The sequence below is a fragment of the Kitasatospora sp. NPDC059827 genome, from assembly GCF_042731675.1.
Taxonomy (GTDB): domain Bacteria; phylum Actinomycetota; class Actinomycetes; order Streptomycetales; family Streptomycetaceae; genus Kitasatospora.
On sequence record NZ_JBHWIV010000014.1, the window covers coordinates 1 to 115343 of the forward strand.

Below are 115343 nucleotides of genomic sequence, written 5' to 3' on the forward strand. Positions count from 1 at the left end.
GGTTCGCGCCGTGGGCGGTCTGAAAATCACCCGTTACGCCGCTCTCCGCACCCACCCCCTCCACCGCCCCCTCCCGCAGCGCGTCCCTCTCGCCTGGGTCGGGTGGTGGGGGTGGGTGGTTGTTGTGGGTGGGTTGGTGCGGGTTTGGGGGTGGGGGGAGACTGGGCGCATGCCGGAGTTGCCCGAGGTTGAGGCGTTGAGTTCCTTTTTGGCCGCGAGGGTGGTCGGGCGGGAGATCGTGCGGGTGCAGGTGGTGGCGATCAGTGCGTTGAAGACGTATGACCCGCCGGTGGCTGCCTTGGAGGGGCGGAGGGTGGGGGCAGTGGGGCGGCGGGGGAAGTTTCTGGACTTCGAGGTGGGTGGGGTGCATCTGGTGGTGCACCTGGCGCGGGCCGGTTGGCTGCGGTGGAGGGACTCGTTGCCGGTGGAACCGGCGAAGCCGAGTCCGAAGAACCCGCTGGCGGTGCGGGTGCGGTTGGAGGGTGGGGACGGGTTCGATCTGACGGAGGCGGGGACGAAGAAGGGGCTCGCCGTCTATGTGGTGCGGGATCCGGTGGAGGTGCCGGGGGTGGCGAGGTTGGGGCCGGATCCGTTGGATCTCGGGGTGGAGGAGTTCGCCGGGTTGTTGCGGGGGGAGCGGCGGAGGTTGAAGGGGGTGTTGCGGGACCAGACCGTGTTGGCGGGGGTGGGCAACGCCTATTCGGACGAGGTGCTGCACGTGGCGCGGATGTCGCCGTACAAGCTGGCGTCGAGCTTGACGGAGGAGGAGACGGCGCGGCTGTACGAGGCGTTGGGCGACACCTTGCGGGAAGCGGTGGAGCGCTCGCGGGGGCTGGCGGCGGGGGAGCTCAAGGCGGAGAAGAAGGTGGGGATGCGGGTGCACGGGCGGACCGGGCTGCCCTGTCCGGTGTGCGGGGACACGGTGCGGGAGGTGTCCTTCGCGGACTCGTCGTTGCAGTACTGCCCGACGTGTCAGACCGGGGGGAAGCCGTTGGCGGACCGGAGGATGTCGCGGTTGTTGAAGTGACGCGCCCGGGTGGACCCACCCGGGCGCGTCGGTGGTGTCAGCGCTTGATGGCGACGCCGCCCCAGTAGTAGGCGGCCTTCGGGTCGGCCGGGGGCTCGCCGTCGGGGCGCCATGCCAGCACCGGGGAGAGGCCCGGTTCGACCAGGTCCCAGCCGTCGAAGAAGCGGAGCACGTCGTCGTAGCCGCGGGGGACGAGGGTCATTCCGCCGGCCCGGGCCGCTTCGGCGACCTTGCCGACGGCTTCCGGGGCGAAGTCCGCGGTGGGGGTGGTGAGGGCGATGCAGCTGCCGGCGGGCAGGGCGTCGCGCAGGGCGGCCACCCGGCCCCAGGGGTCGTCCTCGTCGGCGATCAGCATCAGGACGGCGATCATCAGCAGGCCGACCGGCTGGGTGAGGTCGAGGGTGGAGGTGAGCGCCGGGTCGGAGAACAGTTCCTCGGGCTTGCGCAGGTCGGCGTGGATGTAGGTGGTGCGGCTGGCCGGGCTGGAGACCATCAGGGCGCGGGCGTGGGCGAGCACGATGGGGTCGTTGTCGACGTACACGACGCGGGTGCCCGGGCTGACGGCCTCGGCGATCTCGTGGGTGTTCGGCGAGGTGGGGATGCCGGTGCCGAGGTCGAGGAACTGGCGGATGCCGTGCTCCCGGGCGAGGTGGCGGACCGCGCGGCCCTGGAAGGCGCGGTTGGCCTTGGCCATCTCCTTGACGCTGGGCACGGCCTCCTCGATGGCCTGGCCCATGGCGCGGTCCGGCGGGAAGTTGGTCTTGCCGCCCAGCCAGTAGTCGTAGACGCGCGCGGAGTGCGGAGTGGTGGTGTCGACGCCGAAACGTTCCCACTGGCTCAGCTCGACGGCGTCCTCGTCCTGCGGGCCCTGCTGGGGGAAGTCCTGACTTGTCGTCATGGCCACGTCCTCTGATGGCAGATCATCACACTGGGGAAGGCACAGCGTAGCGGCCATGGGGGGAATGAGGGGAAGGGGTGTCGGTAGGTCGGTGGGGTGGGGGTGCTGTGGGCTGTCGGAGTGGTGATCGGCGCCCGGGGGGAGGGGTGCTGACCAGCGGGGCAAGCATCCAGAATGCTGTCTGATCGTCAGATTACTTCTCCGGTGACCGCTCGGGTCACCTCGCGCAGGCTGCTGATGGTAGCGGCCGGGATGTCGTTGCTCGGCGGTGCCGCCGCCTGCAAGAGCCCCTGGGGTAACGGGGGTGTCGCTGCTCCGGAGGGGGTGACGGAGGTGCTGGCGACGGAGGTGCCGGGGGCACCCGGGTCGCCCGGGGCTTCGGTCTCCTCGCCGACGCCCTCGCCGGTGCCGCCGTCCGCCACTCCGTCGGCGAGTCCGGCGGCCAGTGCGGCGCCGAGTGTCCAGCCCGTCCGCAAGGTGCTCAGCGATGCGGAGAGCAAGCCGGTGTACGACCTGGACCCGGCCCAGCGGGTGGTGGCGCTCACCATCGACGACGGGCCGGACCCCAAGTACACGCCCCAGGTGCTGGCCCTGCTCCAGCAGCACGGGATCCGGGCGACCTTCTTCCTGATCGGCGAGAACGCCGTGGAGCACCCGGCCCTGGTGCGGGAGATCGCGGACCGGGGCCACCACATCGCCAACCACACCTGGACCCATCCGGACCTGCGGCACATGTCGGAGGGGCAGGTTCGGGACGAGCTGGAGCGCACCAGCGACCTCCTGCACCGGACCACCGGCCGGCTGCCCACCTGGTTCCGGGCGCCGGGCGGGGACTTCTCGCCGGTGTCGCTGCGGGTGGCCGCCGAGATGGGGCTGCGGAACATGGCCTGGTCGATCGACCCGAGGGACTGGTCCCGGCCTGGGACGTCGTCGATCATCGACACGGTCCTCAAGGAGGTGCGGCCGGGGTCGATCGTGCTCAACCACGACGGCGGCGGGGACCGCTCGCAGACGGTGGCGGCTTTGAAGACGTACCTGCCGGTGCTGATCGATTCCGGGTACCTCTTCACGGCGCCGCCGAATTGATATCGGAAGGTCGGAGAATATCGATAGCGGGCGATGTGTGGGCAGGTAGCGGCTTTGCTATCTAAACCACTCGAAAGGGTGTATCAGAAGAAGCGTTTCTGCGGATTTTTGGCCTTTAGGGTGATCTCGCACCAGTTCACCGGGTACCCCGGGTACCACCTGAAAGGCTCTCCCATGCGTCTCCGCAATGCCGTGCTCGCCGTCGCCAGCGCCGCCGCCCTCGTCCTCGCCGTTCCGATGTCCGCCGACGCCGCCACCGGCGACTTCCTCTACAAGGTCGGCAAGCACTCCGCCGGCACCCCAGCCGGGATGTACGACCCGGAGAGTGGCAAGTGCATCGACGTGTTCGGGGCGACCGAGGCGGACCCGGCCTTCGCGCCGGAGAACTTCACCACCTCGACGGCCACGGTGTTCCTCGAGGCCGAATGCAACGGCGACGTCTACTTCGTGATGAACCCCGGTAAGAGGCTCGGCGACCGGTTGAAGTTCCGCTCGGTCGTCTTCTCCTGAGTCGGGTGGCCCGGGCCGGACGGTCGGCGTAGCTTCGAACTGTCCGGCCCGGTCGCCGGTGCCTCGTTGTGCCCGGGTGCCGCAGTCCGGGTAGAGCGAAGGAGGTCTGGGATGACCGGCTATGCACACCCTGAGGCGCTGGTCCGCACCGATTGGTTGGCTGATCATCTGGGCGACGGGACGGTCCGGGTGGTCGAGGTCGACGAGGACAGCAGCGCCTATGAGCGGGACCACATCCCCGGGGCGGTGGGGTGGAACTGGACCACCGATCTGCACAGTCAGGTCGGGCGGGACTACGCCGATCGCGACGGTGTCCAGCACCTGTTGCGGGCGGCCGGGGTGGAGGAGGACACGACTGTCGTCCTGTACGGGGGCAACAACAACTGGTTCGCCGCGTACGCGTTCTGGCTGTTGCGGCTGCGGGGGTTCGGGCCGGTGAAGCTGCTGGACGGCGGGCGGAAGAAGTGGGAGCTGGAGGGGCGGGAGCTCACCCACGAGGTGATGGACTACCAGCACTCGGGGTACCGGCTGACCGGGCCGGAGCGGCCCGAGCTGCGGGCGCTGCGGGACGAGGTGCTGGCCAAGGCGGAGGTGTTCGCCAAGCCCGGTGCGGACGCGGTGCTGGTCGACGTCCGGTCCCCGGCGGAGTTCCGCGGGGAGCTGATCGCGCCGCCGCACCTGCCGCAGGAGCAGGCCCAGGTGCCCGGGCACATTCCCGGGGCGGTCAACGTGCCCTGGTCGCAGGCCGCGAACGACGACGGGTCGTTCCGTTCGGCGGAGGAGCTGCGGGCACTGTACGGCGGTAAGGGGGTCGGGGAGGAGCGCGAGGTGATCGCCTACTGCCGGATCGGCGAGCGGTCGGCGCACACCTGGTTCGCGCTCACCGAGCTGCTGGGGTACCCGCACGTGAAGAACTACGACGGCTCGTGGACGGAGTACGGCTCGCTGGTGCGGGCGCCGGTGGTGCTCGGGGTCTGAGGTGCGGGTGGGGCAGGTGGGGCGGGTGGCGGTGGTGGGGCGGTGTTATTTCGGCGCGTTTCTTTTCATGAACATCTCATAGTTGGGGAGTGGACCGGGGGCTGCCGGGACAAGGATCGATCCGACCCATCGATCCGGTGATCCTGGAGGACCACGTTGCGCAAGAGGCTGATCGTCTCCGCCGCCAGTGCCCTGAGCCTGTTCCTGGCCGTTCCCGCCTCGGCCGCCGACTTCCAACCCGGCGCGGCCGGGATCGGCGACCCCTACTACCCGACCTACGGCAACGGCGGCTACCGCGTCTCCCACTACGACATCCGGTTGAAGTACCAGCCCGCGACCGACGAGCTGGAGGGCACCACCACCATCCTCGCCACCGCGACCCAGGACCTCTCCCGGTTCAACCTCGACTTCGCGCTGAACGTCTCCGAGGTACTGGTCAACGGGCGGGCGGCGGCCTTCGCCACCAGCGGTGAGCAGGAGCTGGAGATCACCCCGGCCCGGCCGCTGGCCAAGGGCAGCCAGGCCACCGTGGTGGTCCGCTACAAGGGCGTGCCGTCCACCGTGAAGAAGTACGGCTTCACCGCCTGGCACCGCACCCCCGACGGTGCCGTGGCGGCCGACGAGCCCGAGGCCGCGTGGTGGTGGTACCCGAGCAACGACCACCCGAGCAACAAGGCCACCTACGACGTCTCGGTGCTGGTGCCGGACGGCAACCAGGTGATCAGCAACGGCGTGTTGACGGGCACCAGCTCGAAGGCGGGCTGGACCCGCTACAGCTGGCGCGAGAACAAGCCCCAGGCGACCTATCTGACGACGTTGGCGGTCGGGAAGTTCGACATCACCACCGACACCACCGCGAGCGGGCTGCCGGTCTACAACGCGTACAGCAAGGACCTCGGTGAGAACGCGGACGCCGCCCGGGCCAGCGTCGAGCGCACCGGTGAGCTGGTGGACTGGCTGAGCGGCTACTTCGGCGACTACCCGTTCAGCTCGGTCGGCGGGTACGTGCCCAATGTCCCGACCGGCTACGCCCTGGAGACCCAGACTCGGGTCTTCTACAGCCCCAAGCAGTTCGCCAAGGGCACCAACACCTCGGTGGTCGTGCACGAGCTGGCCCACCAGTGGTACGGCGACAGCGTCTCGCTCTCGCGCTGGAGCGACATCTGGCTGAACGAGGGCTTCGCGAGCTACGCCCAGTTCCTCTGGTCCGAGCACGAGAACGAGGGCACCGCGCAGGAGCTGGCCGACTACATCTACGCCTCACACCCGGCCGACGACCCGTTCTGGAGCGTCAAGCCGGGCGACCCGGGCGCGGACAACCAGTTCTCCAACGCGGTGTACGACCGGGGCGCGGTGGCCATCCAGGCACTGCGCAACACCGTCGGGGACGAGAAGTTCTTCAAGATCCTCAAGGGCTGGCCCACCGAGCGCAAGTACGGCAACGCGACCATCGCGGAGTTCCAGGCGTACGCGGAGAAGGTGTCCGGGCAGAAGCTCGGGGACCTCTTCAAGACCTGGCTGTTCACTCCGGGCAAGCCGGCCGTCGGACCGGTGGTGCCGGGGGCACCGGCCGCGGCTTCGCTGGCGCCGGGGGCGCGGGACGACGTCAAGGCGCTGGTGGAGCCGAAGTCCTGGACGAAGATCCAGGACGCCCACTCGGTGCACGAGCACTGACACCCGGTGGGGTGAGGTGACGGGCGTGGCCCGGCCGGAGGGCCGGGCTACGCCGCTCCGGAGCCGTCCGCCGCGAGGAGTTCGGTGAGGCGGCGGACGGCGAAGGGTATGAGCTCGCGGACCGGGACCAGCCGGCAGGGCGCGTTGCCGACCAGCACCTCGCGGATGCCGGCCAGCTCCTCGAACTCCCGGCCCACGACCGGGAAGTGGGTGTCGTTGTCGTTGCCCACGTCCGGTGTCTCGATCCACACCCGCTCGCCCTGGATGGCCATCGGGAAGCGGCGGAGCTTGAGCCGGCGGTTCGGGGCGAAGGTCTCCGCGTAGTGCAGGAAGGTGTTGCGGTTGTGCCCGACGCCGACCAGCAGCACGTACCCGCCGAGGTCGTGCAGGGCGCCGAAGGGCGACTCCCGGCCGACGGCCCAGCCGAGCGAGCGGCGGGCGGTGACCTCGCGGGCGTGGGCGCCGACGGCGGCGACCGAGGCCTGCGGGTGGGTGCTGCGCAGGCTCTCCGGCAGGCTGCGCAGGGCCTCGGCGATCGCGCCCATCGGGGAGGGCAGCCCGGGGTGGAACAGCGGGACGGCGGCCCGCAGTTCGGCGATCCCCGGGGTGGGAAGTCCGGCGTGGTCCGGCGCCGGGTCGCAGACGACGGAGCCGGTGAAGGCGGGCGTGGCCACCGTGCCGCCCGGCCCGACGGCCTCGCGCAGGCTGGCCACCACGGCCGCCGCCCCGCCCTCGACCCGGCCGAGGCTGGAGAGCGAGGAGTGCACGATGATCGCCATGCCCGGGCGGACGCCGACCCGGTGCCAACCCTCCACGAGGTCGGCGGCGGTGAGCGGGCTGGTGCCCGGTGTGGTCATGGTCCCCCCTGATGGTGGTGGTGCGTAGGGCTGATGGGCGTGCTGGTGCATTCGTACCGGTGTGGTGCGATTGTTCGGGCCCGACCCTAGCGGGTGGCACTGACAATCGGTCAGGAGGGGGGTGCCGTGCGTCAGTCCAAGGCGTCGAGGCCCGTCCGGTCCGGGGCGCTGGTCACCGGCCGCCGCGGGCCGCCCGGCGGGCCCAGTACGTCAGTCCGCGCTGTTCGTCGTGCGGCCCGGCCACCTTGCCGGGGCGCACGATCGTCGCCCGGTCGCCGTAGCGGGCGGTGACGTCCTGCTCGCAGGCGACCTTGAGCCGGCCGTACGTCTCCTCGGACAGCTCCTCGGCCTCGCGCAGCGGTGCGCGGAGCGGGGCGGACTCGTCGGAGCGCGGGGCGAGGCCGGGCCGGTGGTAGACGGCGTGGCTGGAGACGAAGAGGTAGCGGCCGACCCGGTCGCCGAGGGCGGTCATGGCCTGGTCGACCTGGCGGGGGCGGTAGCCGGTGACGTCCACCACGGCGTCCCACTCGCCCGTGCGCAGGGCGGCGTAGTCGCCGGTGTCGCGGTCGCCGCGCAGGTGGCGGGCCTCGGGGAAGGGGGCGGGGTTGGTCCGGCCTCGGTTGAACAGGGTGACCTCGGCGCCGCTGCGCAGGGCGTCGGCGGCGATCGCGCGGCCGACGAAGGAGGTGCCGCCGAGTACGAGGATCCGCATGGGGTTCAGGCTAGAACCCGGGTCAAGTCGATTCGGGTGGATCCGGGGTGTACCGGCCCGGCCGGCTCGGGGTGAGCCGGCCGGGGCCGGGGTCAGGTGGTGGGGGCCTTGGCGGCTTCGGTGAGGATCAACTCCTCGATGCCGTAGAGGAACCGCTCCATCGCGGGGCGCGGGAGGATGGCCGGGTCGGCGGTCATGGCGAGGCTCAGCGCTTCGGGGGACTGCAGGGCGTCCAGGGCGTAGGTCAGGCCCGGACGGGGCTCGAAGTCGACCGGCCAGCTGAGGGTGGTGCCCTCGTCGCCCGGGGCGGGTGCGGCCGGGAGCAGGTCGCGGGTGTCGTTGAAGACGCAGGAGCGGTCGGCGAGCGGTACGCCCTCGGTGCTGAGCTGCTCGACCTCGGCGGCCAGGGCGAGCTTGTCGTAGTAGGCGTGCCGGTAGGTGCCGATCGCGGCGGAGTGGGTGCGGCGGACGACCTCGCCGAACTCGGCGGTGGCGTCGGGGAGGTGGAACAGTCCGTCGCCCGCGACCACGCTCACCGCGTTGGTCAGCTCGGGTAGGAAGCGGTTGTTGACCACGACGTTGAGCACGGCCTCGGTGGTGCCGGCGAGGCGGGCGGTCATCGTGGCGGTCGCCGCCAGCAGGACGGAGGAGGTGCTCACCCGGTGGGTGGCGGCGACCAGTTCGACCGCGGCGGGCAGTGCGGGGGAGCGCAGGACGGCGTTGGGGAAGTCGGCGGGGGGCTCGGTCGCGGGCGGTTCCGGGAACAGCCGGGGCGGGGCGAGGCGGAGCTTGCGGACGAACTGCTTGCGGGCGCCCGTGTCGCGCTTGCGGCCCCGCTCGGAGGTCTGGAACTCGGCCTCCTCCAGGGGCTGTTGGGCGGGTGTGCGGAGCCCGGCGAGCTCGGTGGGGGAGTGCCCGAGGCTGAGTGCGGTCAGGTCGGCGACCAGGCGGTCCATCCCCGCGCCGTCGACGGCGGTGTGGGAGAGTGCCAGGCTGATGTGCCGGGCGAGGCCGTCGGCCGTCACCACGCCGACCCGCAGGGGCCACTGGGTGGCGGTGTCGAAGGGGCGTCCGGCCAGGTCCCGGTGCAGTCGCCCGCCGGCCTCGGTCGGGTCCTCGCCGTCCGCCAGCGGGTGCACCTCGACGGTCAAGGTGCCGTCCGGGTCGACGACTTGGCGCAGGGTGCCGTCCGGGGCGGGGAGCAGCCGGGTGTGCAGCGAGTCGTGCAGGTGCAGCAGTCGGTCCAGGGCGTCGAGCAGTCCGGGCAGTGGCAGGCCCGGGTCCAGCGGGGCCGCGGTGGCGATGGTGTAGCGCGGTACGTCGGCCGGGGGGAGTCGGCGTACGGCGTCCCAGATGGCCCGTTGGCCCCAGGTGGCCGGTCCGGTTCCGGACCGGCCGGACGAGAACGCGATCTCCAGCAGTTGGCGTGTGGTCACCGTGTGGCTCTCCAGGGTGCGGTCGTTCGGTGCGTCGGTGCCGGTGCGTCGGGAGCGCGGGTGCTGCTGGGGAGAGTGTGGCGCACGGTCCGCCGGGCGTCGAGGGGGTGGCCGGCCGGTGGGCGTCCGGTATGCGGGACCGGGGTTCCATGACTATCTCGACATGAAGTATCTTGATGTCGAGATTGACGGTGGACGCGAAACGAGGACCTGTCATGCGGGGGAACGGACTGTGGTCGCAGCTGCGGCGGCCGCCGGGCGGGCGGGACGCCCGCATCATGCTGCTGGCCCAGGGCGTGGACCGGACCGGCACCGGGGTGTGGGCGGCCGCGTCCGTGCTGTACTTCACCTATGTCTGCGGCATGGACGCCGGGCGGCTCGGACTGCTGCTCGGGGTGGGCGCGGTGGCCGGGATCATCGGGTCGCCGCTGTCCGGACGGGCCGCCGAACGCTTTTCGGTGCGCGGGCTGCTGATCGGCTGCCACCTGCTGCGGGTGGCCACCATGGCGCTACTGCTGGTGGTCCAGGACTTCACCGCGCTGCTGGTCTCGGTCGCGCTGACCTGCCTGGCCGAACGCGGCGCCAAGACCCTGGAGATGCTCTTCGCCACCCGGGTCGCGGGCGAGCGGCGGGCCACCTATCAGGCACTGTTCCGCAGCGTGGCCAACGGCGGCTACGCGGTCGGGACGGGCGTCGCGGCGATCGGCCTGGCGTTCGGCACCACCACCGCGTACCGGGCGCTGATCGTGGCCAACGCGCTCTCGTACCTGCTGGCCGCCGCCCTGATCCGGCGCACCGAGGAGCCGGCCGGGCGCGGTCTGGGCGCGGTGGCGGAAGCGGCTGCGGCTGCGGAAGCGGGGGCGAAGGCGGAACCGGAGGTGAAGGTGAAGGCGGAGGCGTCCGCCGCCGGGGGCGGCGCCGTGCCGAGCCCCTGGCGCGACCGCGGCTACCTGCTGTTCGTGCTGCTGGACCTGCCGATGTGCCTGGACGACTCCGTGCTCAACGTCGGCCTGCCGCTCTGGCTGATCCACCACACCGACGCGCCGCACGCCGTGGTGCCGGCCTTCCTCACCCTCAACACCGTGCTGGTGGTGGTGCTGCAACTGCGCGTCTCCGGCTGGGCGGAGCGGCCGGGCGGGGCGACCAGGGCGGTCGGCTGGTACGGGGTGACGCTGCTCGCGAGCTGCCTGCTGATCGCGCTCTCCACCGGCGGCGGTCCGCTGACCGCCTCGCTCGCCCTGCTGGCCGCGGCCGCGCTGGTCACGCTCGCGGAGCTGATGCGCTCGGTGAGCTCCTGGGAGCTGGCGGTCAGCCTGGCGCCGCCGCGGGCCCGGGCCTCCTACCTGGGGGTGGCGGGGATGTCCCAGTCGGTCCAGAAGTCGGTGGGGCCGATGCTGCTGACCGGTGTGGTGATGGCCGCCGGCCCGGTGGGCTGGCTGGCGCTCGGTGCGGCGTCCACCGGTCTCGCCGCGCTCCAGCGCCGGGCCAGCCTGCGCCGCCTCGCGGCGCTGGCCGTGCCGGAGCGGGTGCCCGTGGCGGTCGGCTGACCGCCGCGCGGACCGCGGGAGCAGCCCGCCCGCCGCGATCCGGCCGCAGCGGGCGGGCCGTTCAGGAGGCCGGCACCTTCGTGGGCTCCCGTACCTCCTCGACGGGGGTGCGCGCCCGGAGGGTGCCGACCAGGAGGGCACCGGCGAGGGCCGCGGCGCCGGTGAGGGAGGCGAACACGGTGGAGGAGGTGGCGATCCCGGCGGCGTCGCTCAGGTAGCCGGTCAGGATGGGCAGGATGCCCGCGAACAGGTAACCGCCCGCGCTGAGCGCCGCGTTGGCCTCGGCGAGCCGGGTCGGGACGACTTCCGTCCCCAGCCGGGAGAAGCCGCCGTACTGGCCCATGCCCTGCCCGACGCCCGCGGCGACCGCGGCGAGGGTGAGCAGGGCGAGGGAGTGGGCGCGGACGGCGGTGGCGGTGCCGAGCATGGCGACGCCGGTGACGACGCCCGCGATGGTGAGGATCCGCCCCAACGGCAGGTTCCGGATCGCGAACTGGACGCCGGTGGAGGCGCCGAACATCATGAAGCCGATCCCGCCGGTCACCAGCCGGTTGCCGGTGTGCAACAGGGAGGCGAGCAGGATCGGCCCGAGCGCGAGCAGCAGGGACGTCCCCGTCATGCCGGGGATGTAGACCAGCAGGCTGGTGGCCAGGCCGCGGCGGTTGACCCGGGGGACGGACGGCAGGCGCAGCCACCCCGGCGCGGGTTCCTCCCGGGAGACCGGTACGGGCGGCAGGTGGAGCGTGTACACGACCGCCAGGGCGGTCAGCAGCAGGACCCCCTCCAGGACGAAGACGGTGACGGTGGGGGCCGTCCAGTACTGGGAGACGCTGCCCCCGAGCAGGGGGCCGGCGGCCAGGCCGGTGCCGATGGCCACCGATCCGGCGAGGACCGCCTGCGGGCGCCGCCCGGGGCCCCCGACGTGGGAGACCGCCGCGGTGCCGGCGGAGAGCACCGCGCCGACCGCCACACCGGTGAGCAGCCGCGCGACGATCAGGGTCAGGACGTGGGTGGCCGTCATGAACAGCGCGCAGGAGACCAGTCCGGCGACCAGGGCGGGAGCCAGCACCCGGCGGGTGCCGTACCGGTCCGCCAGGGCGCCGGTGAACGGCAGGGCGAGCAGCAGTCCGCCGATGTACGCGGCGAAGATGACCGTCGTGGTGCCGGTGGAGAAGCCGATGCGGTCCTTCCAGAGGGCGAGCAGCGGGGTGGGGATGTTGGACAGCATGAACACGGCGGTGATCGGCCACGCCGCCGCCCACACCGCCCACCCCGGCGCCTGGGGCCGGCCGTTCACAGCTCGCGCAGGAGCGGGAGGAGCTCCTGCGCCGTCCGCCGGACCGCGTCGCGGTAGGCGGCCTCCGTCAGCTCGGCGGTGGGCAGGCGCAGGATCAGGTGGCGGGCGCCGTTCTTGACGTACTGGTGGAGCCAGTCGGCGACCTCCTGCGGGGTTCCGCCGAAGATCCCCTGGGTGGTGCGCATGGTGGTGAGCGGGAGGCCGTAGTAGGCGCGGAAGTACGACCAGAGGGTCTCCTCGGCCTGCTCCCGGGTGCGGTCGACCGCGACGGAGAGGTAGACGGAGCCGGTGACCGCCTCGGCGGGGCGGCCCGCCTCCTCGCGCGCGGCGGTGACCTGCTCCCAGCCCGCGCCGTAGTTCTCGGGGGTGGTGGAGGTCGGCATCCAGCCGTCGAAGCCGCGGCCGGCCCGGCGCAGCATCTGGGGGCCGGAGTGGGCGATCCACAGCGGCGGGCCCTGCGGCTGGTGCGGCAGGGGCAGCAGGGCGGCGTCCTGGAGCCGGTAGTGCTTGCCCTGGTAGGAGACGGGTTCGCCGCGGGCGGCCCAGAGCGCCTGGCAGATCTCGACGGTCTCCCGCATCCGCCCGAAGCGGGTGGCGAAGTCCAGCCCGTAGTTGGCGAATTCGCGCTCGGTCGCGGGGGAGGCGAAGCCGGAGCCGATACCGGCGATCACCCGGCCGCCGGAGATCCGGTCCAGGCAGGCCAGTTCGTGCGCCAGGTGGACGGGGGCGCGCAGCGGCATCAGCACGGCGGTGCCCAACTGCACCCGCTCGGTGGCCGAGGAGGCGGCGGCGAGGGCGAGCAGCGGGTTCATCCGGGAGCGGGCGAGCGGGGATTCGCCGGCCCAGATCGAGTCGAAGCCGGACTCCTCGGCCAGGGCGGCGATCGAGGCGAGGTTGGCCGGGTAGGGGCCCTCGTCGACGACGGCCTCGCGGCCGGGCAGGACGATGCCGACCTTGAGGGCGGTCACTGGTCCCACCCCACGGCGGGGACGAGGCCCTCGATCTCGACCAGGAGGTCGTCCCGGCAGACGGCGACGTTGAGGTACTTCACCTCAGTACCCAGACCAAGTGTCTCCTCACAGACAGCGCGTACCGCCGGAACATCGTCTTCATGTCGCACGTAGGCCTTGATCATCCGTAGGTCCTTGAGGTCGTGTCCCGCGTCGATGCCCTGGGCCGCGAGGTTCTCGCGGGAGATCAGGTGGGCGATGTTGTCCAGGGTCTCCCGGGTCTGGCGCCGCACGTCGCCCGGGTGGACGGTCTCGTGGCCGAGGATGGACGCGGTGCCGGAGACGTAGAGGGTGTCGTCCAGGAGCGTGGCGCGGGCGAAGCTCGGCGACTTGGGACCGTACTGGTCGGGGTAGTGGTAGGCGGAGGTCTGCCGGCTGTTCTCCAGGTGCCGGGGCACGCCTCTTCTGGTCGCCAGCAGGACGAAGGCTATGCCGCGGCCCTGGGTGCCGATCCCGGTGGCGGCGGGGAGTTGGGCGGTGGTGTCGCCCATGTAGGTCTGGAACGCCTGGGCGCGGCCCTGGACGAAGTCCCGGTAGACCTCCATGCCCTCGGCGTTGGCGCCGAGGATGTCGCCGACGAAGTTCCACATCCGGAAGACGTGGCCGTAGTCGAGGTGGTTGACCAGGGCGAAGGCCTTCTCGTACATCTCCCGCACCGGCGGGGTGTAGACCGACTGCTCGGGCAGGAGGCCGGCGACGAAGAGGTGTCGGCCGTCGTGGGCGTAGGCGCTGTCCTCGCGCAGGACCCAGCGCGGCCGTTCGGCGACGGTCCACACCTCGCGGAAGGCGTCGCCGTTGGTGACCGCCATCGGGATGGTCAGGTCGGGGTGGCCGTGCTCGACCCGGGTGAGGCCGGTGGCGGCGCCGTAGGTCACGGTGGCGAGGACGTGGCGCCCCGGCTCCGGGGACGGCGGCTGCGCCGCGGAGGTGAAGTGGGCACGGATGCTCATGTCAGCAGGTTCCTTCGGTGCGGCAGGCGGCGCCGTCGGCGACGTCCTGGTGGGCCTGCGCGTCGAGGATCGCCCCGCGCAGGTGCTGGGGCTCGGGACTCCCTCGAAGCGGGTGTCGCCGATGGGGACGGGGGCAGGAGCGGTGTGGCGGGGCCGAGGCGGCCCGCGCTCCTGCGGTGGCGCTGAACAGGCAGAACGTTTGCTTGTACGTGCAATGAACTGCGCTTGGGAGACCCTCGGAATAAAAATCGGGGGCGCCAGGATCTTGCATGCGCATGTACTCTTCTGTCAAGCAACACCTCTGCAAGGGAGGCATTTATGGCAACCTCACCGCACGCGCCGCTGCGCAGCTCCGACCAGGCAGCCTGGGGGCGGGTGCTGACGCTCCATTCGTTCGTGGAGCGGGAGCTGGCCCTGGCGCTCCAGCGCCAGCACGGGATCGGACTGTCGGAGTACCGGTCCCTGGAGCACCTGCACCACTCCTCGACGAGCGAGCTGCGGATGCAGGACCTGGCCGACCGGGTCGGCCTGGGGCAGTCGTCGGTGACCCGGCTGGTGGGCCGGCTCGAAACGGCCGGCTTCGCCTTCAAGGACCTGTGTCCTTCGGACAAGCGCGGGGTCTACGCGGTGATCACGGACGAGGGGCGCCAGCGCTACCAGGCGGCGCGGGCGACCTACGCGGAGGTCCTGTCCTCCGCGTTGAACTCCTTCACCGCCGACCCCGAACTGGGCCCCACGGTCCAGGCCCTGCGCGCGACCCAGGCCTGACCCGTCGCCCCCCGGCGCGGCACAGTGGTCCGGTCCCGGGCTCCCCCGGTCCCGGATGGCTGTGGCGCGCCGGCGTGGCGCCTCCGCCCGTCCACCCCGGCCCCGAACGCATTCCGCGTTCGGGGTCTTTTGCTTGGTCATGCAAGTCTGGTGGTCTGCGTCACACCCACTTCGGCAAGTGCATGCTTGACCAAGCATGGACTTCGCCCGGTACGGTCTTCCTCGACACCGCACGAATTCGAACAGCCGATCGGTACCCGTTACCGACGGCTGAGCCGACCGCGAGGAATCCCGCCGTGCCATCGTCCCGCTTGGCCGAGACCGTCGCCGCCCACGGCGACGAGCGGCCCCACCGCATCGCGCTCCACTTCAACGACCAGGCCGTCACCTACGGCCGGCTGAACGACCTGACCCGCAGTCTGCGCAAGCACCTGTCGGCGCTGGACCTCCCGTCCGGCGGCACGGTGTGCGTGCCGGCGCACAAGAACCCGCAGACCGTCGCCCTGCTGCTGGCCGTCGCCCAGGAGGGCCTGGTCGCCCTCGCCCCCTCCCCGGACCTGGGCAGCGCCGCACTGGAGCGCCTGGCGCAGCAGGCCAGGGTCTCCCACCGGCTCACCGCGACCGCCGACGGCGCTCTCGCCGCGGCGCCGGTGCCGGCGGACGAGGCCGAGGCGACGGGCTTCGCGGTGCCGGACCCGGCCCGGACCAGGCTGCTGCTGACCACCTCGGGCTCGACCGGCACCCCCAAGATCGTGCCGATCGAGACCGCCGGGTTCGACGCCTTCGCCGACTGGGCCGTCAGCGAGTTCGCGCTGTCCGCCGAGGACACCGCGCTGTCCTACGCCCCGCTCAACTTCGACCTCGCCCTGCTCGACATCTGGACCTTCCTGCAACTGGGCGCCACCGTCGTCCTGGTGGAGCAGCAGCGGGCCACCGACGCCGCCCACCTGGCGGGGCTCGCCGCCCGACACCGGGTCACCTTCGTCCAGGGCGTGCCGATGGTGTACCGGCTGCTGCTCGACCACGGCGGCACCTTCCCCGCCGTACGCCACGCGATCTTCACCGGTGACCGGATGCCGGCGGACCTGCTCACCAGGGTCGCCCCCGCGTTCCCCGGGGCCGCCTTCCACAACGTGTTCGGCTGCACCGAGACCAACGACTCGTTCATCCACCGGGTCGACCCCGTGGCGACCGGGCCGATGCCCGTCGGCCGTCCCATCCGGGGCACCGAGGCCGTGGTCGTCGACTCCGACGGCCGGCGCCTCGCCACGGTCGGCACCGGGGAACTCCTGGTGTCCACACCCTTCCAGACCACCGGCTACCTGCGCCGGGAGCTCAACGACGCGGTGTTCACCCAGCTGGACGGCCGGGTCTTCTACCGCACCGGCGACATCGTCACCCGCAACACCGAGGGCCTCTACTTCCTGGAGGGGCGCGCGGACTGGCACGTGAAGGTCAGGGGCGTGCGCACCAACCTCCAGGAGGTGGAGACCGTGATCGCGGCCCACCCGGACGTCGCCGAGGCCGTGGTCGTGCCGCTGCCCGACCCGGAGGCCGGTGTCCGCCTGCACGCCCACGTCGCCCAGCGCCCGGGCAGCGCCCTCACCACGCTGGGCCTCCGCGCCCACCTGGGACGGGAGTTGCCGCGCCACGCCATCCCGGCCTCGGTACACCTCACCGCCCTTCCGCTGCCCCGTACGTCGACCGGAAAGCCCGACCGGAACCTGATCAAGCAGACCCGTCTGAAGGAGACCACCGCATGAGCAGCACCGCCATAGCCGCCGAGGTCCGCGCCTACGTGGTGGACCAGTTCCTGGCCGGCGAGGACGTATCGGACCTCACCGGCGACTACGACCTGATCGAGTCCGGAGTCATCGACAGCCTGGGCCTGGTGCGGATGCTCGCGCACTTCACCACGGCCTACCGGATCCCCGTCGACGACATCGACTTCGGCCCGGACGACTTCCGCACCCTGGACGCCATCGCCGCCGTGATCACGGAGCACAGCCCGGCCGTGGCCGCCTGACCACCCCGCAAGAGCCGCCCCACCCCGCAAGACCCGCACATCTGCAAGAGCCGCCCCACCCCGCAAGAGCCGCACACCCGCAAGGCCCGTACCTCCGCAACACCCGTAGTTCCCACCCTATTCCGAAGGAGAACCACAGAGATGTTCACCCGCAGCCTCGATGATGTCGCCCCCGTCGAGTGGGGCAACGGCCTGAGCACCCGCCTGCTGACCAAGAGCGACGGGATGGGCTTCGCCGTCGCGGACACCCTGGTGCGCAAGGGCACTTCCAGTGCCCTGCAGTACCGCAACCACCTGGAGGCCTGCTACTGCATCAGCGGCTCCGGTGAGGTCGTGGAGCACGACGGTACCCGCCACAAGATCGTCCCGGGCACCATCTACGTCCTCAACCAGCACGACCCGCACCACCTGGTGGCCTCGGCCGACGAGGACCTCCACCTGGTGTCGATCTTCAACCCGCCGATCAACGGCGACGAGAAGCACGTCCTCTCCGAGGACGGCTACTCCCAGTACTGAGCCGCCGATCAGCCGGCGCCCCACCGCCGGCCGGTCGAACCGGTCCCGGCCCGGAGCCCCGCACGGCTCCGCGCCGGGACCGGACCCGGCCCGGCCACGCGCCGCCGGGCGCGCGGGGCGGGCCCGGGCCGTGGCACCCCGCCACGGCACGACCCCGATCCTCCGCAGCACGACCGACCCCGGAATGGACCCCAGGACCCCCCCATGGACGATGACCTCTTCGACCTCACCGCCCCGTGGGCGGAGCAACTCAACGCCAACACCAGCGAGTTGGACGCGGCAGGCGCGTTCCCCCACGACAAGTGGAAGGCCCTGCGGGAGACCGGACTCCTGCGGGTGCACTTCGCGCCCGAGTTCGGCGGCGCCGGGCACGGCCTCACCCGGACGATGCGGGCCCTGGAGGGACTGGGCCACACCTCCCGGGACGCGGGCCTGTCCTTCTCCGCCTCGACCCAGATCGTGTCCGTCGGCGTGCCCCTGCAACGTTTCGCGACCCAGGAGTTGAAGGAGAAGTACCTCCCGCGGATCATGTCCGGCGAGCTGATCACCGCCCATGCGATCACCGAGAGCTCCGGCGGCTCGGACGCCATGAACCTGGCCAGCTTCGCCCGCCGCGACGGGGACCACTACGTGGTCAGCGGCGACAAGATGTTCATCACCAACGCCCCGGTCGCCGACCTGTTCCTGCTCTACGTCCGCACCGGGAAGCCCGGCCCCTTCGGCCTCACCACCCTGCTGGTCGAGGCCGGCACCCCCGGCCTGACCGTGGGCCCCGCGATGGACAAGATCGGCCTGCGCACCAGCCCGATCGGCACGCTCTCCTTCGACGAGCTGCGCGTCCCGGTCTCCCAGCGGGTCGGGCAGGAGGGCTCCGGCTTCCGGGTCCTGGACTACGTGATGAAGCGCGAGGTGCTCTTCGGCTTCTCCATCACCCTGGGCGAGATGACCCGGCGGGTGGAGGAGACCATCGCCTTCGCCAAGGAGCGCCGCCAGTTCGGCCGGCCGATCAGCTCCTACCAGGGCATCTCCCACAAGATCGCGGACATGAGGATCCGGGTGGAGACGGCCCGCAAGTGGCTCGCCGACACCGGCGCCAAGGTCGAGCGGAACGAGGACGCCGCGTTCGACCTCGCGGCCACCAAGACGGTGGTCTCGGAGGCCAACGTGCAGACCGCGCTCGACGCGGTGCAGATCCACGGCGGCCGCGGCGTGCTCACCGAGTACGGCGTCGAGCGCGACCTGCGCAACTCGATCGCCGGAACGATCTACTCCGGTACCTCCGAGATCCAGCGCAACCGGATCGCCATGCTGGCTGGACTCTGACCGACGGGAATCCCGACATGACCGACACACTGGACCACCTCACCCGCTCCACCGAGTTCCTCGACCACGAGAGCGACGCGGTGCAGGCCTTCGTCGACCACGCCGTCCGGGACCGTTCGGCGGACCGGCGCACCAACGCGATCGAGCTGTACTACGCGGTGCGCGACGGCGTCGACTACGAGGTCTACGGCGCCCCGCTCTCCCGGGAGGGCCTGCGGGCCTCCACCACCGCCACCACCAAGTCCGGGTTCTGCCTGCACAAGGCCGCCCTGTACGCGGCCGGCGTGCGCGCCCTGGGCATCCCCTCCCGGCTGGTCTACGGGGACGTGCGCAACCACCTGGCCTCGCCCCGCCTGCTGTCCCACATCGGCGGCGACGTGTTCTTCCACTCGCTCGCCCAGGTGCACCTGGACGGCAAGTGGATCAAGGTCACCCCGGTGTTCAACAAGCTGCTCTGCAAGCTCTACGGCATGCGCGCCCTGGAGTTCGACGGCGTCAACGACAGCCTCCACCACCCCCACGACGGCGGTGGCGCCATGGAGTTCCTGACCGACCACGGCAGCTTCGACGACCTCCCCTACGAGTTCGTCATCGAGACCATGCGCCGCAAGCACCCCAAGTTCCTCGACACCACGGGCACCGGCACCGTCCACGGCGGCCGCCTCGCCGAAGAGTCCACCCTCACCCGGTAGGAGAACCCCCATGACCAGCACCCCGCCGCCCGTCGACGGATGGGACGCCTCGACCCGGATCGGCGTGGTCGTGCCGCACGCCGACGTCGGCCCGGAGGCCGAACTGCAGGCCGTGGCCCCCGCCTCCGTCTCCGTCCACGGTTCGCGCGTGCACTTCGCCGCCATGCGCGCGGGCGGCGAGATGGACGAGAAGATCCCGTACGACCCGATCCTGTCCTTCGTCCAGGCCCCGTACCTGGACCAGGCCGTCGAACTGCTCGCGGCCTCTCCGCTGCACGCCCTGACGCTCGGGTTCACCTCCTCCAGCTACGCGTTGAAGGCCCAGGGCGAACGGGAGTTGTACGAGCGGCTGCTGCCCGTCACCCGGGGGCTGCCGATCACCGGCACCACCAAGGCCGCCCGGGCCGCCTTCGACGCCCTGGGCGCCCGCCGGATCGCGCTGGTGAACCCGCCGTGGTTCACCGACTCGCTCTCCGGCCAGGGGGCCGACTACTTCCGCGAGTTCGGCTACGAGGTGGTCCACCACGGCCCCTGCGGACTGCCGTCGAACCAGAAGGCCATCACGCCGGAGAACCTGTCGGCCTGGATCCGCGGCACGGTGGCGGAGCACCGGCCGGATGCCGTCCTGGTGGCCGGCAACGGCATCCGGGCGGTGGGCACCATCAAGCCGCTGGAGGAGGAGCTCGGGTTCAACGTCGTCACCGCGAACCAGGTGATCCTCTGGCACGCCCTCCACCTGGCCGGCGCCGCCGGGACCGCTCAGGAGATCACCGACTACGGACAGCTGTTCGCCACGAACCCGAAGGACGGCCACGCGTGAGCCTGTTGGACGCCCAGGCCTACGAGGCCGTCTTCGGGACGCCGGAGGGCGACACCTACCGCATCCCGCTGGTCTGCTGGCGGGAGGACGGCGACCACCTGTTCGGCGTGGTCCTGGTCAAGGGGCACCTGCGGCGCACGGACCAGCTGTCGGACTTCCTGCGGTACGACCGCCGCAACGGCTCGCGCGGGGACGAGGCGCCCGCGACGACCTTCGACCCGGCGACGGCGGACGGTCGGGTGGACGACTCGTACGTGCCCGCCATTCGGTGACATCCGCCCATTTGGCGGCGTCCGCCATTCGGTGCCGCCCGTCCGTCGACCGGCGGCCCCCGCGGAGGGTGCGGTCATTTGTGAAGTCCCGGTGAGATAACGGGACCCGGCGCTCCGCTTTTCCCGGCCGCCCGGCCGGTGCTCGACTCACTTATCGCAATTCGCTATTCGGTCAATGCCTATTCGCCGCCGATCGGAATGGATCCTCCCGCCGCCCGTCGGGCCGCCGCGCACCCGGCGGTTTTCCCGGGCACTCCGGATCCACCGCACCCCGGGCCTCCCTGCCCCGGGGTGCGGTGCCGTACTCGGCCTCACGCAACCTCCCCCGAGGACCGTCATGTCCCCGCCCGGCCACGCTTCCGCCACGTCTCGGCCACGCTCCGGCCACGCTTCCACCACGCCCCGGATCCCGGTGGCGCGGAGGGGATCACCGCAGGTCGAGCCAGGTGAACGCGAGTTCGACGATACGTCAGGACGCCGCCGGGACCGGGGTATGCTTGCCGCGTCGTCACGGGGGCTGGTGCACGAACGAGCCGGAGGGGCCATGCAGCTCACACGAAGTCCCTGGGGCGCCCAACGGTCCGCGGCCGCACCCGTCGCGCGGTACCGGCGCGCGCCGCAGTGCTGAGGCAGGCCCGCGCGGAACAGACCCGCTCCGCCCTGATCGACGCCGCCGCCGGACAGTTCGCCCGGCACGGCTACGCCGGCGCCACCCTGGCGCGGATCAGCCAGTCCGCCGGGGTCACCTCGGGTGCGCTGACCTTCCACTTCCTGACCAAGGAGGACCTCGCGCAGGAGGTGCTCAGGGCGGGGGCGGCCGCGACCTCCTCGGCCCTGGACGAGGTCCAGCAGCTCACGACGCCCGGGCTGGCCGCGGTCAGCCGGCTCACCCAGCTGCTGGCGGCCTTCCTCCAGCAGGACGTCCGGGCCCACGCGGCGATGCGGCTCGCGCACGAGTGCCCCGGTTCGCAGGGGGCTTGGGAGCAGGCCTGGCGGCCCGCCCTGCTGCACGCGCTGGAACTGGCCCGGGCGGGCGGCACCACCGACGCGGAGCTCGCCGACATCGAACTGCTGGTCGCCTACCTGCTGGCCGGCGCCGAGGCGCAGCTGCGCTCCGGCCGCCCGGTCAGCGTCGTGGAGCACGAGCTCGGCCGACTGTGGCGCCGGGCCGGGGCGGGCTTCGGCGCCCGGCCGGAGGACGGCTCCGACCCCTGCGAGCACGACCGGACGCCCGCCCCGCCGCGGTTGCGCGGCCCGTCCCGGGGCGACGCGGCCCGCAACGAGGGGTGACCGGGCGGTAGACGTACGGCGACCGCGGGGACACCCGGCGGCACGCCCCTGACCTGCGGGGCCGATGTCCCGCAGGGCGTGCCGTGCCCGGATCCGCGGGGGCGATTCCATTTCCCGCGTGGACCGCGGACCCCGGCCGCCCCTTCCCCGGGCCGGGCGCGGGCGATTCGTGCCAGGGCTTTGTATCGAGTTGGCGAAGTGGCGACCGGAAGTCCTTTACCCGAGAAAAAAATAGTGCTCATTCTTTAGTGTGGGTGGATCTGTGTGAAAGCCGCAGCCGCAACACGGGAGGGGTAGCTATGAGGGGATGGGACTCCGTCACCCAGTTCACGGACCAGCTGTTCGGCCACTTGCGCCGAGCTGACCAGCGCAAGTGGGCCCACACCTACGTCAACGGCCTCCTCAGCACGCCCGGGAAGAAGTCCATCCGCCGGCTGGCGGCCGTGTCGAGCGACTCCCCGACCGCTTCGCAGGCCCTGCACCAGTTCGTCAACGAGAGCCCCTGGGAGTGGGATCCGGTCTGCGACCAGCTCCGGCAGTGGGTCGAGGACCGGGCCCGGCCCAAGGCCTGGACGATCGCCCCCGTGGTGCTGCCCAAGCGCGGTGAGAAGTCCTGCGGGGTGCACCGCCGCTTCATCCCGCACACCGGACGGACCGTCAACTGCCAGATCGGCATGGCGGTCTTCATGTCGACGGAGGCGGGGGAGTTCCCCGTGGGCTGGTGCCTGTTCCTGCCGGAGACGTGGGCGGCTCAGGGGCCGCTCCGCGAGCAGGCCCGGATCCCGCACACCGCCACCGCCTCGTGCGAGGGCCAACTCCTCAACCTGATCGACCAGATGGCGCAGACCTCGCAGTACGACCCGGTCCCGGTGGTGGTCGACCTGGACGGCTACCTGGACTCGCGCCGGCTCGTCGAGGGCCTGACCCGGCGCGGGCTGGACTTCGCGGTCGCGATCCCGGACAGCTTCCCGCTGGCCCCGCTGGAGCACCAGGCCTCCGGCTCCCGCCGGCCCGTGGCCGCGGCGGCCCGGACGGTGAGCGAGCGGTGCCCCGAGGTGCGCTCCGGGGTCTGCAGAGCGGGCTGGGCGTCCGTGCGCGACGGCCTGGTGCAGGTTCCCGGCGCCGTCGCGGCCGACCAGAGACCGCAGCCGTTCCGGCTCTTCACCCAGCCCGACGAGGACGCGACGGGTGCGGGGCAGCTCTGGCTCACCAGCATGGTGCACCGGCCGGTCGACGAGCTGCTGGAGTACGCGGAGCGGCACGCCGCGACCGGGGAGACCGTCGAACTGCTCGAACGGCGGTTCGGGCTAAGGGACTTCGAGGGCCGCTCGTTCCCGGGGTGGCACCACCACATGGCCCTGGTCTCGGCCGCCTTCACCTACAGCCGCCTGGCGGCCGACCTCGGCATGCGGGCCTTCCGCCCCGGCCCGGGCGCCGGAACTGACGGTCTGGCGAGGCCGCCGCTCGTGCCCTGCTCCCGGTGGGTCCGGGAAGCCTCCCTGGGGTACCCCGTAGCAGTCTGAGCCGTCGCTTCGGGCGCGCCGCCGACCCCTCCCGGCACGCCCGACGCGCTCGGCGCGGGGTCGACGATGCCCCAATTGTCGTGCCGGCATGAGCTGATGAGCGTGGGTCAGGCGAAGTTCTTCACCGCCGGCGATTGACAGCAAGATGTATGTTCATGCAAGCTCTACCTGTCCGCCTGAGGTTCTCACGGGCAAAAACAACATGTACATACAAGCAACTACCTGGGGACTCCATGCCTGATCCCACGGCACCCACCGTCGACACCGCGACCGCGGTCTGAGCGGGGGAGCAGCGTTGCGTTATTCCGAACTCTCCGAGAGCGAGCTGACCGAGTACGCCCGCGAGGCGGTACGGATCAGCCGCGAGCACGTCGCCACGGGCGGCATCCCGTTCTCCGGTGTGGTGATCAACAGCGGCCGGATCCTCGGCACCGGTGTCAACCGGGTGCGCGAGGACAACGACCCCACCGCGCACGCCGAGGTCACCGCACTGCGGGCGGCCGCCGCCAAGTACGGACTGCACGCCACCGCCGGATCCACCCTGATCGCCTCCGGCGAGCCCTGCGCCCTGTGCTACATGGCGTCGCTGTATTTCAGCGTCAGCCACATCGTCAACGTGGTCGACCGCAAGACGGCCGCGCGGTACGGCTTCGACTACACCAGCTCGTACTCGATCTTCGCCGAGGACCCGGAGACCTGGCCGATCAAGGTCACCTCGATCCAGATCCCGGAAGGCACGGCGCCGTTCGAGGACTTCCTCACCATGGAGCGGGGGCGGCCGTGAGCGGAACGGCAACCGGCAGGATCGGCATCAAGGTCTGGTCGGACTACGTCTGTCCCTTCTGCATGCTGGCCGAGGGCCCGCTGCACGAGGCCACCCGCGACCTCGACGTCGACATCGAGTGGATGCCGTTCGAGCTGCGGCCCCACCCCACCCCGACGCTGCGCCCGGAGGACGACTACCTGCCGGCGATCTGGGACCGCGCCGTCTACCCGATGGCCCGCCGCCTCGGCGTGGACATCACCCTCCCGACGGTCTCGCCGCAGCCCTACACCCGGCTGGCCTTCGAGGGCTACCGGTACGCGGCCGAGCACGGCCGGGCCGCGGAGTACACCCCGCGGGTGCTGCGGGCCTTCTTCCAGGAGAACCGGGACATCGGCGAGGTGGCCGTCCTCGCCGACATCGCCGCCGAACTCGGCCTGGACGGCGCCGACTTCGCCGAGGCGCTGACGTCCGGCCGGTACACCGAGGCGCACCGGGCGGCGCTGCGGGACGCGGAGGCCAACCGGGTCTCCGTCGCGCCCACGATCATCATCGACGGACGCCACCGCATCGAGGGCGTGCCCTCCGTCGCCCAGATCCGCAAGGCCGTGCTCGACGCCCGGGCCGAGCAGGACGCCCTCGGGGACGCCGCTCCCGCCTGCGGGATCGACGGCTGCTGAACCGGCCCTGACGCCCGGTTCCCCCGCCTTCCCCCCGCCTTCCCACCCCCCGCGTTCCCCTGCCTTCCCGCGTTCCCCCGCTTCCCCCCTGCTCCCCCGTCTTCTCCCCGCTCCACCCCTCCCCGTCAACGCCGACCTCCCAAGAACGAAAGGACCAGCCATGCAGTGGTTCTACCTCGCGATCGCGGACATCTTCGAGATCGCCGTCGCCATCGCGGCCGGCAAGGCCGAAGGCTTCAAGAACCGTACGTGGACCGCCGTGACCCTGATCACCGGCGCCCTCGGCACCTTCTTCCTCAGCAAGGCACTGCTGACCTTCGACGTCGGCGTCGGCTACGCGATCTGGACCTCCGTCGCCGGCGTCGGCATCACCCTCCTCGGCGCCCTGCTCTTCGGCCAGCGCCTGAACTGGCGCAAGGCCGTCGGCATCGCCGTCATCATCGCCGGCGTCGTCGGCCTCCAGCTCAGCGGCGCTGCCTGATCCTCCCGCCCCCACCCGGCTCCACCTCCCGAAAGGACCCGTGCACATGTCCGACACCGGCCGCAACTCGGTCAACCCGTGGATCATGCTCCTGCTCGCCGGCGGCTTCGAAGTCGGCTACGCGCTCGCCGTCGGTGGAAGCCACGGCTTCACCCGGCTGACCTGGTCACTGGTCGCCGTCGTCTTCTTCCTCCTGACCCTCTGGGCCCTGAGCGCCGCGCTGCGCACCATCGACGTCAGCATCGGCTACGCCGTCTGGGCCGGCATCGGGTCGGTCGGCGCGGCCCTGCTGGGGCCCGTCGTCTTCGACGAGAGCCTCACCCCGGCCAAGGCCGTGTGGCTGGCCGTGATCATCGCCGGCGTGGTCTGGCTCAAGCTCGCCGACCGGCCGCAGAAGTCCGCCGAGACCGCCGCCGCGCCGCGTGAGGTCCAGACCGCGGACGCCTGACGGGCGCGCCGCCCCGGTGCGGGAAGCCGCCGCGCCGCTCGTGAGGCGCACCCCGGCCCGGTCCCGACCGGGTGGGTGCGGAGCGGCCGGGGTGTGGTTCAGGGCCTCCTGGTGGCCGGTCGGATGTCGGAATCCGATCGGGCAGCCAGGAGGCCCTTCCCGCGTTCTTCGGGCCGGGATCCGGCGGCCGAGGAAGAGGTGGGCCGCCCGCGGGCGGAAGGCCGCAGCCAGCCGGCCCGACGGTCTCCGCCGGTCGGGACAGGCCGACCGGGGACCACATCCTCTGGGCGAGGACCGGCAGGCTCTTCTCGATCAGGCCGCGCACCTGGAGTTCCGTGTAGTCCTCGTGCACCAGGTCGTTCCAGACTCCCGGCATTGCACCGGGCAGGTGGGGGTCCTGCTCGGCGACGCTCTGGTCGCCGGAGAGATCGCGGGGTGCAGAACCTCCCGGACCGGGTGGGAGCGGACGGTGGGGCAGCTCCGGACCGGACAGAGAGAGGCCTCCGCCAGGTCGACTGCCTGGCGGAGGCCTGTTCATGGACGATGTGCTGGTGGTCGATCCTCCCGCGTACGGGACCGATCAGGAACGTCGTCGGCTGAGCCGCAGGGCCCCCGCGCCGGCGGCGAGGAACGCGGCGGAGAGGCCGAGGAGGACCGGTGTCTTCGGGGCGCCCGTCTGGGCCAGCTCGCCGTGGTGGTGGTGGCCGGAGTGGTGCTCCTCGCCGCCGCCGTGGTGGGCAGGCTTGTGCGGCGGGCGTGCCTTCACTTCCTCCGCAACGAACTTGACCTTGTTCAGATTGTGTGCGGACTGCTGGTTGAACTGGCTCTGCTGGTTGGAGAGGTTGTTGGCCTGCGAGGCCGACTGGTTGTTGAGGGCCGAGTTCTGGGCGCTGTTGTGCGCGGAGTTGTTCGAATTGCTGGTGGCGCTGTTGTTGGCGCTGTTGTTCAGATTGTTGGCCACGGTGTTCTGCACGACGACGGTCACGGCGACGTGCTGGTCCTGGCCCTGGTTCTGCTGGGCGTTCTGGTCCTGACCCTGGCCCTGGTTCTGGCCTTGGTTCTGGTCCTGGCCCTGACCCTGGTTCTGCTGGCCGCTCTGGCCCTGACCCTGCTCCGAGCCGCCGTGCTCTCCGTGCTCGCCGTGCTCTCCGTGCTCTCCGTGTTCGCCGTGTTCGCCGTGTTCGCCGTGTTCGCCGTGTTCGCCGTGTTCCCCGTGTTCGCCGTGTTCGCCGTGTTCGCCGTGTTCCCCGTGTTCCCCGTGCTCGCCGTGCTCCCCGTGCTCCCCGTGCTCGCCGTGCTCCCCGTGCTCCCCGTGCGGGGGAGCGCCAGGGGTCTCGGGCAGGCAGATGCAGTCGGAGGGGCCGGGGCCGGGAATGTGGCCGTGGGACTCGTGGCCGGGTGCCTGCTCGCAGGGCGCGCCGCCGTTCGCCCAGGCGCCCTCGGGAAGGGCCGATTCCGGCGCCTGTTCCATCGGCGGGCCCTGCTCGGCGGGCCGGGCCGAGTCGTCCGGCTGAACCGAACCCGGCTCCTGGACGTCGGCCGGGACCCCCTCGGGTCCGAGGCCGTCGCCGGCGTCGGCGCGGTGGGCCGGGTGGGTGAGCTGCATCGACTGGAGATCGCTGCGACTGCTGCCGGCCCAGGCGCCGTCCGAGGAGACACCGTTCTCCTCGGCGAGCCTCAGCAGGCTGTCGACCCATTCGCCCTGGGCCTGCGACGAGTCGACGGTCACGCTGTGGTCGGTGGCGGGCGAGGCGTGGGCCACACCGCCGGCGCCCCAGAGGAGGGCGGCCGACGTCAGGCCCGACAGGACCAGGGTGGTGATTCGAGTTCGCATGGTGCTCCTGGATGATCCGCAAAACGGATCTTCTGAATACGCGCCTCTACCACCGGGAGACGAAATGCGCCGCCGCGAGTTAACCGGCCTGGCCCAATGAATTGCTGAGAACGGGGGACTGCCGCCCGCACGGTCCGCCCCGCCGTCCTCGCCGGTGCTCCGTGGCCGTACCCGGCCCCGAACGTCCGGCGTGACCGCGCGAGCTCCGTCGGTGACATGCAGGGAGCGCGATTTGCCCTGAACATCCCTTACATGAGGATCTCAATCCCGGCAGCGGTCCTGGCGGGCTGCGCCACCGCCCTGCTCTTCCCGCCCACGTTCGCCGTTGCGGACACCTCGGTCGCCCCGGCACCGCGCGCCTCCGCCGGAGGCGGCTCGGTCACCTCGGTGGCCCTCGCGCCCGGCGGAACCGTCGCGCCCCGGGCCACCCGCGCCTTCGAACTCCTCGGCGTGGTCTGGGACGGTTCCCCGACCGCCCTCGCCGGCGGCTCCGTACGCGTGCGCACCCGCGATGCCGTCACCGGCCGCTGGGGCGACTGGCACACCCTGGGGGCCGAGGCCGTCGACGGGCCCGACTCCGTCCAGCACGGTTCCACCGCCCCGCTGTGGGCCGGACGCAGCAACGGCGTCGCGGTCGACGTGCACCCCGGTCCGGCCGGTCTGCCGCACGGACTGCGGGTCGAACTGGTCGACCCCGGTCAGGGGGCGGCCTCCGCCGACACCCAGTCCCTTCCCGAACACGTGGCCGGGCCCGAGGCGCTCGCCGCGCCGCGCCCCGGCATCGTCACCCGGGCGGGCTGGGGCGCGGACGAGTCCATCCGTGAAGCGGGCTTCGTGTACACCGGCTCGGCCCGGGTGGCCTTCGTCCACCACACCGACACCGCCACCGCCTACGCCTGCTCCGACGCGCCCAGGGTGATCAGATCGATCTACCAGTACCACGTGCAGAGCAACGGCTGGCGGGACATCGGCTACAACTTCCTGGTCGACCGCTGCGGCACCATCTACGAGGGCCGCGCCGGCGGCGTCAACCAGCCCGTCCTCGGCGCCCACACGCTCGGCTTCAACACCAACTCCTCCGGCATCGCCGCGATCGGGACGTTCAGCTCGGACGATCCGCCGCAGGAACTGCAGGACGGCATCGCCAAGATCGCCGCCTGGAAGCTCGGCCTCGGCGGTTGGCAGGCCGACGGATCGGCCAAGCTCACCTCCGGTTCGAGCGACAGCCGCTATCCCAAGGGCACCGTCGTCGACTTCGACTCCATCTCGGGCCACCGCGACGGCGTGGCCACGGAGTGCCCCGGCGACGCCCTCTACGCCAGACTCCCCGCAATCCGTGACACGGCGGCCCGCCTCCAGGGCTGACGAGCCGGCGGTCCGTCGACGCGGCTACCCGTCGGCGGACCGTACCCGTTCCACCAGGAGAACCACGGCGGCACCGTCCGACTCCCTCCCGGTGAAGGTCGTCAGATCCGAACACAGCAGGTCCGCGCGCTCCTCCGTGCCGCCCGCCCGCCACCCGCTCGTCCCGGTGAGTCGCGCCAGGCGTTCCGCGAGCGGGGGGCCCGCGCCCCCGCATCCCCGGGCCGCGGCGACACCGTCGGAGCACACCACCAGGGTCTGCCCCGGGACGAAGGGCTCCTGACGCAAGAGCGGCTCGCCCAGGGCCAGTTCGGCCAGGCCCACGGGCGGACCCGGCTCGCACGCCACGGTTCGCACGCCGTCGTCGTGGGCGACCAGCGGCAACGGCGCATGCCCGCACGACAGGAGCAGCACCTCCGCCGCGCCGGAGAACTCCACGAACACGGCTGTCACGAGCACACCGGCCGCCACCGCCCCGGACACGCACGACTCCGCCCTGGCCGCCACCCCGGCCAGGGACGGCTCGTACTGTGCGGCCTCCCGGATCTCCCCGACCACCCTGGCGATCACCTGAACCGCCGCCGGCCGGCCGCCACCCCGGACGTCGCCCATCACCATCCGGACCCCGAACGGCGTCTCCAGCACCTCGCACAGCACGCCCCGGTCCTGGCCGGGGTCGGCCGTCGACACCCGCCGAACCGTCACCGCCAAGTCCCCCACCCGGCCGGGCGGTCGGAGCATCCCGCGCCGCACCGGACCCACCGTCGGCCCCAGCGCCCGGCGGCGTGCCCTGCGCAGCCGGGCGACGCCCCCGAGGACCACGACGGCCGCCAGGCAGCTGACCGCCGCGCCCGTGAGCAGCCGTCCGCAGCCGGCGGTGAAGTCCCGCCGCGGCTCCATCACCGTCCGTACGGCGATCGATGCCAGATGGAGGACGAAGGCCGCCCACGGGACGGCCTGGAGCACCGATGACTCCAGGGCGGGCGCGAAAATCGCCAGGGCGGCGGAATGCGCTGACCTGCTGAGCAAATCCGTTCCCGCGAGTACCCCGAGCGCCGACACCGTCAGCACCAGGCCGCGTGTGGAGAAAGTCGGAGTCGACATGTCGCGACCTTAGAGGAACGGTGGATCCGATCGCTCCCCGCGCGCATTCGACACCCGGAGCGCGACCGGCCTCACGATCAACTCGGACGCCTCGGACGCCTTGGACAAAGGGTTCTGATGGTGAGGAAGGCATTCTCGGGGATATCTTCGATATGACTAGTATAATTTGCTGGGAATGCCCTCGGGCAGGCTCGGTGAGTCCGCTCGGAAAGGCCATGTCGCGCTACCCTGTGTCAATATTTCCGACCCGACGGGAACGCGCAGATGACCACAGAGACATCACGGTTCGACGGCACCGCGGGGATGCGCTGCGGAACGGCGGCGGAGCGGTGCCAGTACAAGAACCTCCCCCTGTGCGACCTCCCCCCGCTCGGTGTCGTCCGTCGCGCCCGGCTCGCCTTCGAGGACCTGCGCGAGAGCCGGAGCGGTCTTCCCGCACCCGGTCGGGCCTCCCGCTTCTCCGTGGGGGACTGGGTCCGGGTGAAGGACGAGGCGGCGGTGCGTGCCACCCTCGACGCCGAGGACCGGCATCGGGGGCTCTGGTTCACCCGTAGCCAATGGTCGTTCTGCGGTGGGGTCCACCGCGTCGAGCGCGTCGTGCGGCGCATGGTGGACGACCACTACCGCATGCGACGCCTGGCGGACACCGTCACGCTGGCCGGTGCCACCTGTCACGGTGCCGACGGCACCCAGGGCTGCGGACTGGACTGCGCCCTGCTGTTCCGCGACGCATGGCTGGAGCCGGCCTCCGCGCCGCTGCCGCCCGCCCGGTCGGCCACGCGATGGGCCACCGTACGGAGTCTCGCGGAGATCAACGCGACCCTCGGGGCCGATGGCCGCCTGGACGGCGTGCCCTTCCAACCCGGTATGGAACGCCATGTCGGCACCCGCCACGGAGCCTTCGAGCTGCGCCATCGGTCGCTCGCGTGGTGGCAACGGCCCGCCGGAGGACGGTGGTTCATCCTCCGGGGCCTCCGCTGCGGCGGCGAGCCGGTGGCCAACGGCTGCGACCGCCAGTGCGCACTGCTCTGGCACGAGTCCTGGCTGCGGCTGGAGCCCGGCACCGCCGATTCCTGATCGCGTCGCGAGCTCCGGCTCCGCGGACGCCCGTGAGCCGTCAACTGTGCGTTGTCAGCTGTGAGTTGTCAGCGCTGCCAGCGGTCGCGCGCCAACTTGGCGATCATGCGCAGCGGCCCGTCCCGGTCGCCGATGTAGGCACGGGGAATCGCGTACCGCCCGCCGTGGGCTCCGGGGCTGACCGCGCACCCGTAGCTGTAGCCGGCTCCCGCCACCGCCGCCACGGCAGCGGCGTCGAGCGAACCGTAGGGGTAGCAGAACCCCGCGACCTCCTGCCCCGTGAGGTCCTCCAGCGCATGGCGGCTGCCGGTGACCTGGGCCGCCAGATCCTGGGCACCGAGGCCCGCCAGACGCTGGTGCGTCAATCCGTGCGAGCCGATCTCCAGCCCGGCGGCGGCGACCTCACGGACCTGGTGCGCCGTCATCAGCGGTTTGCGCGGGCCCAGCTGGTCCCAGTCGTTGTACCCGCCCAGTCGGCCGGCCACCACGTAGACCGTCGCGGTGAAGCCGTACTCCACCAGTGCGGGCATGACCTCCTCGGTGAAGTCGCGGTACCCGTCGTCGAAACTGAGCCCGACCAACCCCCGAGCGGTGCCCTCCCGATGGCAGCGCAGCAGGGTTTCCACCGCCACCCCGCGCAGGCCCCAGGAGGACAACCAGCGCAGCTGGCGACGAAAGCGTGCGGGGGAAACGGTGATCATATAGGGGTCGTCGCGTGCGATCGCCACGGAGTGGTACATCAGCGTCCACGGGAAATGCCCCGCCATTGTGCCGGTCGCCTGACCTGGAATGCTGCGTGGTCGGATGAATCGCACGTTCTGCTCCAGCTCCTCGGCGGCACCGCGTGTATCGGATGGAGTTCAAGGAAACTGAGATTCTGACAGCGATGGACCAGCTGTCCATCCGCGCCCGGCCAACCCGGAGCTTTTCACCCGAATGGCAGACCGGCCGGGGCGCTGTCGACCGCGGGGAGGCAAGGGTCCTCGGAGCCGTGGGGTGTGTCCTGCCCCGGGCCTGTCCGTGGGGGGTACGGGCGGGCCCGGGGGTTGGTGGGCGGTGGGGGCGGGTCAGATGCGGGTGGCGGTGAGGAGGTGGTAGTCGAGGAGGCCGTGGCGCCAGGAGGGGAGGAAGTTGCGGGTCCAGTGGTCGTTGGGGACGGCGTCGGCGAGGTAGCGGTCGAGGCCGGGCCAGACGTCGGGGCCGATGGATTCGGTGCCGACGTCGGTGAAGCCGGCGTCGGTGAGGTCGGTAGTGAAGCCGTCGAGGGTGTGGGCGACGTCGAGTCCGTCGGCGAAGCTGGCGAGGAGGATCTTGAGGCGTTCGGCGATCTCGGGGCCGGGGGCGGCGAAGAAGGTGGTGACGACCAGGCGGCCGCCGGGGCGCAGGACCCGGGCGGCTTCGCGGGCGAAGCCGGTGAGTTCGCGGAAGTGCTGGGCGGCCTCGACGGAGTAGACGCCGTCCAGGGTGGCGTCGGCGAAGGGGAGTTGGGCGGCGGAGCCGAGGGTGTAGGCGAGCCGGTCGGGGTAGGTGGCCAGGGCGCGGGCGTTGACGGCGCGGGCGCGTTCGATCTGGTCGGGGTGGATGTCGACACCGGTGACGGAGGCGAAGCGGAACTCCCGTAGCGCGAGCGCCGTACCGAGGCCGCGGCCGCAGCCGACCTCCGCCAGGCGCAGCTGTCCGCGTGGCTCCGGGAAGGCGTTCAGCACCCGGCGGTAGAGCTGCTCCTGGCTGTGCACCCGGTCCTCGGCGGACGGGGCGGTCAGGTCGATGCCGTGCCAGTCACCGAAGTTGATGAATCCGCCCGCGAAGGACGGCGCGGTGCTGAGGTCGTCGGCACCGTAGGTGCGGCGCACTGTCGGGGGGATGTGGTTGTGGTCCATGGGCCGTCGGGTCTCCTGCTCGTGGGCGCCCGGCGGTCGGGCGCGCCGAGGTACGTACCCAAACCTGTGGTGGTCCGAACACGGTACGTGACGGGGCGGGTTCGGGGTTGACGGGGCGTGGAAACCCGGTGTCCGACGGGGGTGCGGGTCCGCTACAGTCCGCCGGTGGCCGACCGGACCGGCCCGATCCACCGGACACGCCCCAGGGCCAGAGCACGAGGAGCACGACCCCGCATGAGCACCGACGACCGACCCGTACCCTCGTTGACCGGTGGCGAGCGCGAGATGCTGCGCGAGTTCCTGGACTTCCACCGGGCGACCCTCGCCATGAAGTGCGAGGGCCTGACCGACGAACAGCTGCGGCAGCGCTCCAGTCCGCCGTCCGCGCTGAGCCTGCTCGGGCTGGTGCGGCACATGGCCGAGGTGGAGCGCACCTGGTTCCGCCGGGTGATCGACGGCGAGGACGTCCCGCTGGTCTGGTCCCCCGACGGGGACTACCAGGTGGCCTACGACCCGACCGGCGCCACCCGTGCCGAGGCCTTCGCCGCCTGGCGGGCCGAGGTCGAGCACTCCCGCCGGATCGAGCTGGCGGCGCCCTCGCTGGACGTCACCGGCTACCAGGCGCGCTGGGGGGCCGAGGTGTCGCTGCGGCTGGTGATGCTGCACCTGATCCACGAGTACGCCCGGCACAACGGGCACGCGGACTTCCTGCGGGAGGCCATCGACGGCACGGTCGGGGCGTAGGGCGTAGGGCGTAGGCCTTGGGGGCGTGGGGGCCCGGGGCCGGGGTGGCGGGCTACCAGCCGAGCAGGTGGGTGCGGGCGGTGAGGGCCGCCAGCACCGACTTGGCGGTGGTCTCCGGCGTGAGGTCGGTGGTGTCCAGCTCGTGCGGGGTGGCGGGGGCCGCGCCGGTGAGGACGACGTAGTGCAGGGCCGCGCCGGTGGTGCGGCTCTCGCGGCGGAAGGTGTCCAGGGTCGCCGGGGCGTCGGCGCACTCGACGACGACCTGGTAGCCGCCGGTGGCGTAGGCGAAGGCGGCCTGGGCGGTGGCCGCGAGCGCGGTGGCCTGCTGCCGGTCGGCCCCGGGCAGCTGCGGCGGGACCTGGCCGTTGCGGATGACCCGGAGGAAGTCGTCCGTCCGCAGGTGGACGCTCGGGCGCAGCTCCTGGACGAGCAGCCCCGCGACCGGGCTGCCGCCCCCTGCTCCACCGGCGGCCCCGGTGGGATCGGCGGCCCCGCCGGGGTCGACGAGGACGAGGACGCCTCCGGCGCCCCGGCCGCCCCCGAGCTCCGGCCCACCTACGGTCGTACGGTTCACAGCTGCTGATCCCTTCGCGGGCCGGGGACGGGACGGGTACGGACGGGCAGCCGGGGCGAGACGGTGGGCGTGCGGAGGAGCCGGTCGCCCCGGATACGGACAGCCGACCGCCTCGTCCCTACGACTGATGCGTTTCGGGGATCAACCTAGTCCAAACGGGTGCCCCGAGTCGTCCCCCTCCCGGCCAGTGGGCGGGTCGCCGGACCCGTTCAGCGCTCCTCGGCGCGCAGCACGATCGGGTTGGTGAGGGCCGCCATCGGCCCCCACGGCAGGTCCGGACCCATCGCGTTGCCCTTGCCGGACGTCCCGTCCGCCCTCGGGTGGCGCACCTCGGCGCGGACGTAGGCGGCCAGCGAGGCCGTGGTGCGCCAGACGACCGTGCCGGAGCCGTCGGCGGGCAGCGACTCCTGGTGCAGCTGCCCCTCGTCGGTGATCAGCCGGACGGTGCCGCCGGGCACGCCGGAGACGGCGAGCCGGACGTCCACCGGGGCGTCGGCCGGGACGGTCAGCTCCTCACCGATGCCCGCCCGGCGGCCGTGGCCGGTGGCGGTGAGGTCGAGCCGGACGGCGGCGGACTCGGCCAGCCAGCTGCGCCCGGCGCGCAGCCCGTCGAGGACGGCGTCGCGGGTGAGGTCCTCGGCGAGGACGACGTTGTGCGGCAGGCCGATGACCTGGGGCGCGCTGTGGGCGTCGCTGTTGCCCATCGCGGGCCGCCAGGAGCGCCCGCCCCGCAGGGCCACCGCGAGCTCGGAGTCCCAGGTGTCGACGGCCGACTCGTCGTCGTAGGTCCACGGCCCGTTCCACACCTCGACGGCATCGGCCTGCTCGTAGCCGAACTTCCACTGGCAGGCGACGTACGGGCAGTACGGGTGCGCGGGCACCACCAGGCCGCCGGAGCGGTGGACCTGGCGGACGAAGCGCGGGAACTCCTCGTCGCGCGAGCGGTAGCGCCAGTCGACGAACTGGCCGGCCTCCAGGCCCAGGGCCAGCCAGTGGCCGTTGCGGGTGGTGACCTCCTCGCCGGGCACGATCAGCAGGTCCGGGCCGGCCAGCGGACCCCAGACGGCGTGCGAGGAGCTGGTGTTGTGGTCGGTGGAGACGATGAAGTCCAGGCCCGCGGCGCGGGCCCCGGCGGCCACCTCCTCGGGCAGGCGGCGGCCGTCGGAGTGCACGGTGTGCAGGTGGCAGTCGCCCCGGTACCAGGCCCGGCCGCGGCCGCGGGCCCGCTCCGGCGGGTAGTGCGGGGTGAACTCCGGCCCCGGTTCGCCGAACCGCAGGGTCACCTCGACGTGGTACTCCAGGCCCTGCGGGGCGACCTGGTACGGGCCCAGGACGAGGTGCCAGGTGCCCGGGTTGATCGGGCCGGGGAGGTAGCCGGGGGTGGCGGAGCCGCGGGCGAGCGCGAACTCGGTGCGGAAGCCGCCGGACCAGCCGCGGAAGCCGTCGCCGCCGAGGTCGGTGCCGCGCTCGTCGAAGATGCCGATGTCGCAGGAGTTGCCGGGGGTGCCGGCCGGGACCGGCGGCTTGTCGTAGCCGTAGGAGACGGCGATCTCGCGGACGCCCTCGGGGACTTCGAGCGGGAGGTAGACGAAGTCGGGGGAGCCGGTGGGGAGGTGGCCGGTGAGGGTGAGGGTGCGGTCGGTCCGGTTCGCGTCCTGGTCCGCGTGGCGGTCCGCGTCGCGCTTCGGGGCGGCCGAGGCGGTGCCCGCGGCACCGGCCGTGGCGGCCAGGCCGAGGGCGGTGGCGGCGCCGGTGGCGAGGCCGGTGCGGAGCAGGTCGCGGCGGGCGGGGTGCGGGGGAGCGGCGGGCTGCGCGGGCCGGGCGGGGGGCGTCGGGTCGGTGGGAGGTGTGGGGTCGGCGGGCATCGGGGCCTCCGGGCTGGGGTGGGCTGGTCCGTCCGTTCGCCTACCCCCGGGGGTGAACCCGGGGTGAGGCGGGACCCACCGGGGTGGGGCGGGCCGGTGAAAGAGGGGCCCGGCCAGGGCGGGGCGAGTTGCGGGGAGTGACGGATGACCGGTTCATAGTCATGTGGTGGTTCGTACGGCAGGTGACGACGGGGCGGTCGGGAGGCAGGCGTGGCACTGAGTCGGCGGACGCTGCTGGCGGCGGTGGTGGGCGGGGGTGCGCTGGCGGGGTGCGGGTCGAGGCACGGTGCGGAGGGGGGCAGGGCAGCCGTCGGCTCGACGGGGACTCCTGCGGGGACCTCTTCGCCGAGTCCTTCGGCGACCTCTTCGCCGAGCCCTTCGGCGGCGCCTTCGGGGAGTCCTGCGGGCACGGCGTCGGCCGAACCCTCCGCTGCCGCGACCCCCCGGGAGCCGGGCCGGGCCGAGCTGGTCCAGCGCTACGCGGCCGTGGCGCCGACCGCCTGGGGCCTGGACCTCTCCGGGGTGGTCACCGGGCTGCCGGAGGGCCAGCAGGCCACGGCGCTCACCTTCGACGCCTGCGGGGGACCCGGCGGGAGCCGCTACGACGCCGAGCTGATCGACTTCCTGCGCGCCCACGATGTCCCGGCCACGCTGTTCCTGAACGCCCGCTGGATCGACGCCAATCCGCGCACCTTCGAACAGCTCGCCGCCGACCCGCTCTTCGAGATCGGCAACCACGGCACCGTGCACCGCCCGCTCTCCGTGACCGGCCGGTCGGCCGAGGGGATCGCCGGCACGGGCGGGGTCGGCGAGGTGTACGACGAGGTGGCGGGCAACGCCCACAAGCTGACCGAGCTGCTCGGGCACCCGCCGCGGTTCTTCCGCTCCGGCACCGCGTACTACGACGACGTCGCCGTCCGGGTGGTCGCCGACCTGGGCGAACGGATCGCCGGATTCACCGTGAACGCGGACGGCGGGGCGACCCTCCCGGTCGCCGAGGTACGGCAGGAGGTGGCGTCGGCGCCGCCGGGGGCGATCGTCATCGGGCACATGAACCAGCCCGGCCACGGCACCGCCCGCGGGGTGGCGGCGGCGCTGCCGGGGCTGCTGGCGGCGGGGCGGCGGTTCGTCCGGTTGTCCGACGTGCTGTGAGCCCGAGGGTCAGGCCAGGCGGAGGCCGCCCGGGTGCCGCTCCTCGATGATGTCGACCAGCCAGTCGAAGACCGTCGGGCCCTTGCCCGCCCGGGCGGCGGCCAGCTCGGCCGCGACCTGCGCGCGGTTGGTGGGGTGGACCCGGGGGAGCTGCCGTTCCAGCTGGCGGACCGTCTCCGGGTAGCCGAGGGCGCGGCGGGAGGCCTCGTGGTCGCGCCACTCGATGACGTAGTCGTCATCGTCCGGCGTGCCGAAGCCGCCGCTCAGGCAGTCGGCGAAGGCGTCCAGGTTGCGGCCGAAGTAGCCGTCGGCGCCGATCTTCCGACCGACCTCCGCCCAGAAGTCCTCCAGGTTGCCGATCTTCCCGCCGTCGAGCACATAGGTCACCGTCACGGGGACGAGGATATGCCCGGGCGGCGAACCGCCGGGTGACGGCCGGTTACGACTGAACGGCGATCGCGGTGGCGAGCAGCCCGTCGCGCACCGCCCAGCGGCCCTCGAAGCCGTCCAGGCGGCGGCCGCCGACCACGGGGCCGGGGACCAGTAGCCGGGCGGTGAAGGTGCCGTCGGGGGAGAGGTCGAGCTCGGCCTCGTGGAAGTCCAGCCACAGCCGGGTGAGCGGGAACCAGGCCTTGTAGACCGACTCCTTGGCGCTGAACAGGATGCGGTCCCACGGCGTGTCCGGGTGTTCGGCGGCGAGCTTCGCCAGCCGTTCCTGCTCGACCGGCAGGGCGACGGAGTCCAGCACGCCCTCGGGGAGCGGCAGCGCGGGCTCGGCGTCGATGCCGACCGAGGCCAGGGTGCCGGCCCGGGTGACGGCCGCCGCGCGGAAGCCGTCGCAGTGGGTGAGGCTGCCGATCACGCCGTCCGGCCAGCTCGGTGCCCCGCGCAGGCCCGGGACGAGCGGGCGGTACGGGACGCCGAGGCGGGCCAGCGCGGTGCGGGCGCAGTGGCGGACGGTGGTGAACTCGCGGCGGCGCTTGTCCACGGCGCGGGCGACGGCGGCCTCCTCGGCGGGCTCCAGCCGGGCCTCGGGCGGGTCGTCGTAGGCCACCTCGGTCACCACGACGTCCGGCAGCAGGTCCCCGATCATGCGTTCCCCCCTGGGTCGGCGAGCGCGGGCGGCGGGCCGCGCGGAGCGAGCCTAACGCGGGCGGGCGGGCCCGGTCCGTGATCTTCGGCAAATCGGGGCCGCTCGCGCAGCGCCGGGAGCCCGGACCGGGGCCGCCCGCCCGGCGGCCGTCACCGGAAGGCCGTCACCGGGGGCGGCCGTCACCCGAAGGCGGCCGCGAGTGCGGCTGTCGGGGTCGGGTGCTGCCCGGGCGCGGAGCTGTGGTGACTGCCCGTCACTGTCCGAGCAGGTGGGCGAAGTCCAGTCCGAGGCTGCCGAGGACGGGCAGTGCACCGAGGTCGGTCACGCCGCCGACCGGGATGCTGTAGCCCTGGTTCACCTCGCGGGTCGCGGGTGCGGCGGCGGGCGAGGGGGCGGCGAGGGCGGGTGCGGCGAGGGCCGGGCTCAGGGCGGCGCCGAGGAGCAGGGCGGCGAGGGCGGTGCGCATGGGGGCGGGCCTCCGGGGCGGGCGGTCGTGACGGCCTGTCAACACCCTGTGTGGCGAGGCGGTCACGCATCTTCGCCCCTTCGGCCGCATTGGTAAAGATCCTTGCCTTGTGTTCATGGCAACACCAGGGAGGTCTGGACCATGCCGAGGACGGGCGCATACGTTCCCTTCACCGGGTGGGCATCGGATCGTCGGATCGGTCGCCGAACTGCACTGCGGCCTCGGTGACTTCTGGCTGTCATGCCCATGACCTTTCCCGGGATCGTCGAACCGGAGGGAACGAACCATGCGCGCCATCGGCAAGAACCTCAGGATCCTCGCGGGCGCCCCGCTCGCCGCCGCCGCCCTCATCGCCCTGACGGCCGGCTCCGCCAGCGCCGCGATACCGATCAACAAGCCGATGACCGGCAAGGCCACGTACTACACCGACGCGGGCTACGGCGCCTGCGGCACCCAGATCAACGCCTCCAACCAGATGCTGGTCGCCGTCTCGCACACCTGGTGGACCACCGCGAACCCCAACAACGACCCGGTGTGCAAGGGCATCTCGGTCAAGGTCACGTACCAGGGCAAGACCATCACCGTCCCGGTGAAGGACCAGTGTCCGTCCTGCGACTCCACCCACATCGACCTCAGCCAGCCCGCCTTCGCCAAGCTGGCCCCGCTCGACAAGGGCGTGATCAACGGCCTCACCTGGCAGTTCGTCAAGGCCGGGCTGAACGGCAGGACCGTCGAGCTGTCCGAGCCCGTCACCGGCTCGACCATCGGCTGACAGTCGCCCACCCCGCCGGGTCCACCTCCGCCGCTCGTGTGCGTGCGTACGGGGGTGGGCCCGGAGCTCTCAACTGCCAGGCGGGGAAGCCTCTGTGGCGCCGAGCCGTGGGGCCATGGCGAGCAGCAGCTGGACCGCCGGGGAGGCCGTCCGAGGGTTGTGGGCCAGGCCCAGTGAGACCGTCGGCACCGGGCGGGCCAGGCGGCGCAGGCTGACACCGGGGATCCGGAAGACCCGGGCCCGGCCCGCCGGGATCGGCGCGATGCCGTGGCCCGCCGCCACCGCGAGCAGCAGCTGCTCGTCGTCCGGCTCCTCGCGGACGATCCGGGGCGGCCGGTCGGGCCAGAGCTGGCCGGTGATCGACGCGTGCATCCCGGGCCCGTTGTCGCGCGGCCACAGCACCACCGGCTCGTCCCGGATCGCGCCCCGGTCGAGCCGACCGCGGCCCCGGGCGAGCGGGTGGCCGCTCGGCACCGCGAGCAGCAGTTCCTCCTCGGCGATGACCCGGCAGGCCAGCTCGGGGACGTCCAGCGGCGGACGGACGAAGGCCGCGTCCAGTCGCCCGGCGAGCAACTCGTCGACGTTGAGGGCGGTCCAGCCGGTCTGCAGGGCGACGTCCACCCGGGGGTAGCGGCTGCGGAACTCGCCCATCAGGGTGTCCGAGACGCCGCCGCGGGCCGAGCGGGTGTACGCCACCCGCAGGCTGCCCTGCTGCCCCCGGGCCACCGCCGCGATCCGCCGGTCGGCCTCGGCCACCTGGTGCAGCAGCTGCCGGGCCTCCTCGGCGACCGCGCCGCCGATCGGGGTCAACGTGCAGCCCCTGCTGGTGCGTTCGACCAGCTGCACGCCGAGCTGCCGCTCCAGCGCCTTGATCTGCTGGCTCAGCGCGGGCTGGGCCACCCGCAGTCGGTGGGCGGCCCGGGTGAAGTTCAACTCCTCGGCCAGGACGGCGAAGTAACGCATGCGACGGAGGTCCACCGGGCGATGATAGGCCCGCCGCGGTGGACCGGCGCCGGGCCCGCGCGCCGCCCACCGGCGGCGATAAGGGCGCCTTATCGCCGGAGGACGCAACCGGTCTTGGACGCCTCGCCGCCCGCCCCGCTTTCCTGGAATCCGGCCACCGCGGCCACCGCGGCCAGATCGGCCGGATCGGCCGGCGGGGAGTCGGTAGGAGGGGATCACCGTGGGTGTGGGCGTTGGTACGGGTGTTGGTACGGGCGTGGATGCGGATCCGGACCTGGGCGTGGGCCTGGACGTGGTCGTGATCGGCAGCGGGATCATCGGGCTCACCACGGCCCTGCGCCTCCAGGAGCAGGGCCTGCGGGTCGGGGTGGTGACGGCCGACGGGCTGCTGTCCACGGTCTCGGCCGTGGCCGCCGCCGTCTGGTACCCGGTGGGTGTGGAAGCGGGCGAGCAGGTGGCCGCCTGGTCGGCCGCCACCTACGCCGAACTCGCCCGGCAGGCCCGCGCCGGCGTGCCCGGCGTCGTCCTGCGCGACACCTGGATGCCCGCGCTCCGGCGTCAGGACGGCGGCACCCCCTGGTGGGGCGCCGGCGTCCCCGACCTGCGCCGACTGGAGCCGGCCGACCTCGCCCCGGCCTACGCGGACGGCTGGCGGTTCACCGCCCCCACGGTCGAGATGCCGCGCTACCTGCCCTGGCTGCTCGGCCGCTTCCGCGACGGCGGCGGCAAGGTGCTCCACCGGCGGCTCGACACCCTCCGGCAGGCCGGCGCCTGGGCGCCCGTGGTGGTCAACGCCGCCGGCCTCGGCGCCCGGCTGCTGTGCGGCGACGACGCGGTGCGGCCGGTGCGGGGACAGCTCGCCCTGGTGCGCAACCCCGGTCTGCGGGCCTCGCTGCGGATCCAGGACGAACCGGCCGGGTACACCTACGTCCACCCGCGCAGCCGGGACGTCGTCCTCGGCGGCACCTTCGAGGAGGGCAGCTGGGACCTGTGCGGCGACCGGGCGGCGGCCGAGGCGATCCTGGCCCGGTGCGCGGTGCACGTCCCCGAGCTGCGCGGAGCCGAACTCATCGGCTGCCCGGTCGGCCTGCGGCCCGACCGCAGGGGCGGGGTGCGGCTGGCGGTCGAGGAGGCGGCGGAGGGGGAGACGACGGAGAGGAAGGCGGCGGGCGGGGAGGCGGCGGCCGGGCTCCGGATCGTGCACAACTACGGGCACGGCGGCGCGGGCGTGACGCTGAGCTGGGGGTGTGCGGACGCGGTGGTGGAGCTGGTCGGGGCGGGTGCCCGGATCCGATGATTCGTCCTGCGGGGTGCGGCCGTCGGTGACTAGAATCCCGGTCCGTCGTGCGGTCGTTCCGCCCCGAAATCCATTCCTGCGGAGGAGTCTTGGCCTCGATAACCCTCGACGCCGAGCGCCGCGTCCGCGCCGACGCCGGACGCGTCCGGATCGCCGCCGTCGACGCGCTGCGCTCGCTCGGCTTCCAGGTCACCTCGGAGCAGGCCACCGTGGTGGAGGCCCGGCGCGGCTCGGTCGTGCGCTCCGCCATGCTGCTGCCCGACGAAGTCCCGCTCGCGGCGCGGCTCCAGTTCGCCGCCGCTGCCGCGACCGACGGGAACGGCACCACGGTGTCGGTGCACCTCACCGACCGGGCCGTCTCGGTGGTCGCCCTCGGCGTGCAGTCCCCGTACGTGACGGCGTACCAGAACGCGCTGTTCGCCCTCGACCGGGCGCTGACCGCCCTCGACCCCGAGGCGGCGACGGGCTTCCCGCAGCCCCGGTGGTGGACCAGCGCACCCCAGGCCGAGACGCTGGCTCGGCACCACCAGACCGGGCAGCGGGTGGTCGGCGGCGTCACCGCCATGATCAACGACCGGCTCTCCGGCACCCCCAGGCGCACCGGGCCCTCGCTCTGGAGCGGGGTGCAGGGCGCCGTCTTCCACTCCCGCGCCGGCGTACTCGGCCTGGACCACTCCGCCCTGGCCGCCCTGCTGGCGATACCGGTGATGATGAGCAGCCGGCCGGACGGCGTACCGGAACAACTCGGCGCCGAAGTGGCCCGGTTGGCCGCCGAGGTGGAGGGCTGCCTGGCAGCGGTCGGGTTCGGTGTGGTGGACGTGCGGATCGGCAGCGAACAGCGCCCCGCCTTCGAGTTCCTGTACCGCCAGTTCGGCATCCGCTCCCAGCTGCCGGTCCGCACCCTGTGCACCTGCCGGGACTGCCGGCAGACCAAGGTGGTGAACCTGGACCTCCAGCGGATGCGGGAACGGCGGACGCGGCTCAAGCTCATCACCACCGTCGTCCGCGCCGGCCACGGCAAGAACGGTGAGATCAACCCCTTCGCGATGATCGGGGCGTTCCTGCAGCAGGGCAAGGTCGAGCCCGACTTCATCTGCTCGCGCTGCGAGAGCACCGCGGCCGACGAACACCCGGTGACCTTCTGCCCGGGCTGCGGGGACATGCGCACGGAGGGGGCGCTGATCGGCTGCGGCGAGTGCGGGTACGACTTCGAGGCGCTGGTGGCGGGAGTGGCGGTGTGGGGCGCGGCGCTGCCTCCGGTGCCGCCGGTCGCACCCCCGCCACCGGTGGCGCCGCCGCGCCCGGCGGTCCCGCCGCCTGCCGTCCCGCCGATGCCGACCGCGGCCCCGATACCGGCCCCGCCCGCCGCGCCGCCCGCCGCCCCGCCCGGCTTCGGCCCGCCGCCCGAGGGCTTCACCCCGCCGCCGCCCCCGACCTGCGGCATCTGCGGCGGCAGCTACCCCGTGCTGTGGTCCGTCCAGGTCCTGGACGGCGCCAACCCCCGTCCGCTCACCGTCTGCCGTACCTCCCCGCACTGCTCCCCGCCCTCGGTGATCCCTCCGGCGCGACTGCGCTCCTAGTGGGCTGAGCAGTTGATCGGGCTGCCGGTCGCACACGGTCGGCCCCCGTGTCACGGGCCGAACCCGTACTCCACGAACGGCAAGGACACCATCACGCCGAAGCAGAAGCTCCCCGTCGGGCTCGTCCTGGGCGAGACCACCGCGCTGTCCGACGCGGACATCGCTGCGGTGGAGGCCATGTACAAGTGGCCTGACCAGCGGTGGCCACCGGTTCGGCCGACGGCGCGCCGGTGGTGGTGCTCACGGAGTTCGACAGCTCGCTGCGGGAGGTCAGGTCCGTCGACGAGCGCGTCCTCGGTGAGTTCCGGCGTCACTACCCGGACGCCGTCGATCTCTGACCGGACTCGACGTCCGCTGAGGCCCGGCCCCGGCGTGGTGGTACTGGGTTCACCAGGGATGCGGATACAAGATCCATAGCGGGCCCGTGTCGGGGTGCTCTAACGTCGAGCCATGACGATTCCACCCCGGTTGGGGCGCCTGGCGCGGCGGGCGCGGCGGGACACCGGCTTCCTGGCCACGGGTGTCCCGCTGCACCTGGCGCTGGTGCCCGCGTGGGCCTGGGGCACGGCGACCATTGCCAGGACGGGGGACTGGACGCTCGCGCTCCCGGTGTCCGTCGCCCTGGTCCTGAGCGGCGTCCCGGTGCTGACGATGGTTCAGCGGTACCGGCACCGGGCGCTGCTCGGGGTGGACATCCGTCGCTCGGCGCCCGTGCCGCAGCGGTGGTCGCCGACCACGGCCCTGCGGTGGCTCTCCTCGCCGCGCGCCTGGCGCCAGGTCGGCTACCACCTGGTGCTGGGCCCGCTGGTGGCCTTGGCGGAGCTGTTGGTGCTGGTGGCGGCGGCGGTGGGTCTGGCGGGCGCCACCGGGTACGGCTGGGTGTGGGCGCTGCCGGTCGGGGCGCGGCGCGCCTGGTTCGGCTGGGCGACGCTGATGCCGTGCTACACCGTGCTCGGCCTCCTCCTGCTGTCCCTCCTGCCCTGGCTCGCCGGGGTGGTGGCCCGGGCGGAGTCGCGCTCCGCCGTGGCGCTGCTCGGACCCAGCCGGGCCGATCGGCTCCAGGAGCGGGTCGCACACCTGGCGAGCAGCCGTACCGACCTGATCGAGGCGGTCGATGCCGAGCGCCGCCGGATCGAGCGCGACCTGCACGACGGCACCCAGCAGCGGCTGGTCTCGCTGGCGGTCAACCTGGGACTGGCCATGGCCACCAGCCCCGACCTGCCGGGCGAGACCCGGGAGATGCTGGCGGAGGCGCACCTGGAGGCGAAGGCGGCGATCACCGAACTCGGCGATCTGGTACGCGGGTTGCATCCGGCGGTGCTCGAGGACCGCGGCCTGGACGCGGCGTTGTCCGGACTGGCCGCCCGCGTTCCGCTGCCGGTGCGCCTGCGGGTCGAGCTGCCGGATCGGGCGGCGCCCGCCGTGGAGTCGGTTGCGTACTTCGTGATCTCCGAGGCGCTGGCGAACGTGACCAAGCACGCCGGCGCCTCACGGGTCGAGGTGACGGTCCGACGGGTCGGGACGGTCCTGCGGTTGAACGTCACCGACGACGGGCTGGGCGGCGCCGACCCCTCCGGTGGTACGGGGTTGAGCGGGCTGGCCAAGCGGGTGGGCTCCGTCGACGGCGTCCTCCGGCTCAGCAGCCCCGTCGGGGGACCGACGACCGTGACGGTGGAGCTGCCGTGCGCGCGGTGATCGCCGAGGACTCGGTGCTGTTGCGGGTCGGCCTGGCCAAGGTACTGGAGATGGGCGGCTTCCAGGTCGTCGCGGAAGTCGGCGATGCGGAAGCCCTGTTGGCCGCCGTCGAGGAGCACCGGCCCGAACTCGCCCTGGTGGACGTCCGGATGCCGCCCACCTTCACCGATGAGGGCGTGCGGGCGGCCACGGCGATCCGCCGCAGCCGGCCGCGCACGGCGGTGGTCCTGCTCTCGCAGTACGTGGAGGAGCGGTACGCCGCTGACCTGTTGGCGAACAACACGAGCGGAGTGGGCTACCTGCTCAAGCAACGCGTGGCCGATGTCCAGGACTTCGCGGCAGCGGTACGGCGGGTGGCCGAGGGGGGAACGGCGCTGGACCCCCAGGTCGTCGCCCAACTCCTGCTCCGCCGCGGCGACCCCCTGGCCGCCCTGACCCCGCGCGAGCGGGAGGTGCTGGCCCTGATGGCGGAGGGCCGGTCCAACGCCGGCATCGCCGAGGCGCTGACGGTCGGTGAGAGTGCGGTGGCCAAGCACATCAACAACATCCTCGCCAAACTCGACCTGCCGGTGGCCGATGCGGACCACCGCCGGGTGCTCGCCGTGCTGCGCTTCCTGGGCGCGTCCAGGGACTGAACCCGGGGGGCGGCGGGGGCGGGCCCCGTTGTTCGCGTCCAGTCCCGTCGTGATCCTCGGGGCACCCGCGCGGCCGTGCGCACGGCGGCGTCAGGCGTGGATCGGACGCAGCACCGCGTAGTACGCGAACGGCGGACCGTACAGCCGGGCGACCCGCAGCCCGGCTCCCTCCGCCAGGCTGATCAGCGAGGACGGCCGGATCTGGTGCCGGTCGAAGAACTCGCCGACCACCAGCCGCCCGAACGGCTTCAACGTCCGGCGCAGCTCGGCCAGTGTGCGCGCCGGATCCGGGATCTCGCCCAGCGCCGTCACCAGGTAGGCCGCGTCGAACGAGCTGTCCGCAAAAGGAAGTTCATGGGCGTCGGCGCAGGTCGGCATGATGGTGCCGACGCCCTGCTCCTTGGCCCGGCGGCCCACGTGGTCGAGCATCTCCTGCTGGATGTCCACGATGTCCAGCCGGCCGCCCGGGCCCAGCTGCGGTGCGACGTGCAGCGACTGCAGGCCGGTTCCGGGGCCGATCTCCAAAATCCTCTCGCCCTCCCGGGCCTGCAGCACGTGGTCCAGGCGCTTCAAGGTCAGGAACGGTAGCGGCAGGTCGAGCAGCCAGTGCTGGGAGTACGGGTACGGCGCGGAGTCGGTGAACCACCAGGTGGCGACGGCGGCGGCAGCGCCCGCGCCGATCAATGCTCGTGAATTCCTCATCATTCCTCCATAAATATCCGGCAGGGCCATCGAGGCTTCTCTGATGGATCGTCAGTTTTGGTTGTGTGCAATCTGCTTGCGCCCGGCGTCGGCGCCGGTGTTGCGGACCGGACCGCAGGCGCCGATCACGTCACGAGCTGTTCCGCTCAGCGGCCCGGCCGAGGGAAGGTCCGGGTCGCGAGAACCGCGCAGGCCACCGCCAGCGGCACCTCGGCGAAGACCGCCATGAGCGCCGCCTGCGTGAAGTCCGAACCCGGGGCGGCCGTCATGGTGTCGAACCAGGCGTCGACCAGCAGCAGGGCCGAGGTCGCGGCGGAGGCCAGGCAGGCCCGGCGGTCGCCGCGCCTGAGGAGCAGTCCGGTGGAGAGCAGGCCGAGCGCCTCAAGACCGTCCAGACCCGTCCACTGAGTGCTCGCCATGACACCTGACTCCCTCCCGTGCCCGTTCCTCGGGCACGCCATCAGCATGTCGTTCGCGCGCACCGGAGGCAGTAGCGCTCCTATCCGAGTTGATGGTGGTGCTAGGTACCGGCCGTCGAGGCGGTCACGACCGTCTTCGCGGCGACCGCTTCTCGCGCGGCGGCCGCGCGACCTACTCCGGCGACGCGGTGCGGGTCTGCGCCCGCGCCCGCGCCTGCGGACTCGCAGGCGCGGGCGGGAGGGTCAGAGGTGGCGTTCGACGGCCTCGAAGATGTCGGCGTCGGTCTCCTGCTGCCACTTGGGGAGGTCGTCCCAGTCGGCGGTGTAGGCGGGTTTGGGGGCGGCGATGTGGTGGTGGATCTGGGCGATCCAGCAGAGGGCGACGAAGCGGCCCTTCTGCTCGCGGGTGAGCTTCGAGGTGCTCCCACCGCTGACGGTGATGAAATCGCGGACCTGGCCGAACACGGCGGCTGCGGCAGCCCGTTCCCAGTCGGGCGTCTCCTCCCAGGGGGAGACGTAGCCGGGCTTGGGATCGCCGGGGAAGTGCTTGCGCACCCCGGCGATCCAGGCCTCGCGGAAGATCCGGCCGTCCTCGGTCATGGGGGATTCCTTCTCGGTGGTGGGATCGATCCCGTTGCGCAGGTACCGGGTTCGGCCGTCGGTGAGTGAGTGCAGGGCGGCCTGGAACCGGCGGCGTTGACGGGGACGGAGTCTGACGGCGGCCTCGGCGGCGGGAAGGAAGAGCGCCTCGGAGAGTTCGTCGTCGTGCGGGCGCACGGCGGCGGCGAGGGCGGGAGTGAGGACGCCGGCGTCGAAGACGAAGGCGAGTTGATCGTCCCAGGGGCCGTGCGGGGCGACCCAGTCGACGACGAGGAGGCGGTGGACGGTGATGTCCAGGCCGAGTTCCTCCCGCAGCTCCCGGACGGCCGCACGGTCGGGCGGCTCGTTGGCCTCCGCCATGCCACCGGGCAGGTCCCAGGCCGGCTTGTAGGTCGGGTTGACGGTGAGGATCCGGCCGGCGTCGTCGCGCAGGATGACGTCCGCCGAGACGCGCTTGCGCGCCTGTCGTGCGTTGCCCTCGGCGAGGTGGGCGTTCCAGGCCTCGGTGTCGGTGGTGGTCGGCCTCATGATGGACCTCTCCGGGGCGACGGGATGATGTCGGCGAGCAGGAGGAGTCTGATTCTGCTCGCTTCGTCGAATCGTGCCAGGAATTCCCGCACCGGGCCGTAGTCGCGGTGGTTCCGGAGGAGCGCGGCCAGGCCGTCGAGTTGGTCGACCACGCGCACGGAGCCGAGGGCCGGGCTGGTGGTGAGGAGTTCGCTGCCGACGGTGACCGAGGCGTCCAGATCGCCGTGCTGGGCGTAGGCGCGGGCCAGGGCGATCCGGCTGAACGCGAGCGAGCGCGCCCGGCCCTCGGTGCGGAGGGCAACTGCCCGTTCGCCGTGTCGAAGCGCCTCGGAGTGCCGTCCGAGGTCGGCGTGGATCAGCGCGGATTCACTCGCCAGGGTGGCCTGGTCGAACGGGCTCAGCCAGGGATGTGCGATGTCCGCCCGGTCGGCGAGTGCGGCTCCCGCGCGATCGAGTGAGCGGACGGCGGAGCCGAACTGGTCGGAGGCCGCGAGCGACCTGGCGAGCATGGTGTGCAACCGGGAGGTGAGGCCGGGTAGGTGCGGGCCTCGCCGAGCGAGGTCGATGCCGACCGACGCCCAGTGCGAGGCGCGGACCGGATCGCCGCTGTGGAGCGCCAGATGGCTCGTGCTGGCGGCGATGTTGGCGGCGAGCAGGAGGTCGGCGGCGGCCTGGGCGAGCGCGAAGGCGCGGGTGAAGTGGCGTGCGGCCGTGTCGTCGCGGCCCGAGTCGTGGGCCATCCAACCGGCCATCTCGGTGAGGGCGGAGGCGGCGGCGAAGACGTGGGGGTTGCTGTCGATGTCGACCAGCCGTGGAGCCACGTTCACGGACAGGTGGCGGACGACCGCCGTGTAGAGCCGTCCGCCACCGCTCTGCCGGTCGGCGGCCCGGAAGGCCTCGACGGCGGTGAGATCGTCGTCGGCCCCCGGCTCCGGTGCGACCGGAGCCGGGGGCGAGGACACGGCGCCGGGCTCCCATGACCGTTGGGCGAGACCCAGGAGCTGCCCAGGGATCCGGAACGCGTCGGTGATCTGCTCGAACAGGGAGAGCTTCTCGACCCGGGTCTTGCCGTTCATGTAGTCGTAGAGGCGGCCTTGGGTGATGTCCGCGGCGGTGGCCAGGCGACGTGTGCTGATGCCACGGGAGTTCAGGAGGCGGAACACCGCACCCATGTCACGGGCCGCGCAGGCCGACCGGAAGCGCTCGTTGTCGATGAGCCCCGCGACGACTTCGCTCGGGTCTGGTCGACGCTCCACCGCTCGCTCCCCTGAAGGTTGAGCCAATACTACGGCTACGGAGAGTGCGGTGACTCCGACTCGGAGTCACAGGATCGGAGTCCTCCCGGCAGCCTCTCGGCGGGTTGGGTCGGTGAGTGCTCCGGTACCGGGTCGTGTCCCTGGAAGGAGCGGCGATCGGCCGGGCGGTGCTGCGAGAGCAGGGCGGCCCTGACCTCACTGAGGAGTGACCCGTGATGAACCAGCGCGCTGGAGTGGTCGACCGTGGTCGGGTTGTGCGTCCGGCCACGGCCCTGTTGCCGTACCGGGGGGAGTCGGTGGGGGAGGCACGTCGCATGGTGCGGGGGAAGCTGGTGGAGTGGGGGTTGCCGGAGCTCATCGATGCTGCGGAGGTGGTCGTCAGTGAACTCGTGACCAATGCGGTGAAGACGGGGTGCCTGGCGCGGATGGCCGTCACTGTTCGCCGGGTCACCGATCGAACCGTGCGCGTGGCGGTGCGGGACGGGTCGCGCATCCTGCCCGTGTTGATGGTGGCGGGGGAGGACGAGGAGGGGCACCGGGGGCTTGCGTTGGTCCACCACTTGACCGGCGGGCGTTGGGGGGTCTCTGTGGAGGCGTGCGGGAAGATCGTGCATGCGGATCTGGTGGTGGGCTGCTAGGTAAGAGAGGGGCGTGCGGGTGATGCCGATGCTCTATGTGGTGGTGTGTGCGGCCGGAGTGGCCGGTGGGGTAGGGGAGTTGGTCTCCGCAGCGCAGGGGCGGGGGTGGTCCGTCGGTGTGGTGGCGACTCCGTTGGCGATGGGGTTCATCGACGTGGAAGGGGTTGAGGAGCAGACGGGTTTCCCGATCCGTTCCGCCTGGCGGAAGCCCGGGGATCCCCGTCCCCTGCCCGACCCGGACGCGCTGGTGGTCTCGCCGGCCACCTTCAACACGATCAACAAGTGGAGCGCCGGGATTTCGGACACCCTCGCGCTGGGCATCCTCTGCGAGTCCTACGGCTGGGGCATCCCCGTCGCCGTCCAGCCCTGTCTGAGTGCGGCCCAGGCGGCGCACCCGGCGTACGGGGAGAGCCTGGAGCGGCTGCGGCGGATGGGCGTGCGGATCGCGGAGTTCACGCCCGGGTCGTACAGCTGGACCCGGGCGCTGGACCTGCTGGGGGACTGACAGGGTGGCTGGTCCGGCGGCGCGATCCTGGCAGTGTGCGGGTGTTGCCCCGTGAGCGGCCCGGAGTAGCGTCCGGGCAGGTCGGCGACGGTGTGGGAGGTTCCGGTGGCAGCGGTCAACGGCGAGGTGTCGTTCTGGTACGCGGCGGAGGGGGTTCCGCAGCCGGGCCCCGCCCTGCCGGGAGACCGGGACGTGGACGTCTGCGTCGTCGGCGGCGGGTACACCGGACTGTGGACGGCCTACTACGTGAAGAAGGCCGAACCCGACCTGCGGGTAGCCCTGTTGGAGCGCCGCTTCTGCGGTTACGGCGCCTCGGGGCGCAACGGCGGGTGGCTGTACAACGGCTTCGCCGGCCGCGGGGCCTTCGCCAGGACGTACGGCCGGGGCCGGGCGGCGGCGATGCAGCGGGTGATGGACGCATCGGTCGGCGAGGTCGTGGAGACCGCGGCCGCCGAGGGGATCGAGGCGGACGTCGTCCGGGGCGGCGTGCTCGAAGTGGCCCGGAGCAGGCCGCAGTTGGAGCGGTTGAGGGCCTTCGCCGAGACCGAGCGGGGTTACGGCGAGGGCCGGGTGGAGGAGCTCTCCGCGAAGGAGGCCGGCGAGCGCGTCAATGCCGCGGGCGTCCTCGGCGGGGCGTGGTCGCCGTACGGGGCCCGGATCCAGCCGGCCAAGCTCGTGCGGGGCCTGGCGCGGGTGGTACGGGAGTTGGGGGTCGAGGTGTACGAAGGCACGCCCGTCACCGGGATCGTCCCCGGCGGCGACGGCCGCCGCCCGCGCGCCGTGACGCCGTACGGCACCGTCACCGCCGACCGCGTGCTGCGCGCCACCGAGGGGTTCACCGCCGGGCTGCGCGGCGAGCGGCGGACCTGGCTGCCGATGAACTCGGCGATGGTGGCCACCGAGCCGCTGTCCGCGGAGTTCTGGGCGGAGGCCGGCTGGCAGGGCCGGGAGGTGCTCGGGGACTTCGCGCACGCCTACATGTACGCCCAGCGGACCGCCGACGACCGGATCGCCCTCGGCGGGCGGGGCGTGCCGTACCGCTTCGGCTCGCGGACGGACTCGGACGGTAGCACCCAGGTGGAGACGGTGCGCCAGCTGCGCCGGATCCTGAACGACTTCTTCCCCGCCGCCGCGCACGCCCGGATCGACCACGCCTGGGCCGGGGTGCTGGGCGTCCCCCGGGACTGGTGCGCGACGGTGGAGCTGGACCGGGCGAGCGGGCTCGGCTGGGCGGGAGGGTACGTCGGCAGCGGGGTGACCGCCACCAACCTGGCCGGCCGCACCCTGCGCGACCTGGTGCTGGGGCGGGACACCGAACTGACCGCGCTGCCCTGGGTGGGGCACACCGTGCGGCGCTGGGAGCCGGAGCCGCTGCGCTGGCTGGGGGTGCAGGCGATGTACGCCGCGTACCACGCCGCCGACCGGCAGGAGGCGGCCGGACGGGCCACCACCTCGCCGATCGCCCGGGTCGCGGACCTGGTCTCCGGGCGAATCTGACGGGCCGTTCGGCCGAGGCGCGCGGCTGGTCTGCCGGGTGCCGCGCCGTGCACCGCGCACCGTTGGGGCGTGCTGAGGAGAACCCTGCCGGCCCTGTGCCTCACCCTGCTGCTCTGCGTGCCCGCGAGCCGCGCGTATGCCGCCCGTGCCGTGTCCGTCACCCGCGCCGCGTCCGTCGCCCATGCCGCGTCCGTCACCCGCGCCGCGCCCGTTGCCCGCGCCGCGTCCGCCGTGCCCGCCACCGCGGGGGACGGGGAGGTGGTCGCCGTGGACCAGGCGTCCCGCCGTGTCCTCGTGCTGCGGGGAGTCGAGGAGCTGATGGAGTACCAGGGCGTCGACCGTCCGCCCGTCGTGTGGTCCTGGGCGGCCGACCGGGCGCCCGACCTCGGAGACCTGGACCCCGAGCAGAGCTGGACCGACCCGGACGAGGCGAAGGGCCGGACCCTGGACGGCCGGCATTACCTGCTGACCACGGCCTCCGGCGGGCTCGCCGCCGTCGTCGACACCGCCACCGGCGCCAGCCGCTGGGCGGCGGACCTCGGTGGGGACGTCAATCCGCACAGCATCGAGCTGCTCCCGGACGGCAACGTCGCGGTCGCCGCGAGTGCCGGCGGGTGGGTACGGCTGTACGCCGCCTCGCAGGGCTCCCGGGCCACCGCCCATGCGACGTTCCGGCTCCCCGGCGCGCACGGGGTGCACTGGGACGAGCGGACCGGCCTGCTCTGGGTGCTCGGCGACGGTGAGCTGACCGGGCTGCGGGTCGGCGGAGACCCGGACGCGCCCGCCCTGACCGCGGTCCGCAGCGCCCCGCTGCCCGACCAGGGCGGTCATGACCTCGCGCCCGTCCTGGGCTCGCCCGGCCGGTTCTGGGTGAGCACCCTGAACGGTGTCTGGCAGTACGACCCCGCCGCCGACGGGTTCACCGCCGTCCATCTGGCCGATCCCGCCGATCCCGCCCATTCCGCGGATCCGGCCGAGGGGCGGGACGTCAAGAGCATCGGTGACGAGCCCGGCACCGGGCGGCTGCTCACGGTGGTGCCGGACCACTCCCCGGCCTGCGACTGGTGCACCTCGGTGATCCGCCTGCACCGCCCGGAGGGGACGTGGAAGTTGACCGGCACGCAGCTGTACAAGGCGCGCTGGTGGGGCGGCCGGTAGCAGATCGGTGACGGACGGTAGTCGATCTTGGTCGGCGGGTCGGCGATACCACCCGTTCTGCTTACCGCGTTCGGCTGATGGGGCATATTGTGTACCCCGGCAAACTACTCCAATGGAAGTCAGTTTCCCCTCAGCGTCCGAAAACCATCTGCGGACCTGCGCCGACTGGGATAGCGTCGAAGCCGTCGGGGGGCCGACACCGCTCAGGTGTATTCGAACGTCAGCTACCGGGCCGTAATGGCCCGAATTGGTCCTGGAGAAAAGCATGCGGAATTCCCCGGAGGAAAGCCGGTCGGACGTCATCGACGATCTGCAGCTCGCGGTCGACTCGCTGGCGGCATTTCCGGCCCGGAATGCGGCCGGAACGGCGGACGTGACCGAACGACTCGCGGCGGTCGCCGCGCTCTGCCGGTCGGTCGACACGGTGCTCGACAGCCTGGTCGTGCAGGCCGCCGCGGAGGCGGCCGAGGAGGGCTGGACCGCGGCCCGGATGGCGGCCGAACAGTCCGGCTACTACGCCAGGTTGCAGCGGGCGCTGCTCCCCACCGTTGCCGGCGCCGGGCTGACGGAGCAGTGAGCGCCCTGCGTCCGGGCGTGCACGTGCTGTCCTGCCCCACCCGGTGGAGCGACGTCGACGAGAACGGGCACATCAACAACGCCCGGCTGGTCGGCTACGTCCAGGAGGGGATTTACGACCTGTTCCGCCACCACGCGACCGCCGTCCGGCAATCGCTGTTCCCGTCCGGATTCATTATCGCCCGGCATGAGATCGATTACCTGGAACAGTTGCACCACCGCCCCGAGCCTTTGTCGGTGCGGCTGACGGTGGAACACCTCGGGCGGAGTTCCGCACACGTCGAGGTGAATGTCTGCCGGGAACCGCTCACGTTTATGCGGGCGCGGACCGTAGTGGTCGCGCGGGACCGGGAATCCGGGCGTTCGCGCAAACTCAGCCAGAACGAGCGGCGCTTTCTGGCGGCGTTTATGTCGGTCTCGGCGGCCGGCTCGGCGCCGGACACGGCGCGTGGCGACCGCCGGGCGACCGGCGTTCCCGCCGCCGCTTCCGCCGCGGCGGCCCGGACGCCGGCGCCGACGCAGGTGCAGGCCTCGGAGTCGGCGCCGGTGCGCTGGGTGCCGGTCCGGTCCGGTGGCGGGTTGGGCTCGCCGCGCGGCCCGCGCCGGCGGTGCCGCACCTCGGCGGGCTGAACCGCCCGCCGAACCGCCTGCTGAACCGCCCGGCGACTGAACCGCCCGGCGACCGTGGGCTCCCGTGCCGGTGACGGCGCGGGCCGGCGGCGTGATCGACAACGGCGTCGATCCGTCGGTCCGGCCCCTCCCGTCCGGCCTCTCCCGTCCGGCCTCCTCCGCACCACAAGGGCACGGCGTCAGAGTTCCGTTCAGGACCGCCGCCCCACCCGCAGCGGCGGGTCCGCCCGGTCCGGAGCGCAGTACGCTGAGCAGCACGGGAACCGGTACGTCCCCCGGCGGTGACGGGCTGCGACCAGCAGCCCCCATGGGCCATCGGCCGCCGACCCGGCCCGGTCCCGCCGACCGGAAGGAGGACGCGATGACCATCTCCTGGGAGGACTTCCTCGCCCGTGTCGTGGAGCGCGGCGAGTACCGGGGCGAGGCGGAGGCGGATCACGCCGTCCGGGTCGTGCTCTGCCTGCTGGGTGAGCACCTGGTGGGCGCGGAGCGCGGCGAGCTCGCCGGGGCGCTGCCCACCACGTACGCGACGCTGCTCCGGGACGCCCGGCCCGCCGCCGAGCCGCTGACCGCCGAGCGCTTCGTCGAGGCCGTGGTGGGCTGGATCGACGGCGCCACGACCGCGACCGCGCAGTGGGACATCGGGGCGGTGCTGAGCACCCTGGCCGAGCTCGTCCCGGGGGAGCTGGTCGACCGGGTGGTCGAGCAGCTGCCGGACGGCTACGACCTGCTCTTCGGCCACCCGCTGCCCGCGTGAACAACCCTGCGTGCACAACCCTGCGGGTCAAGAGAGCGGGTCAGGGCGCCTCGCGGCCCGTGGTGGCCCGGAACAGCTCCGCGCCCGGCCCGGTCAGCTCGACCGGCCCGGCGCCCGGGGGCAGGTAGGCCGAGGCGCCCCGGGGCAGGTCGAGGCCGGGGTGTCCGGGGGCGTGCAGCCGGGCGCGGCCCGCGGTGCAGAGCAGGATCTGCGGGGTGGGCAGCTCGATCCGGACGGGGGCGGCCGACGGGTGCAGCCGGGAGAGCCGGAACTCCTCGGCGGGGGAGGGGAATTCGGCCTCGACGGCGGTGAGTGGGCGGGCTTCGAGGACGGCGGGTCCGGCGGCCCGGAAGTCGGTGACGGCCAGCAGTCCGGCCACGTCGACGTGCTTGCCGGTGAGCCCGCAGCGCAGCACGTTGTCCGAGTTGGCCATCAACTCGACGCCCACGCCTCGGAGGTACGCGTGCGGCACCCCGGCGGCGAGGTACAGCGCCTGGCCGGCGGCGAGCCGGACGTGGTTGAGCAGCAGCGCGGCGAGCAGGCCAGGGTCGCCGGGGTACTCCTCGGCGAGCCGGGCGTAGGCCGCGCAGGTGTCCGCGTGGGGGCCGCCGGAGGCCGCGGTGCGGCGCAGCGCCCCGGTCACGGTGGCGAGTTGGGGAGCGTCGGCGGCCAGTGCCCGGCGCAGCAGTGCGGGCAGTGCCTCGGCGGCGGGCCGCTCGCGCAGGGCGGCCGCCCAGGGGGCGAGCACGCCGAGGGCGTCCAGCAGCCGGGCCGTGGCGGCGGCCGGGCGGAAGCCGCAGAGGGCCTCGAAGTCACCGAGGGCGCCCAGTAGTTCGGGCTTGTGGGAGCGGTCCTTGTACACCCGCTCCGGGGCGGTGAGCGGGATGCCCCGGGCCTGTTCGGCGGCGTACCCGGCCTCGGCCTGGGCGCGGGTGGGGTGGACTTGCAGGGAGAGCGCCCGGTCGGCGGCCAGCACCTTGAACAGGAAGGGCAGTTCCGGGCCGAACCGCCGTACGGTGTCCGGCCCGAGCAGGCCGTCCGGGTCGGCGGCGATCAGTGCGTCGAGCGCCCGGCCGTCGGCCCGGGAGGGCGCGGAGGGGTGGGCGCCCATCCACAGTTCGGCCTGCGGGGTGCCGTCGGGGGCGGTGCCGGTGAGGGCGGGGATGGCGGTGGGGGAGCCCCAGGGGTAGTGGCGGACCGGGTTGTCGAGCAGGGTGTAGGGCGGCATGCCAGGGGTCTCCCGGGACTGTCAGCGGCAGAGCGCGGCGGCGCCGATCAGCCCGGCGTCGGTGCCGAGCTCGGCGCGGCGCACGTCCAGGCCTCGGACGTAGGACAGGGCGGCGTAGCGGTCCAGGTGGCGGGCGAGCGGGGCGAACAGCACCTCCCCGGCGGTGGCGACGCCGCCGCCGACCACCACCCGGTGGAGGTCGACCAGGGCGGCGGTGGCGGCGATCCCGGCGGCCAGGGCCTGGGCGGCCCGGTCGAAGGAGGCCAGCGCGACCGGGTCGCCCGCGGCGGCGGAGGCGGCGACGGCGCGGGCGGTGGCGTCCTCGCCGGGCGGGCGCCAGCCCTCGGCGAGGGCCCGGCGGGCGATCGCGGTGCCGCTGGCCAGGCCCTCCAGGCAGCCGCGGGAGCCGCACGGGCAGGGCTCGCCGTCCAGGTCGACGGTGATGTGCCCGAGGTGTCCGGCGTTGCCGCTGGGGCCGGGGCGGACGGCGCCGTCCAGCACCAGTCCGGCGCCGACGCCGGTGGACACCACCAGGCAGAGCGCGTTGGCGGCGCCCCGGGCGGCGCCCTGCCAGTGCTCGGCGGCGGCCATCGCGACGCCGTCGCCCGCCAGGCGGACCGGGAGTCCGGCCACCGCCGGGTGCGCGGCGACCTCGGAGACCAGCGGGAAGCCGCGCCAGCCGGGGATGTTGACCGGGCTGACGGTGCCGTCGGCGAGGTCGACCGGGCCGGCGCTGCCGATGCCGACGGCCGTCACGGCGGCCCAGTCGGGGGTGCCGGCCAGCTGGTCCAGCACCTTGTGCACGACGGCGAGCACGGCCGGGCCCGGCTCCCGGGCGGGGGTGGGCAGTTGCAGCCGGTGCCGCAGCCGTCCGGTGCCGTCGACCAGGGCCCCGGCGATCTTGGTGCCGCCGACGTCGACGGCGGCGAACAGGGGGGTGAGCGGCATGGCGGGCTCCAGGAGGGGTCGGCGGCGCCCCGGCCGGGCGGGCCGGGGCGCCTTCACCGTACGTCGGTCAGCGGGCGGGGCTGAGGCGCAGCGTGACGAGTTCGAACGGGCGCAGTGCCAGGTGCACCGCGCCGTCCTCGACCGTCACCTCGCCGCGGGTGCCGTCCCAGGGCCGTTCCAGCAGGTCGCAGGGGACGGCGCCGGCCAGCGGGAAGGAGGTGCTGAGCCGGCCCCGGGCGCGGCCGCCGCCGGCCTCGTAGACCCGGACGACCAGGTCGCCGCTGCGGTCGTCGGCGAGCTTGACGGCGCTGACCACCAGGGCGTCGTGGTCCACCTCGACCAGCGGCGCGACCCGCTCGGCGGTGCCGGTGACCCGCCGTTCGGGCAGGCCGATCCGGTAGCCCTCGCGGACGGCGTCGCCGATCGCGGCGCCGGGGACCAGCGCGTGCCGGAAGCGGTGCAGCCCCTGGTCGGTCTTCGGGTCGGGGAAGCGCGGGGCGCGCAGCAGCGAGAAGCGGACCGTGGTGGTGGTGCCGCCGTCGTCGGCGCGCACGCTGCGGGTGACGTCGTGGCCGTAGGTGGAGGCGGTCACCAGCGCGACGCCCCAGCCGGGTTCGTCCAGGTGGACGAAGCGGTGGTTGCAGGCCTCGAACTTGGCGGCGTCCCAGCTGGTGTTGGTGTGGGTGGGCCGGTAGAGGTGGCCGAACTGGGTCTCGGCGGCGTACCGCTCGGTGTGGACGTCCAGCGGGAAGGCGGCCTTGAGGAACTTCTCGGTCTCGTGCCAGTCGACCTCGGTGTCGATGTCGAGCCGCTGCTCGCCCGGGCGCAGGGTGAGGGTCTGGACGACGGTGGAGGAGCCGAAGGAGCGGGCGATCCTGACCTCGGCCCGGCCGTCGGCGGCCGTGGCGGTGAGGGAGTCGACGCCGGTCAGGTCGGTGACGGTGTTGCGGTAGAACTGGTCCACGTCCCAGGCGTCCCACATGTTGGGGAAGTCGGGGTGCAGCTGGAGCAGGTTGGCCCGGCTGCCGGGGGCGACGGTCTCCCGGCCGGTGGCGAGCTCGACGGCCGAGCCGATCAGGCCGTCGGCGTCGACCACCACCTCCAGCAGGCCGTTGCGCAGGGTGAACCCGCCGCCGTCGAGCGGAGTGACGGTGGCGGCCGGGGCGTCCGTGGCGGCGACGGCCGCGCCGCCCGCCGGGACGGCCGAACGGGCGTGCGGAGCGGAGTTGAACACCAACTCCCGACCACCGCCGGCGGATCCGGCCAGCGCCTGCTGGGCCGCGTCGATCAGCTCCGCCAGCTCCCGGGCCAGCGCCGCGTAGGTGGCCTCGGCCTCGCGGTGCACCCAGGCGATCGAGGAGCCGGGCAGGATGTCGTGGAACTGGTGCAGCAGCACCGTCTTCCAGATCCGGTCCAGCTGCTCGTACGGGTACGCGTACGGCTGCTCGGCGCCCGTGCGCAACGCGGCTGTGGAGCACCAGAGTTCGGCCTCGCGCAGCAGGTTCTCGCTGCGCCGGTTGCCCTGCTTGGTCTTCGCCTGGCTGGTCAGGGTGGCCCGGTGCAGTTCCAGGTAGAGCTCGCCGACCCAGACCGGCGGGTCGGGGTACTCGGCCTCGGCCTTGGCGAAGAACTCGGCGGGGTTCTCCCAGCGGACGGTGGCCGAGCCCTCCAGGTCCCGCATCCGGGCGGCCTTGCCGACCATCTCGCGGGTCGTCCCGCCGCCGCCGTCGCCCCAGCCGGTCGGGGCGATCGAGTGCCGGGCCACCCCCTTGTCCTTGAAGTTCCGTGCCGCGTGGGCGATCTCGCTGCCCTTCATGGAGCAGTTGTAGGTGTCCACGGGCGGGAAGTGGGTGAAGATGCGGGTCCCGTCGATGCCCTCCCAGAGGAAGGTGTGGTGCGGGAACCTGTTCACCTGGCTCCAGGAGATCTTCTGGGTCAGCAGCCACTTGGAGCCGGCGTTGCGGATGATCTGCGGCAGGCCGCCGGTGAAGCCGAAGGTGTCGGGCAGCCAGGCCTCGTGGTTCTCGACCCCGAACTCCTCCAGGAAGAACCGCTTGCCGTGCACGAACTGCCGGGCCATCGCCTCCGAGCTCGGCATGTTGGTGTCGGACTCCACCCACATGCCGCCCGCCGGGACGAACCGGCCCTCGGCGACGGCCTTGCGCACCCGGGCGTACACCTCCGGGCGGTGCTCCTTGATCCAGGCGTACTGCTGCGCCTGGGACATGGTGTAGCGGAACTCCGGCTCGTCCTCCAGCAGGGCGGTCATGTTGGCGGTGGTCCGGGCCACCTTGCGCACCGTCTCGCGCAGCGGCCACAGCCAGGCGGAGTCGATGTGGGCGTGGCCGATCGCGCTGATCCGGTGCGCGGACGGCACGGCGGGCGCGGCCAGGACGGCGGTCAGCTCCGAACGGGCGGCGGCGGCCGTGCCGTTGACGTCCTGGAGGTCGATCGCGTCCAGTGCGCGTTCGACCGCGCGCAGCACCTCCCAGCGGCGGGCGCCGTCCACCGGGAGCTCGGCCATCAGCTCGCCGAGCACCTCCAGGTCCAGCGACAGCTGCCAGACGGTGTCGTCGAAGACGGCGAGGTCCATCCGGGCGAGCTTGTACTGCGGGCGGTCGCCGGACGTCTCCTTGTCGCCCAACTCGGTGGGCAGGAAGGGGTGGTAGTCCAGGATCACCGGGTTGGCGGCGGCCTCGACGTGCAGCAGCACCTGTTCGCCGCCGGCCGCCGGGGCGGCGATCCGCACCCACTGGTTGCGCGGGTTGAGGCCCTTCACCGGGCTGCCGTCCGGGCGGTAGACCAGGCCCTCGCACTGGAATCCGGGCATGTTGGCGTCGAAGCCGAGGTCGATCAGTGCCTCGACCGTCCGGCCGGCCCAGGCCTGCGGCACCGTGCCGGACACCGTCAGCCAACTGGTTCCCCAGGGCGCGCCCCAGGCGTCGCCGACGGCGATCGGGGTGCGCGGCGCGGCCAGGCCCTCGGCGACCGGGACGGGCTCGCCGGGGGCGGTCCAGATGCCGACCTCCAGCGGGACGGACTCCGGGTACACGGCCGGGAGGATGCGCTCCTCCAGGACGCGCTTGAGGCGGGACTCGACGAGGGTGCGGTCATCGTGCATGTCGGCAGGCTCCGTTGCGTGCGGGAGGGCGGTTGCTGGGGAGGGCGGTGGAAGGGAGGGGGGACGGCGCGGACTACAGAGAACCTACGTCGGCGGGGTGGACCACCTCGGTGATACCGCGCGCCGCCAGGTGTGCCGCGTCCCCGGCGCGTTCGGCGAGCACGGTGGTCGGGCGGGCGCCGGCCTCGGCGAGGCGCATGAAGGCCTCGTACACCGGGCCGCCGGGGCCGCAGTCCGCGCGGCGCGGGGAGGTGACCTCGTCGCCGGTGGCGACCACCACGGCGGTGTTGCGCGGCTTGGGCGGCTGCCAGCTGTGGCGGGCCTCGGCGGCGGCCTCGGCGAGCCGGGCGCCGGCCGGTTTGACCGCCCGGTCGGTGGTCAACAGGCCGAGGCTGTACTCCAGTTCGGGGAAGTCGGCGAGCGAGCGGTCCACGTCGTGGGAGCACCACCAGGTGACGCCCCAGAGGTCCGGGCAGTCCAGCACGGCCTCGACGGTGGCGCCGGTGAACCGGGCCGCGTCCGCGGGGGTGATGTGCGGGGCGGGTGCGCCGACCTCCTGCAGCCAGACCGGGCGGCCCGGGTCGTCCGCCCAGGCCTTGGACAGCTCGACCAGGTACGCGGCGTGCTGGGCGGTGGCGGTGGCGTGGGCGCCGTAGCGCTGGGCGGTGCCGTTGAAGACCCAGGAGTGCACGGCGGTGGCGCCGCCGAGGCGGGCCGAGTGCCAGGGCGTGAAGGGGTGTTCGTCCAGGTACCAGGCCGCGTCGTAGGAGGCGTGCAGGTGCAGCCGCCCGGGCGCGCCGTCCTCGCAGGCGGTGAGCATCCGGCGCAGCCAGGCCTCCGCCTCGGCGGGGGTGCACCGGTCGGGGTCGGGGTGCGGGGCGCCGGAGAACTGGTTGATCTCGTTGCCGAGCGTCATCCCGAGGAAGTTCGGGCGTTCGCGCAGGGCCCCGGCGAGGGTGCGCAGGTAGGCGGCCTGGCCGTCCAGGACCTCGGGGTCGGTGAACAGGTTGCGGCGGTGCCAGGTCTGCGTCCAGGCGGGCAGGAAGTCGAAGCTGGACAGGTGGCCCTGGAGGCCGTCCACCGCGACGTCCAGGCCGCGTTCGCCGGCCGCGTCCACGAGTGCGGTCAGCTGTTCGACGGCGCGCGGGCGGATCAGGGTACGGTTGGGCTGGAACAGCGGCCAGAGCGGGAAGACCCGGACGTGGTCCAGGCCGAGGGCGGCGACCGAGTCGAAGTCGGCGCGCACGGCGTCCAGGTCGAAGTCGAGCCAGTGGTGGAACCAGCCCTTGCTGGGGGTGTAGTTGACGCCGAAACGCGGGGCCTGCGGGGTGGTGGAAACGGTGGTCACGGTGGTTACGGGGGTCACGGGGGTCACGGGTGGGCTACCTCAACTGGGTCGGGGCGTACGGACGGTGTTCTCGTCCTCGGGGGCTCAGCCCTTGACGGCTCCCTCCTCGACGCCCTGGAAGAAGAAGCGCTGGCAGACGGCGAACACCACGACGATCGGCAGGAAGGCGATCATGGTGCCGGCCGCGATCAGCCGGGGATTGGCGGAGAAGGTGCCGTTGAGGTACTGGAGCCCGACGGTCAGGGTGTACTTCTGCGGGTCGTTGAGCACGATCAGCGGCCAGAGGAAGTCGTCCCAGGCGCCGATGAAGGTGAAGATGACGATCACGCTGAGCATGCCGCGCACGTTCGGCAGACCGATGTACCACAGCCGCTGCCAGACGTTGGCGCCGTCCACCAGCGCCGCCTGGTCGAGCTCGGCCGGTACGGCGGCGAAGGCGGTGCGCATCAGCAGCACGTTGAGCATCGCGATCGCCCCGGGCAGGGCCACCCCGGCCAGGCTGTCGGCGAGGCCGAGGCCGCGCACCAGCACGTACTGGGAGACGATGGTGACCTCGCCGGGCAGCACCAGGGTGGCCAGGAAGAGGCCGAGGAGCAGCCGGGCGCCGCGGAAGCGCAGTCGGGCCAGGGCGTAGCCGGCCAGGGTGCAGCCGACCACGTTGCCGGCGATGCAGACGGCCGCGACGGTCAGCGAGTTGAGGGCGTACGTCCACACCGGGATGGTGTCGGCGACCTTGCCGAAGTTGCCCAGGGTGGGCTGGTCGGGCAGGAAGCTCGGGGTGCGGGTGTAGACGTCCTCGGTGGGGCCCTTGAGGGCGGTGGACAACTGCCAGAGGAAGGGGCCGATCACCAGCAGCAGGACGAGCAGCAGGAGCAGGTAGCGGGTGGCGGTCCGGGCGCGGGAGGGGGTGTTGAAGCCGCGGGCGCCGCCCTTGGCCTCCTTGGCCCCCTTGGTCCTCCTGCCCCCCTCGGCGCTCGGGTCGGGCTTGCGGCGGGGGTCGGTGGTCGCGGTGGTCACGGGTTCAGGCCGCCTTCCGGTTCAGCCGCAGCAGGAACAGCATCGGGCCGAGGGTGACGACGAACAGCAGCAGGCTGAGCGCGGAGGCGTAGCCCAGGTGGCCGTTGAAGCCGCGGCTGTACATCTGGATCAGCATCACCACCGACATGTCGCGGCCGCCGGGGCCGCCCAGTCCGTTGGAGAGCACGTACAACTCGGAGAAGACGCGCAGCGAACTCACCGAGATGAGCGCGGAGATGAGCACCATGGTCGGGCGCACCCCCGGCAGGGTGATGTGCCAGAAGCGGCGCAGCGGGCTCGCGCCGTCCACGGCCGCCGCCTCGTGCAGCTCGTGCGGGACGTTGGCGAGGGCGGAGAGGTAGATCACCATGTAGTAGCCGAGCCCCTTCCAGACGGTCAGGGCGATCGCGCTGAACAGCAGCAGCCAGCGGTCGGTGAGGAAGGGGACCGGGGAGTCGGCCAGGCCGCCCTCCTGGAGCAGGCCGTTGACCAGGCCCCGGTCGTCCAGCACCCAGCCCCAGATCAGCGCCACCACGACGGCGGAGGCGATCACCGGGGTGTAGAAGGCGGTGCGGAAGAAGGTGATGCCGGGGATCCGGCGCTGCACCAGCAGGGCGAGCAGCAGCGGCAGGACGGTCAGCAGGGGGAGGCAGACCAGCATGAACACGATGCTGTTGAGCAGGGCGTCGGCGAGCTGGGCGTCGTCCAGCAGCCGGCCGTAGTTCTCCAGGCCGGTGAACCGGCCGCCGCCGATGGGCTTGGCGTTGGTGAAGGAGAGGATCACCGTGTTGACGGCCGGCCAGAGGTTGAAGACGGCCAGCCAGACTATCGCGGGGCCGGCGAGCAGCCAGGGAGTGAACCAGCGCCGGTGGGTCATGCGGATGCCTTCCTGGGGCTGGGCCTTCCGGGGCCCGGGGTGGTACAGGCCCCGGGGGTGTGCGAGGCCCGGGGCGGCGGGTGTGGGGGAGGACCCGCCGCTTCGCCGGTAGGGGGTACGGGACTGCGATTCATCGGTTCTTCGGATCGTCGGAACTGCGGGAGGTCGGTGCTCAGGGGCGGCGGGGGATCAGCCCTTGAGCAGCTTGTTGCACTGCTCCACGGCGGTGTCCAGGGCCTGCTGGGAGCTGCTCTGGCCGCTGATGGCGAGGGCGAACTGCTGCTTGACGACGGTGCCCATCGCGTCGTCCACCTCGACCGGCTGGATCAGCTCGGCCTTGGCGAGCGAGGTGAAGGCGATCACCTTGGCGTCGCCCGCGTTGGTGCCGTCGCTCTTGCTGAAGAACGGGTCGCTCGCGGAGGCCTTGGTGGACGGGAAGACGCTGGTCAGGTGGGCGAAGGCGGCCTGGTTCTCCGGGCTGGTGACCCAGCGGGCCAGGGCGACCGCGGCGGCCGGGTTCTTGGTGTTCTTCGGGATGGACAGGCCCTGGACGTACAGCGGCGGGGTGCCCATCGCGGGGGACGGGACGACCTTCGGCGCCAGGGTGGGGTTGTCGGTGGCGAGGCTGGTGATGAAGTTGCCGCCGCCGGTGGTCCAGGCCGCGGTCCCGGCGCTGAACAGCTTGGAGTTGCCGGCGTAGGTGTCGGTGAGCACCCCGTTCGGCATCAGGCCCTCCTTGAAGGCGTCGCGGTACTTGTCCAGCAGGGCGGCGGCCTCCGGGGTGTTGAAGGTGAAGGACTTGCCGTCGTCGGCCATGATCTTGACGCCGATGTTGTAGAGGTCGCCGAGGCCGGGCTTGCGGCTCATCAGGTAGGCCTGGCCGCCGGACTTCTCCTTCATCACCCGGGCCTGGGCGATCAGCTCGTCCAGGGTGGTCGGGGGCTTCTTCGGGTCCAGCCCGTTCTTCGTCAGAAGGTCCGAACTCCAGTAGTTCACATCGGTGTTGAGGTACCAGGGGTAGCCGAAGGTGCCCTGGTAGCCGCGGTAGCGGTAGGCGCCCACGCCGCCGGCCACGTACTCGTCCGCGAGCTTCGGGTCGGCCTTGGCGACGTCCAGCAGGACGTCCTTCTTGGCCAGCGGGAAGGCGAAGTCCGGCGGGAGGTTGACCACGTCGGGCAGGGTGCCGGAGGCGGCCTGGCTGAGCACCTTGTCGGAGTAGCCCTCGCCGGGCTGGTCCAGCCAGTCGACCTCGACGCCGGGGTACTTCTTCTTGAAGCCGTCGATCACGCCCTGCATGTAGTCGGTGAACTTCGGCTTGAGCGCCCAGGTCTGGATCGAGACCTTGCCCTTGACCTCACCGGTGGCGGCCGCACTCGCCACGTTGTCGCTGCTCTTGGTGTCTCCGGAGCCGAGTCCGCAGCCGGTGAGGGCCGCCGCGGTGAGGGCCGTGGTGGTCAGTGCCGCCCAGATTCTTCGCATGAGGGTCTCCCGGTGGTCCTGGGGTTCTGGGATGGGTGGTGGTGTGTCAGAACCTGCTTAACTAAACCGGTCTAGCTCTGGCAGGGACTATGCTCCCGCCTAAACTTGACTGTCAAGAGAGGAGTCGGATCCTGTGGGCAGACCGACGATCGCCGACATCGCGCGCCAGGCCGGCGTCTCCAAGGGCGCGGTCTCCTTCGCGCTCAACGGCCGGCCCGGTGTCAGCGAGGCGACCAGGGACCGGATCCTGCGGGTCGCCGAGGAGATGAACTGGCGCCCGCACAGCGCCGCCCGCGCCCTCGGCGGCGCCCGCTCCGACGCCGTCGGCCTGGTGATCGCCCGCCCGGCCCGCACCATCGGCGTCGAGCCGTTCTTCAGCCAACTGCTCTCCGGCCTCCAGGCCGTGCTCTCGGCCAGCTCGGTCGCCCTGCACCTGATGGTGGTCGAGGACACCGCCGCCGAGATCGAGGTCTACCGGCGCTGGGCCTCCGAACACCGGGTGGACGGGTTCATCGTGGTGGACCTCCAGGTCAAGGACCCGCGGCTGCCCGTCCTGGACGAACTCGGGCTGCCCGCCGTCGTCCTGGGCGGGCCCGGCAAGGGCGGCAACCAGCTGCGGATCTGGGCCGACGACCGGGAGGCGATGCTCTCCATCGTCGACTATCTGGCCGCCATCGGGCACCGCCGGATCGCCCACCTCGCCGGGCTGCCGCACTTCCAGCACACCCAGCGCCGGATCCGCGCGCTGCGCGACGCCTCGCGCCGGCTCGGGCTGGAGGAGGCGCTGTCGGTGCCCACCGACTTCAGCGACGCCGAGGGCGCGGCGGCCACCCGCACCCTGCTCTCCCGGCCCGGGCGGCCCACCGCGATCGTCTACGACAGCGACGTGATGGCCGTCGCCGGGCTGGGCGTGGCGGGGGAGATGGGCGTCTCGGTGCCCGGGGAGCTGTCCATCGTCTCCTTCGACGACTCGGTGCTCGCCCGGATCGTCCACCCGCCGCTGACCGCGCTCAGCCGGGACACCTTCGCGCTCGGCGAGCAGGTCGCGCGCAGCCTGCTGGAGGCCCTGGACGGCGCCGGGCCCGACCGCGACCTCCAGATGCCGACGCCCCGGCTGACGGTGCGGGAGTCCACCTCCCCGCCGGGCGGCGGTTCCTGACTCCTTCGGGTGGTGGTCGCTGACTCTGCCGGGCGGCGGTTCCGGACTCCTCCGGGTGCCGGTTCCTGACTCCTCCGGGTGGTTGTTGTCCGGGTCGTTGACACCCGTTCTGAACCGGTTTAGCCTCGCTGCGCCGAGAGGGTCCGCTCATGCTGCCCGTTCCTGTGGCCTCCGGCTCCCCTCGGTTCAGCACCGGCACGCCCGCATGCGGCCGGCCCCCGTCCGCGACGGCGGGCCCGCCCCCACCCCTCCGCCCGATCGGAGCCCCCGCATGTCACGACGCCTACCCCTGCTGCTCAGCGCAGTCCTCGCGACGGCCGCACTCACCGCCACGCCCTCCGCCTGGGCCGCACCCGTGACGGCCGCCGCGCCGCCGCCCACGGCTGCCGCGCCGCTGCCCACGGCACCCGCCGGCCCGGGCAGCCAGCCGTACGCCTCCTACTGGTACCCCAGCACGATCCTCAGCTGGGATCCCGCCACCGACCCGGACGCCCGGTTCAACCGCTCCCGTGTCCCGCTTCAGCCCCGCACCAGCGACCCGGCCCTGGCCGCCAACCCCAACGCCCGCGCCGGCGAAGGGAAGATCGCCTCGCTGGTCTCCTTCGGCCCCACCTCCAACAACCCCTCCCAGGGCTCCGCCGACCCCAACTACTACGCCTTCGGCTACTGGCAGTACGTCGACAAGCTGGTGTTCTGGGGCGGCTCGGCCGGCGAGGGCCTGATCCTCGCGCCCAACCCGACGGTGATCGACGCCGCCCACCGCAACGGCGTCAAGGTCTACGGCACCGTCTTCTTCCCGCCCGCCGCGTACGGCGGCCAGCTCCAGTGGGTGCGCGACTTCGTCCAGAAGTCCGGCAACCGCTACCCCGTCGCCGACAAGCTCGCCCAGGCCGCCCAGTACTACGGCTTCGACGGCTGGTTCATCAACCAGGAGACCGGCGGCGGGGATTCGGGCCTGGCCGGCGAGGTGCGCAACCTGATGCAGTACACCAAGGCGCAGAGCGGCACCGACTTCATGTGGTACGACGCGATGACCACCTCCGGTGCGGTCGACTGGCAGAACGCCCTCACCTCCGCCAACTCACCCTTCCTGCAGGACGGTTCGAAGAGAACCTCGGACTCGATGTTCCTCAACTTCGGCTGGAGCCAGGACGGCCTGGACTCCTCCCGCACCCTGGCCCGGCAACTCGGCCGCAGCGAGTACGAGTTGTACTCGGGTATCGACACCGAGGCGAACGGCTACAACACCTCCGTCGACTGGAACACCCTCTTCCCGTCCGGGCAGCCGCACACCACCTCGCTCGGCCTCTACCGCCCCGAGTGGACCTGGAAGTCCGCCACCGACCGGGCCGACTTCTACGCCAAGGACGCCCGCTACTGGGTCGGCGCCAACAACGACCCGTCCAAGGTCGACCTCTCGTCCGGATGGCCCGGCCTGGCGGGCTACGTCGCCGAGTCCTCGCCGATCACCGCCAAGCCCTTCGTCACCAACTTCGACACCGGCCAGGGCGACTTCTACAACGCGGCCGGCACCCGGGTCGCCACCGGCGGCTGGAACAACCTCTCGCTCCAGGACGTCCCGCCGACCTACCGCTGGGTGGTCGACTCCAGCGGCAGCAGGCTCAGCCCGTCCGTCGACTTCACCGACGCCTACCAGGGCGGCTCCTCGCTGCGGCTGACCGGCACCCTGGACGCCACCAACACCGTCCGGCTCTACCAGACCCGGCTGCCGGTCGCCGCGAACAGCAAGCTCGACCTGGTGGTCAAGACCCCGGCCGCCGGCCCGACCAAGCTCAAGGCCGCGGTCTCCTTCACCGACGCCCCGGGCAGCTTCACCACCGTGGACGTCGGGAGCAACACCGGGACGGGCTGGGAGCGGCACACCCTCGACCTCTCCCGGTACGCCGGTCGCACCATCGCCCAGCTCGCCCTCCAGGTCGCCGGCAACGACCCGGCCTACGACCTGCGGGTCGGCCAAGTCGCCCTCTACGACGGCACGGTGGAGGCCCCGGCCGCGCCGAGCGGGCTGACCGTGCTCGGTGCGAGCGACGTGACGGCCGGCGCGAGCCAGTCGCTGCGACTGTCCTGGACGGCGGCCCCCGGCGGCAACGTCCACCACTACGAGGTGTACCGGCGCAACCCGGACGGCAGCCGGACCTTCCTGGGGGCCACCCCCAACGACGCCTACTACGTCGGGCGGCTGGACCGGGCCGGCACCGAGGCCGTCACCACGCTGGACGTGGAGGCGGTGTCCACCACCTACGGGCACTCGGCCGTCGCCTCCACCACCGTGGGCTGGAACGCCACCCCGCCGACCGGCTCGACCGACCTGGCGCTCAACCGCCCCGCCACCGCCTCCGGCCAGTGCAACGCCAACGAGGGCCCGGCCAAGGCCGTCAACGGCAGTGTCAACGGCGGCACGAGCGACAAGTGGTGCACGCTGACGACCGCCAAGTGGCTGGAGGTGGACCTCGGTTCGGCGAAGAAGCTGAACAGGTTCGTGGTCCGGCACGCCCAGGCGGGCGGGGAGAGCGCCGCGTACAACACCCGGGACTTCTCCCTCCAGGCCCGGGCGAAGAGCACCGACCCGTGGACGACCGTCGCCACCGTGACCGGCAACACCGCGGGCACCACCACCCACCCGGTGGACACCACCGCCCGCTACGTCCGGCTGGTCGTCACCAAGCCCACCCAGAACGGCGATCCGGCCGCCCGCATCTACGAGTTCGAGGCCTGGGGCCAGTAGGCGTCCGTACCGCGTCTCCGTACCGCGTAGGCCTCCGAGCCGAGCAGGCCTCCGTCACCGCGTAGGCCTCCGTACCGAAAGGACCACCCCCGTGCCGGTCACCACCATCACCGCCGTCGAGAGCACCGACCTGTTCGTCGGCCCCGAGGACGCCCCGCGCCAGATCCTGCGGGTGACGGTCGAGGGGCCGGCCGCCCCGATCACCGTCAGCGGGACGGGCGTCCGCGGCGAGGCGACCGGCACGGGGCTGGTCGACGTCCCCCTGGAGATCACCGGAGCGTCCGTCGGCGCGCAACTTTCCGTCACGGTAAGGGTGGTGGGCAGCGAGGCGACCGGTGTCGTGGAGGTCGCCGAGCCCGGCTGGACGATGTTCCTGGTCTCCCACTTCCACTACGACCCGGTCTGGTGGAACACCCAGGCCGCCTACACCTCGCCGTGGGAGCTGCTCGGCGCCGACGCCACCACCCGGCCGCTCTGGGAGCGCAACGGCTTCGCCCTCGTCGACGCCCACCTCGACCTGGCCCTGCGGGACCCGGTGTACAAGTTCGTGCTGGCCGAGGTCGACTACCTGAAACCGTACTTCGACCAGCACCCGGAGCGGCGCGCGGTGCTCCGCACACTGCTGGAGCGCGGGCAGGTCGAGCTCGTCGGCGGCACCTACAACGAGCCCAACACGAACCTCACCGGCGCCGAGACGACCATCCGCAACATCGTCCACGGCATCGGCTACCAGCGCGACATCCTCGGCGGCGACCCGCAGACCGCCTGGCAGCTCGACGTGTTCGGCCACGACCCGCAGTTCCCCGGCCACCTCGCCGCGGCCGGCCTCACCGGCAGCGCCTGGGCCCGCGGGCCGTTCCACCAGTGGGGCCCGATCCAGAAGAACTTCCGCCAGGGCAAGGACGACGCCCGGGTGATGCAGTTCCCCAGCGAGTTCGAGTGGATCGCGCCCGGTGGGGAGGGCGTGCTCACCCACTACATGCCGCACCACTACTCGGCCGGCTGGTGGATGGACTCCTCGCCCGACCTCGCCGCCGCCGAACAGGCGGTGTACGAGCTGTACCGCAAGCTCAAGCCGGTCGGCGCGACCAGGAACCTGCTGCTGCCGGTGGGCACGGACTACACCCCGCCGAACAAGTGGGTCACCGCGATCCACCGCTCCTGGCCCGAGAAGTACCTGTGGCCGCGCTTCGTCTGCGCCACCCCCCGCGACTTCCTGGACGCCGTCCGGGCCGAACTCGCCGCCACCGGGCGCCGGCCCAGCCCGCAGACCCGCGACATGAACCCGGTGTACACCGGCAAGGACGTCTCCTACATCGACACCAAGCAGGCCCAACGGGCCGGCGAGGTCGCGGCGGTGGACGCGGAGAAGCTCGCCGCGCTGGCCGTCGTCAACGGGCTCGGCGCCTACCCGGCCGCCGCGCTCGACAAGGTGTGGCGCCAACTCGCCTACGGGGCCCACCACGACGCGATCACCGGCTCGGAGTCGGACCAGGTGTACCTGGACCTGCTGGGCGGCTGGCGGGAGGCGTACGACCTGGCGTCGGCCGTCCGGGACGCGGCGCTGGACGCGCTGACGGCGCGGATCTCCACGGCGCGGATCTCCCCGGACGGCGTCGGCTCGGCTCTGGTGGTGACCAACACGCTGTCCTTCGACCGGACGGACCTGGTGTCGGTCGAACTCCCCGCCGGTTCAGGGTCGGTGCGGGTCCTGGACGCGGCCGGCGCGGCGGTGCCGAGCGCCGTCGACCGGGGCGTGCTGCGGTTCCTGGCCGCCGACGTGCCCGCGCTCGGCTGGCGCACCTGGCGGCTGGTGCCCGGGGAGCCCTCGGCCCCGGCGTGGGCGGAGGCCGAAGGCGTGGTGATCGCCAACGAGCGGTACCGGGTGACGGCCGACCCGGCGCGCGGCGGCGGGCTCGGTTCGGTGTACGACCTGCTGCACGAGCGGGAGTTGATCCAGGAGGGCCGGATCGGCAACGAACTGCGGGTGTACGAGGAGTACCCGCAGCACCCCGACTTCGGCGAGGGCCCGTGGCACCTGGTGCCGAGCGGGCCGGTGGTCGGCTCCGGGGACCACGCCGGTTCCGTGCGTCGCGAGACCGGGCCGCTCGGCGAGCGGCTGGTGATCGGCGGGACGGTCGACGGCCTGCGCTACGAGCAGACGGTCACGCTGTGGCGCGGGCTGGACCGGGTCGACTGCCGCACCAGGGCGGTCGACTACTCCGGCGCCGACCGGCTGCTGCGACTGCGCTTCCCGGTGGACGTCCCCGGCGGGCTGCCGGTCAGCGAGGTCGCCGGCGCGGTCGTCGGGCGCGGCTTCGCGATGCCGGACGTGGACTCGGCGGAGGCGCCGTGGACGCTGGACAACCCGGCCAACACCTGGTTCGGGCTGGGCGCCACCGCGCGGGTAGCGCTCACCTCGGCCTCCGGCGAGGTCATCGGCTCGCGCGCGCTCGGCGTGGCCGAGGTGGTCGTCCCGACCCTGGACGACGCCGCCGACGCCCGTCCGCTGGTGGTCGCGCTGGCCCGGGTCGGCGTCACCGCCACCACCTCGGGGGCGGACTGGGCGCGGTACGGCTGGCTGGACGTCGACTCCAACCTGCCGGACTTCCGGATCGTCGTCGGCAGCCCGGAAGTCAACGACGCAGCACGGGAGTTGATCGACCGGGCGGGCGAGGAGTACGCGGCCGCGCTCAAGGCGCACGGCGCCGTGTGGGTGCCCGCACTGACACCGCTGGCCGAGGTGTGGCGGCCCGACGCGGACCTGCGGGACCTGCGCTCCCTGCCCGCGCTGGTGGTCGCCGATGTGCCGGCCCTGGTGGACGACCTCGCCGACGCCCGGATCACCGCCGTCTGCCCGGTGCCGGTGTCGGAGTCGGGGCCGGAGTCGGTGTCGGAGTCGGTGTCGGTGTCGGAGGAACTCGCCGACCACACCGTGGCCTTGCTCAGCTTCGGCCTGCCCGGCTTCGCGGTGGACACCACCGGCGCGCTGCACCTGTCGCTGATGCGCTCCTGCACCGGCTGGCCGTCCGGGGTGTGGATCGACCCGCCCCGGCGCACCCTGCCCGACGGCGCCTCCTTCCAACTCCAGCACTGGACCCACGAGTTCGGCTATGCCCTGGTCGGCGGTGACGGTGACTGGCGGGCGCAGGCGCTGCCCGCGCAGGGGCAGGAGTTCAACCACCCGCTGTACGCGCGGATCCTGGCCGCGCCGCAGGACGGCCCGCTGCCCGCCACGCTGTCCTGGCTGCGGGTCGAACCGCAGCGCGAGGTGCTGCTCGGCGCGCTCAAGCCGGCCGGGAACCCGATCGCCCACGGCTCGGCGGCGCCTGTCGGGCCCGAGTTGACCGTCCGGCTGGTCGAATCCACCGGCCTCGGCCGGACGGCGGCACTCGGCGGTGCGCTCGGGCTGACCGACCTGCGGGCGGCCGACCTGCTGGAGCGCCCCCTCGGCCCGGCCGAGCTGGACCTGCCCGGCTCGTCGATCACCACCCTGCTCGCCGCGCCCGGCGTCTCCGCCCGGCCCGGGGGCGCGCCCGGGGGAACGGCGCTCGGCCCGGTCGTCGAACCCGCCCAGCCCGTCCACGCCCGCTACTGGCTGCACAACCGGGGCCCGGCGCCGCTCGGCTACCTGCCCGTGTCGGTCGGCGCCTCACCCGGGCTGCTGCGGACGGCGGGGGAGCCGGTGACGCTCTCGGTCGCCCTCTCCTCCCAGCTGCGGGACGCCGCGGTCGAGGGCACGGCCGTCGTGCTGCCGCCGGAGGGCTGGGCGACCAGTCTCGGCAGCCGCCCGTACCGGCTCGCCCCCGACGGCCACCTGTGCTTCCCCGTCACCCTCACCCCGCCGGCGGACGCCCGGCCCGGGCTGCACTTCGCCGCCGTCCGGATCGAGCACGACGGGCAGGCGGTCGAGGACGTGGTCACCATCGCCGTCGGCGACCTCCCCGCGCTGCTGCCCCTCCCCGGCGACGCCCCCGAGGACTGGACGGCCGCCCAGGGCACCAAGGCGACGACCGGCCGCGACACCGGGCTGTCCGTGGACGTCTCCGCCGAGACCCTGCGCGTGGCCCCCGGCGGCCGGGCCCTGCTCGGACTCACCCTCACCAACCGGACCCGCGGTGAGATCCGCGGCGAGCTGCAACTGGTCTCCCCGTGGGGGACGTGGGAGGCCGTCGCCGACCCGGTGCGCGGCTTCGCCGTCCCCGCCGACTCGGCCGTCACCGTCGACTTCGCCGTCACCGCCCCCGAGTCCCTCGACCCCGGCGCGTACTGGGCCCTCGCCAAGGTCATGTGGTTCGGCCGCTGCCAGTACGCCCCCACCGTCGCCCTGGTGGTGGAGGCATGACCCTCGGCCTGCTCGACGGACGCCCCCTCCCGCGCACCGCCCTCGACGCCCGCCTCGCCGCCCTGCGGGGCGGCCCGCGCTCCACCGCCCTTCCCCTGCCCGGCAGTTCGGAGGACCGCCAGCTCACCCGGTGGGTCGCCCAGGTGCTGCTGACCGAGGCCCTCTGCGAGACGGTCGCCGCCGAACGAGGCCTCCCGGTCGTCGCATCCGGCCCGTCCCGCCTCGACCAACAGGCCGCCGTCGAACTCGGCTCCATCACGGCGGCCGCCTACGAGGGCAGCGCGGCCGTCCGCGCCGTCTACGCATCCGTGACCGCCGACATCGAGCCGTCCGCCGCCGACCTCGCCCACTACCGCGCCGTGACCACCCGCCCACCGACCACCCGCTGGCACCTCGCCCTCCCCGACGGCGGCTTCGAAGCCGACCCCGACACCCTCCCGGAGGCCCTCGCCGAGGCGCTTCGCGAGGCCCCGCCGGGCGAATGGGTCACCGTCGGCCCCTGGACGGCGATGCTCCTCGCCACCCTGGCCGTCCCCCGGAACCCCGACCCCACCCCGGCCCTCCGCGAAGCCGCCCGCCGCGCGGAGTTCGTCCGCTGGCTGGATCACGAGCGAGCCCAACGCCTCACCCTGGTCGAGGGATTGGAACACCCCGGCGACCCGGCCCAACCCGACAACCACCACCGCCACTGAGCGCCTTGACAACGAGCCTGCCGCGCCCGGCCCCCGGGCGCGGCAGGCACCTGGCTTCGTTAGGCTGCCGCCATGATCCGTGCAGTGGTGTTCGACGTCGGCGAGTGCCTGGTGGACGAGACCCGGGAGTACGGCACCTGGGCGGATTGGCTGGGCGTATCTCGGCACACCTTCGTCGCCCAGCTCGGTGCCGTGATCGCGGAGGGCCGCGACTACCGCGAGACGTTCCAGGTCTTCCGACCGGGCTTCGACCTGTACGAGGAGCGCGAGAAGCGGTCGGCGGCCGGTCAGCCCGAGACCTTCGACGAGGACGACCTGTACTCCGACGTCCGTCCGGCCCTCGCACGGTTGAGGGCGGACGGCCTCTGGCTCGCGATCGCGGGCAACCAGACCGTGCGGGCCGGCGCGATCCTTCGCCGGCTGTTCACGGACGACGTCGACCTGATCGGCACCTCTGACGACTGGGGTGCGAGCAAGCCGGATCCGGCGTTCTTCGAGCGGGTGGCGGAGGCGGTCCCGGCGCGACCGGAGGAGATCCTCTACGTCGGCGACCGCCTCGACAACGACGTCCTCCCCGCTGCCCGGGCGGGGATGTGTACCGCGCTGATCCGCCGGGGGCCGTGGGGCTGGATCCAGCAGCACGACCCCGCAGCCGATCGGGCGACCTTCCGGATCGACTCGCTCAGCCAGCTGCCGGAACTGATCGCGAAGGCTAACGCTGGAGTGAACTGAGTGTCGCGGAGCAGGAGTAGAGGCGGTCGTCGATGCGCCGGACCGAGTCCGAGTCCTGCCGGCTCGCGAGCGCCCGGCGGGCCTCGCGGATGCGGTCCATGCCGGTGGGGTACCAGGTCGCGCCCAGCTGATCGAGCGCCTGCTCCAGCAGAGCGCACGCCGTATCAGGCGATTGGGGCCCGCTCTTGCCGGCCCGCCGAGCAGCGCGCTCGGCGGGCCGGTTCGACTGTCCGTCGGTGCCGTATCCAGGGGCCAGGCAGGAACCGGGCGAAGGGGCGGCTGCAGTCCGGCGAGGCCTGCGGTGGAGATCTGCACGGTGGATCTTTAGGCCTGAAAGTCGCTATCCGAAACCGATGATCAAACCATAGGAATAGCTCCACGGCCTGACCGGCCACCCCCGATCAGAAGGAGCCATCGCCCATGATTCGCCTCCGTACCACCTGTATGGCCATCGCCGGAACTGCGGCGATGTTGGCCCTGGCCGCGGCGCCCGCCCAGGCCGCCCCCGGTGACGTCACGACCATGTGCGGAAGCACTCTCACCCCGGCCGGCTCTGTCGATGTGAGTTGGGGTTACAGCAGCAATTGCGGTACGCAGAGTTTCAGCCCGAACATCAAGCAGGTGAAGCAGCTCACCGGACTGCCCGTCGGCACCGTGGTCCAGGCCTGCAGCACCACCTACCCGCCGGCGGGCTGGGTCCAGACCGGCGCGTACTACACCAGTAGCTGTGTCGCCTGGTCGAACCCGAGCTTCAACAACAACGCCTGGCAGCTGAAGCGCGTCTCCTGATCCGGCGACTCCGCCTGCGCGATGCGGAGGGCCCTGGCCGATCGCCGGGGCCCTCCGTCGTTCACGATCCACCCCGACGGGGGTCGGGCCGGCCCCGGGGTTGGTGATCTAGGGTGGGCCGGTGCCGGGTGCGAGTCGTGCGTCGCGACGCAGGGCGTCGAGGGCGGTCGACGCGGCGGTCGGCGTGGCGGTCGAACGACAAGGGAGCAGGGACATGCGCGAACTCACCTATGGCGACATCGAGGCCGCCGGCGAGCGGATCGCCGGGCACGTTCGCCCGGTCGCCCTGGCGGCGGTCGAGGAGCGTACGGAGCCCGGTGAGGTGTGGCTGGCGCTGGAGTTCATGCAGCACACCGGGTCGTTCAAGGCCCGTGGTGCGCAGAACTTCCTCCGGGCCCACGGTGAGGCCGGCACCCTGCCCGAGGCGGGGGTGACCATCGCCTCCGGCGGGAACGCCGGGCTGGCGTGTGCCTGGGCGGCCCGGCAGCTGGGCGTGCGGGCGACGGTGTTCGTGCCGGCCACGGCGCCGGCGGTGAAGGTGTCCAAGCTGCGCGGGTACGGCGCCGACGTGCGGCTGGTGGGTTCGGAGTACGCGGAGGCCCTGGCGGCCTGTGCGGAGTTCGCGGCGGTCGGCGGTGCGCTCGCGGCGCACGCCTACGACCACCCGCTGATCGCGGCCGGGGCGGGCACGCTGCTGGAGGAGATCCGGGACCGGATCCCCGGCCTGGACACCGTGGTGGTCGCGGTCGGCGGCGGCGGGCTGTTCGCGGGGGTCGCCACCGCCGCCCGGGAGCACGGCGTGCGGACGGTCGCGGTGGAGCCGGGGAACTCCCGGGCGCTGAACGCCGCGCTGGCGGCGGGCCGCCCGGTGGACGTGCCGGTGGACTCGGTCGCCGCGGATTCGCTCGGGGCCCGGCGGGTCTCGGCCACGGCGCTCGGCGTCGCCCAACTGGGCGGTGTGCGGAGTGTGTTGGTGCCGGACGAGGAGATCATCGGCGCGCGCCGTGCCCTGTGGGAGGACCGCCGGGTGGCCGTCGAGCACGGCGCCGCCACCGCCCTGGCGGCGCTGAACGGCCAGGCCGGCGGCTACCGGCCCGAGCCCGGCGAGAAGGTCTGTGTGGTGTTGTGCGGGGCCAACACCGATCCGTCCGACCTGGTGGTCACGACCCCGGGCGTCGGGCCCGCCGCCGGGGGGCGCTGAGGGGCTCCGAGGTGGGTGAGGACGGCGAGGACGCGCCGGTCGCCGCTGTCCTCGGGCGGGAGGTCGAGTTTCAGGAAGATGTTCCCGACGTGCTTGTGCACGGCCCGCTCGGTGACCACGAGGCGACCGGCGATCTCGGAGTTGCCGTACCCCTGGGCCATCAGCGCGAGGACCTCGCGTTCGCGCTCGGTGAGCCGGGACAGCGGGTCGGTGCGCGTCGCGAGCAGCTGCCGGACCACGTCCGGGTCCAGCGCCGTGCCGCCGGCCGCGACCCGGTGGAGCGCGTCGAGGAAGTCGTCGACGCGGGCGACCCGGTCCTTGAGCAGATAGCCGACGCCGGTGCCGTCGGCGAGCAGCTCCCGGGCGTAGGTGTCCTCGACGTACTGGGAGAGCACGAGGATCGGCAGCCCGGGGACGCGCTCCCGGGCGTGCAGCGCGGCCCTGATGCCCTCGTCGGTGAAGGAGGGCGGGAGTCGGACGTCCACCACGGCCACGTCCGGCCGGTGGGTGACGGCGGCCGCCAGGAAGGACTCGGCGTCCCCGGTGGTGGCGAGCACCTGGTTCCCCAGGGCCTCCAGCAGCGCGGTGAGCCCCTGCGCGAGCAGCGCGTTGTCCTCGGCGATCACGATGCGCACGGGCACTCCACGGTGATCACGGTGGGGCCGCCGGCCGGGCTCCGGACCAGCAGGACGCCGTCGACGGCCTCGACGCGCTGCCGGATGCCGCGCAGTCCGGTGCCGTGCGGTCCGGCGGTGTGTCGTCCGGCTCCGCGCAGCCCGGTGCCGCCGTCGGCCCCGGCCTCGGCCGCGCCGCCCCGGCCGTCGTCGGTGATCTCCGCCCGCAGGGTGGCGCCCGTCCTGGCCAGGGTGACGGTCACGGCGCGGGCGTCGGCGTGCTTGGCCGCGTTGGTGAGCGCCTCGGTGACGGCGAAGTACACGGCGACCTCGATCTGGGCCGGTACGTCGCCGAGTTCACCGACCTCCACGGTGGCGGGCACCGGGCAGCGGGCGACGACCGCTGAGACCGCGCCGGCCAGGCCCCGGTCGGCGAGGACCGGCGGGTAGACGGACCGCAGCACGTCGCGCAATTCGGCCATCGCCTCCTCGGCGCCCTCCCGGGCCCGGGTCAGCAGCGGGCCGACTGCGGCGGGGTCGGAGCCGAGCGTCCGTTCGGCGAGCCCGAGTTGCATGGCGAGGGTGACCAGCCGGGCCTGGGTGCCGTCGTGCAGGTCCCGCTCGATGCGGCGCAGCTCGTCGCCGTGCGCGGCGATCGCTCCGGTGCGGGTCCGGTCCAGCGTGGACACGCGCTCGGCGAGGACCGCGGCGGCCGAGGGGGCGAGCAGCCACCGGCTCAGCGCGGCCGCCGTCCTGGCGAGCAGGGGCGGGCCGAACAGGGCGAGCAGCATGCTCAGCAGGAACTGGGGGACCCCGGCGTAGAGCGCGGACCCCCAGCTGTCGACCGGGACGTTCAGGAGCGGCCTGATCGGATCGTCGGCCGGGAACAGCCACCACAGGCCGACGAGCGCGAGCACGGCCGCCGGGAACAGGAACAGCGCCGTGCCGAGCAGCCCGAGCGCGGTGCCGACGACCGCCATGACGGGCGCCCAGCGCAGGTCGCGGCCGGTCGCCGGGTCGGAGAGGGCCGCCGTCAGGCGCCTGCGGGGGTGCGGTCCGGCCGGTGCCGGAGAGTTCGCCGTCCACCGCCCCAGGAGGGCGCGTTCGCCGTCGGCGAGCCACCGCAGCAGCCGGAGTTCGGGCGGCAGGACGAGCAGGCCCACGCCGACCAGGCAGAGCGCCGCCGAGTACAGGAGGACGGGCACCAGGACGAGCAGGGCCAGTCCACGGACGAACACGGCAGCGCAGTACCCGGCGGCACGGGCCGAGCGCGTCGCGCCCGCCCGCGACGCCCGCGTCATCGAAGTCTCGTTCACGGCGGCCAGTCTCCCCTCCTCGGGCTCCCGACGCAGTGGAGCGTGCTACACCATCGGTCGACGCGCCTGCACGATCGTCCCGGTCCGCCCGCGGTTCGTAGCGTCACGGCCATGAAACGAACGAACACTTCGGACGGCTCGCGCTCCGAGCTGGTGCTGTTCCTGACGATCAGTTTCGTCGGCGCCTGGATCACCATGGTCCCGCTCTGGCTGGACGGACTCCGCCGGACGAGCGCCGCACAGGGGACGCCACGGCTGGCGGCGGTCTGCATGGTCCTGATGATGCTGGTGCCGGCCCTGACCGCCTTCGGCCTCACCGTGCGGGGCCGGGGCCCGCGCCAGGCGCTGCGGCTGCTCGGGCTCGCCCGGTCCACTCCCTGGCGGAACGAACTCCGCTCCGTGGCCGTCGCGTTGACGATTCCGCTCGGTCTCACCGCGGCCGGTCTGACCGTCGCCACGCTCACCGGCTGGTACACCCCCGCGCACCTGCCCGGGCCCGGCACGGTCGTGCCGCTGGTGCTGAGCGCGCTGGTGTCCGTACCGCTGTACTTCGGCGAGGAACTCGGCTGGCAGGGTTACCTGTTGCCCCGACTGCTGCGCTACGGCCGGACCCGCGGCCTGCTGATCGGCGGCGCGATCTGGGGGGCCTGGCACGTCCCGATGACGGCGCTCGGTGGGAGCTACCCCGGCCATTCGGTGCTGCTGGGCATACCCGTCGCCGTGGTGACGGCCATGCTGCTGGGGACGGTCATCGCCGCCGTCCGCTTGTCCACCGGGTCGGTGTGGGCGGCCGTCGCGGCGCACCTGTCGCTCAACGAGTTCACGCTGCCGCTGACCCGCGAGGTCTCGGACCGGATCGTCGACCCGCTGCTCGCCGGCCCGTTGAGCATCTCGACCTGGCCGGTGACCGCCCTCGTGGTGCTGGTCGGCTGGCTGGCCCACCGGCGGAGTGCCGGCCGGGGCCCGGCGCTGCGGAACGGGCAACTCCGTTGAGCGGGGCCGGGCGTTGCGCCATGATCGGGGTCCGCCCGATTCCCTGGAGGTACGACGACGTGGCACGGACCGATGAGGCAGGGACCGGTGCGCTACGGCCCGACGTGGCGCAGCCCGAGGCGGTACGGCCCGACGTGGGATGGTCCGAGCGGCTGGTGGAGCGTGACGGTGTTCGGCTCGTCTGCCGGGACCGGGGCGGGCCGGGCCGGCCCGTCGTGCTGCTGCACGGGCTGGCCGGGCACGCGGGTGAATGGGACGCGCTGGCCGCGGAGTTGAGCATCAGCCACCGGGTCGTCGCGGTCGACCAGCGCGGACACGGCGCGAGCGAGCGCCGCCCGCCGGAGGTCTCGCGTGCCGCCTACGTCGCCGATGTGGTGGCCGTCGTCGAGCAGTTGGGGCTGCGACGGCCGGTCCTGGCCGGGCAGTCGCTCGGCGGGCACACGGCCATGCTGACCGCCGCCGCGCACCCCGCACTCGTCGGCGGGCTGGTGCTCGTCGAGGCCGGCCCGGGCGGGCCGAACCCGGACGTGGCCGGGGAGGTCGGCGACTGGCTCGACTCCTGGCCGACGCCGTTCCCCGCCCGCGAGGCGGCCGTCGAGTTCCTCGGCGGCGGGCCGGTGGGCGCGGGCTGGGCGGCCGGGCTGGAGGAACGCGACGGCGGCTGGTGGCCGCGCTTCGACCGGGACGTGATGGTGGACTCGCTGACGGAGCTCACCCAGCGGTCCTTCCTGGCGGAGTGGGCGCGGATCGCCTGCCCCACCCTGGTCGTCCTGGGCCAGTCCGGGTTCGTCCCGGCGGCGGAGGCCGATGAGATGCTCCGCCGGGGCCCCGCCACCATGGCCGTCAGCATCCCCGGCACCGGGCACGACCTGCACCTGGAGCGGCCGGAGGCGCTGCACGCCGTACTCGCGGCCTTCCTCGCCGGGATCACCGGCTGAGCGGGTCGCTGCCCGCTGGCCCGGTGCCCGCTGGCCCGGTGCCCGCCGTCCCGGGGGGTGGCGTCCCGGGGGGTGGCGTCCAGGCCGGAGCGGTCTCCGTCCGCGGGGACGCCTCCGGCCCGAACCGGTGCCGGTAGGCCGACGGCGAGATGCCCGTCTCCCGGCGTACCAGCACCCGCAGGTTGGCGGCCGTGCCCAGCCCGCTGCGGCGCGCGACCACCTCCATCCGGGACTCGCCCCGCTCGATCAGCCGGCAGGCCAGGCCCACCCGTTCCCCGGTGAGCCAGGCCAGCGGTGTGGTGCCCAACTGGGCGCGGAACCGGCGGTGCAGCGTGGCCGGGCTGACCGCCGCGCGCGCCGCCAGGTCGGCGACGGTGAGCGGTGCGTCCAGCCGTTCCTGCGCCCAGGCCAGCAGCGGCGCCAGCGACTCGTCCGTCCGCTCGGGCACCGGCCGCTCCACGAACTGCCGCTGCCCGCCGTCCCGGTGGGCCGCGAAGACCAGCCGACGGCTCACCGCGTTGGCGATCTCGGCACCGTGGTCGCGGCGCACCACGTGCAGGCCCAGGTCGAGCGCGGCCGCGCTGCCCGCGGCCGTCAGGATGTCGCCGTCGTCCACGAACAGCACGTCCGGTTCGAGGTGGACGGACGGGAAGCGGGCCCGGAAGTCGTCCGCCCACTGCCAGTGCGCGGTGGCCCGCCGCCCGTCCAGGACCCCGGCCTCGGCCATCGTGAAGGCGCCGCTGCAGAACCCGACCAGCCGCGCGCCCCGCGCGTGCGCCCGCCGGACGGCCTCCAGTACGGCGGGGCGGCGCGGCACCTCGACGTCGGGCCGGTTCGGGACGATCAGGGTGTCCGCCGTGTCGGCCGCCTCCAGGCCGGCGACCCCGGTGAGGGTGAAGAACCCGTCCCGCATCAGGGTGCTGGGCTCGGGGGAGCAGAGCCGGAAGTCGTACAGCTCACGGCCGACCTCCGGCCTGCGCAGGCCGAACACCTCGGTGGCGCAGCCGAGTTCGAAGGGGTTCGAGTTGGCGTCGACGATCACGACCACCCGGTGCGGGCCGGTCGTCGGGGGGTGCGGCGGCGGTTGCGGCTGTGGCTGTGGCGGCGAGTGCGGCTGCGGCTGCGAGGATCCTTGCGACATGTGCCATTTCTAGCACTCACGCCGGGCGGCCGGGGCGGCCCAGGATGGGCGCATGAGCAACCGACCCATCGCCCTCGGCCAGGCCCTGGCCTCCTTCGACGCCCTGTGGAGCCCCCGCATCGTCACCCGCGTCAACGACTACGACGTCCGGATCGCCAAGGTCCACGGCGAACACGTCTGGCACGCCCACGACGACACCGACGAGTTCTTCCTCGTCCTCGACGGCGAACTCCGCATCTCCCTGCGCGAACCCGCCGGCGAACGCACCGTGCTGCTCCCGAAGGGCTCCGTCTTCACCGTCCCGCGCGGCACCGAGCACAAGCCGCAGGCCCCGGACGGCGCCGCGATCCTGATGTTCGAACCCACCGGCACCCCCACGGTCGGCGACCGCCACGACCCCGTCCCGGCCCATGTCGACGCGACCACCGGTCACGCCCTGGACACCTGACGGCCGGATCCAGGCCGCCGGGAGGGCACCGGTAGCGTCGGGAGCATGACTGAACCCAGTGACTGGACCTACGTGGTGACGGACATCGAGGTGGACGGCCCGTGGGCCGGCGCCAACTCGATGCGGTCCTTCGCCTCCGTCGCCACGACGACGGACGGGCGGACGCTCGGCGAGTTCGAGGCCGTCCTCGAACCGCTCCCCGGCGCCGCGCCGAACCCGCGGACCAAGGAGTGGTTCGACTCCGAGCCGGGCACCTGGGAGGCCGCGACCGCGGACCCGCAGCCGGTCGCCCAGGTGATGGCCAGGTACGTGGAGTGGGTCCGGTCGCTGCCCGGGCCGCGGGCCTTCGCCGCCGCGCCGGTCTCCTTCGACGGGACGTGGATCGACTACTACCTGCGCCGGTTCACCCCGTACGGACTGCACCAGGGGCCGTACGAGGAGGACCGCCTCTTCCACGGGCCGGCGCTGTGCCTGCGCACCTACACGGCGGCCCTGACCGGCCGCCCGCCGGCGGACCTGGCCTCGCCGAAGCTGCCGCCGCACTGGCTGGGCGACGTCCCGCACACCCACAAGGCCATCGACGACGCCCGCGGCTTCGCCCACCTGCTGCACTTCCTCACCCGCACCACGGGCACTCCGGCGCTGCGCCTGGAGGCGTGAGCCGCACCCGCCGGTGGGTGGCCGAAATGATTGGCGTGAACCTGACATAGGAGTTCGGGTGATCTTCACTCCTCGCGCACCGACGGCTGGTTGTGTGGTGCCCACAGCCTGCCCGGGCACGGATGGCCCGGGCAGCACGAAGGAAAGGCACTGCTCATGCGACGCATCGCAACGGTGGTCACCGGCCTGCTCGCGGCCGGCGCGGCCACGGTGATCCTCACCACCGGCACCGCCCAGGCCCTCACCACGGACGCGACGCAGCTCGGCTCGGTCCACCTGACCAGGACCGACGCCGCCGGCAACACCACCTCGGCGGACCTGTCCTGTACCGCCGTCCAGTCCGGCGCCGGCTTAACCGTCACCGGCACCGGCACGGTCGCCGACCCGACCGCCGCCTGCAACGAACTGGCCGGCGTCAACGGCGACTTCGCCAAGCTGCTGGTCCACCCGACCTGGCTGCCCACGGCCCAGCAGGCCCCGGTCACCGCCACCGCCCAGGGCAACTGGGGCGCCACTGCCGTCACCTGGTCGCACACCTACGCCAACGGCAGCACGCTGACCAAGTACACCGGGGACGTCTTCGGCTTCTGAGCCCGGATGTGACACCTGCCCACGGCATGGCAGCGCCCCTCCCCCTGGACTTCGTCGTTCCGGGGGGAGGGGCGCTTCCACGTCAGCCGGGGAGGCGGTCGTGGAGGAGGAAGGTCGTGAGCGGGTCGCGGACGAGGGGGTCGGTGAAGTCGATGCCGTGGCCGGTCGCGTCGACCGTCACCATGGCGGCGCGGTGGCCGAAGGCCGCGTGGGTCCGGCGGGCTCCGGAGTACGGGGTGGAGGGGTCGTAGCGGTTCTGGAGCATCAGGATGTCGCGCGGCCCGTCGGCGTTCGGGCGGACCTGCGGCTCCTCGGGGCGGTAGTGCCAGAAGGCGCACGGCCAGACGTTGCCGGACATGCCGGCGGTCAGGGGGTAGCGCCGCCGGTCGGCGGCGGTGCGCGCGGCGTAGCCGGCGGGGTCGCGCGGCCACGCGGAGTCGCCGCAGATCACCGCGTCCTGAGCGGCGACGAAGTTGTCCGGGATGACGGTGGGGAGCGGGTTGGTGCCGGAGCCGCCGTCCGACACCGAGGTCGACCGGGTGGCGGCCCGCTCCAGGACGGCGGCGGCCAGCGGGTAGTAGCGCGGGTTGTTCAGCGAGGAGTAGGTGACGGCCCGCAGCTTGACGCCGTCCAGCACCCGGCCGTCCGACAGGACGAGGGGGTCGCGGTCGAGTTCGGCGGCGAGCCGCAGGTAGCTCGCCCGGACGGCGCCGGGGGTGGCGCCCAGGTGGAGGGCCGCGTCGCGGTCGGCGAGGTAGCGGGCCAGGGCCGGGAAGGCGTCCTCGGTGCCCTCGCTGAACAGGCCGATCGCCTGCTGCTCGCCGCCGGGGGCCACGGTGCTGTCCAGGACCACGTGGTCGGCGCCGGCGGGGAAGAGACTGGCGTAGACCTGGCCCAGGTAGGTGGCGTAGGAGGTGCCCAGGTAGGAGATCCGGCGCTGCCCGAGCGCGGCCCGGATCCGGTCCAGGTCGCGGGCCGAGTTGGTGGTGGTGATGTCGGCGAGGTACGGGCCGGCGGTGGCCGCGCAGGTGTCGGCGATCCGGCGGGCGTAGGCCAGGTTGGCGGTGATCGAGCCGTCGGGCGCCGGGAAGGGGTAGTTGAGCTGGGCGGCGCGGTCGGCGGCCGGCAGGTCGCAGTGCACCGGCGTGCTGTTGCCGACGCCCCGCTCGTCGAAGCCGATCAGGTCGTAGGAGCGCAGGACCTCGGGCGGAAGGAAGCCGACGGCCGCCCCGGGGTAGTCGAGGCCGGAGCCGCCCGGGCCGCCGGGGACCACGACGAGGTCGCCGCGCCGGTGGGCCGGGTCGGCGGTGCGGATCCGGGAGACGGTGAGCGTGATGCTGCCGGAGCCGGGGTGCCGGTAGTCGCGGGGGACGCGCAGCGTCGCGCACTGCTGGCGCGGGTCGCGCGGGAACGGCGTGCCGTTGGCGTTCGGGGTCGGCGCCGGGCAGGCGCCCCAGGAGAGGGCGGCGGGTGCGGCTTCGGCCGGCGAGGGCGCGACGGCGGTCGGCAGGAGGGCCAGGGAGAGCAACAGGCCGCCGGCGGCGGCCGTGCGGCGCGTGAACGCGGTCATGTCTTCGACGGTAGGCCGGTGGGCGGCGAGGGGCCTCGGACGTCGGGTGGAGGCGTCGGGTGGAGACGTTGAGTGGAGCCGGGTGGAGAGCCAACTGCTGCTCTCCACCCGGCGGTTGAGCGGGACCTACCGGCGGAAGGCGGCGGGGGTCGGGCCGTTCGGGCGGACGGTGATGCTGTAGGCCGCCCCGGTCGGGCGGGAGCGGAACTCCAGGGGGCCGAGGGGGAGCAGGAGGTCCAGCAGGGCGGTGGTCTCCCGGAGGGCGAACTGGGTGCCCAGGCAGGCGCGGGCGCCGAGGCCGAAGGGGAGGTAGGCGCCGAGCTGGGCGGGACGGGCGCCGTCGGGGGCGAAGCGGGCGGGGTCGAAGCGCTCCGGGTCCGGCCACAGCGCCGGGTCGCGGTGGGTGAGGTAGGGGCAGACCAGCACGTCCGTCCCGGCGGCGATGCGGTGGCCGGCGAGCACGTCGTCCTCGACGGCGTGCCGGGGGAGCAGCCAGGCGGAGGGGTAGAGCCGGAGGGTCTCGCTGACCAGGGCCTGGGGGTCGGCCTGCCGGGCCCCGGGGTTGTCGTCGAGCAGCAGGAACAGCCAGGTGAGCGTGGTGGCGGTGGTCTCGTGGCCCGCGACCAGCAGGGTGACCAGCTCGTCGCGGATCAACCGGTCCGTGTACTCGGGGTGTTGGTCGGCGGCGTCGAGCAGGACGCGCAGCACCCCCGGCTCCGGGAGGTCGGCGGCGCCGCGGGCCGCGTCGATCGCGGCCTGGGCGACGGCGTCGATCCGGGCGAGGTCCTCGGCGACGGTGTCCCGGGCGTCGGCGGCGTTGGTCGGCAGTGTCGGCATCGCGGCCACCACCCGTTCCACCGAGCGCAGTTCGGCGTCCGTGCGGTCGTCGAGCGGCAGCCCGGTGAGCGCCCGCCAGACGGTGTCCAGGGCGAAGCCGCGCATCTCCTCGGCCACGTCGAAGGTCTCCCCGCTGCGCCGGTACCCCTCCCAGCGCGCGGCGGTGCGGCGTGCGGCGGCGGCGATCCGCTGCTCGTAGCGGCGCATCCCGGTGCCCGTGAACTGCGACTGCAACAGCCGCCGTTGCCGCTTCCAGGCCTCCCCGGTGGCGGACAGCACGCCGTCGCCGACCAGCATCCGGGCCCGGTGCGACCGCTTCACGTACCGGTCGGGGTGGTGCCCCAGCACGTGCTGCACCGCGGCCGGATCGGTCACCAGCACGGTGGGCGTCGGCCCGAGCCGGAACGCGGCGATCCCGCCGACGCCGCGCTGCGCCCGCGCGAGCAACTCGACCAGTTCCGCCTCCTCCGCCCGCCACTCCTCGACGGCCTCGGGGGCCAGTTCCGGCACGGGCACGGTGTCCGTGGTCACCAGGGTTCTCCTCGACTCGGCCGACGAAGGGCAGGGCGGACCCGCCCCGGCGCCCGACTCTACGTCAGCCGCGTCGCCGCGCGGTGACACCCGGTCACTTCGCCGACCGGTCCACTCACTGGTCGGTCGGCTCCTTCCAGTAGTCCAGAGCGGGCAGGCGTATCCAGACGTCGGCGGGCCCGGTGACGGCTCGGGCGTCGGTGGGGTGCAGGCCGGCGAAGGCACAGGCGTAGGCGATCGCCTTGTAGTGGTAGAGGTACCCGGTGAGGACCTCCTCGGGGGTGTGACCGGGGAGGGGCCCGCCGCCGGGGTGGAGGTCCCAGTCTTCCGTGACGCCGTCGCGGTGGATGCCGCCCTGGTTCCCGCTCTTGGGATTGGCGTACATGCCGTAACCGAAGGTGCCGGCCGTCAGCCGGGCCATGACGCCCGGGGTGGACGGGGTGTAGCCCCAGGGCTGGGTGACGATGCAGCCGCCGGGCACGGTCGTGACGCCGACCAGGAGCAGGCTGTCGTCCTGGTCGTGGTCGTACGGGTCGTCGAGGAAGTCCGCCATGAACTCCTCGCCCACCGGCTCGCCGGAGAGCCGCCGGACCGCCTCGGCGGCGTCGATGCCGGCCACGCAGGCGAGGCCGGTGCCCTCGTAGTGGAAGTCGCCGAGGTTCGCGAGGAGTTGGCGGGCGTTCCGGGCGGTGGCCTGCTCGGCCGCCGTCAGCCCGGGCTCCCCGGCCGGGACGGGGAACAGGTCGGGGACCGGCCCGGCCAGCGCGAGCCGACCGGGCGACCAGCCGCCGAGCTGGGGGCGCCAGGGATCGGCCCCGGCGGCGGCCAGGGCGCGGGCGTTGTCCGGCCGGCCGGCGAGGACGGCCTCCCACAGCGCCGTGGTCCCGTCCTGCGGCGCATCCACGTCCGCCACCCGGGCGGCGAGTTCGGTGATCACCTCGGGGGACCCGTAGGACGCGGCCCGGTGCAGGGGCCGCTGGCCGAAGCCCCAGTCCTCCGGGTCGGCGCCCGCGGCGAGGCGCGCGCGGATCTCCTCGGCGTCCCGCCAGCTGTCCCAGGTCACACCCGCCCAGCCCGTCATCGTGCCTCCCGTGCCCTTTGTCCGTGCGTCTGGTTGTCGGCGGCCGCTCTGTCCGGTGGCTGCCGGCTGCTCCTCCGTACACGGAAGCACATGGGTCCGACAATGCAGCAGGCCGGGCCCCAACCCCCGGCCCGCCCGCGGGCCGCGGACGCGGCTGCGCCGCGGTCCGTCCCCCTCGACGGATCGCGGCGCAGCGGTTCTGGGGTGTCAGGCAGGGTGGCCCGGGTGGGTCACAGCTGCTGCCAGAGGGCGGGGACGATCGGCGGCTCCCAGCCGACCTGGGCGGTGTGGCCCTGGATGCAGCGGTAGCTGACGCCGTTGTAGGTGACGACGTCGCCGGCCTGGTAGGTGGTGCCGGGGGTCCAGGCGTTGCCGGGGTCGGGGGTTCCGCTGCCGACGACCAGGGTGAAGCTGGTGGTGTGGGTGGCGGAGCCGGTTCCGGTGACGGTGATGCTGTAGGTGCCGGCCGCGGTGCTGGTCGCGGTGGCGACGGTCATGGTGGCGGAGGCGCCGGACTGGACGGAGGAGGGGTTGAAGGAGACGGTGACGCCGGCCGGGGCGCCGGAGGCGGTCAGGTTGACCGTCTGGGCGGAGCCGGAGGTGGTGGCGGTGGCGACGGTGGCCGTGGCGGAGGCGCCGGGCTTGACGGTGGCGGTGGCCGGGTTCACCGAGACGGAGAAGTCGTTGGCCGGGGTGGTGCCGCCGACCGAGGTCTTCCAGATGGTGTAGGCCACGCCGTTGGCGTTGCGCTTGAGCACGGTGGCGTCGACGTTGGAGGTGGTGTCGCAGGACTGGTGGTAGCAGGAGTCGTAGGACTGCCCGGCCGAGCCGCCCCACTTGGCGGCCTGCGCGGAGGTCTTGACGGCGCTGGCGCCGGCCGCGTAGCCGGAGGTCGGGACGCCGGCCTGCTGGAAGGAGTAGTCGTCGGAGCGGCCCACGCCCTCGACGTTCTCCTCGGGCTGGAGGTTGAGCGAGTCCCAGTAGGCCTTCATCGGCGCGGAGGCCGCGGCGGTGAGGTTGTTGATGAAGTAGCCGGCGTTGGGCGAGCCGACCATGTCGAAGTTGTAGTAGGCCTTGATCGCGGAGCGCTGGGTGGAGCCCAGCTGGCCGACGTAGTACTGGGAGCCCTGGAGGCCCTGCTCCTCACCGGTCCACCAGGCGAAGCGGACGTGCCGGGTGAGGGTGGGGTTCTGCTGGGCGAGCGCGAGGGCGTTCTCCAGCAGGACGGCGGAGCCGGAGCCGTTGTCGTTGATGCCGGGGCCGGCCGAGACGCTGTCCAGGTGGGCGCCGAGCATGGTGACCTGGTCGGACGGGCCGCCGGGCCAGTCGGCGACCAGGTTGTTGGACTGGTAGGTGCAGGAGGTGCAGGTCTGCTCGCTGACCTGGAAGCCGGCCGCCTGGAGCTTGCCCTTGATGTACGCCAGGGACTGGCTGTGGCCGGCGCTGCCCGCCCGGCGGTTGCCGCCGTTCTGGTTGGCGATGGTGTTCAGCTGGGCCAGGTCGGCCTGGATCTTGGCCACGTCGATGTCCGGGGCCGGCCCGCCGGGCGTGCCGCCGCCGCCGACGGTCAGGGTGTACTGGGCGGTGTGGGTGGCCGCGCCGGCGGTGCCGGTCACGGTGATCACGTAGGTGCCGGCGGGGGCACCGGAGGAGGCGGCCAGGGTCAGCGTCGCGGACCCGCCGGTCTGCACGGAGGACGGGCTGACCGTCGCGGTGACCCCGGTCGGGGCGCCGGTGGCCGTCAGGTTGACGGTCTGCGCGGTGCCGGAGGTGACGGCGGTGGAGACCGTCGCGGTGGTCGACGAGCCGGGCTGGACGGAGCCGGCGGCCGGGCCGAGCGCGAGCGAGAAGTCGTTGTTGCCGGACGGCGTGCAGGTCGGGTCACCGCTCTGCGCGGGCACACTGACGGCGTCCCAGGCGGCCTTGGCGCGGTTGAAGAAGGTGCAGCTCGGGTCGAGGTTCTTGGCCGCGGTCAGGGTGGTGGTGCGGTACCGCTTGTAGGTCATGCCGCTGGTCTTGAGCAGCATGCCGCCGTACCAGACCTGGCCGGCCTGCTTGACGCCGATGCCGGTGACGCTGGAGTTGTTGCAGGTCGGGCTGGTGGGCTTGCCGCCGCCCGGGTTGGAGCCGTTGGACAGCAGGTAGAACCAGTGGTTCAGCGGTCCGGCGGCCGCGTGCACCTCGGTGCTCGGGATCGAGGAGGAGTAGCAGTTCGGGTCGTTGTTGACCAGCGAGGGCTGGTAGAGGTTGCGGATCGGGCCCTGGCCGACCAGGTTGATCACGCGGCCGACCTGGTAGTCGGGGTAGTCGTACGGCGCGGGCTCGTTGTTGTACTCCTTGGTGAGCGCGCCGAAGATGTCGCCGGTGCCCTCGCCGAGGCCGTTCTCGTTGTTGGCGCCGCCGGGGGTGTACTGGTCGATGCCGTGGCCGAACTCGTGGCCGACGACGTCCTGGGCGGCTATCCACTCGCCGGCCTGGTTGTGGCCGATCGAGACGGAGCTGCCGTCCCAGTAGGCGTTGACGTCGTTGAGGCCCATCTTGATCGGCCAGCTGCCGCCGTTGCCGTCGTGGCCGTTGCGGCCGAGCCAGTCGCGGAGCATGTCCCATTCCTTCTGGGCCGCCCACATGGCGTCGCCGCAGCCGGTCTCCCGGCTGGACGGGTTGCCGTTGCCCCAGGAGTCGGAGGACTTGGTGAACACCTGGCCGGTGTCGTTGTCGGAGCAGGACAGGCCGGGCCGGCTCGGGTCGCGCAGCGCGTACGAGCCGCCGGAGTTGGTGGTGCTGATGGTCAGCGGGCCGGGGCCGTTCCACTTGCTGTTGACGGTGCCGGCCTCGACGTCGTCGTAGCTGTCGACGACCTCGCCGGTGGCGGCGTCGACGAAGACGTGCAGGTGGCTGGGCGCGGTCTCGGTGCGGCCCTTGAGCACGGTCTCCCAGGCGAGCCGGCCGGCGCCGTCCTTGACCCGGACGACCAGGCGGCGGGACTCGACCTGGTCGACGACGGGCAGCTTGGTCCGCGCGGTCCTCTCCGCGTTCGCCGCGCTGATCTGCGGGGTGATCGAGCCGCCGACCGGCCCGGTGGCGGCCGACTGGAGGCCGCGCACGGTGCCCTTGCCGTCGGCGAGCACCACGGCGTCGCCGCCGACCACGGGCAGGCCGCGGTAACTGCGCTCGTACGAGACCGAGTAGAGGCCGTTCAGCCAGGGGGTGACGGCCTTGCGCTCGTAGGTCTCGCCCGGTCCCTTGGCCAGGGCGTCGGTGCCGGCCGCGGCGGCCGCGTCGGCGGCGTTCACGGCGGCGGCCAGGGCGCTGGGTGGTGCGGGGGAGGGGGTGGGCGCGGCGGTGGCCGCCCCGGCGGTGGCGCCGATCAGGCCGGCCAGTACGGTCAGGGTGGTCGCCGTGGTGAGCAACCTGCCTGGGGAAACTCTGCGTTGCATCGAGGCTCCTCGCGAGTGGGGGTCCTCGACCGCGGACGGGAAAGGCTGGTGGGCGCACCGCGGGCCGCTTCTGGGGGGACGGCCGTGCGGGCCGTCCGCGCTCGGGTGCCCGAACACTCACATGGCGTCATGCCCGGGTCAATGGCTGGTGCAGGCTCTGCATAGGGTTGGCAAATTCCGTCAAGGTGCGGGTGCCGTTTCGCGTCAAGCTGGGCTTTCCCCTCAGTGGTTGAGACCACCTCATGTACGGGAGGGGAGCCATCGAGTACCGTCCTCCTCGTCGGACTCGTCGGACTCGTCCCAGGGCCCCGCGTCGGGGGCGTACAGGGGGAGGACAGCCGTGCACCGGAACCGTTCGGCCCCGGCCTCGCCACCGGACGTCCAGCAGGCGGGCGCCTGGCGGGAGTTCGGCGCCCGGCTGCGGCACTGGCGGCGCCGGGCCGGACTCACCCAGGCGCAGCTCGGCGCGGGCATCGGCTACGACCACACCGCGGTCAGCAAGATCGAGCACGGCTCCCGTCGGGTCGCCCCCAGGATGGCCGAGCGGATCGACGAACTCCTCAATGCCGGAGGGGAGTTGGTGGCATCCTGTCTGCGCGCCGAGACCGCCGGACTACCGCTGCCGGCTCCCTTCGCCCCCGCCCTGCTCCGGCCGCCGCTGCCCGGCGGGGTGCCGGACGGGGTGCCGCTCGGGCCCGGGTCCGCCGCCGTGCCCACTCCCGTCGAACCGGTCCTGCTCGCCCCGGCCCGGCTGCCGGACTACGGACTGCTCTGCCCGCTGCACGACGCCGAGGGCTGCGCCGTCCCGCCGCCGGGGGAACTCGCGCTCCTGTGCGAGGAGTTCCGTGCCGCCGACCCGGCCACCGCGCCGCCGCTGGACGCCGCCACCGCGCACGCGCTGGCCGGGCTGCTCGCCGCCCAGCTGCGGGCCGGCGAGACCGGCGCCCTGGCCGGGCTGGTCGCCGCCGTCGAACGCACCCTGCACGTGGTGCTCGCCCGGCTGGCCGTCGCCCCCGCCGCCCAGCGCCGCCCGCTGGCCCGGCTGGCCGCCGAACACGCCCACGCCGCCGGGGCCCTGCGGATGCAGGGCGGCCGCAACGCCACCGCCATGGCTTGCTTCGACCGGGCGCTCACCTGGGCCGGGCTGGCCGGGGACCGGGCCACCCAGGTCGGCACGCTCAGCGACCTCAGCATCCTGGCCCGGCTGGACGGCGACCCGGTGGCCGCGCTCGGCTACGCCCGGGAGATCGACCGGGTCGCCCCCGGGCGGCCCTGGGCCGGGGCGATGGGCCGGATCAGCCGGGCCCGGGCCCGGGCCCTGACCGGGGACGTGCGCGGCACCGTCCGCGACATCGCACTGGCCCGGGCGCACCTGGAGCACATCGACGCCCGGGACGAGGCGGACGTGCCGTGGCTGTCCATCGCCTCGATGCGGCTGCGGGTGGAGTCCGCCGCGGCCGCCGCGCTGCGCGACCTCGCCGCCGCGGTGGACGATCCCCGGCTGGCCCGGCGGGCGCTGGCGGCCACCGAGACCGCGCTCGGCCTGCTCGGTCCGACCCAGCTGCCGTCCAGCCGGCTGCTGTTCACCGTCCGGGCGGCCGACTGCCACGCCTGCGCGCACGATCCGCGCACGGCCGTGGACCTGCTGGCGCCCGCCCTGGAGTCGGTGCCGGTGGCCGCGCTGCCCGCGCTGGTCGGGCACGAGCTGCGCGGCCTGCGCGAGCGCCTCGCGCGGTACGGGCCGCGGACCGCCGACCGGTTGGCGGAGCTGGCCGGCTCCTGAGCCCCCGCCGGCCCGCGACCGGCCACTCCCGCCGGCCCGCGATCGCCCACTCCCGCCGGCCCCGACCGGCCAGTCCCGACGGCGCGCGACCTCCGGCCCGTCGGCCCCCGACCTGCGGTGGGCGTCGGAGGGGGCGTGGGCGCCGGACCGTACGGGAATCGCGCGCGCCGCACTCCGGCTCGACCCGCCCTGCCCCCGAGTACGCCCCGTTCACGCCGCCGATTTGTCAACTTCGTGTGCAGATCTTCCTCCGATCGGGTTATTCATGGCGTTAACACGTCGAATGACTGACCCCGCCTGCGCCTCCCGCTAGAGTCTCTGACGTTTCCGTTCGTTAGTCCGCGAAGAACTAGGGGGAGCGTGCTGTCAGCCATCGCACGCCGGCTCGCCCATCCGCTGCTGCTCCTGGGGGTGCTGTGCACTGCCGTCGCGACACTGCGCTTCCACTGGGCGCCCGACCAGGTCTCCCCGCTCGTGCTGATCGCCGTCATCTGCTACCTGGCGGTGCTGGAGCGGGTGATCCCGTACCGGACCGACTGGCACCCGAGCGGGCGTGAACTGCGCTGGTACGGCGTGTACTTCGTGCTGAGCATGGTGGGCGGAGGGCTGGCCCAGGGGCTGGTGACCACCCTGGTGGTGGCGCTCGGTCCGGCCCGTCCGGCCCTGCCGTTCGCGCTGGAGATCCCGCTCGCCCTGCTGATCGGCTCGCTCGGGGACTACCTGGTGCACCGCTGGTCGCACCGCAACCGCTGGCTCTGGCGACTGCACGGCGTGCACCACGTGCCGGACAAGGTGAACGTCGCCAACAACGGCGTCAACCATTTCCTGGACGTGCTGTTCGCCCAGTCCGTGGTCCAACTCCTGCTGGCGATGATCGGATTCTCGGCGGATTCGGTGTTCGTGGTCGGAATATTCGTGATGGCACAGGGGTATTTCGTTCACGCCAACATCGACGTCCGGATCGGCTGGCTCGGCCACGTCCTGGCCGGCCCGGAACTCCACCGCCTGCACCACAGCACCGACCTCGCCGAAGCCGGCCACTACGCCTCCGACCTGTCGCTGTGGGACCACGTGTTCGGGAGCTTCACCTGGCGGCCCGGGCGGATCCCGGAAGCGGTCGGCCTCACCGACCCGGCCGCGTTCCCGACCACCGGAGAGCTCGGCGCCACCCTGCTGCACCCCTGGCGCCGGATGAAGACCACCGAGCAGTCCGTCTGACCCCACCGGCCCCCCGCATCCCCGCTCGTCGACCTCCCGCCCCGCTCCCACCCGCCCCCGCCTCCGTTCCCACCCGCCCCCGTCCCGACCGTCCCGACCGCCCCGCCCCGTTCCGACCGGTCCCCGGGCAGCCGCCCCGCCCGTGCCCCGTGCCGTCCCCGCCACCACCCTCGGATTGGACCATGACCACCTCGCCCTTCGCCGTGCCCTGCGAACGGATCGCGATCACCGGCATCGGCTGCCGCCTGCCGGGACACGCCAACGACCACCGGACCTACTGGCGCAACCTGATCGAGGGCCGGGACTGTCTCACCGACACCCCCGCCGACCGGTACGACACCGGCACCCTGGGCAGCCGGGACCGCGCCAAGCCGGGGCGGCTGATCGGCGGCCGGGGCGGCTACATCGACGGCTTCGACACCTTCGACCCGGCCTTCTTCGGGATCAGCCCCCGCGAGGCCGCCCACATGGACCCGCAGCAGCGCAAGCTCCTGGAGGTGAGCTGGGAGGCGCTGGAGGACGGCGGGCTGCGCCCCGGCGCGCTGGCCGGGCGGGACGTCGGCGTCTACATGGGCGCCTTCACGCTGGACTGGAAGATCCTCCAGTTCGCCGACCTGGACTTCACCACCATCGCCGCGCACACCGCCACCGGCACCATGATGACGATGGTGTCCAACCGGATCTCGCACTGCTTCGACTTCCGCGGCCCCAGCGTCTCGATCGACACCGCGTGCAGCTCCTCCCTGGTCGCGGTCCACCTGGCCTGCCAGAGCCTGCTCCGCGGCGAGACCGAACTCGCCCTGGCCGGCGGCGCCCTGCTGCACATGGCGCCGCAGTACACGATCGCCGAGACCAAGGGCGGCTTCCTCTCCGCCGACGGCCGCTCGCGCGCCTTCGACGCCGCCGCCGACGGCTACGTGCGGGCCGAGGGGGTCGGTGTGGTGGTGCTCAAGCGGCTCTCCGACGCGCTGCGCGACGGCGACCCGGTGCACGCCGTGATCCTCGGCAGCGGCGTCAACCAGGACGGCCGCACCAACGGCATCACCGTCCCCAGTGCGGACGCCCAGGCCGCCCTGATCGAACGGGTCTGCGCCGGCGCCGGGGTGCTGCCCGGCAGCCTCCAGTACGTCGAGGCGCACGGCACCTCCACCCCGGTCGGCGACCCGATCGAGGCGGCCGCGCTCGGCCGGGTGCTCGGCATCGGGCGCCGCGAGGGGGAGCGCTGCTACGTCGGCTCGGTGAAGACCAACATCGGGCACACCGAGGCCGCCGCCGGGGTCGCCGGACTGATCAAGACCGCGCTCGCCCTGCGGCACCGCAGGATCCCGCCGCACCTCAACCTGGAGCGGCCCAACCCGGCCATCGACCTGGCCGCGCTGCCCTTCGACATCCCGACCGCCCCGGTCGACTGGCCCGAGCACCAGGGGCCGGCCCGGGCCGGCGTCAACTCCTTCGGCTTCGGCGGCACCAACGCCCACGTCCTGCTGGAGGAACCGCCGCCGCCCGCCCCCGTCGCCCCCGCCCGGCGACCGGCCGTCACGGTGCTGCCGCTGAGCACCCGGGACGCCGCCGGGCTGCCCGAACTCGCCGCCGCCGTACGGCAGGAGCTCGCCGCCGGGGCCTGCCCGGCGGACCTCGGCCACACCCTGGCGCACCGCCGCGAGCACCTGCCCGAGCGGCTCGCCGTGGTGCACACCGGGCCCGCCGACCTGGCCGAGGCGCTGGCCGCCCACGAACGCGGCGAGGACCACCCCCGGGTCGTCCGGGGCCTGGCCCGGGAGCGTCAACAGCGCCGACTGGCCTGGGTGTTCACCGGCATGGGCCCGCAGTGGTGGGGCATGGGCCGGGGCCTGTACGAGAGCGAGCCGGTCTACCGGGAGGCCGTCCGGGCGGTGGACGCCGAGATCCGCGCCCAGGCCGGCTGGTCCCTGCTGGACGAACTCGGCCGGGACGAGGCCGACTCCCGGATGGCCGCGACCTGGCTCGCCCAGCCCGCCAACTTCGCCGTCCAGCTGGGGCTCTCGGCGCTCTGGCACAGCCACGGCGTGCACCCCGACGCGGTGGTGGGCCACAGCACCGGGGAGGTCGCCGCCTTCCACGAGGCCGGGGTCTACGACCTGGCCGACGCCGTCCGGGTGGTGCTCGCCCGCAGCTCGCTCCAGCAGCGGCTGGCCGGGACGGGCTCGATGCTCGCCGTCGGCCTGCCGGAGGCCGAGGCGGAGCGCCGGATCCGCCCGTACCGCGACCAGGTCTCGCTCGGCGCCGTCAACAGCCCCTCCGCGGTGACCCTCGCCGGGGACACCGAGGCGCTGCGCGAACTCGCCGCCGAGCTCGAAGGGCAGGGCGTCTTCGCCCGCCTCCTGGACGTCGAAGTGCCCTACCACAGCGTGCGGATGGACCCGATCCGGGCCGAACTGACCGCCGCCCTGGCCGGGATCGAGCCCCAGCGGGCCCGGTTGCCGCTCCACCTCACCGCCCGCGAGGGGCTCGCCCTCGGGCCCGAGCTGGACGCCGGGTACTGGTGGCACAACGTCCGCCACCCGGTGCGCTTCCGGGCCGCCGTGGAGCGGATGGCCGAGGACGGGCACCGGCTGTTCCTGGAGATCGGCCCGCACCCCGTCCTCGGCCACGCGATCCGCGAGTGCGCCGAGCAGGCGCACACCCTGCCGTCGATCCGCCGGCAGCAGGACGAACCCGAGCGCGTCGCCCAGACCCTGGCCGAACTCCACACCCTCGGCGTCGAGTTGGACTGGCACGCGCTGCACCCGGCCGGGTGCCCGGTGCCGCTGCCCGGCTACCCGTGGCGGCGCGAGCGCCACTGGACCGAGCCGAAGCCGGTCGAACAGGTCCGGCTCGGGCAGCTCGACCACCCGCTGCTCGGCCGCCGCACCGCCGCCGCCCAGCCCACCTGGACCACCGCGCTCGACCCCGAGCGGCTGCCCTACCTGGACGACCACCGGATCGAGGGCCGGGCGGTCTTCCCCGCCGCCGGGTACCTGGAGATGGCCGCCCAGGCCGTCCGCGCGCTGACCGGCGGCAGCCAGGTCGTGCTGGCCGAGGTCGAACTGCACCGGGCGCTGTTCCTCTCCGACACCGAACCCGTGCACGTCCAGCTCGGCTACGCCCCCGAGGACGCCCGCTTCACCATCGCGGCCACCCCGGCCGGCGGCGAACCCACCGTGCACGCCGGCGGCCGGGTCCGCACCGGCCAGCGCCGCTCCTACGGCCCCGCCGCCGACCTCGACGCGCTGCGCGAACGCGGGCGGCACCTCGACGGCCCGGACTGCTACCGGCGGCTGGCCGAGCGCGGCTACGACTACGGGCCGGCCTTCCGCGCCGTCGCCGAGGTCTGGGCCGGGCCCGGCGAGGCGCTCGCCCGGATCCGCCCCACCGAGCGGCTCGGTCCCGGCGCCGCCGACCACCACCTCCACCCGGTGCTGCTCGACGCCTGCTTCCAGACCCTGCTCACCACCCGGCTGCACGCCCCCGAGGACGGCAGCGTCCGGCTGCCCGTCTCGATCGAGGAGGTCCGGCTCGACGCCATCGGCGACCGCCCGATCTGGGCGCACGCCACCGTCACCCGGGAGAGCGCCGAGGAACTCGTCGGCGACCTCGCCCTGTACGCCGAGGACGGCACCCCGCTCGGGCGGATCACCGGCTTCAAGGTCGCCGACGTCGCCCGGGCGGCCGCCTCGGTCGGCCTGGCCACCATCGACGGCTGGCTCACCGAACTCGCCTGGCAGGACGCCCCGGCCGCGCCGCACGACGCCCCCACCGGCGACCTGCTGCTGTTCGCCGACGCCGGCGGCCTCGCCGAACGGCTGGCCGCCCTGGCCGCCGGGCACGGCGCCCGCTGCCACCTCGTCCGGCCCGGCCCCTCGTACGCCACCGGGGACGGCGGAACGACCGTACGGCCCGACTCCGCCGAGGACCTCCAGCGGCTGTTCGCCGAGCTGGACCCGGCCCACCGGACCGTCGTCCACCTGTGGAACCTCGACCTGCCCGCCCTCGACGCCCTCGACCCCGGCGATCCCGGGCAGCTCGACCGGCTCGCCACCCACGGCGCCTACTCGCTGATCACCCTCGCCCGGGCGCTGGCCGCCGCCCGCCCCGACGGCCGGCTGCACATCGTCACCCGCGGCACCCAGGCCACCGGCCCGCAGGACCGGGTCGAACCGCTCGGCGCCCCCGCCTGGGGCATCGGCCGGGTGCTCTGGCAACAGGAACTCGTCGCCCAGCGCGGCAGCCTGATCGACCTGGACCCGGCCCGGCCGGCCGCCGACCAGGCCGCGGACCTGCTCGCCGAACTCGCCGACCCGGCCGCCGCCCGCCCGGGCGACCACTCGGGCGACCACTCGGGCGACCGCCCGGCCGAGGCCGAACAGGAACTCGCCCTGCGGGCCGGCCGCCGGCTCACCAGCCGGCTGCGCCCCGCCGAGGGCCTCACCCGGCCACTGCCGCCGGTGCTGCGCCCGGACGGCTGCTACCTGGTCACCGGCGGGCTCGGCGCGCTCGGCCGGCTGCTCTGCCGCACCCTGGTGCGGCGCGGCGCCCGGCGGCTGGTCCTGGTCGGCCGCACCGCCCTGCCGCCGCGCGCCGACTGGCACGCCGTCGACCCCGCGACACCCGCCGGGGAGCGGATCGCCTTCCTGCGCGAACTGGAGGCGCTCGGCGCCGAACCGCTGCTCGCCACCGTGGACGTCACCGACGGACCGGCCCTCGCGGCCTGGCTCGCCGACCACCGCCGCCGCCAACTCCCGCCCATCCGCGGGGTGTTCCACCTCGCCGGACAGGTCAGGGACACCCTGCTGGCGCAGATGGACCGGCCCGCCTTCGACGCCGGGTACGCCCCCAAGGTGGCCGGCGCCCACCTGCTGCACCGGCTGCTCGCCGACGAACCGCTCGACCACTTCGTGCTGTTCGCCTCCGTCGCCTCGCTGCTCACCACCGCCGGACAGACCAACTACGCGGCCGGCAACGCCTTCCTGGACGCCCTCGCCCACCACCGCCGGGCCCAGGGCCGGCCCGCGCTCAGCCTGGACTGGGGGCCCTGGGCCACCGGCATGATCGAGGAACTCGGCCTGGTCGCCCACTACCGCGACGCCCGCGGCATGAGCTCGCTGCCCCCCGAGGCCGGCACCGCCGTCCTGGAACGCGTCCTCGGGCAGGACCGCGCCCAGCTGCTGGTCGCCACCGTCGTCGACTGGCCCACCTTCCTCGCCTGGTACCCGGCCCCGCCGCCGCTGGTCGCCGAGCTCGCGGCCGGCGCCGCCGCACAGGCCCCGGCCGAGACCGGCGGCTTCCTGGACGGCTACCGCGCCGCCGACCCGCAGGCCCGCCGGCAGCTGGTCGCCGAACGGTTCGGCGCGGCCGCCGCCGCCGTGCTGCGCACCGCCGTCGAGCGGATCACCCCCGACACCCGACTCGGCGCCCACGGCCTGGACTCGCTGCTCGCCATGGAGCTGCGCGCCCGGGTGCACGGCGAACTCGGCGTCGCCCTCCCGGTGGTGGCGCTGCTCAGCAACGGCAGCGTGGCCGACCTGGTCGAGCTGCTCACCGCCGGCCTGGCCGAACAGCTCGCCACCGAGGGCGGCCCGCAGCAGGCCGAGGTCGAACTCCACACCGACGAGGCCCGCTACCCGCTCACCCACAACCAGCAGGCCCTGTGGTTCCTGCGCCAGCTCCACCCGGACGGCTTCGCGTACAACATCGGCGGCGCGGTCGAGGTGTGCGCCGAACTCGACCCGGAGCTGATGTTCACCGCCTTCGCCTTCCTGGTCGCCCGGCACCCCGGACTGCGCGCGGCCTTCACCGCCGAGGAGGGCCGTCCCGTCCAGCGGATCCGCGCCGAAGCCGTCGCCGACACCGCGCTGTTCGACGTCGAGGGCCGCCCCTGGGAGGAGATCCACGCGCTGATCGTCCGCGAGTACCGCCGGCCGTACGACCTGGCCGAGGACCCGCTGGTGCGGCTGCGGCTGTTCCGGCGCGGCCCGGACCGCTGGGTGCTGATGAAGGCCGTGCACCACATCGTCTCGGACGCGATCTCCACCTTCACCTTCATCGAGGAGCTGTTCGAGGTCTACCAGGCGCTGCGCCGCGGCCGCACCCCCGAACTGCCCCCGCTGGCCGCCCGCTACCTGGACTTCCTGAACCACCAGAACCGCTTCCTGGCCGGGCCGCAGGCGCAGCGGATGCTCGACTACTGGCGCGGCCACCTGCCCGCCGGGATGCCGGTGCTGGCCCTGCCCACCGACAAGCCCCGCCCGGCCGTGCAGACCCACAACGGGGCCTCCGAGTTCTTCCGGATCGACGAGGAACTGACCGCCCGGGTGCACGAGTTGGCCCGGGCGAACGGCGCCACCCCGTTCATGGTGCTGCTCGGCGCCTACTACCTGCTGCTGCACCGGTGGTCCGGCCAGCCGGACATCGTGGTCGGCAGCCCCGTCACCGGCCGTACCCAGGAGGAGTTCGCCTCCGTCTACGGCTACTTCGTCAACCCGCTGCCGCTGCACGTGAGCCTGGCCGGGGAACCGACCGTCACCGAACTGCTGGCCCGGGTGCGGGAGAGCGTCCTCGGCGGGCTGGACAACCAGGAGTACCCCTTCCCGCTGCTGGTCGAGCAGCTCGGCCTCCAGCACGACCCGAGCCGCTCCGCGGTGTTCCAGGCGATGTTCATCCTGCTCACCCACAAGGTCGCCGTGGAGCGCTTCGGCTACCGCCTGGAGTACATCGAACTGCCCGAGGAGGAAGGGCAGTTCGACCTCACCCTGTCCGCCTACGAGGACCGCGCGGACAACTGCTTCCACTGCGTGTTCAAGTACAACTCCGACCTCTTCGAGCCCGGCACCGTCCAGCGCCTCGCCGCCCACTACCGCACCCTGCTGGACGCCATGACCCGGGCCCCGGAGGGCGAGCCGGTCGGCCGGCTGCGGATCCTGGACGAGGCCGAACGGCGGCTCGTGCTGGAGCAGTTCAGCGGCGCCGGACGGCGGATCGACCACGACGTGCCGCTGCCCGAGCTGATCGCCAAGGCCGCCGCCGAGCACCCGGAGGCCGTCGCGGTGGTCGCCCCCGGCCGGGACGGCGTCCGGCGGCTGAGCTACGGCGAACTGGACCGGCGCTCCCAGCGCGCCGCCGCCCGGCTGCGCGAACTCGGCGCCGGTGAGGGCTCGGTGGTCGCGGTCTGCCTGGACAAGTCGCCCGAGCTGGTCACCACCCTGCTGGCGGTCTGGCGGGCCGGCGCCGCCTACCTGCCGCTCGACCCCGGGCACCCGGCCGACCGGCTGGCGCACCAGCTGGCCGACGCCGGCGCGACCCTGGTGGTGGTCGACGAACGGCACCGGGACGCGGCCGACCTGCCCGCCCGGCCGGTCACCCCGGCCGACCTGGACCGGCCCGCAGCCGCCGCCGGGCCGCTGCCCGCCGCCGACCCGGACCGGCCCGCGTACCTGATCCACACCTCCGGCTCCACCGGGCGGCCCAAGGGCGTCCTGGTCCAGCACCGCCAGCTGGCCGCCGCCACGGCGGGCTGGCGGGCCGAGTACCGCCTGGACACCGAGGCCCGGGTGCACCTCCAGATGGCCGGCACCGCCTTCGACGTGTTCACCGGCGACCTCGCCCGGGCCCTCGGCACCGGCGGCACGCTCGTCCTGGTCGACCGCGAACTGCTCTTCGACACCGCCCGGCTGTACCGGGTGATGCGCGAAGAGGCCGTGGACTGCGGCGAGTTCGTGCCCGCCGTGGCCCGCGCCCTGCTGGCGCACTGCGAACGCGACGGCCTGCGGCTGGACTTCCTGCGGCTGCTGGTGGTCGGCTCCGACTCCTGGAAGGCCGCCGAACACCACCGGCTGCGCGCCCTGTGCGGCCCGGCCACCCGGCTGGTCAACTCCTACGGCCTGACCGAGGCCACCGTGGACAGCAGCTACTACGAGGGCGACGCCGAGGAACTGGAACCCGGCCGGATGGTCCCGATCGGGCGGCCCTTCCCGAACAGCGCGCTGTACGTCCTGGACCGCTACGGCGAGCCCGTCCCCGCCGGGGTGCCCGGCGAACTGTGGATCGGCGGCGCGGGCGTCGCGGCCGGCTACCCGAACGACCCGGTCCAGACCGAGCAGCGGTTCCGGGTCATGGACCTGGACGGCACGCCCCGGCGGCTCTACCGCACCGGCGACCTCGGCCGCTGGGACACGGCCGGCACCGCCCACCTGCTCGGCCGGATCGACAACCAGGTCAAGGTGCGCGGCCACCGGATCGAGCCGGGCGAGATCGAGGCCCACCTCACCGCCCGGCCCGAGGTCGCCGAGGCCTGCGTGACGGTCCGCCGGGACGGCGCGGGCGAACCCGCCCTGGCCGCCTACCTGGTGCCCGCCGAGGGCGTCACGCTGGACCGCCGCGAACTGCGCCGCCACCTCGCCGAACACCTGCCCACCGTGATGATCCCCTCCTACCTCACCGCCCTGCCCGCCCTGCCGCTCACCCCGAACGGCAAGGTCGACCTCGCCGCCCTGCCCGAGCCCGCCGCCGACACCGGCGGCGCGCGCCACGAACCGCCCGTCACCCTCTACGAGCAGCGGGTCGCCGCACACTGGCAGCAGCTGCTCGGGGTGCCCGAAGTCGGCCTCCAGCACGACTTCTTCGAGCTCGGCGGCAGCTCCATCCGACTGATCGAGCTGATCCACCACCTCCAGACCGAGTTCAACATCAGCATCCCGGTCGGCCTGCTGTTCAAGGTCACCACCCTGCACGGCATGGCCCGCACCGTCGAGCAGATCATCACCGGCGAGGTGGCCGGCGGCCAGCCCCACCTGTGGTTCAACACCGAAGTGCCCGACGGCCGTACGGTCTTCTGCTTCCCGCCCGCGGGCGGCCACGGACTGGTCTACCGGCAGCTCGCCGCCGCCCTGCCCGGCCACCGGATCGCCGCCTTCAACTACCTGACCGGCGACGACAAGACCGGGCGCTACGCCGACCTCGTCGAGGAACTGCACCCGGCCGGGCCGTACCGGCTGCTCGGCTACTCGCTCGGCGGCAACCTCGCCTTCGAGGTGGCCAAGGAGCTGGAGCGGCGCGGGCGCGCGGTCGAATCGGTGCTGCTGGTGGACGCCTACCGGGTCCTGGACGCCTTCGACCTGGGGGAGGAGCACGTGGCCGTCTTCGAGCGGGAGCTCCAGGACCACCTGCACCGCCACACCGGCTCCCGGATCGTCGCCCAGGAGACCCTGCACCAGGCCAGGGACTACCTGGAGTTCTGCAGCAGGACCCCCAACACCGGCAGCGTCCGGGCCCGGCTGGACGTGCTCTGCGAGCGCGACCGGCTCGCCGTCCACACCGGCGGCGAACCCGGCTCCTGGCACGGCGCCTCCACCACCGGAACCGCCGTGCACGCCGGCCACGGCAGCCACGCCGAGATGCTGGACGGCGAGTTCGCCGCCCGCAACGCCGAACTGGCCGCCGCCGTCCTGGCCGGGGGAACCACCTCCGCCCCGACCGGAGGAGCCACCGGGGTCCCGGCCGAAGGAAGCGCCTCCGTACTGGCGGGAGGCACCGCCGATGGCCGCCGCTGACCGCGGGCCGCACTGGCCCCGCCGGGAGCGGACCGCCGCCGGCCCGCCCCGGGTGATCGTGATCGGGGCCGGCCTGGCCGGCCTCGCCACCGGCTGCTACGCGCAGATGAGCGGGCTGGAGACCCGGATCCTGGAGAAGCACGTCCTGCCCGGCGGCTGCTGCACCGCGTGGTCCCGGCAGGGCTACCTCTTCGACTACTGCATCGACTGGCTGATCGGCACCGCCGAGGGCACCGGCGCCCACCAGGTCTGGAGCGAACTCGGCGCCCTGGACGGCAAGTCGGTGACCCACTTCGACACCTTCAACCGGGTCGTCGACGAACACGGCCGGGCCGTCACCTTCCACACCGACCCGGACCGGCTGGAGGCCCACCTGCTGGCCCTCGCCCCCGGCGACGCCGCGCCGATCCGCGCCTTCTGCCGCGACCTGCGCCGCTTCGTCGCCCTCGACCTGCCCTGGGACCTCACCCCGCCGCCGCTGCGCAGCACCGCCGAACGGCTGCGCACCCTGCGCACCGTGCTGCCCGCCTTCCGGCTGTTCTGGCGCACCGCAGCCACCCCGATGAGCCGGTTCGCCGAGCGCTTCCAGGACCCCTTGCTGCGCCGGGCCTTCCCCACCATGTTCCTCCAGGAGCCGGCGGGCTTCCCGATGCTGCCCTACCTCTACACCCTGGCGGCCGCCCACACCGGCAACGCGGGCTTCCCGCAGGGAGGTTCGCTCGGGCTGGCCCGCTCGGTGGAGCAGCGGTACACCCGGCTCGGCGGGGTGATCGACTACCGCTGCCGGGTGGACCGGATCCTGATCGAGGACGACCGCGCCGTCGGCGTCGAACTGCGCGACGGCACCCGGTACTTCGCCGACCACGTGGTGGCCGCCTGCGACGGACCGACGGTGCTCGACCGGCTGCTGCGCGGCCGCTACTCCAGCCCCGTCACCGACCGGCTCTACGGCGAGCTGCTGGAGAAGCCCGGCAACCTCTACCCGGCGGTGGTCTCCGCCTTCGTCGGGCTGGACGGGCCGCTGCCGGCGGGCGAACCGCACTGCACCACCTACCTGTTGAGCCCGGCCGACGCGGCCCGGCTGCCCGGCTCGCTCCAGCAGAGCCTGGTGGTGCAGCTGCGCTCGAACTACGCGGAGGGCTTCGCCCCGCCCGGCAAGTCCGTACTGCACTGCACCTACTTCAGCGACTACCGGTCCTGGAAGGAGCTGCGGATCCGCGACCGCCGCGCCTACCGGGCGCGCAAGCAGGAAGTCGCCGCGTTCGTGCGGGAGTTCCTGGACCGCGTCCACCCCGGGATCGGCGCCCGGATCGAACTGGTCGACGTAGCCTCGCCGGTGACCACCGAGCGGTTCACCGGCAACACCCGCGGCAGCATCCTCGCCTGGCAGGCCTTCTCCGAGGCCGAGGACACCGCCAACCGCCTGGTCAACCGGGACCGGATGCGACTGCCCGGCCTCGCCGGCTTCTCGATGGCCGGCCAGTGGGCCTCGCTGGGCGGCCTGATCCGGGCCGCCACCAGCGGCCGCTACGCCGCCCAGTACCTCTGCCAGGAACTCGGCCGACCGTTCCGGGCCTGGCCCAGCGAGGACCGCGAACCCTGGCACCCGGGCAAGTGGGGCCGACTGCCGCAACTCGACCGGGCCACCGTCGGAGCACCGGACCGGGGAGCGGCCGAATGAGCGGCAGGCAGAGCATGGTCATCATCGGCGGCGGCCTCGGCGGCCTGTCCACCGGCTGCTACGCGCAGATGAACGGCTACCGCAGCCAGGTCCTGGAGATGCACGAACTGCCCGGCGGCTGCTGCACCGCCTGGGACCGCGGCGAGTTCACCTTCGACTGCTGCGTCAGCTGGCTGCTGGGCAGCGGTCCGGGCAACGAGATGCACCGGATCTGGCTCGAACTCGGCGCCCTCCAGGGCAAGCGGATGCGCAACTTCGACGTGTTCAACGTGGTGCGCACCCGGGACGGCCGGGCGGTGCGCTTCTACTCCGACCCGGACCGGCTGGAGGCCCACCTGCTGGACCTCGCCCCCGAGGACGCCCGGCAGATCCGGCAGTTCTGCGCGGGCCTGCGCAAGTTCCGCCTGGCGCTGACCCGTTACCCCTTCCTCAAGCCGGTCGGGCTGATGGGCCGGTGGGAGCGCTGGCGGATGCTCGCCTCCTTCCTGCCGTACTTCAACGTGATCCGGCGCTCCATCTCGGTGCTGATGAGCGACTACTCGGCGCGGTTCCGCAGCCCGCTGCTGCGCGAGGCGTTCAACTTCGTGCTGTACGAGAAGCACCCCAACTTCCCGGTGCTGCCGACGTACTTCCAACTCGCCTCGCACGCCGGGCAGTCCGCCGGGGTGCCGGAGGGCGGCTCGCTGGGGCTGGCGCGCTCGGTCGAGCAGCGCTACCGGCGGCTCGGCGGGGAGATCACGTACAACGCCAAGGTCACCGAGATCCTGGTCGAGCGGGACACCGCCGTCGGGGTGCGGCTGAGCGACGGGCGCGAGGTGCGGGCGGACGTCGTGGTGGCCGCCTGCGACGGCCGCACCACCATGCTCGACCTGCTCAAGGGCCGCTACCTGAACGACACCTACCGCCGGCTGTACACGAAGACGCTGACCGAGCCGGGCATGGTCTTCCCCGGCTACCTCACCGTCTTCCTCGGCCTGCGCACGCCGTTCCCGGCGGGCGACCCGTGCAGCACCTACCTGCTGGAGGAGGAGTTCGCGGCGCGACTCACCGGCATCCGGCACCCCAGCATCAACATCCAGTTCCGCAGCCGGCACTACCCCGAGCTGTCGCCCGCCGGGACCACCGTCGTCTACGCCAGCTACTTCTGCGACATCGCGCCCTGGCGGGCCCTGAGCACCGGCCCCGAGCAGGCCGTCCGGCAGCGGCGCGGCGAGGAGCTGCACACCCTGCCGGTCGGCCGGGGCCGGGAGTACCAGCGGGAGAAGCGCCGGGTGCGGGACGCCGTCATCGAGTTCCTGGACGGCCACCACCCCGGGCTGCGGGAGGCGGTGGCCGTCAAGGACGTCTCCACCCCGCTCACCCAGGTCCGCTACACCGGCAACTACGACGGCACGGTGCTCGGCTGGCAGCCCTTCGTGGAGGGCGGGGAGACCCTGGAGGAGGAGATCAAGCGCAACGGCCCCGGGCTGCCCGGCCTGGCCAACTTCTACCTCTCCGGCGTCTGGGCGACCACCGGCGGGCTGATCCGCGCGGCTGCCGCCGGCCGGCACGTCGTCCAGTTCATCTGCCGCGACGACGGCCGGCCGTTCACCGCCGAGGTGGACGACCACGCTCCGCCGCCCACCCTGATCACCGACCCGGTCGGCCCCGACGACCGCCAGTTTGGAGTCACTTCGTGAGCCAGTCCGTGAGCGAGTCCGTGAATGCGTCCGTGAACGAGTCCGTGAACGAGTCCGTCAGGACCGCGGCATCCGTGCTGACCGCCGGGAAGGTGCGGATCGAGAAGTGGGTCGTCCGCGCGCACGCGGACGGGGTGCCGGACGTCGACCGGATGTACGAGAAGGTCGTCGAGGAGGTGGACGTCCGGCTCGCCGAGGACGAGATGCTGCTGCGCACGCGCTGGGTGTCGGTCGACCCGTACCTCCAGGGCATCGCGCTGGACACCCCGGTCGGCGACCACATGGGCGCCGACTCGATCATGGAGGTGGTGCGGGCCGGACCCGCCGCGCGGTTCGCCGTGGGGGACCTGGTGCAGGGCTTCGGCGGCTGGCGCAGCCACGTGATCGGCAACGGGGCGTCCTGGCTCTGGCAGACCGGTACCTTCCCGATGGTCTTCCCGGCCTTCCGGCGGCTGGACCGCGCCGACTACGACGAGCAGCTGCCGGTCACCACCGCGCTCGGACTGCTCGGCGGCCCCGGGATGGCCGCCTGGGGGACGGTGGAGAAGTTCCTGGACGTGCGCCCCGGGCTGACGGTGCTGGTCAGCGGGGCCAGCGGCGCGGTCGGCTCGGTGGTCGGCCAGCTCGCCCGGCACCGCGGCGCCCGGGTGATCGGCACCACCGCGACCCCGGCGAAGGCCGCCCGGCTGCGGGAGCTGGGCTTCGACGCGGTGCTGGAGTACCGCGACGGGGACGACCCGGAGCGGCTGGCCAAGGAACTGGCCCAGCTCGCCCCGGACGGCATCGACCGCTACTTCGACAGCCTCGGCGGCACGCTCACCGACACCGTCTTCGGGATGCTCTCGGTGGACAGTCGGGTCGCGGTCTGCTGGCAGTGGGGCAGCCAGGTCGGCGGGGCCTGGGCGGGCCCCCGGCTGCTGCCGATGATCATGTTCCCGCGCACCGTGATCCGCGGCATCTTCGCGCTGGAGTGGTTCACCGAGGAGAACTGGGCCGCGCTGCGCCGGGACCTCGGCGCCCTGGTGCGCAGCGGGGAACTGCGCTACCAGCAGACCGTCCACCGGGGCTTCGACAGCATCCCGGCCGCCTATCGCAGCCTGTACGTCGACCGTTCGGCGAGCCGGGGGAAGGTGCTGGTCGAGCTGTGAGCGGAGCCGGAAGGGCCCCTCGGCCTGGCGGGGCCGAGGGGCCGGTCTGCGGGTCGGGGGTGCGGGCCTGACGGCCTGCGGGCCCCGGGTCAGCCCAGGGTGAACCAGGTGCTGCGGGACTTCTTCCACTCCGGGTGGGTGAGGTCCTTGGCGTCCGTGCCGTCGCCGTAGAGGTCGGCGGAGCCGTTGTCGGTGATCAGCTGGACGCGAGCGCCCGGGGCGTCGAGGTCCGGCAGGTCCGGGGCGGCCTCCCAGGCGCCGGCGTCGCTGGTGGGCAGGTCGAGCAGCTTGACCGGCTTGGAGCCCGGCCGGCCGTCCCAGCGGTAGAGCGCGTACGGGGCGGAGTTGTCCTCGGCCGCCCAGGAGCCCGCCACGATCACGTACTGACCGAGGGCGTTGCGGCGCACGTCGCGGACGGACAGGCCGCCGAGGTCCAGCTCGATCGGCTCGCCGATGGTCGCGTGGGTGCCCGAACCGTCGAACAGGGACGAGAAGTTGGTGACCGGCACCAGCAGCGCCCGGCCGCCGGTGACCGCCGGGGTGAGCGGGGCGCGGAAGCCGACGTACGCGGTGCTGGAGCTGCCCGGGGCGAACTCCAGGCCCTCGACGTTGAACCCGTCGACCTGCTTGGGCGCCTGGCCCTCGGCGGCGCCGGCCGCGAAGCCGTAGCGGTCGCCGTGGGCGCTGTCCCAGGCGATCAGGTCGTCGCGCAGACCCTGGTAGGAGCCGGTCAGGGACAGCTGGGTGTCGGCGCCGGAGCCGGTCACCCTGGTGGTGAACAGGGTGTGCCGGTCGGGCTTGACCTTGCCGTCCTTGTTGTTGCCCAGCGAGCCCGTCCAGTAGATCGTGTCGCCGACCCGCGCGGCGGCCTCGATGTCGATCTCCTTGCTGACGCCGAGCACCGAGCTGAAGTCCCAGCTGCGCACCGGGGCACCGGAGTTGTTGCGGTCGTAGAGCCGCAGGGTGTTGGACTCGTCGTCGCCGACCAGGACGTAGCCGCCGCCCGCGTCCACGGCGGCCGAGGCGTCGCTGGAACCGGTCAGGTAGCGGCTCGCGGCGGAGTTGCGGACGGCGGCCGAGGCGGCGTAGTGCAGGGTGCGGGTGGCGGTCTTTCCGCCCAGGCCGGTCACCTTGACGGTCAGGTCGGTGTAGCCGACGCCCTGGGCGGCGACCGCCAGGGTGCGGGCGGCGCCGCCGCCGGTCACCGTCACGTCGCCGGTCCGGGCCACCGAGGCCTTGGTGCTGGCCGAGGCCGCGACCGTCAGTGCCGAGGCGGGGGCGCCGCTCTGGGCGACCGTGACGCCCACCGTCGGGTCGCCGGTGGCGCCCACCGCGCCGGACAGGTAGCCGGCCGAGAAGGTGATCGTCGGAGTGCCGTACGAGGCGGCGGCGGAGGGCGCCGCCGGGAGGGCGAGCACCGGGACCGCCGCGACGGCGACGGCCAGCGGCAGCAGACGGCGGGGGGAAAGGAGCACGGGACTACCCTTCGACGCGGGGGAGTTGGTGCGGGGACGGTGGGGCGGAGCAAGCCTGCTGTGCGTGGGCGAACGCCGACCCTACGTCAGCGAACGTCCCGACGAACAGCAGGCTTCCGGCCTTGCTCGTCCGGACTTCGTTCCCCCGTGTGCTAGCCGGTGATCCCGGCGGTGCGCAGCCGGCGCTCGACCTCCTCCCAGGTCGGGGTGACCGGGGCGGTCGGGCGGCTGCCCATGCCCTTGTCCTTGAACCCGCTGGAGGTGGAGACGCAGACCACCGGACCGTCCGCCGGGGCCTCGGCGCCGAGGCTGCGCAGCCCCGCCAGGCCGGCCGCCGCGGACAGCTCGGCCCACAGCCCGGCCCGGGACAGCTCCCGCTGGGCGTCGGCGAGTTGGTGGTCGTCGACGGTCAGCGCGGCGCCGCCGCTCCCGTTCACCGCCAGCACGCCCCGGTAGCCGCTCACCGGGGAGGCGATCGAGTACGCGTTGCTCCGGCCGACCGTCACGTGCGCGGCCGGGGCGCCCTCGGCGATCGCCCGGTGCAGCGGGCCGGAGGCCGCCGACTCGCAGGCGTAGATCCGCGGCACCCGGTCGGCCAGGCCCAGCCGGCGCAGCTCGGTGAAGCCCTTCCAGACGCCGTAGAGCAGTTCGCCGTACCCGGTGGGGACGAACACCGCGCTCGGCACGCCGACGTCCTGGAAGATCTCGTACGCGACGGTCTTGTAGCCCTCGGGGCCGAAGGCGTGGCCGGTGTGGGTGGTCGTCAGGTTGCTGACCGGGTGCAGGCCGAAGCGCTCCACCACCTGGCGCAGCAGCGGCCAGCGGGACTCCCACGGGACGGGCAGTACCACGGCGCCGTAGGCGTTGAGGAAGGCGTCCACGGCGGGCGGGGTGTCCGGGCCGGTGAACACCACGCAGGGCAGCCCGGCGCGGGCGGCGTACGCGGCGGCCGAGGCGCCGTGGTTGCCCGAGGAGGCCACCGCGATGCCGGGCGCGCCGACGCCGACGGCGGCGCTGGTGGTGCAGCGGTTCAGCCGGTCCTTGTGACTCCAGGTCGGGTTGCGGGACTCGTCCTTGACGTACACGCCCGGCCCGAGCTCCACCAGCGGGGTGGCGCCCTCGCCGAGGCCGGGGGCGAGCAGCGGGGGCAGCAGCGGGGCCCAGCGCTCCAGGCCGCCGCGGGCCCGCACGGGCGCGAACAGGGCGGCCGGGTCGGCCTTGTCGTAGGCGTAGTCGACCTCGACGGGGTAGGAGACGTCCTCCGTGCTGGTGCGCGGGCAGCCCGAGGTCAGCGGGGGCCAGAGGGGGTAGTCGAGGGTGGGGTCGCCGAGCGAGCGCTGGCCGGTTGCGAGGGAGTCGGAGGTTGCCATGTAAGTAGCCTAGGTGGGCTTCGGGTGCTACCGGGCGGGTTTTTGAATCTTGTTCGGCGGGGGACACTCCACGGGGTGCCGAACCTCGGGCGTCGGGCGCCCGAGGTCGGACGGGAGCCGGGAGGCGAGATGGACAGCGGCATACGGGCGATGGTCGACGCGGTCGACGAGGCGCGGCGGCAGCTGCGGGACAATGCGCTGCCGAAGGCGAAGGACACCGGGCGGGACCGGATCCCGGAGGGGGAGGACGCCGAACTGCTCGGAGCGCTCGCCGGCCTGGTGAAGGTCGCGGGGGAGCTGGCGGATGCTGTCGGCGATCGGGTGGTGAGCCGGGACACCTGCAAGACGTACGCCAGGGCGGCCCGGCGCCTGGAGAGAGAGGCCGACAACCTGAGCGGTGATCGGCGCGAGGCGGCCGAGCGCGCCGAGTGACGGCTGCCGGTGCCCCTTCGCACGAGGGGGCACCGGCAGGCCGTGGGTTGCTCAGCGGTGGGCGCTGAACTGCACCACCTGCTGGTAGGTCGGGCGGTTCTGCCAGGTGGTCTTGGCGTCCGTCACCCCGCCCAGCGGGCGCTGGATGACGGTGTCGGCGCACCACTGGTCGCCCGCCGTGCAGTCCGCGTCGCCCGGGTAGACCTGGGCGGGGGTCTGGGCGGCGGCCTTGGCCAGGGTGGTCTGCAGTACGGTGCGGCAGGCCGCGAGGTCGCCGCCGCCGCAGAACGGGCGGGCCAGCGGGCCGGCGACCGGGTCGCCGAGGACGGCGCGCAGGTCCTTGTCCAGGTAGCTCCACCAGCCGTACTGGAAGGCCGAACCCTTGTGCGGGATGCCCTCGTTGGCGCTCACCGGGCCGCCGCCGGTCGCGCCGGTCTGGCCGCCGGAGGGCGACTCGTTGATCTGCAGGGCGCCGGTCAGCGCCGAGAACAGCTGGTCACCGAGCCCCGGCCGCATGACGCCGTCGGCGACCAGCGGCCACCAGGCGTCCATCACCCGGATCGCGGCCGCGTCCGCGTAGGCGTGACTGCCCGCCGAGGTCTCCTTGCGCTGGGCGCCGTCGGCCAGCCAGGCCTCCAGTTGCTGGAGCGCGGTGGCGGCGCCCGGGTCGGTGACCGGGGCGCTGCGCAGCACCCGGATCAGGTCGGGCAGGACGTCCTCGGCCCGCAGGTCGGCCAGGGCGGCGCCCTCCATGGCCTGGGTGAGGGTGACCCGGCTCGCCTTGCCGCCGCCCCGGAGCAGCGCCTTGACCCGGTCGTCGAGCAGGTTGGCGCGGTGCACCGAGCCGTTGCCGAAGCCGGCCGCGGTGAACCCGTCCGCCTGCTTGTTGTTCCAGGAGACGTAGTAGTCCTGGTTGACGGACTGCGGGTGCTCGGCCGGCGGGGTGTACCGGGCGGTGTTGGTGGCGGGGTCGAAGTCGGCCCACTCGTAGGCGGGTTGGGCGAGTACGGGCAGTCCGGCGTCCACCCCGGGGGCGCGCACCGGGTTGCTGCCGGAGTTGTAGTAGGCGATGTCGCGGGAGTCGGCGTAGAACCAGTTGAAGGTGTAGTTGATGTCCTGCGCGGCCCGCTGGAAGCTCGGCGCGTCGTGCACCGCGCCGGGGTCGTTCAACTCCTGGAAGCCGATGATGGAATCGGCCTCGTGGCGGTAGGTGGAGCGCAGCGAGGTGAAGGCGACGGGCGCCCCGCCGACGGTGCCGCGGGCCGTCACCAGGCCGTAGTTCGAGCGGTACATCACCAGGGTGTAGGAGCCGGCCGGGGTGGAGTCGGCGGTGGTCGGGCTCCAGGCGTCCTTGCGCTCCAGCCGGTCGAAGGGCAGGCACTGCCCGTGCCAGAGGTAGGAGTCGGCGGCGGTGGTGACCGGGGAGCCGTCGGTGGTGCAGAGCGGGACGGCGTAGGTGTCGGTGATGTCCTGCCCGGCCGAGGTGGCGCTCCAAGCGTAGTCCTGGCCGCGGCCGAGCTGCACGTAGAAGCTGAGGCCGGCGAAGGCCGCGCCGCGGGCGCTGATCCCGGGGCCCTGGATCTCCTCCAGCATCAGCAACTGCGGGGCGAAGTAGCCGGTCTGGGGGCCGAACACGGCGACCGGGTGGCCGTCGTCGGTGTGCGCGCCGGAGACCAGCAGGGCGTTGGACATGCCGTGCTTGGCGGTGAGCAGGTTGCCGGGCAGGACGCCGTCCGCCTTCGTGGTCGCGGAGTTCGCCGAGCCGGTGGCGTCGTAGACCACCTTCTCCGGCGCCACCGAGCCCGGGTCCGGCAGGGCCTGGCCCTGCGGGGCGTCCGGCACCGTCGCGTACGGGAAGCTCTGGCCGTCGTGCAGGGTGCGGACGGCCTCCGGGTCGTCGGACTCGCGCAGCGACTTCCACAGCGCGTCCCCGGCGTCCTTGCCGTACCGGGCCTCGGCGGTCGACCTGACCTGGGCGGAGGCGAGTTCACCGCCGCCGCCGGCGCCGAACAGCGCGCCGACCACGGAGGCCAGGGCGACCAGGTCGGTCAGCTTGAACGGCTCGATCGAACCGGCGTTGGTGATCGGGTCGATGTGACCGGTGAGGTCGTACTCGCCGGGGAAGGTCCGGGCGTTGTACGCCTGGCTCGCGTACTGGTTGATGCCGTCCAGGTACGCGTTGGCGTCCGCGAGCGCCTGGGTGGCCCGGCCGCCGCGGGCGGCGAGCGCGTCGATCTGCTGCTGCAACTCGGCCTCGGTGTACGGCGCGGCCTGCCAGAAGCTCTGCTCCAGCTGCCGGTTGGCGGCCGCGCCGCCCGCGAAGCCGGACAGCTGGCCGCGGCCGACGTGCCGGAACAGGTCCATCACCCAGAGCCGGTCCTGCGCGGCCGCGTAGCCCGCGCCGAACTCGGTGCCGTAGCGGGTGGTGCCGCTGATGTGCGGGACGCCGGTGGCCTTGTCGCGCACGATCGTCACGTCCGCGCGCGGGCTGACGGTGCTGGCCACCTGGTCGGCGGGGACGCCGAAGGAGGCGTCGTTGAAGAAGCTCCGCAGCCCGGCCTCGGTCAGCCCCGGGTAGCCGGAGGCCAGGGCCGAGTACGGTCCGAGCTGGTCGTCGGTGTGCGCGGGGCGGCTGCCGAACATCCGGTTGAGCAGGATCTCGGCGAGGGTGGCGTTGCCGTTCTCGCCGGGCGGGAGGATGTCGGTGCAGCGGCCGCCGCAGTAGTCGGGGGCGGCGGCCGGGGTGGGGGAGGCGGTGGCGGGGGCGGTCAGGGCGGCGGTGACGAACAGGGCCGACGCGAGCGCGACGGCCGCGAACCGGAGGGGGTGGGGGCGTGTGCGTGGGGGCATGGCGAGCTCCTCCGTCGAAGCCACGGGGAGTCGACGGTAGGGGCGCTACTGGCCGGTTGGCTAGTGGCGTGCATGCCATTTCGCCCGCGAGGTGCCGGAGTTGGGGCGTCCGGCGTCGGGTGTCGGGGCCGGGCGAGGGAGCGGAGGGCCTCCGGCGGGCCGGGGTGTCGGCGGGGTGTCGGCGGGGTCGGTTAGGGTCGCTCGCGGTAATGGGTGATCTTCCGGCGCGGGGCGGCGGGGCAAGGGGTGCGTGGTGGGGCGGGAGCTGCTGGCTGCTGGTGGGTCGTGCTGGGGGCGGGCGTACCTGGACCTCGGGGCTGCGGGGGAGGAGCCGCCGCGGGTGGTCGAGGGGTTCGCCCTGCTCGGGGAGGCCTGTTACGAGGGCTGGGAGGGCCCCGCAGCGGTGCTGCTGGACGGGGCGAGCGGGGCGGTGTTCCTCGGGCGGCCGGGGGACGACGGGGCGCTGCGGCGGGACTTGCTGGCCAGTAGTACGGCGTGTCTGCTGGCGCTGGCGCGGGTGGTCGAGGGGCTCGGCGGGGCAGGGGAGTACGGGCCCGCCGGTGTGGCCGAGGTCGTGGAGACCGGACGGCTGCTGCTGCGGGAGGCCGATCCGGAGCTGTACCGGCGGACGGGTGGTCGGCCCGCGCACTGGGAGGCGGCGGTGACGGTCCGTGCCCTGGCGTGGGGCGCCGGGCCGGGCGGGGCGGGGGAGTCGGCGTACGCCGTCACTCCGGCCCTGGTGGCGGACCTGGCGACGGCGGAGGGGGAGGGCGGCGTCCGTCGGTTCGGGGAGGACGAGCTGCCCGCGAACGTGACGCACGGTCCGACCCGGCGGTTGCTGACCGAGGTCGGCCTGCCGGTGTCCGGGCGGTGCGTGCTGGAGGTCGATGCCGAGGGGCCGCTGGAGGGCTACGAGCCCGAGGACGACGAGGAGGAGCCCTCGGAGCGGGCGTACCAGCGGGGGTTCCCGGTGCTCGGCGGGTGGATGTACGAGTTCGACGTGCTGCTCGACGGCGCGACCGGGCGGGTCGAGCTCACCGATGTGTGGGGCGACGGCGGGACGGCCGCCTACCTGCACCGCGACCTCTCCGCGCTGCTGTACACGCTCTGGACCTTCCACCGGCTGCGCGCCGCGCGGGAGGAGGCGTACCGGGCGCGCGAGGAAGCCCCCTGGTCGGTCTTCGACCCGTGCGAGCTGTTCGACGGCGCGGCCGAGGAGGCGCTGCGCGCGATCGATCCGGAGGCGTTCGCGAGCGAGGAGCACTTCTGGCCGATCCGGATCGACGACGGGCACATGGGCAGTCTGCTGGAGTAGGGGCGTTGGTGGGCGGAGTGTTGATGAACGTGGTGTGGCGGGGGAAG

The 115343-nt window shown here is 73.3% G+C and carries 97 protein-coding genes and 1 pseudogene (1 of these 98 running past the window's edge); 58 read left to right on the forward strand and 40 right to left on the reverse strand.

The window, feature by feature from the left end; translation table 11 throughout:
* The first annotated feature begins 169 nt into the window (after positions 1–169).
* Complete coding sequence (locus ACFV8H_RS11660; RefSeq protein WP_380398689.1) at positions 170–1027, forward strand: Fpg/Nei family DNA glycosylase; 858 nt, start codon at positions 170–172, stop codon at positions 1025–1027.
* A 37-nt stretch (positions 1028–1064) separates the two neighbouring features.
* Here the strand turns inward: ACFV8H_RS11660 and ACFV8H_RS11665 are convergent, their stop codons facing one another.
* Together ACFV8H_RS11665 and ACFV8H_RS11670 are read right to left on the reverse strand one after the other, a co-directional pair.
* Positions 1065–1925, reverse strand: a complete 861-nt coding sequence (locus ACFV8H_RS11665) for an SAM-dependent methyltransferase (RefSeq protein ID WP_375894951.1) — start codon at positions 1923–1925, stop codon at positions 1065–1067.
* Between the two features lie 188 nt (positions 1926–2113).
* Positions 2114–2425 carry a hypothetical protein gene (locus ACFV8H_RS11670; RefSeq protein WP_380398691.1) on the reverse strand — a complete coding sequence of 104 codons (312 nt, stop codon included), beginning with the start codon at positions 2423–2425 and terminating at the stop codon, positions 2114–2116.
* On the opposite strand from ACFV8H_RS11670, the gene ACFV8H_RS11675 reads away from it, so the two are divergent.
* The 4 genes from ACFV8H_RS11675 to ACFV8H_RS11690 all read left to right on the forward strand — a co-directional run bounded on the left by ACFV8H_RS11675 (position 2403) and on the right by ACFV8H_RS11690 (position 6173).
* The gene (locus ACFV8H_RS11675) at positions 2403–3011 is read left to right on the forward strand and encodes a polysaccharide deacetylase family protein (RefSeq protein WP_380398693.1); all 609 of its coding nucleotides are present in this window, start codon (positions 2403–2405) and stop codon (positions 3009–3011) included. The two genes, ACFV8H_RS11670 and ACFV8H_RS11675, sit on opposite strands and share 23 nt — an antisense overlap.
* Positions 3012–3185: 174 nt before the next feature.
* On the forward strand, positions 3186–3521 hold the full coding sequence (locus tag ACFV8H_RS11680; protein WP_380398695.1) for a hypothetical protein: 336 nt from the start codon (positions 3186–3188) through the stop codon (positions 3519–3521).
* A 111-nt stretch (positions 3522–3632) separates the two neighbouring features.
* The gene (locus tag ACFV8H_RS11685; protein WP_380398697.1) at positions 3633–4499 is read left to right on the forward strand and encodes a sulfurtransferase; all 867 of its coding nucleotides are present in this window, start codon (positions 3633–3635) and stop codon (positions 4497–4499) included.
* A 156-nt stretch (positions 4500–4655) separates the two neighbouring features.
* A complete protein-coding gene (locus ACFV8H_RS11690) occupies positions 4656–6173 on the forward strand; it encodes a M1 family metallopeptidase (protein WP_380398699.1) in 1518 nt (505 codons plus the stop codon).
* A 47-nt stretch (positions 6174–6220) separates the two neighbouring features.
* Here ACFV8H_RS11690 and ACFV8H_RS11695 read toward each other — a convergent pair whose 3' ends face one another.
* The 3 genes from ACFV8H_RS11695 to ACFV8H_RS11705 all read right to left on the reverse strand — a co-directional run bounded on the left by ACFV8H_RS11695 (position 6221) and on the right by ACFV8H_RS11705 (position 9178).
* Positions 6221–7030 carry an aminoglycoside N(3)-acetyltransferase gene (locus tag ACFV8H_RS11695; RefSeq protein ID WP_380398701.1) on the reverse strand — a complete coding sequence of 270 codons (810 nt, stop codon included), beginning with the start codon at positions 7028–7030 and terminating at the stop codon, positions 6221–6223.
* A gap of 172 nt (positions 7031–7202) precedes the next feature.
* On the reverse strand, positions 7203–7742 hold the full coding sequence (locus ACFV8H_RS11700) for an NAD-dependent epimerase/dehydratase family protein (protein ID WP_380398703.1): 540 nt from the start codon (positions 7740–7742) through the stop codon (positions 7203–7205).
* Between the two features lie 92 nt (positions 7743–7834).
* Positions 7835–9178, reverse strand: a complete 1344-nt coding sequence (locus tag ACFV8H_RS11705; protein ID WP_380398705.1) for a condensation domain-containing protein — start codon at positions 9176–9178, stop codon at positions 7835–7837.
* Positions 9179–9393: 215 nt separating this feature from the next.
* Between ACFV8H_RS11705 and ACFV8H_RS11710 the strand changes: the two genes are divergently transcribed.
* On the forward strand, positions 9394–10725 hold the full coding sequence (locus ACFV8H_RS11710; RefSeq protein WP_380398707.1) for an MFS transporter: 1332 nt from the start codon (positions 9394–9396) through the stop codon (positions 10723–10725).
* Between the two features lie 61 nt (positions 10726–10786).
* On the opposite strand, the gene ACFV8H_RS11715 is transcribed toward ACFV8H_RS11710, so the two are convergent.
* From ACFV8H_RS11715 to ACFV8H_RS11725, 3 genes are all read right to left on the reverse strand, one after another.
* Positions 10787–11953, reverse strand: a complete 1167-nt coding sequence (locus ACFV8H_RS11715; RefSeq protein WP_380398709.1) for an MFS transporter — start codon at positions 11951–11953, stop codon at positions 10787–10789.
* A gap of 65 nt (positions 11954–12018) precedes the next feature.
* Positions 12019–12990: an LLM class flavin-dependent oxidoreductase gene (locus ACFV8H_RS11720; protein WP_375894921.1), complete on the reverse strand. Its 972-nt coding sequence runs from the start codon at positions 12988–12990 to the stop codon at positions 12019–12021.
* The gene (locus tag ACFV8H_RS11725) at positions 12987–13982 is read right to left on the reverse strand and encodes an FkbO/Hyg5 family chorismatase (protein WP_380398711.1); all 996 of its coding nucleotides are present in this window, start codon (positions 13980–13982) and stop codon (positions 12987–12989) included. Before ACFV8H_RS11725 ends, ACFV8H_RS11720 begins: the two co-directional genes overlap by 4 nt.
* 318 nt (positions 13983–14300) lie before the next feature.
* On the opposite strand from ACFV8H_RS11725, the gene ACFV8H_RS11730 reads away from it, so the two are divergent.
* From ACFV8H_RS11730 to ACFV8H_RS11795, 14 genes are all read left to right on the forward strand, one after another.
* Positions 14301–14750, forward strand: a complete 450-nt coding sequence (locus ACFV8H_RS11730; protein WP_380398713.1) for a MarR family winged helix-turn-helix transcriptional regulator — start codon at positions 14301–14303, stop codon at positions 14748–14750.
* A 296-nt stretch (positions 14751–15046) separates the two neighbouring features.
* Positions 15047–16513, forward strand: a complete 1467-nt coding sequence (locus ACFV8H_RS11735) for an AMP-binding protein (protein ID WP_380398715.1) — start codon at positions 15047–15049, stop codon at positions 16511–16513.
* Complete coding sequence (locus ACFV8H_RS11740; RefSeq protein WP_375894910.1) at positions 16510–16776, forward strand: acyl carrier protein; 267 nt, start codon at positions 16510–16512, stop codon at positions 16774–16776. Before ACFV8H_RS11735 ends, ACFV8H_RS11740 begins: the two co-directional genes overlap by 4 nt.
* A gap of 141 nt (positions 16777–16917) precedes the next feature.
* The gene (locus ACFV8H_RS11745; RefSeq protein ID WP_375894907.1) at positions 16918–17292 is read left to right on the forward strand and encodes an ectoine synthase; all 375 of its coding nucleotides are present in this window, start codon (positions 16918–16920) and stop codon (positions 17290–17292) included.
* 204 nt (positions 17293–17496) lie between these two features.
* Positions 17497–18615, forward strand: a complete 1119-nt coding sequence (locus tag ACFV8H_RS11750) for an acyl-CoA dehydrogenase family protein (protein ID WP_380398717.1) — start codon at positions 17497–17499, stop codon at positions 18613–18615.
* A gap of 17 nt (positions 18616–18632) precedes the next feature.
* Entirely contained in the window at positions 18633–19307 is a 675-nt protein-coding gene (locus ACFV8H_RS11755; protein WP_375894902.1) for a transglutaminase family protein, read from the forward strand.
* A gap of 10 nt (positions 19308–19317) precedes the next feature.
* Entirely contained in the window at positions 19318–20127 is an 810-nt protein-coding gene (locus ACFV8H_RS11760) for a maleate cis-trans isomerase (protein WP_380398720.1), read from the forward strand.
* Positions 20124–20399: a DUF6253 family protein gene (locus ACFV8H_RS11765; RefSeq protein ID WP_375894897.1), complete on the forward strand. Its 276-nt coding sequence runs from the start codon at positions 20124–20126 to the stop codon at positions 20397–20399. The genes ACFV8H_RS11760 and ACFV8H_RS11765 overlap by 4 nt, the downstream gene beginning before the upstream one ends.
* Positions 20400–21020: 621 nt before the next feature.
* Positions 21021–21689, forward strand: coding sequence for a TetR family transcriptional regulator (locus ACFV8H_RS11770; protein ID WP_380398721.1), 669 nt, complete (start codon positions 21021–21023; stop codon positions 21687–21689).
* Positions 21690–21988: 299 nt separating this feature from the next.
* Positions 21989–23212 (forward strand): IS701 family transposase, encoded by a 1224-nt coding sequence (locus ACFV8H_RS11775; RefSeq protein ID WP_380398723.1) that lies wholly within the window; start codon positions 21989–21991, stop codon positions 23210–23212.
* Between the two features lie 295 nt (positions 23213–23507).
* Positions 23508–23996 carry a nucleoside deaminase gene (locus ACFV8H_RS11780; RefSeq protein ID WP_380398725.1) on the forward strand — a complete coding sequence of 163 codons (489 nt, stop codon included), beginning with the start codon at positions 23508–23510 and terminating at the stop codon, positions 23994–23996.
* Positions 23993–24655: a DsbA family protein gene (locus ACFV8H_RS11785; RefSeq protein WP_380398727.1), complete on the forward strand. Its 663-nt coding sequence runs from the start codon at positions 23993–23995 to the stop codon at positions 24653–24655. Before ACFV8H_RS11780 ends, ACFV8H_RS11785 begins: the two co-directional genes overlap by 4 nt.
* 160 nt (positions 24656–24815) lie before the next feature.
* A complete protein-coding gene (locus ACFV8H_RS11790; protein WP_360235350.1) occupies positions 24816–25136 on the forward strand; it encodes an SMR family transporter in 321 nt (106 codons plus the stop codon).
* A 46-nt stretch (positions 25137–25182) separates the two neighbouring features.
* Positions 25183–25584 (forward strand): DMT family transporter, encoded by a 402-nt coding sequence (locus ACFV8H_RS11795; RefSeq protein WP_375894884.1) that lies wholly within the window; start codon positions 25183–25185, stop codon positions 25582–25584.
* A gap of 580 nt (positions 25585–26164) precedes the next feature.
* Here ACFV8H_RS11795 and ACFV8H_RS11800 read toward each other — a convergent pair.
* On the reverse strand, positions 26165–27418 hold the full coding sequence (locus ACFV8H_RS11800) for a hypothetical protein (RefSeq protein ID WP_380398729.1): 1254 nt from the start codon (positions 27416–27418) through the stop codon (positions 26165–26167).
* A gap of 252 nt (positions 27419–27670) precedes the next feature.
* On the opposite strand from ACFV8H_RS11800, the gene ACFV8H_RS11805 reads away from it, so the two are divergent.
* Complete coding sequence (locus ACFV8H_RS11805; protein WP_380398731.1) at positions 27671–28783, forward strand: peptidoglycan recognition protein; 1113 nt, start codon at positions 27671–27673, stop codon at positions 28781–28783.
* A 24-nt stretch (positions 28784–28807) separates the two neighbouring features.
* Here ACFV8H_RS11805 and ACFV8H_RS11810 read toward each other — a convergent pair whose 3' ends face one another.
* A complete protein-coding gene (locus ACFV8H_RS11810) occupies positions 28808–29884 on the reverse strand; it encodes a SpoIIE family protein phosphatase (protein ID WP_380398733.1) in 1077 nt (358 codons plus the stop codon).
* A gap of 264 nt (positions 29885–30148) precedes the next feature.
* Here ACFV8H_RS11810 and ACFV8H_RS11815 point away from each other — a divergent pair, with 264 nt between their 5' ends.
* Positions 30149–30961 (forward strand): hypothetical protein, encoded by an 813-nt coding sequence (locus tag ACFV8H_RS11815; protein ID WP_380398735.1) that lies wholly within the window; start codon positions 30149–30151, stop codon positions 30959–30961.
* 68 nt (positions 30962–31029) lie between these two features.
* Here ACFV8H_RS11815 and ACFV8H_RS11820 read toward each other — a convergent pair whose 3' ends face one another.
* Positions 31030–31776 carry a polysaccharide deacetylase family protein gene (locus tag ACFV8H_RS11820; RefSeq protein ID WP_380398737.1) on the reverse strand — a complete coding sequence of 249 codons (747 nt, stop codon included), beginning with the start codon at positions 31774–31776 and terminating at the stop codon, positions 31030–31032.
* 252 nt (positions 31777–32028) lie between these two features.
* Entirely contained in the window at positions 32029–32841 is an 813-nt protein-coding gene (locus ACFV8H_RS11825) for a class I SAM-dependent methyltransferase (protein WP_380398739.1), read from the reverse strand.
* A 234-nt stretch (positions 32842–33075) separates the two neighbouring features.
* Here ACFV8H_RS11825 and ACFV8H_RS11830 point away from each other — a divergent pair, with 234 nt between their 5' ends.
* Positions 33076–33585 carry a DinB family protein gene (locus tag ACFV8H_RS11830; protein WP_380398741.1) on the forward strand — a complete coding sequence of 170 codons (510 nt, stop codon included), beginning with the start codon at positions 33076–33078 and terminating at the stop codon, positions 33583–33585.
* 52 nt (positions 33586–33637) lie between these two features.
* Here the strand turns inward: ACFV8H_RS11830 and ACFV8H_RS11835 are convergent, their stop codons facing one another.
* Together ACFV8H_RS11835 and ACFV8H_RS11840 are read right to left on the reverse strand one after the other, a co-directional pair.
* The gene (locus tag ACFV8H_RS11835) at positions 33638–34159 is read right to left on the reverse strand and encodes a hypothetical protein (protein WP_380398743.1); all 522 of its coding nucleotides are present in this window, start codon (positions 34157–34159) and stop codon (positions 33638–33640) included.
* 209 nt (positions 34160–34368) lie between these two features.
* On the reverse strand, positions 34369–36024 hold the full coding sequence (locus ACFV8H_RS11840; protein WP_380398745.1) for a CehA/McbA family metallohydrolase: 1656 nt from the start codon (positions 36022–36024) through the stop codon (positions 34369–34371).
* A 486-nt stretch (positions 36025–36510) separates the two neighbouring features.
* Between ACFV8H_RS11840 and ACFV8H_RS11845 the strand changes: the two genes are divergently transcribed.
* Positions 36511–37176, forward strand: a complete 666-nt coding sequence (locus ACFV8H_RS11845; RefSeq protein WP_380398747.1) for a polysaccharide deacetylase family protein — start codon at positions 36511–36513, stop codon at positions 37174–37176.
* A 9-nt stretch (positions 37177–37185) separates the two neighbouring features.
* Here the strand turns inward: ACFV8H_RS11845 and ACFV8H_RS11850 are convergent, their stop codons facing one another.
* The 3 genes from ACFV8H_RS11850 to ACFV8H_RS11860 all read right to left on the reverse strand — a co-directional run bounded on the left by ACFV8H_RS11850 (position 37186) and on the right by ACFV8H_RS11860 (position 38735).
* Positions 37186–37569: a barstar family protein gene (locus ACFV8H_RS11850; RefSeq protein ID WP_380398749.1), complete on the reverse strand. Its 384-nt coding sequence runs from the start codon at positions 37567–37569 to the stop codon at positions 37186–37188.
* A 46-nt stretch (positions 37570–37615) separates the two neighbouring features.
* A complete protein-coding gene (locus ACFV8H_RS11855) occupies positions 37616–38269 on the reverse strand; it encodes a 4'-phosphopantetheinyl transferase (RefSeq protein ID WP_380398751.1) in 654 nt (217 codons plus the stop codon).
* Positions 38270–38522: 253 nt separating this feature from the next.
* Positions 38523–38735, reverse strand: a complete 213-nt coding sequence (locus ACFV8H_RS11860; protein WP_375894843.1) for a hypothetical protein — start codon at positions 38733–38735, stop codon at positions 38523–38525.
* Positions 38736–39021: 286 nt separating this feature from the next.
* Between ACFV8H_RS11860 and ACFV8H_RS11865 the strand changes: the two genes are divergently transcribed.
* On the forward strand, positions 39022–39507 hold the full coding sequence (locus ACFV8H_RS11865; RefSeq protein WP_380398753.1) for a cysteine/serine endopeptidase inhibitor: 486 nt from the start codon (positions 39022–39024) through the stop codon (positions 39505–39507).
* A gap of 69 nt (positions 39508–39576) precedes the next feature.
* Here ACFV8H_RS11865 and ACFV8H_RS11870 read toward each other — a convergent pair whose 3' ends face one another.
* A complete protein-coding gene (locus ACFV8H_RS11870) occupies positions 39577–40485 on the reverse strand; it encodes a LysR family transcriptional regulator (protein ID WP_380398755.1) in 909 nt (302 codons plus the stop codon).
* A gap of 241 nt (positions 40486–40726) precedes the next feature.
* Here ACFV8H_RS11870 and ACFV8H_RS11875 point away from each other — a divergent pair, with 241 nt between their 5' ends.
* From ACFV8H_RS11875 to ACFV8H_RS11895, 5 genes are all read left to right on the forward strand, one after another.
* Complete coding sequence (locus tag ACFV8H_RS11875) at positions 40727–41767, forward strand: FAD-dependent oxidoreductase (protein ID WP_380398757.1); 1041 nt, start codon at positions 40727–40729, stop codon at positions 41765–41767.
* 89 nt (positions 41768–41856) lie between these two features.
* Entirely contained in the window at positions 41857–43347 is a 1491-nt protein-coding gene (locus ACFV8H_RS11880; protein WP_380398759.1) for a hypothetical protein, read from the forward strand.
* 200 nt (positions 43348–43547) lie between these two features.
* Positions 43548–43685 (forward strand): hypothetical protein, encoded by a 138-nt coding sequence (locus tag ACFV8H_RS11885; RefSeq protein ID WP_380398761.1) that lies wholly within the window; start codon positions 43548–43550, stop codon positions 43683–43685.
* 112 nt (positions 43686–43797) lie between these two features.
* Positions 43798–45042 (forward strand): sensor histidine kinase, encoded by a 1245-nt coding sequence (locus tag ACFV8H_RS11890; RefSeq protein ID WP_380398763.1) that lies wholly within the window; start codon positions 43798–43800, stop codon positions 45040–45042.
* On the forward strand, positions 45030–45677 hold the full coding sequence (locus tag ACFV8H_RS11895; protein WP_380398765.1) for a response regulator: 648 nt from the start codon (positions 45030–45032) through the stop codon (positions 45675–45677). The genes ACFV8H_RS11890 and ACFV8H_RS11895 overlap by 13 nt, the downstream gene beginning before the upstream one ends.
* Before the next feature lie 90 nt (positions 45678–45767).
* Here the strand turns inward: ACFV8H_RS11895 and ACFV8H_RS11900 are convergent, their stop codons facing one another.
* The 5 genes and pseudogenes from ACFV8H_RS11900 to ACFV8H_RS11920 all read right to left on the reverse strand — a co-directional run bounded on the left by ACFV8H_RS11900 (position 45768) and on the right by ACFV8H_RS11920 (position 49182).
* The gene (locus ACFV8H_RS11900; RefSeq protein ID WP_380398767.1) at positions 45768–46379 is read right to left on the reverse strand and encodes a class I SAM-dependent methyltransferase; all 612 of its coding nucleotides are present in this window, start codon (positions 46377–46379) and stop codon (positions 45768–45770) included.
* 146 nt (positions 46380–46525) lie between these two features.
* Positions 46526–46798 (reverse strand): hypothetical protein, encoded by a 273-nt coding sequence (locus ACFV8H_RS11905; RefSeq protein ID WP_380398769.1) that lies wholly within the window; start codon positions 46796–46798, stop codon positions 46526–46528.
* 243 nt (positions 46799–47041) lie between these two features.
* Positions 47042–47398, reverse strand: coding sequence for a hypothetical protein (locus ACFV8H_RS11910; RefSeq protein WP_375894442.1), 357 nt, complete (start codon positions 47396–47398; stop codon positions 47042–47044).
* 30 nt (positions 47399–47428) lie between these two features.
* Positions 47429–47926, reverse strand: a pseudogene (locus tag ACFV8H_RS11915) (NUDIX domain-containing protein); the annotation flags it as partial.
* Positions 47923–49182, reverse strand: a complete 1260-nt coding sequence (locus ACFV8H_RS11920) for a helix-turn-helix transcriptional regulator (protein ID WP_380398771.1) — start codon at positions 49180–49182, stop codon at positions 47923–47925. The pseudogene ACFV8H_RS11915 and the gene ACFV8H_RS11920, both read right to left, overlap by 4 nt.
* A 215-nt stretch (positions 49183–49397) precedes the next feature.
* Between ACFV8H_RS11920 and ACFV8H_RS11925 the strand changes: the two genes are divergently transcribed.
* The 7 genes from ACFV8H_RS11925 (at position 49398) to ACFV8H_RS11955 (ending at position 54943) form a co-directional block, all read left to right on the forward strand.
* Complete coding sequence (locus ACFV8H_RS11925) at positions 49398–49820, forward strand: ATP-binding protein (RefSeq protein WP_380398883.1); 423 nt, start codon at positions 49398–49400, stop codon at positions 49818–49820.
* A 22-nt stretch (positions 49821–49842) separates the two neighbouring features.
* Positions 49843–50325: a flavoprotein gene (locus tag ACFV8H_RS11930; protein ID WP_380398773.1), complete on the forward strand. Its 483-nt coding sequence runs from the start codon at positions 49843–49845 to the stop codon at positions 50323–50325.
* A 105-nt stretch (positions 50326–50430) separates the two neighbouring features.
* A complete protein-coding gene (locus tag ACFV8H_RS11935; protein WP_380398775.1) occupies positions 50431–51822 on the forward strand; it encodes an NAD(P)/FAD-dependent oxidoreductase in 1392 nt (463 codons plus the stop codon).
* Positions 51823–51891: 69 nt separating this feature from the next.
* Positions 51892–52980, forward strand: a complete 1089-nt coding sequence (locus tag ACFV8H_RS11940) for a DUF6528 family protein (protein WP_380398777.1) — start codon at positions 51892–51894, stop codon at positions 52978–52980.
* A 265-nt stretch (positions 52981–53245) separates the two neighbouring features.
* Positions 53246–53557 carry a hypothetical protein gene (locus tag ACFV8H_RS11945; RefSeq protein WP_375894358.1) on the forward strand — a complete coding sequence of 104 codons (312 nt, stop codon included), beginning with the start codon at positions 53246–53248 and terminating at the stop codon, positions 53555–53557.
* Positions 53554–54186 carry an acyl-CoA thioesterase gene (locus ACFV8H_RS11950; protein ID WP_380398779.1) on the forward strand — a complete coding sequence of 211 codons (633 nt, stop codon included), beginning with the start codon at positions 53554–53556 and terminating at the stop codon, positions 54184–54186. The genes ACFV8H_RS11945 and ACFV8H_RS11950 overlap by 4 nt, the downstream gene beginning before the upstream one ends.
* Positions 54187–54547: 361 nt before the next feature.
* Positions 54548–54943 (forward strand): DUF2267 domain-containing protein, encoded by a 396-nt coding sequence (locus ACFV8H_RS11955; protein WP_380398780.1) that lies wholly within the window; start codon positions 54548–54550, stop codon positions 54941–54943.
* 40 nt (positions 54944–54983) lie between these two features.
* Here the strand turns inward: ACFV8H_RS11955 and manA are convergent, their stop codons facing one another.
* The 7 genes from manA to ACFV8H_RS11990 form a co-directional block, all read right to left on the reverse strand.
* Positions 54984–56171, reverse strand: a complete 1188-nt coding sequence (gene manA / locus ACFV8H_RS11960; RefSeq protein WP_380398782.1) for a mannose-6-phosphate isomerase, class I — start codon at positions 56169–56171, stop codon at positions 54984–54986.
* A gap of 21 nt (positions 56172–56192) precedes the next feature.
* Positions 56193–57119, reverse strand: coding sequence for an ROK family protein (locus ACFV8H_RS11965; RefSeq protein WP_380398784.1), 927 nt, complete (start codon positions 57117–57119; stop codon positions 56193–56195).
* 67 nt (positions 57120–57186) lie between these two features.
* The gene (locus tag ACFV8H_RS11970; RefSeq protein WP_380398786.1) at positions 57187–60240 is read right to left on the reverse strand and encodes an alpha-mannosidase; all 3054 of its coding nucleotides are present in this window, start codon (positions 60238–60240) and stop codon (positions 57187–57189) included.
* Positions 60241–60313: 73 nt separating this feature from the next.
* The gene (locus tag ACFV8H_RS11975; protein ID WP_380398788.1) at positions 60314–61588 is read right to left on the reverse strand and encodes a glycosyl hydrolase; all 1275 of its coding nucleotides are present in this window, start codon (positions 61586–61588) and stop codon (positions 60314–60316) included.
* Positions 61589–61672: 84 nt separating this feature from the next.
* The gene (locus ACFV8H_RS11980; protein WP_380398790.1) at positions 61673–62605 is read right to left on the reverse strand and encodes a carbohydrate ABC transporter permease; all 933 of its coding nucleotides are present in this window, start codon (positions 62603–62605) and stop codon (positions 61673–61675) included.
* A 4-nt stretch (positions 62606–62609) separates the two neighbouring features.
* Positions 62610–63482, reverse strand: coding sequence for a carbohydrate ABC transporter permease (locus ACFV8H_RS11985; RefSeq protein WP_380398792.1), 873 nt, complete (start codon positions 63480–63482; stop codon positions 62610–62612).
* Positions 63483–63671: 189 nt separating this feature from the next.
* A complete protein-coding gene (locus tag ACFV8H_RS11990) occupies positions 63672–64961 on the reverse strand; it encodes an ABC transporter substrate-binding protein (protein ID WP_380398793.1) in 1290 nt (429 codons plus the stop codon).
* A gap of 133 nt (positions 64962–65094) precedes the next feature.
* Between ACFV8H_RS11990 and ACFV8H_RS11995 the strand changes: the two genes are divergently transcribed.
* The 7 genes from ACFV8H_RS11995 to ACFV8H_RS12025 all read left to right on the forward strand — a co-directional run bounded on the left by ACFV8H_RS11995 (position 65095) and on the right by ACFV8H_RS12025 (position 76625).
* Positions 65095–66120 carry a LacI family DNA-binding transcriptional regulator gene (locus ACFV8H_RS11995; protein WP_380398795.1) on the forward strand — a complete coding sequence of 342 codons (1026 nt, stop codon included), beginning with the start codon at positions 65095–65097 and terminating at the stop codon, positions 66118–66120.
* Positions 66121–66391: 271 nt separating this feature from the next.
* Complete coding sequence (locus ACFV8H_RS12000; RefSeq protein ID WP_380398796.1) at positions 66392–68866, forward strand: discoidin domain-containing protein; 2475 nt, start codon at positions 66392–66394, stop codon at positions 68864–68866.
* A gap of 91 nt (positions 68867–68957) precedes the next feature.
* A complete protein-coding gene (locus ACFV8H_RS12005; protein ID WP_380398798.1) occupies positions 68958–73211 on the forward strand; it encodes an NEW3 domain-containing protein in 4254 nt (1417 codons plus the stop codon).
* Positions 73208–73903: a hypothetical protein gene (locus ACFV8H_RS12010; protein ID WP_380398799.1), complete on the forward strand. Its 696-nt coding sequence runs from the start codon at positions 73208–73210 to the stop codon at positions 73901–73903. Before ACFV8H_RS12005 ends, ACFV8H_RS12010 begins: the two co-directional genes overlap by 4 nt.
* Before the next feature lie 72 nt (positions 73904–73975).
* Positions 73976–74635, forward strand: coding sequence for an HAD family hydrolase (locus ACFV8H_RS12015; RefSeq protein WP_380398801.1), 660 nt, complete (start codon positions 73976–73978; stop codon positions 74633–74635).
* A gap of 621 nt (positions 74636–75256) precedes the next feature.
* Positions 75257–75424 carry a hypothetical protein gene (locus ACFV8H_RS12020; RefSeq protein ID WP_380398803.1) on the forward strand — a complete coding sequence of 56 codons (168 nt, stop codon included), beginning with the start codon at positions 75257–75259 and terminating at the stop codon, positions 75422–75424.
* 214 nt (positions 75425–75638) lie between these two features.
* Positions 75639–76625: a threonine/serine dehydratase gene (locus tag ACFV8H_RS12025; protein WP_380398805.1), complete on the forward strand. Its 987-nt coding sequence runs from the start codon at positions 75639–75641 to the stop codon at positions 76623–76625.
* Here the strand turns inward: ACFV8H_RS12025 and ACFV8H_RS12030 are convergent.
* Complete coding sequence (locus tag ACFV8H_RS12030; RefSeq protein WP_380398807.1) at positions 76511–77260, reverse strand: LuxR C-terminal-related transcriptional regulator; 750 nt, start codon at positions 77258–77260, stop codon at positions 76511–76513. The two genes, ACFV8H_RS12025 and ACFV8H_RS12030, sit on opposite strands and share 115 nt — an antisense overlap.
* Positions 77248–78477, reverse strand: coding sequence for a sensor histidine kinase (locus ACFV8H_RS12035; RefSeq protein ID WP_380398809.1), 1230 nt, complete (start codon positions 78475–78477; stop codon positions 77248–77250). The genes ACFV8H_RS12030 and ACFV8H_RS12035 overlap by 13 nt, the downstream gene beginning before the upstream one ends.
* 189 nt (positions 78478–78666) lie before the next feature.
* Here ACFV8H_RS12035 and ACFV8H_RS12040 point away from each other — a divergent pair, with 189 nt between their 5' ends.
* Together ACFV8H_RS12040 and ACFV8H_RS12045 are read left to right on the forward strand one after the other, a co-directional pair.
* On the forward strand, positions 78667–79548 hold the full coding sequence (locus ACFV8H_RS12040; RefSeq protein WP_380398811.1) for a CPBP family intramembrane glutamic endopeptidase: 882 nt from the start codon (positions 78667–78669) through the stop codon (positions 79546–79548).
* 134 nt (positions 79549–79682) lie between these two features.
* On the forward strand, positions 79683–80486 hold the full coding sequence (locus ACFV8H_RS12045; protein ID WP_380398885.1) for an alpha/beta fold hydrolase: 804 nt from the start codon (positions 79683–79685) through the stop codon (positions 80484–80486).
* Here the strand turns inward: ACFV8H_RS12045 and ACFV8H_RS12050 are convergent.
* Complete coding sequence (locus ACFV8H_RS12050; protein ID WP_380398813.1) at positions 80476–81627, reverse strand: GlxA family transcriptional regulator; 1152 nt, start codon at positions 81625–81627, stop codon at positions 80476–80478. The genes ACFV8H_RS12045 and ACFV8H_RS12050 overlap by 11 nt on opposite strands.
* Before the next feature lie 52 nt (positions 81628–81679).
* On the opposite strand from ACFV8H_RS12050, the gene ACFV8H_RS12055 reads away from it, so the two are divergent.
* The 3 genes from ACFV8H_RS12055 (at position 81680) to ACFV8H_RS12065 (ending at position 83326) form a co-directional block, all read left to right on the forward strand.
* Entirely contained in the window at positions 81680–82075 is a 396-nt protein-coding gene (locus tag ACFV8H_RS12055; RefSeq protein ID WP_380398815.1) for a cupin domain-containing protein, read from the forward strand.
* A 45-nt stretch (positions 82076–82120) separates the two neighbouring features.
* A complete protein-coding gene (locus ACFV8H_RS12060) occupies positions 82121–82735 on the forward strand; it encodes a hypothetical protein (RefSeq protein WP_380398816.1) in 615 nt (204 codons plus the stop codon).
* Positions 82736–82891: 156 nt separating this feature from the next.
* Positions 82892–83326, forward strand: coding sequence for an SSI family serine proteinase inhibitor (locus tag ACFV8H_RS12065; protein ID WP_380398818.1), 435 nt, complete (start codon positions 82892–82894; stop codon positions 83324–83326).
* An 82-nt stretch (positions 83327–83408) separates the two neighbouring features.
* Here the strand turns inward: ACFV8H_RS12065 and ACFV8H_RS12070 are convergent, their stop codons facing one another.
* From ACFV8H_RS12070 to ACFV8H_RS12085, 4 genes are all read right to left on the reverse strand, one after another.
* Positions 83409–84896, reverse strand: a complete 1488-nt coding sequence (locus tag ACFV8H_RS12070) for an alpha/beta hydrolase (protein WP_380398820.1) — start codon at positions 84894–84896, stop codon at positions 83409–83411.
* A 126-nt stretch (positions 84897–85022) separates the two neighbouring features.
* Complete coding sequence (locus ACFV8H_RS12075; RefSeq protein WP_380398887.1) at positions 85023–86267, reverse strand: cytochrome P450; 1245 nt, start codon at positions 86265–86267, stop codon at positions 85023–85025.
* Between the two features lie 112 nt (positions 86268–86379).
* Positions 86380–87345 carry an ankyrin repeat domain-containing protein gene (locus tag ACFV8H_RS12080; RefSeq protein ID WP_380398822.1) on the reverse strand — a complete coding sequence of 322 codons (966 nt, stop codon included), beginning with the start codon at positions 87343–87345 and terminating at the stop codon, positions 86380–86382.
* 230 nt (positions 87346–87575) lie between these two features.
* On the reverse strand, positions 87576–90782 hold the full coding sequence (locus ACFV8H_RS12085) for a M28 family peptidase (protein ID WP_380398824.1): 3207 nt from the start codon (positions 90780–90782) through the stop codon (positions 87576–87578).
* Positions 90783–91122: 340 nt separating this feature from the next.
* Between ACFV8H_RS12085 and ACFV8H_RS12090 the strand changes: the two genes are divergently transcribed.
* The 6 genes from ACFV8H_RS12090 to ACFV8H_RS12115 all read left to right on the forward strand — a co-directional run bounded on the left by ACFV8H_RS12090 (position 91123) and on the right by ACFV8H_RS12115 (position 107854).
* Positions 91123–92565 carry a helix-turn-helix domain-containing protein gene (locus ACFV8H_RS12090; RefSeq protein ID WP_380398826.1) on the forward strand — a complete coding sequence of 481 codons (1443 nt, stop codon included), beginning with the start codon at positions 91123–91125 and terminating at the stop codon, positions 92563–92565.
* A 360-nt stretch (positions 92566–92925) separates the two neighbouring features.
* The gene (locus tag ACFV8H_RS12095; protein ID WP_380398828.1) at positions 92926–93783 is read left to right on the forward strand and encodes a sterol desaturase family protein; all 858 of its coding nucleotides are present in this window, start codon (positions 92926–92928) and stop codon (positions 93781–93783) included.
* 182 nt (positions 93784–93965) lie between these two features.
* Positions 93966–103346 (forward strand): amino acid adenylation domain-containing protein, encoded by a 9381-nt coding sequence (locus tag ACFV8H_RS12100; RefSeq protein WP_380398830.1) that lies wholly within the window; start codon positions 93966–93968, stop codon positions 103344–103346.
* A complete protein-coding gene (locus ACFV8H_RS12105) occupies positions 103333–105027 on the forward strand; it encodes a phytoene desaturase family protein (RefSeq protein WP_380398832.1) in 1695 nt (564 codons plus the stop codon). Before ACFV8H_RS12100 ends, ACFV8H_RS12105 begins: the two co-directional genes overlap by 14 nt.
* A gap of 14 nt (positions 105028–105041) precedes the next feature.
* On the forward strand, positions 105042–106706 hold the full coding sequence (locus ACFV8H_RS12110; protein WP_380398889.1) for a phytoene desaturase family protein: 1665 nt from the start codon (positions 105042–105044) through the stop codon (positions 106704–106706).
* Between the two features lie 92 nt (positions 106707–106798).
* Positions 106799–107854 carry a zinc-binding dehydrogenase gene (locus ACFV8H_RS12115; protein ID WP_380398891.1) on the forward strand — a complete coding sequence of 352 codons (1056 nt, stop codon included), beginning with the start codon at positions 106799–106801 and terminating at the stop codon, positions 107852–107854.
* An 89-nt stretch (positions 107855–107943) separates the two neighbouring features.
* On the opposite strand, the gene ACFV8H_RS12120 is transcribed toward ACFV8H_RS12115, so the two are convergent.
* Positions 107944–109329, reverse strand: a complete 1386-nt coding sequence (locus ACFV8H_RS12120) for a hypothetical protein (RefSeq protein ID WP_380398834.1) — start codon at positions 109327–109329, stop codon at positions 107944–107946.
* Positions 109330–109481: 152 nt separating this feature from the next.
* Positions 109482–110699: a pyridoxal-phosphate dependent enzyme gene (locus ACFV8H_RS12125; RefSeq protein WP_380398835.1), complete on the reverse strand. Its 1218-nt coding sequence runs from the start codon at positions 110697–110699 to the stop codon at positions 109482–109484.
* 129 nt (positions 110700–110828) lie between these two features.
* Here ACFV8H_RS12125 and ACFV8H_RS12130 point away from each other — a divergent pair, with 129 nt between their 5' ends.
* The gene (locus ACFV8H_RS12130; RefSeq protein WP_380398837.1) at positions 110829–111131 is read left to right on the forward strand and encodes a hypothetical protein; all 303 of its coding nucleotides are present in this window, start codon (positions 110829–110831) and stop codon (positions 111129–111131) included.
* A gap of 51 nt (positions 111132–111182) precedes the next feature.
* Here the strand turns inward: ACFV8H_RS12130 and ACFV8H_RS12135 are convergent, their stop codons facing one another.
* Positions 111183–113981 carry a penicillin acylase family protein gene (locus tag ACFV8H_RS12135; RefSeq protein WP_380398839.1) on the reverse strand — a complete coding sequence of 933 codons (2799 nt, stop codon included), beginning with the start codon at positions 113979–113981 and terminating at the stop codon, positions 111183–111185.
* 253 nt (positions 113982–114234) lie between these two features.
* On the opposite strand from ACFV8H_RS12135, the gene ACFV8H_RS12140 reads away from it, so the two are divergent.
* Positions 114235–115296, forward strand: a complete 1062-nt coding sequence (locus ACFV8H_RS12140; RefSeq protein WP_380398841.1) for an SUKH-4 family immunity protein — start codon at positions 114235–114237, stop codon at positions 115294–115296.
* Between the two features lie 23 nt (positions 115297–115319).
* Positions 115320–115343, forward strand: the start of a protein-coding gene (locus ACFV8H_RS12145; RefSeq protein WP_380398843.1) for a hypothetical protein. The gene runs 675 nt beyond the window's last position; the window shows 24 of its 699 coding nt (coding positions 1–24); it begins with the start codon at positions 115320–115322; the stop codon falls past the right edge of the window.

Excerpts from the sequence above, each read along its gene's own strand:
- ACFV8H_RS11860 (WP_375894843.1), bottom strand. The coding sequence starts at position 38,735 with ATGCGCACCGCCCTCGCCGCCCTGCTCCTCGGCGCCGCCCTGAGCCCG.
- ACFV8H_RS11930 (WP_380398773.1), top strand. The coding sequence starts at position 49,843 with ATGCCGATGCTCTATGTGGTGGTGTGTGCGGCCGGAGTGGCCGGTGGG.
- ACFV8H_RS12060 (WP_380398816.1), top strand. The coding sequence starts at position 82,121 with ATGACTGAACCCAGTGACTGGACCTACGTGGTGACGGACATCGAGGTG.
- ACFV8H_RS11925 (WP_380398883.1), top strand. The coding sequence starts at position 49,398 with ATGAACCAGCGCGCTGGAGTGGTCGACCGTGGTCGGGTTGTGCGTCCG.
- ACFV8H_RS11955 (WP_380398780.1), top strand. The coding sequence starts at position 54,548 with ATGACCATCTCCTGGGAGGACTTCCTCGCCCGTGTCGTGGAGCGCGGC.
- ACFV8H_RS12055 (WP_380398815.1), top strand. The coding sequence starts at position 81,680 with ATGAGCAACCGACCCATCGCCCTCGGCCAGGCCCTGGCCTCCTTCGAC.
- ACFV8H_RS11810 (WP_380398733.1), bottom strand. The coding sequence starts at position 29,884 with ATGTCGACTCCGACTTTCTCCACACGCGGCCTGGTGCTGACGGTGTCG.
- ACFV8H_RS11685 (WP_380398697.1), top strand. The coding sequence starts at position 3,633 with ATGACCGGCTATGCACACCCTGAGGCGCTGGTCCGCACCGATTGGTTG.
- ACFV8H_RS12040 (WP_380398811.1), top strand. The coding sequence starts at position 78,667 with ATGAAACGAACGAACACTTCGGACGGCTCGCGCTCCGAGCTGGTGCTG.
- ACFV8H_RS12125 (WP_380398835.1), bottom strand. The coding sequence starts at position 110,699 with ATGGCAACCTCCGACTCCCTCGCAACCGGCCAGCGCTCGCTCGGCGAC.
- ACFV8H_RS12110 (WP_380398889.1), top strand. The coding sequence starts at position 105,042 with ATGGTCATCATCGGCGGCGGCCTCGGCGGCCTGTCCACCGGCTGCTAC.
- ACFV8H_RS11805 (WP_380398731.1), top strand. The coding sequence starts at position 27,671 with ATGAGGATCTCAATCCCGGCAGCGGTCCTGGCGGGCTGCGCCACCGCC.
- ACFV8H_RS11660 (WP_380398689.1), top strand. The coding sequence starts at position 170 with ATGCCGGAGTTGCCCGAGGTTGAGGCGTTGAGTTCCTTTTTGGCCGCG.
- ACFV8H_RS11790 (WP_360235350.1), top strand. The coding sequence starts at position 24,816 with ATGCAGTGGTTCTACCTCGCGATCGCGGACATCTTCGAGATCGCCGTC.
- ACFV8H_RS11795 (WP_375894884.1), top strand. The coding sequence starts at position 25,183 with ATGTCCGACACCGGCCGCAACTCGGTCAACCCGTGGATCATGCTCCTG.
- ACFV8H_RS11775 (WP_380398723.1), top strand. The coding sequence starts at position 21,989 with ATGAGGGGATGGGACTCCGTCACCCAGTTCACGGACCAGCTGTTCGGC.
- ACFV8H_RS11905 (WP_380398769.1), bottom strand. The coding sequence starts at position 46,798 with ATGGCGAGCACTCAGTGGACGGGTCTGGACGGTCTTGAGGCGCTCGGC.
- ACFV8H_RS11855 (WP_380398751.1), bottom strand. The coding sequence starts at position 38,269 with ATGATCGGGGACCTGCTGCCGGACGTCGTGGTGACCGAGGTGGCCTAC.
- ACFV8H_RS11665 (WP_375894951.1), bottom strand. The coding sequence starts at position 1,925 with ATGACGACAAGTCAGGACTTCCCCCAGCAGGGCCCGCAGGACGAGGAC.
- ACFV8H_RS11945 (WP_375894358.1), top strand. The coding sequence starts at position 53,246 with ATGCGGAATTCCCCGGAGGAAAGCCGGTCGGACGTCATCGACGATCTG.
- ACFV8H_RS12105 (WP_380398832.1), top strand. The coding sequence starts at position 103,333 with ATGGCCGCCGCTGACCGCGGGCCGCACTGGCCCCGCCGGGAGCGGACC.
- ACFV8H_RS12000 (WP_380398796.1), top strand. The coding sequence starts at position 66,392 with ATGTCACGACGCCTACCCCTGCTGCTCAGCGCAGTCCTCGCGACGGCC.
- manA (WP_380398782.1), bottom strand. The coding sequence starts at position 56,171 with ATGCCGCCCTACACCCTGCTCGACAACCCGGTCCGCCACTACCCCTGG.
- ACFV8H_RS11815 (WP_380398735.1), top strand. The coding sequence starts at position 30,149 with ATGACCACAGAGACATCACGGTTCGACGGCACCGCGGGGATGCGCTGC.
- ACFV8H_RS12135 (WP_380398839.1), bottom strand. The coding sequence starts at position 113,981 with ATGCCCCCACGCACACGCCCCCACCCCCTCCGGTTCGCGGCCGTCGCG.
- ACFV8H_RS11910 (WP_375894442.1), bottom strand. The coding sequence starts at position 47,398 with ATGACCGAGGACGGCCGGATCTTCCGCGAGGCCTGGATCGCCGGGGTG.
- ACFV8H_RS11990 (WP_380398793.1), bottom strand. The coding sequence starts at position 64,961 with ATGCGAAGAATCTGGGCGGCACTGACCACCACGGCCCTCACCGCGGCG.
- ACFV8H_RS11680 (WP_380398695.1), top strand. The coding sequence starts at position 3,186 with ATGCGTCTCCGCAATGCCGTGCTCGCCGTCGCCAGCGCCGCCGCCCTC.
- ACFV8H_RS11730 (WP_380398713.1), top strand. The coding sequence starts at position 14,301 with ATGGCAACCTCACCGCACGCGCCGCTGCGCAGCTCCGACCAGGCAGCC.
- ACFV8H_RS11865 (WP_380398753.1), top strand. The coding sequence starts at position 39,022 with ATGCGCGCCATCGGCAAGAACCTCAGGATCCTCGCGGGCGCCCCGCTC.
- ACFV8H_RS11970 (WP_380398786.1), bottom strand. The coding sequence starts at position 60,240 with ATGCACGATGACCGCACCCTCGTCGAGTCCCGCCTCAAGCGCGTCCTG.
- ACFV8H_RS11700 (WP_380398703.1), bottom strand. The coding sequence starts at position 7,742 with ATGCGGATCCTCGTACTCGGCGGCACCTCCTTCGTCGGCCGCGCGATC.
- ACFV8H_RS11750 (WP_380398717.1), top strand. The coding sequence starts at position 17,497 with ATGGACGATGACCTCTTCGACCTCACCGCCCCGTGGGCGGAGCAACTC.
- ACFV8H_RS12080 (WP_380398822.1), bottom strand. The coding sequence starts at position 87,345 with ATGACGGGCTGGGCGGGTGTGACCTGGGACAGCTGGCGGGACGCCGAG.
- ACFV8H_RS11710 (WP_380398707.1), top strand. The coding sequence starts at position 9,394 with ATGCGGGGGAACGGACTGTGGTCGCAGCTGCGGCGGCCGCCGGGCGGG.
- ACFV8H_RS11725 (WP_380398711.1), bottom strand. The coding sequence starts at position 13,982 with ATGAGCATCCGTGCCCACTTCACCTCCGCGGCGCAGCCGCCGTCCCCG.
- ACFV8H_RS11745 (WP_375894907.1), top strand. The coding sequence starts at position 16,918 with ATGTTCACCCGCAGCCTCGATGATGTCGCCCCCGTCGAGTGGGGCAAC.
- ACFV8H_RS12025 (WP_380398805.1), top strand. The coding sequence starts at position 75,639 with ATGCGCGAACTCACCTATGGCGACATCGAGGCCGCCGGCGAGCGGATC.
- ACFV8H_RS11890 (WP_380398763.1), top strand. The coding sequence starts at position 43,798 with ATGACGATTCCACCCCGGTTGGGGCGCCTGGCGCGGCGGGCGCGGCGG.
- ACFV8H_RS12085 (WP_380398824.1), bottom strand. The coding sequence starts at position 90,782 with ATGCAACGCAGAGTTTCCCCAGGCAGGTTGCTCACCACGGCGACCACC.
- ACFV8H_RS11760 (WP_380398720.1), top strand. The coding sequence starts at position 19,318 with ATGACCAGCACCCCGCCGCCCGTCGACGGATGGGACGCCTCGACCCGG.
- ACFV8H_RS11755 (WP_375894902.1), top strand. The coding sequence starts at position 18,633 with ATGACCGACACACTGGACCACCTCACCCGCTCCACCGAGTTCCTCGAC.
- ACFV8H_RS11985 (WP_380398792.1), bottom strand. The coding sequence starts at position 63,482 with ATGACCCACCGGCGCTGGTTCACTCCCTGGCTGCTCGCCGGCCCCGCG.
- ACFV8H_RS11695 (WP_380398701.1), bottom strand. The coding sequence starts at position 7,030 with ATGACCACACCGGGCACCAGCCCGCTCACCGCCGCCGACCTCGTGGAG.
- ACFV8H_RS11740 (WP_375894910.1), top strand. The coding sequence starts at position 16,510 with ATGAGCAGCACCGCCATAGCCGCCGAGGTCCGCGCCTACGTGGTGGAC.
- ACFV8H_RS11840 (WP_380398745.1), bottom strand. The coding sequence starts at position 36,024 with ATGCCCGCCGACCCCACACCTCCCACCGACCCGACGCCCCCCGCCCGG.
- ACFV8H_RS11900 (WP_380398767.1), bottom strand. The coding sequence starts at position 46,379 with ATGAGGAATTCACGAGCATTGATCGGCGCGGGCGCTGCCGCCGCCGTC.
- ACFV8H_RS12070 (WP_380398820.1), bottom strand. The coding sequence starts at position 84,896 with ATGACCGCGTTCACGCGCCGCACGGCCGCCGCCGGCGGCCTGTTGCTC.
- ACFV8H_RS11800 (WP_380398729.1), bottom strand. The coding sequence starts at position 27,418 with ATGCGAACTCGAATCACCACCCTGGTCCTGTCGGGCCTGACGTCGGCC.
- ACFV8H_RS12100 (WP_380398830.1), top strand. The coding sequence starts at position 93,966 with ATGACCACCTCGCCCTTCGCCGTGCCCTGCGAACGGATCGCGATCACC.
- ACFV8H_RS11715 (WP_380398709.1), bottom strand. The coding sequence starts at position 11,953 with ATGCTGTCCAACATCCCCACCCCGCTGCTCGCCCTCTGGAAGGACCGC.
- ACFV8H_RS11965 (WP_380398784.1), bottom strand. The coding sequence starts at position 57,119 with ATGCCGCTCACCCCCCTGTTCGCCGCCGTCGACGTCGGCGGCACCAAG.
- ACFV8H_RS12015 (WP_380398801.1), top strand. The coding sequence starts at position 73,976 with ATGATCCGTGCAGTGGTGTTCGACGTCGGCGAGTGCCTGGTGGACGAG.
- ACFV8H_RS12050 (WP_380398813.1), bottom strand. The coding sequence starts at position 81,627 with ATGTCGCAAGGATCCTCGCAGCCGCAGCCGCACTCGCCGCCACAGCCA.
- ACFV8H_RS12065 (WP_380398818.1), top strand. The coding sequence starts at position 82,892 with ATGCGACGCATCGCAACGGTGGTCACCGGCCTGCTCGCGGCCGGCGCG.
- ACFV8H_RS12130 (WP_380398837.1), top strand. The coding sequence starts at position 110,829 with ATGGACAGCGGCATACGGGCGATGGTCGACGCGGTCGACGAGGCGCGG.
- ACFV8H_RS12010 (WP_380398799.1), top strand. The coding sequence starts at position 73,208 with ATGACCCTCGGCCTGCTCGACGGACGCCCCCTCCCGCGCACCGCCCTC.
- ACFV8H_RS11825 (WP_380398739.1), bottom strand. The coding sequence starts at position 32,841 with ATGGACCACAACCACATCCCCCCGACAGTGCGCCGCACCTACGGTGCC.
- ACFV8H_RS11830 (WP_380398741.1), top strand. The coding sequence starts at position 33,076 with ATGAGCACCGACGACCGACCCGTACCCTCGTTGACCGGTGGCGAGCGC.